The sequence below is a fragment of the Serratia proteamaculans genome (assembly GCF_004684015.1).
Classification (GTDB): domain Bacteria; phylum Pseudomonadota; class Gammaproteobacteria; order Enterobacterales; family Enterobacteriaceae; genus Serratia; species Serratia proteamaculans_F.
Genome location: NZ_SRIA01000010.1, coordinates 228,930 through 344,272, shown reverse-complemented (window position 1 = coordinate 344,272; position 115,343 = coordinate 228,930). Strand labels below are relative to the sequence as shown.

The following is a 115,343-nucleotide window of genomic DNA, read 5'->3' as shown; positions in this document are numbered from 1 at the left end:
CCATGGTAATACATCAGCGCCAATACGCTCAGACTGCCGGTCAGCATGCTGGCGATAGCACCGGTGCTGGTAGCACGTTGCCAGAAAATCGCACCGATCAGCGGGATCAACATACCGCCCACCAACAGGTTATAAGCCAACGTTAGCGCCATCATCACGTCGCGCACCACAAACGCCAGCCCCAGCATAATGCAGCCCATGACCAAGGTTGTGAAACGCCCGGCCGCCAGTCCGCCGGAAGGCCTCTTGCGGACAGCCGGTAATACATCTTCCAGCGCGATGGTTGAAGAGGCTAACAGGCAGGCGCTGGCCGTCGACATCAGCGCCGCCAACGCCGCAGCCGCCACCAGCCCGCTCACGCCCGGCGGCAGCACCGCCTGAGCAATGGCGGCAAAAGCGCCGTCGGTATTGGTCAGTTGCGGCAGCACCAACTTGCCGGCCATGCCAATCAGAGCGCCGGTCACGCCATACAGCACGCAGTACACCCCTGCCCCCAACCCGGCGTAGCGAGCAATATTGGTGCTACGGGCGGTAAATACCCGCTGCCAGATATCCTGACCGATCAGAATGCCAAAGAAGTAGATCAGGAAGAACACCAGAATGGTATCGAGCCCGATCGACGACAGTTGGTAGTAGCTGTCCGGCAACAGCTGACTGAACGCCGCCCAGCCACCGGCCTTGACGATGCTCATCGGCATCAACACCAGCATCATGCCGACGGTCATGATAATGAACTGAATGATGTCGGTTAGCGTCAACGACCACATGCCACCCAGCGTGGAGTAAAGCACCACCAAACCGCCACCGAGTAGAATCGAAGCGGTGAACGACAAATCAAACATTACTTGCATCACGCTGCCGATGGCGATAATCGAGGTCACCGCCACCATCAGGTCGTAAGCCAACATAATCGCACCGCTGGTGACCCTGGCGGCCGGATGATAACGCCGCGCCAGCACCTGGCTGACGGTATAGAGCTTTAGTTTGAGCAGCGGTTTGGCCAACACCATGCTCAACACCACAATCCCCGCCCCCAGCGCACCGCACAGCCACACGCCCGAGATCCCGTAGGTGTAACCCAGCTTGACGCTGCCGATGGTCGACGCGCCGCCAAGCACTACAGCGGACAGCGTGCCCAGGTACAAACAGGGCCCCAGATTGCGACCGGCCACCAAATAATCTTCCTTGGTGGTGGCCCGGCGAACGCCAAGCCAACCCACCGCCCCTATCACCAAAAAGTAAAACACCACTACCAGCAGGTCGAGATTCATCGGTCACTCCGCATGCTTGTTATTATTCGGTATCAGGCGCAACGGCTCCGCCGATCAGGTTATTGCCGTCGCCTTAACGCTCAGGCAGGACACACAGCATTTCAAACAACAGGTTAGCCGCCAGTAGCGCGGTGTTGCCGGAACGATCGTAAGGCGGCGAAACCTCCACTACGTCGCTGCCGACCAGATTCAACCCCCGGCAGCCTCTGACAATTTCCAGCCCCTGCCAGACTGACAGCCCACCGACCTCCGGCGTGCCGGTACCCGGTGCAAATGCCGGATCCAGACCGTCGATGTCGAAACTGAGATAAACCGGCGCATTGCCCATCTGCTCGCGCACTTCCGCCATCAGCGGTGCCAACGAGCGGTACCAACAGGCCTCTGCCTGTACCACGCGGAACCCCTGCTTGCGCGACCAATCGAAATCATCGGCCTCATAGCCACTGCCGCGCAGGCCAATCTGAATGACCCGTTGTGGCTGCAATAGCCCTTCTTCAAAAGCGCGGCGGAAAGTCGTGCCATGCGCCAACTTTTCACCAAACATCTCTTCGTTGGTGTCTGAGTGAGCATCTACGTGAATCAAGCCGACCGGGCCATATCGGCTGGCCATGGCGCGCAGGACAGGCAACGTCAGCGTGTGGTCGCCCCCCAGCGTCAGTGGAATGCAACCGTGGGCCAGAATGCCGTTGTAGGCTAACTCAATGCGGCGAACGCTGTCTTCCAGGCTGTAAGGATTGATGGCGACATCCCCCAGGTCGGCAACCTGCAGCCGTTCAAAAGGGGCGGCAGCGGTGCCCATGTTGTAAGGGCGGATCATCACCGATTCCTGACGGATTTGCCGCGGTCCATAGCGCGTGCCGCTGCGGTTTGAGGTACCAATATCGAGAGGAATACCGACGAAAGCCGCATTCAGCCCCCGAGCATCGTCGGCGACGGGCAGACGCATCATGGTGGGGATACCGGCAAAACGCGGCATATCATTACCGCTTTGAGGTTGGTTCAACATGGGCTTTCCTTGTTCGGGTGGCGGATAATTTCAACATTTAGATAACAATTACAGGCTACCCGCCCCCTGACAGGGCTACCATTCCATCTTTGGGATGTAAGCATTGAAAACACCGATGATTGGTAACCACTTGAACCATTGGATTTTATTTGGCATTCGTGACATAAAAAGACAGATTCACGGCCGCCAGCTTTATTCTGGATGTGTTATAAAATGGTTAATAACGCGTTATTAATGCGGAGGAACGGATGCTCACCAACCTAAGCGATATTGATCTGCGACTGCTGCGGGTATTCGTCGCCGTCGCCGAAGCCCAGGGCGTCAGCGCGGCCCAGGAAACGTTGCTGATGAACCAGTCGACCATCAGCACCCATCTCGCCACCCTGGAGACCCGGCTGGGATTTCGCCTCTGTCAGCGCGGCCGTTCCGGTTTTATGCTGACGCCGAAAGGCGAACGCATGCTGATCGCCTGCCGCACCCTGTTCAACGCCGCTCGTGATTTTACCCGCGTCAGTCAGTCCCTGAACGGCCTGCTGACCGGGGATTTGCAAATTGGCCTGGTAGATAACCTGGTGTCGCTGCCGGGCAATCCCTTCAGCCATGCCATCAAACAGTTTCAACGCCGACATCAGGATGTGCAGTTGCAGTGCCGCATTTGCGCCCCCGGAGAAATAGAACAGGGGCTGCTGAATCAGCAGCTCGATTTGGGCATCGGTTATTTCGGTCAGCAGTTGGACGAGTTGCAGTATCAGCCCTGGATAGCAGAGACGCAGGCGGTGTATTGCAGTAGCGATCACCCGCTGTTTACGCTGGAGCAACCGGAGCGTGAACAGATTGAAAATGCACGCTGGGTTAAACGCGGCTATTTGTTGGCACAGCAACTTTGTCCGCTGGCGCCGTTAACCCTCGGCGCCGTCGCCCATCATATGGAAGGGGTGGCTCATTTGGTGCTCAGCGGCGAGTATCTCGGTTACCTGCCCACCCATTACGCTGCGCGTTGGGTAGAACAAGGCGTCCTGAAACAGTTGGGGGGGCAAGCGCTGTCTTATCAGGCGGCATTGAGTCTGGTGACCCGGCCGGGGTTGCCGAAGGAGGCATTGAGCGCATTGCTGGAGGATTTGCAGCGCGCCGGAGAGATTTCAGCCGCTATGGCGTTGATGTAGCCCCTGCAAGCAACATAAGAAATGCCCCGCACTTGGCAGGGCATGTTCTAAACGCTTAATTGACCGGCATACGCGCCGGATCCGGATACTGATATTCAAACCCCAGTTCATTGCAGATACGGCTGCCGTCCACCAGACGACCGCCCTGCTCCGTCTCGGCGGCAAACTGCGGCGGCGACAGATTTAATTGTTCGGCCAGCGCCGGATAGAACTCACGCTTGGTGGGATGGGCCGGGGCGCACAGGTTATATACGTGGCCGCCTTTCGGCAGTTTCAGCAACAGTTGGATCGCACCGATCACGTCGTCCTGATGCACCAGATTGACCCCTTGCGAACCGCCTTTGACATCGACTTTGCCCGCCAGGAAACGCCCAGGGTGGCGATCGCCCCCCACCAGTCCCGCCAGACGCAAAATATCCACCGAGGTGTTCGGCAGTTCATGCAGCCAACGCTCCAGCTCTGCCAGCACCAGGCCGGAAGGTGAAACCGGCTTCAACGGCGAGTCTTCGCGTACCGTGCCGGTGGTTTCCCCGTACACCGAGGTTGAACTGGTAAACAGAATGCGCGGCACACCAAAGGCCATCGCGCTGTCCACCAGCATGCGCACCGCATTAAAATAGTTTTCGCTGCCTTCGACGGTGCGGCGGGCCGGGAGTGTCACCACCAGCGCATCGACGCGCAGCAGCGCCTCCAGATCCTCAGGTTCGCAAATCAGTTCCGGCGTCAGTTCCAGCTGATAGCATTCAATCCCGCTCATCCGTGCGGCCTCGACGCCATCCGGCGTGGTTTTACTGCCAACGACGTCAAACCCACGGCTCATCAGCGACAGAGCCAGCGGCATCCCCAACCAACCCAGGCCAATAATGGCTACCTTTTTCATCAGCTTCCTCTCTTGAAGACTGCAACGCTTTGCCCATTAAGGCTACGCCAGTCGGCGTAGTGATTCAATCCAAGTGACTGCTCCCCGCCGTAAACGGCGAGGCTTCCCACTTCTCAGGCCGCAACCGTCGATATGACAGATTTACGCTGGCCTCCATGGGCAGAAACGACGAGTCCCGCCGCCTGTAAATCCGTTATGCCCTTGCGCTGGATATTAATGGCCGCGTTAATATCGCGGTCATGTTCAACGCCACAGGCCGGGCATGGCCAGATACGTTTATTCAGCGGCATTTCCGCCATTTTATAACCGCAACAATGACAGGTTTTAGAGCTGGCAAACCATTGATCAATTTTCACCAGATGTTTGCCGGCCTGCTCCGCTTTGTATTCCAGTTTCATCACGAACCCAAACCACGACGCATCCGCAATGTGCCGCGCCAGCTTGTGATTTTTCATCATGTTTGCTGCTTTCAGTGTCTCAACAATGACCGCTTGGTTTTCGTCAACCAGTGTACGAGACAATTTATGCTGGAAGTCAGCACGGCCATTCGCCACATGCTCGTGGCATTTCGCTACCTGTAAACGCGCTTTTGCCCGGTTTGCACTGCCTTTTATTTTCCGGGATAGCGCTTTTTGTTTGCGCCGCAGATTAAGGCTGGCGCGTACCAGATGTCGTGGGTTGGCTGTTTTTTTGCCATTAGACTGAATGAGGTAATGGGTCAGCCCCAAATCACAACCGGTTACGCGGGTTATCAGTGCGGGTTTGGCTGGCGCGGCCAGTCCATCGTCACAGAGTATTGCGGCGTAATATTTTCCTGTCGCGCCACGGCTGACGGTGATACTGGACACCTTACCGATAATATCGCGATGAATAACCGCTTTAATCGGTGTCATTTTTGGCAACTGGATCGCATCGGTTAACACTTTGCCGTTGGGGTGATAACTGGATTGTTTGTCATGCTTGCGCTGAAAGATGGGGAAACGAGCACGTCGCTTGAAAAAGTGTCCAAAAGCGGTATCAAGATTAATCACCGCCTGCTGTAACGCCAGTGAGTCATAGTCTTTCAGCCAGTGGTAACGGCGGGACCTTTTTCCTACCGCCAGTAATGGTTTCAGGTCACGTTTAATACTGACTGATACGCCGTGTCTCTGGTACCTATGACGACTGATATACAGAGCTTTATTGTACACAAAACGCACCGCGCCGAACTGAGCATTCAAGAATGCCTCCTGTTCGGTAGTCGGGTACAGGCGTACTTTAGTGGCTCTTTTCATCATGGACGCTCACCGATAATAAGCTTGTACTGTATGACCTTAGGAAGCATTTGACCAGAAAATGTGCATCACTATAAATTGACCGGTTATCTTCGTCGTCGCCATTGGGTCAGCAAATGAGTTGTCCATTCTGGTCGCGCTTTTATTTCACCTGTAGAGCTGGCGGTACAATAATCGAAACACTGAAAACCTATGTATCATCGCAGAACACACCTGATGAGCTCCCCTTATATCTCCGTCCGATTGTGCGAGGGTTTACGGGGAAAATGCTAAGCTTAGGTAAAGACGCGTCTGGCTAATAATTCATACTGTTGCAATAAATTAAATTTATGACGATAAAAAAGAGTTGCGTGAAAGACGGCGGATAGTTTAGGTTAATTAGCAATTGAGTTTGTAGCGACTTTATACAGAGAAAACACCATGACACGCATTCAGTTCAGCCATCATCACCATCACCCTGACTAGTCTTTCAGGCGATGAGTGCTGGAAGACAGTTTTCTAATCTTCCAGTGGCGCGCAGAATGCAAGAGAGAGCCCTCGGAAGATTTCTTCCGAGGGTTTTTTTTTGCTCCGGACAGACAGAAAAAATAATTTTCATAATAAATTCATAAAATTACAGATTAAACAGAGGTTACCATGCTGGATAAAACACGTTTACGGATAGCAATGCAGAAATCGGGCCGCCTGAGTGATGAGTCTCAGGAGTTGCTGGCGCGCTGCGGTATCAAAATCAACCTGCAGCAACAACGCCTGATCGCCTTCGCGGAGAATATGCCGATCGATATCCTACGTGTCCGTGATGACGACATCCCGGGCCTGGTGATGGACGGCGTGGTCGACCTGGGGATTATCGGTGAGAACGTGCTGGAAGAAGAGCTGCTGACCCGTCGTGCCCAGGGCGAAGACCCGCGCTATTTCACCCTGCGCCGTCTGGACTTCGGCGGTTGTCGCCTGTCGCTGGCCACCTCGCTCGACAGTGAATACACCGGCCCGCAAAGCCTGCAAGACGCCCGCATCGCCACCTCTTACCCGCACCTGCTCAAACAATACCTCGACAAACAGGGTGTACGTTTTAAATCCTGCCTGCTCAACGGTTCGGTAGAAGTCGCCCCACGTGCCGGTTTGGCCGACGCCATCTGTGACCTGGTCTCCACCGGTGCCACGCTGGAAGCCAACGGGTTGCGTGAAGTGGAAGTCATCTACCGTTCGAAAGCCTGCCTGATCCAGCGCGACGGCGAAATGCCGGAAGCCAAACAGCAATTGATCGACCGTCTGATGACCCGTATTCAGGGCGTGATCCAGGCGCGTGAATCCAAGTACATCATGCTGCACGCGCCAAGCGAACGTCTGGACGAAATCGTCGCGCTGCTGCCGGGTGCCGAACGCCCGACCATTCTGCCATTGGCCGGGGCACAGAACCGCGTAGCCATGCACATGGTCAGTAGCGAAACCCTGTTCTGGGAAACCATGGAAAAACTCAAAGCGCTCGGTGCCAGTTCAATTCTGGTGTTGCCAATTGAGAAGATGATGGAGTAACGCCATGTCGAACTTCAATACTCTGGTCAACTGGGCAGACTGCAGCGCCGAACAGCGCACGGCACTGCTGATGCGTCCGGCGATCTCCGCCTCAGACAGCATCACCCGCACGGTGAGCGAAATCCTCGACAACGTGAAGGCCACTGGCGATCAGGCGCTGCGTGATTACAGCGCCAAATTTGATAAAACCGAGGTTGGCGCACTGCGCGTCACCGCCGAGCAAATAAAAGCTGCCAGCGCCCGCCTGGGTGATGAGATCAAGCAGGCGATGGCCGTGGCTGTCGCCAATGTGGAGACTTTCCACAATGCGCAACAGTTGCCGCCGGTTGATGTGGAAACCCAGCCGGGCGTGCGTTGCCAGCAGGTGACCCGTCCGATCGACTCGGTGGGCCTGTATATTCCCGGCGGCTCCGCGCCGCTGTTTTCTACCGTATTGATGCTGGCAACACCGGCACGTATCGCAGGTTGCCGCCGCGTAGTGCTGTGTTCACCACCGCCTATTGCCGATGAGATTCTGTATGCCGCGCAACTGTGCGGAGTGGAAGAGGTGTTTCAGGTTGGCGGTGCACAGGCGATCGCCGCTATGGCGTTCGGTACCGACTCCGTACCGCGCGTGGCGAAAATCTTCGGGCCGGGCAATGCCTTTGTCACCGAAGCCAAACGCCAAATCAGCCAACGACTGGACGGCGCGGCCATCGATATGCCGGCAGGTCCTTCCGAAGTGCTGGTGATCGCCGACGCCGGTGCCACTCCGGCCTTCGTCGCCTCGGATCTGCTGTCGCAGGCAGAGCACGGCCCGGACTCGCAGGTGATTTTACTGACGCCGGACGCCGCGATGGCGCAGGCGGTACGCGATGCCGTAGAACAGCAACTGGCACAGTTACCACGCGCCGAAACTGCGCGTCAGGCGCTGGCCAGTAGCCGACTGATTGTCACCAAAGATTTGGCTGAATGCGTGGCCATCAGCAATCAGTACGGCCCGGAACACCTGATCATTCAGACCCGCGACGCCCGTGCTCTGGTCGACAGCATCACCAGCGCCGGTTCGGTATTCCTTGGCGACTGGTCACCGGAGTCTGCCGGTGACTATGCGTCCGGCACCAACCACGTGCTGCCAACCTACGGTTATACCGCCACCTGTTCCAGCCTGGGCCTGGCGGACTTCCAAAAGCGCATGACGGTGCAGGAACTGACGCCGCAGGGCTTTATGAACCTGGCCGCCACCATTGAAACCCTGGCCGCCGCCGAGCAGTTGATTGCCCACAAAAACGCCGTGACCCTGCGCGTTGCCGCCCTGAAGGAGCAAGCATGAGCATTGAAAATCTGGCCCGTGCCAACGTTCGCGACCTGACCCCTTATCAGTCGGCACGCCGCCTGGGTGGCAACGGCGACGTGTGGCTGAACGCCAACGAATACCCGATCGCCCCTGAGTTCCAACTGACCGCTCAAACCTTTAACCGTTACCCGGAATGCCAACCGGCACGGGTGATCGAACGCTACGCCGAGTACGCCGGGGTTAAAAAGGAGCAGGTGCTGGTCAGCCGTGGGGCAGACGAAGGTATTGAATTGCTGATCCGCGCATTCTGCGAGCAGGGCAAAGACGCCATCCTGTTCTGCCCGCCGACCTATGGCATGTATGCCGTCAGCGCCGAAACCTTTGGCGTGGAGCGTCGTACCGTGGCGGCCAAACAGGACTGGCAGCTGGATTTGCCGGCTATCGCCGACAGCCTGGACAACGTGAAACTGATTTACGTCTGCAGCCCCAACAACCCGACGGGTAACCTGATCGATGCCAACGATCTGCGCAGCCTGCTGGAGATGACCAAGGGCAAGGCGATCGTTGCGATCGATGAGGCCTATATTGAATTCTGCCCACAGGCAAGCGTCGCCGGCTGGCTGAATGACTACCCGCACCTGGCTATCTTGCGCACCCTGTCCAAGGCCTTTGCACTGGCTGGGCTACGCTGCGGTTTTACTCTCGGCAACGAAGACTTGATCGCTCTGCTGCTGAAGGTGATTGCCCCTTACCCGCTCTCCACTCCGGTCGCCGATATCGCCGCCCAGGCGCTCAGCACCGAGGGGATCCGCATCATGCACCAACGGGTTACCGAGATTGCCGCCAACCGCAGCTGGTTGCAGCAGGCACTGCAAAACTGTGCCTGCGTTGAACAGGTTTTCACCAGCGACAGCAATTACCTGCTGGCACGATTCACGGCCTCCAGTAATGTGTTTAAAACCTTGTGGGATCAGGGCATCATCTTAAGAGACCAAAATAAACAACCGGGGTTATCCGGCTGCCTGCGCATCACCATAGGCACCCGTGAAGAATGCCAGCGCGTGGTTGATGCGCTGTCTGCCCTGCCCGGTGCAACCAAGACTCGCCAGGAGCCAATGTGAGCCAGAAATTCCTCTTTATTGACCGTGACGGCACGCTGATTGCTGAACCACCAGAAGATTTCCAGGTCGACCGCCTGGATAAACTGGCGCTGGAGCCGGACGTGATCCCTTGCCTGCTGGAGTTGCAGCAGGCGGGCTATCAACTGGTGATGATCACCAATCAGGATGGTCTCGGCACCGCCAGTTTCCCACAGGAAACCTTCGACCCGCCGCATAACCTGATGATGCAGATCCTCAGCTCACAGGGTATTCATTTTGAAGATATTCTGATCTGCCCGCACCTGCCGGCGGACAACTGTGACTGTCGCAAGCCAAAGACCGCGCTGGTCAAAGGCTATCTGGAACCCGGCGTGATGGATACCGTTCACAGCTACGTGATCGGCGATCGTCCGACCGACGTGCAACTGGCTGAGAATATGGGTATTCAGGGACTGCGTTATCAGCGTGGTTCCCTGGGCTGGAAAGAAATTACCCGCCAACTGACCCAGCGCGATCGCCATGCCCAGGTTAACCGCGTGACCAAAGAAACGCAGATTGACGTCAACGTCTGGCTGGATCGCGAAGGCGGCAGCAAGATCAAGACCGGCGTCGGCTTCTTCGATCACATGCTGGATCAGATCGCCACCCACGGCGGCTTCCGCATGGATATCAACGTCAAAGGCGATCTGTATATCGACGATCACCACACGGTGGAAGACACCGGCCTGGCGCTGGGCGAAGCACTGAACAAGGCACTGGGCGACAAACGCGGCATCGCACGTTTCGGTTTTGTGTTGCCGATGGACGAGTGCCTGGCGCGCTGTGCGCTGGATATCTCCGGCCGTCCACACCTGGAATACAAAGCGGAATTCAACTATCAGCGCGTCGGCGATCTGAGCACTGAAATGGTCGAACACTTCTTCCGTTCGCTGTCCTACACCATGGGCTGCACCCTGCACCTGAAAACCAAGGGCAAAAACGACCACCACCGTGTCGAAAGCCTGTTCAAAGTGTTTGGCCGCACGCTGCGCCAGGCGATCCGCGTTGAGGGCAACACCCTCCCGAGCTCGAAAGGAGTGCTGTGATGGACGTGGTGATTCTGGACACCGGCTGCGCCAACCTGGCCTCCGTCACCTACGCGGTGCAGCGTTTGGGCTACCGCCCGGAAGTGAGCCGTGACCCGGAGATTGTCCTGCGCGCCGACAAGCTGTTCCTGCCGGGCGTCGGCACCGCACAGGCGGCGATGGACCAGTTGGAACAACGCGAACTGATTGAGCTGATCAAGGCCTGCACCCAACCGGTGCTGGGGATTTGCCTCGGTATGCAGTTGCTGGCAAAAAGCAGTGAAGAGAACGGTGGCATCGACACGCTGGGCATTATCGATACCCCGGTCACCCAGATGACCGACTTTGGCCTGCCGTTGCCGCACATGGGCTGGAATCAGGTGTCTGCCCAGGCGGGCCATCACCTGTTCCGCGGCATCGAAGACGGTGCCTACTTCTACTTCGTTCACAGCTATGCGATGCCGATATGCCCAAGCACCATCGCCCAGGCGAATTACGGCGAGCCCTTCACCGCCGCCGTACAAAAAGACAATTTCTTCGGCGTGCAGTTTCATCCAGAGCGATCTGGCGCGGCCGGTGCGCAACTGTTGAAAAACTTTCTGGAGATGTAGGCAGCATGATTATTCCGGCTTTGGATTTGATCGACGGCAACGTGGTGCGTTTGCATCAGGGCGATTACGGCCAGCAGCGCGACTACGGCAACGATCCGCTGTTACGCCTGCAGGACTATCAGCAACAGGGCGCGCAGGTTCTGCATCTGGTCGATCTGACCGGTGCCAAAGATCCGTCCGCGCGCCAGATCCCACTGCTGCGCAAGCTGCTGGCAGGGGTTAACGTACCGGTACAGGTTGGCGGCGGCATTCGCAATGAGCAGGATGTCGCTGCCCTGCTGGAGGCCGGTGCGACCCGCGTGGTGATCGGCTCCACCGCGGTAAAACAGCCGCAGTTGGTACAGGGCTGGTTCGAACGCTACGGCGCGGACGCCATGGTACTGGCACTGGACGTGCGCATTGACGCAGACGGCACCAAACGCGTGGCGATCAGCGGTTGGCAGGAAAACTCCGATGCCACACTGGAACAGGTGGTTGAGCAGTTCTTGCCTTATGGCCTCAAGCACGTGCTGTGCACCGATATTTCTCGTGACGGGACATTGGCCGGTTCCAACGTGGCGCTGTATCAGGAAATCAGCCAACGCTATCCGCAGGTAGCCTTTCAGGCTTCTGGCGGTATCGGTAATCTGGATGATATCGCCCAGTTGCGCGGCAGTGGCGTTGAGGGTGTGATTGTGGGGCGTGCCCTGCTGGAAGGTAAGTTTAGCGTTGAGGAGGCGATCGCATGCTGGCAAAACGGATAATCCCGTGCCTGGATGTTAAAGACGGGCAGGTAGTGAAAGGCGTGCAGTTCCGCAACCATGAAATTATCGGCGACATCGTGCCGCTGGCGCAACGCTATGCGCAGGAAGGCGCGGACGAACTGGTGTTTTACGATATCACCGCGTCAAGCGACGGCCGGGTGGTAGATAAAAGCTGGGTATCACGCGTGGCTGAGGTGATCGACATCCCCTTCTGCGTCGCCGGTGGAATTAAAAGCCCGGAAGACGCCAGCCAGATCCTGTCTTTCGGCGCCGACAAGATTTCCATCAACTCCCCGGCGCTGGCCGACCCGGCGCTGATTAGCCGCCTGGCGGATCGCTTTGGCGTGCAGTGCATTGTGGTGGGTATTGATACCTGGTTCGAAGCCGAAACCGGCAAGTACCACGTTAACCAGTACACCGGCGACGAAAGCCGCACCCGCGTCACCGAGTGGGAAACCCTGGATTGGGTGAAAGAAGTGCAGAAGCGCGGCGCCGGCGAGATTGTGCTGAACATGATGAATCAGGACGGCGTACGTAACGGTTACGATTTGGAACAGCTGCGCCTGGTGCGCGAAGTGTGCAAAGTGCCATTGATCGCCTCCGGCGGTGCAGGCACCATGGAGCACTTCCTGGAAGCCTTCCGCGATGCCGATGTCGACGGCGCACTGGCCGCTTCGGTGTTCCACAAACAAATCATTAATATCGGTGACCTGAAAAGGTTCTTGTCCGAACAAGGTGTGGAGATCCGACTGTGTTAACAGAACAACAAAGAAACCAGCTGGACTGGGAAAAAACGGACCACTTGCTGCCGGTAATCGTCCAGCATGCCGTATCCGGCGAAGTGCTGATGCTCGGCTATATGAATCAGGAAGCGCTGGCCGTGACCGAACAGAGCGGTAAGGTCACCTTTTTCTCACGCACCAAACAGCGCCTGTGGACCAAGGGCGAAAGCTCTGGCCACTTCCTCAACGTAGTCAGCATCACCCCGGACTGCGACAACGATACGCTGTTGATTCTGGCTAATCCGATTGGCCCCACCTGCCACCTGGGTAATACCAGTTGCTTCCACCCGGCCAGCAGCGATTGGGGTTTTCTGTATCAGTTGGAACAACTGCTGGCAGAACGCAAGACGGCCAGCCCCGACAGCTCTTACACCGCCAGCCTGTACGCCAGTGGCACCAAACGCATCGCACAAAAAGTGGGTGAAGAAGGCGTGGAAACGGCACTGGCCGCTACGGTGAACGACCGCGAAGAATTGACCAACGAAGCTTCCGATCTGATTTATCACCTGTTGGTGCTGCTGCAGGATCAGGACTTGGACTTGAGCAAAGTGATTGGCCGGTTGCGCGAACGGCACCAGAAATAACGCTGTTTTATAGGTAAAAAAAAGCCGCCGGGCGTGAGCCTCGGCGGCTTTTTTATACTTCAAACGTTGGGATTATTCCATCCATTCGGTATGGAATACGCCTTCTTTGTCGATACGTTTGTAAGTGTGAGCACCGAAGTAGTCGCGCTGCGCCTGGATCAGGTTGGCAGGCAGAACCGCTGAACGGTAGCTGTCGTAGTAGGCAATTGCCGCAGAGAAGGTCGGTGTAGGAATACCGTTTTGCACCGCGTAGGAAACTACGTCACGCAGCGCCTGCTGGTATTCATCAGCAATCTGCTTGAAGTAAGGGGCCAGCAACAGGTTGGCGATATCAGCGTCGTGTGCATAAGCGTCGGTGATTTTCTGCAGGAACTGTGCGCGGATGATACAGCCGGCGCGGAAGATCTTGGCAATGTCGCCGTAGTGCAGATCCCAGTTGTTTTCTTTAGAAGCGGCTTTCAATTGAGAGAAGCCCTGTGCATAAGAAACGATTTTGCCCAGGTACAGTGCGCGGCGCACTTTCTCAATGAATTCAGCTTTGTCACCGCTCACTGGGGTCGCTTTAGGACCGGTCAGCACTTTAGATGCAGCCACACGCTGGTCTTTCAGGGAGGACAGGTAGCGTGCGAACACCGACTCGGTGATCAGTGACAGCGGTTCGCCCAGATCCAGAGAGCTCTGGCTGGTCCATTTACCGGTGCCTTTGTTGGCCGCTTCGTCCAGGATCACATCAACCAGGTATTTACCTTCTTCATCTTTCTTGGTGAAGATATCTTTGGTGATGTCGATCAGGTAGCTGTTCAGTTCGCCTTTGTTCCACTCGGCAAAAGTTTCAGCCAGCTGTTCGTTGCTCAGATTCAACGCCTGTTTCAACAGAGAATAAGCTTCTGCAATCAGCTGCATGTCGCCGTACTCGATACCGTTGTGCACCATTTTCACATAGTGACCAGCACCATCAGCGCCGATATAGGTTACGCAAGGCTCGCCTTCCGCTACCGCAGCGATTTTCTTCAGGATTGGAGCTACCAGTTCGTAAGCTTCTTTCTGGCCACCAGGCATGATTGAAGGGCCTTTCAATGCGCCCTCTTCACCACCGGAAACGCCGGTGCCGATGAAGTTGAAACCTTGGTCAGACAGTTCGCGGTTACGGCGGATGGTGTCCTGATAGTAGGTGTTACCACCGTCGATCAGAATGTCACCTTTATCCAGATGCGGAGTCAGGGAAGCAATGGTCTTGTCAGTCGCTTCGCCCGCTTTCACCATCAGCAAAATGCGGCGTGGTTTTTCCAGCGATTCAACGAACTCTTCAACGGTGTAGTGCGGCACCAGGTTTTTACCCGGGTTCTCGGCAATAACTTCATCAGTTTTATCGCCTGAACGGTTAAAGATCGAAACGGTGTAACCACGGCTTTCGATGTTCAGTGCCAGATTGCGGCCCATTACTGCCATGCCGACAACGCCGATTTGTTGCTTGGACATTGAGGAACTCCTGTCTGAGGATGACCCTGTTGACAACTTTGGCCAACAGGTTTTGTGATGTGGTCAACATGTTAACTCAGGATTGAACCGCGTGGGTAGTGATTGGTGCGATAGGTCACACTTTTGCACTTACTCAGACATCAGAAAGCCGTAATATGATTGTTTTACAATCATTTATTTATCAGTTGTTGATAAAGTTCAATATAGCTTTCTGCCATGCGTTCTGAGGTGAACAGCGCCTGGAAACGTTTAGCCGCATTCTCGCCATATCGCTGTGCCAGCTCAGGATCTTGCCACAGCGTTGTCATCGCCGCTCGCAACGCTTGCGGGTCGGAAGGGGGCACGACAATACCAGTCTCCTTATCAATATTGATATAAGTCGTTCCTGTACCAATTTCACTGGATATCAGTGGCTTACCATACATAGCACCTTCGAGCAGGGTAATGCCGAAAGCTTCAGAGCGCAGATGGGACGGAAATACTACGCTATAGCAAAGCTCCAACAACGCAGCTTTATCTTCATCTGGCAGTGCCCCGAGGAAATGAATGTTTTTCAACCCCAAATCGAGCGCCTGCTGTTTAAGTTCAGCTTCAATTGGACCCGCACCAATAATGACCAAAGGAAAATCAGTTTTCTGAATCGCCTCCAGCAAAATATGCAAGCCTTTGTAATAACGAAATGCCCCAACAAACAGGAAGAAACGATCGCCAACTTGTTGACGCCAGCGTTCAAGGTGCGCCTCATCGGCAACCGGATAAGACTTTTTATCCAGACCATAAGGAATGACTTTCACCTTAGGCAGATATTTTTGCAGTACCGGGCTGGTTTCCACATAGTTTGGAGAAGCCGCGACAATACAATCAACCGAGCTCAAAAATTTGTTCATCAATGGCGTGTACATTTTCAGCGCCAACTTTTGCTTAACAATATCTGAGTGGTAACTGACTACCGTCGGTTTTTTAACACCGGCAATAAAGTGCACCAAATCCATAAATGGATACGGGAAATGATAGTGAATGATGTCTGCCTGGGCCGCCAACGCCTTAAATTTGCTTATCGCACTCACCGAAAAAGGCGTAGACGCAACTTCAAAGTTAGTGGCCGCATAATAAGCTGTGTGCATACCAACATGTTCATTATCAATATCGCCCCGGGTGCTCAGCGACAATGTTGTCGACTCAATCTGGTGGCATAAGCCGGCTTCACTTAATTGAAAAATGACCTGCTCTATGCCGCCAAAGGAATCTGGATAGTATGTCTTATAAAAATGCAGAACTTTCAACATGAAAAATATCAAACCTGCTGGTAAGCGAGAATGGTTTCTTGCGCACAACGTTGCCAAGAAAAATGTTTTGCTCGGTTTAGACCCTTTATCCTGGCTTCTTCACGCCAAACTTCGTCTTCAATACTTTTTTGAATCAGTTCAGTGAGTGTTTCAACATCCTTCGCTGCACACATCAAGGCACAATCGCCAACTACTTCGGGTAGTGAGGCGCTGTCTGAGCATACAACCGGTACCCCAGACGCCATCGCTTCCAGTACCGGCAGCCCGAACCCTTCATACAGCGACGGGAACAGGAAACTGCGGGCACCAGCAAAAAGGAAAGGTAAGTCGGCTGATTTGGTAAAGCCAAGATAACGTAACCATCCCGCCTTCTCTCCACGCTCAAAACGTTGATGCAACTCCTCGCTGCTCCACCCCTTAAACCCGCTGATAACCAACGGGACATCCAGACGCAAAGCCAGTGGCAAGCGTTCGTAAGCATCGAGAAGCGTTGCGATATTTTTACGCGGCTCGATAGAACCCGTAAATAAACAATACTGATTTGTTTTCAAACCGAGGGGCGACAAAACACGTGAAATCTCTTCGAATTCACGTGGATAAAACTCCCCACTACTAGCCAATTGAGCCGCATAAACCCGGCTTAGGGGAAGACCGAAGTATTCGGCTAACTCACGCCGTGTAAATTCAGAGTCCGTGATTAAAATCTTTGCTCGCTTAATCGTCAGCAACAATTCTTTTTGCATGAAGCGGACGCGTTCTGGCGGATGACATTGCGGTAAGGTGAATACCGAATTATCATGGAAAGTCGCCACGCAGCGCTCTACATTAGGCGGCAGATAAAAATTTGGGCCGTGGTAGATCGCATCCGGGTGTTTTCTTAAAGCATGGGTTTTTAACCACGGCGCGGTCAAACGATACAGTTCTGAAGCCACATGACTTTTTTGTAGCCAGCGACGTAGGTCCTGACTTGCTGAATCAGCTACTCTTGCAGTAGGGATCTGCTGGCTTAGATGCCGCCCTTGAAGAAATAAAAGCTCAGATATCTCTGAGCTTTCTTTCAAGCAGTTGGCTAACTCGTAGGTATATCGGCCAATACCGGTTAAAGGATATCTAATCGGGTCAGTTCCCAGTATAACTTTCATTCTCAGTTTTCCAACATCCAGCGCAACGTCTCCTCCAGAGGCGGTGTATCCCACTCACCGATAATGGTTCGCAATTTAGATGCATCCCCACACAGGCTTTTAACTTCGTTCGGACGAACAAAAGCAGGATTAACACGAATCTCCAAAGAGTGGCCAGAGATCTTTTCACACAATGCAACGGCTTCACGCAATGAGTACGTTCTGCCAGAGCAAACGTTGATAGTTTCCCCAACAGGGCTGGCCTGGAGCAATGCCACATAGGCTTTACTTAAAGCTCGAACATCGGTGAAATCACGCCAAACGTCGATATTTCCCAGTTCGATGATTGCAGCACGCTCTTTATAGTGCTTCACAATCTTCGGCAACAAGAAATTATCAGCCTGACCGACGCCAGTATAATTAAAGGGTCTGGTAATAAATATAGGAAGCTTATCTACCCATAACTTGGCCATATATTCCATAGCCAATTTACTGACCGCATAGTCATTTGCCGGGTTTGCCGACATGCATTCGTCCAGTTTACCTTCAACGCTGTTACCGTAAATATTGGCGCTACTGGCAATCAAAACGGCATCCAGCGGTCTACCGCAGTCATACAGCGCCTGCAGTAAATTACGAGTTCCTATAACGTTGACGTTATAAAATGCACTTGCATCACCGTGTCCAACAAAGGCAATAGCAGCCAGATGAACCACAACATCAGGTTTAACCTGTGTGATAGCATCCGCCAGCTCCTCTGCATTCAACAGATTAACCTGCAGGTAATCCTCTTGAGTTGAGGGCAATGACCCCAATCCAAACACCCGATATCCGGCAGCGGATAACTCCGCTGCCACATAGCGCCCGGTAAACCCATTAATGCCTGTGATTAAGGCACGTTTGCCGGCGCCAAACATCAGAATGAGAACCCGTTCTGATTACGGCGAATGTCTTGTTCAACCATCATCTGGCATAACTGTTCCAGCGTGGTTTTGGGTTCCCAACCTAAAATTTCTTTAGCACGTTCAGGATTACCAATCAGCAGCTCAACCTCAGAAGGACGGTAGAATTTCGGGTTAACGCGAACCAGTGTTGTGCCTGTCACAACATCGATCCCTACTTCCTGCTCATCCTTACCTTCAAAACGCAGAGTAAAGCCCGCAGCCTTAAAGGCCATGGAGACGAAGTCACGAACGGTTTCGGTACGGTTGGTTGCCAGCACGAAGGTATCTGGTTGTTCGGCTTGAAGCATCCGCCACATCCCTTCCACATATTCCTTGGCAAAACCCCAGTCACGTTTCGCGTCCATGTTACCCAGTTCAAGCACATCCAATTGGCCCAATTTGATTTTGGCAACCGAGTCAGTGATTTTACGGGTAACAAACTCACGGCCACGCAGAGGCGACTCATGGTTGAACAAAATACCGCTGGAAGCAAAAATGCCGTAGCTTTCGCGATAGTTAATCGTCATCCAGTGAGCATACAACTTTGCCACACCGTAAGGACTACGTGGGTAGAACGGCGTATCTTCTTTTTGCGGTACCGCTTGAACCAAACCGAACATTTCAGAGGTTGATGCCTGGTAGAAACGAATCTTTGGATTAACAATACGGATCGCTTCCAGCAGGTTTACCGGCCCAAGGCCCGTGATCTCAGCAGTGGTGATTGGCTGCTCGAAAGAAACGCCAACAAAACTCTGCGCTGCAAGATTGTACACTTCAGTGGCGCCGGTTTGCTGCAGCAGACGAATGCTGGCGGAAAGATCGGTCAAATCATATTCAACCAAATTCAGATTTGGGTGCTTATCAATGCCCAACTCTTCGATACGCCAGAAATTGACAGAACTGGTACGACGATAGGTTCCATGAACCACATAGCCTTTTTCTAACAGCAGTTCTGCAAGATAAGCACCGTCTTGGCCAGTGACACCCGTAATTACGGCTATTTTTTGAGTCATTACATTATCCATTACAAGTTAAACACACTAGGTAAAAACATTAATTCATCTTAAAAGAGCAGATAGTAATTGCTTTGCACTTTGTTCCCATGTCAGCCATTTTAATCCGGCTACGTCTGGGACTCCAGCGTTGCTCTTCAATCCAAGCCATTCAACTATCGCTTCAGACAGATTAGTTACTGACATTCCCTCAAAGTAAAATGCATTTTCACCAGCAACCTCTCTAAATACAGGTATATCCCGTGCAATTAACGGCACATTATATTGAGCAGCTTCAATTAGTGGCAAACCAAACCCCTCTCCAGTGCTGGCAATAACCAAACAATCTGCAGCCCTATAAATTTTCTCAAGATATTCATCACTGACACCAGATATCCAAAAGAGTCGCTGATTCAATTCATTATGGTTAGATAGTCGTTCGATTAGTTCTTCGACCATCCAGCCCTGCTTACCGACAATCACAAGATTGATATCTCTGCCATTTTTCCAGAGCAGTTCAAATGCGTCTAAAACTTGAGCATGTTGCTTGCGAGGTTCAATGGTGCTGACCATCAAGAAAGTCGTTCGTTTCGACATTTTAGAAAGCACATTGGCCGAATCGACAAACTCACCATTGGATGGCACAGAGTTGACCAAATCAGCCCCCAAGTGGAACCATTCAATATCAAATGAATCGCTTCTCTCAGGATGGTGATTTTCAACCCAACTTGTTAACTCATTGGCGACAGTTTGAGAAATACAAATTGCACCATCAAATTGGGTTATACAGTTGAGCCACATTTCATAAGTATCTTTTGCACCAGGGAAAAACACTTCAGGTGTCAAGATCGGCAGCAAATCATACACGACAAAATGTACGCCAATACCTCGTCTGTACAATTCACGTAAGAAATCCTGTTTGGACTGAACTATATTCGGCTGAAGATCTAATCCAAGGAAAATGTCCCCCTGCCAAGCTTCAATTGGACTATCCTCCGTCCAATTTGCAGGTATCTCTAAAAATTGGCATGTGAAATTTCGCGCATACCGATATCCTTTAGATGACTCTGTTGCATACACTGGCTCTACAACCCATCCTTCCGGTGGATTATGCAATAGCTGATGAAGAATGGCTCTGACAACTCGCTGAATACCACTTTTGGCATCACGTTGAACAAGTTCAGAAACATCGATTAATAATTGCTTTTTCCGTGGTTCAGGTTCGTAATTTTTAGAAATAGCCGTAGCCAGCTTTAAGTACTCTCCGGATATATCACCCTCGGTATCTCTGACAATACTGCTAATCAATTTTTGAGCACTGTGATGAGACTCTTCATAGAAAGTTTCAATAGCAGCCTTATACTCTTCTGCGCAATTTCTTGGCCAATGCGATGTTCTAATTTTAGTTATCGCCGCCGTTTTCAGTTTTTCTCTATAATCAATATTATTATAAAGTGATGTAAGGACATCAATAAGGTCATTATCTGAAAATTTATCGGCTAATTTTACAACGCAGGCGTCATCAATATCGGACATAGATCCGTTAGCATTAACTACCGTTGCCAAACCATAATTCATGCAATCCAGGACAGTGCCTGACGTCTCGCCACGGGAAAGTGTTCGCAGCTGCACACCAATATCAGCAGCCGCCAACCACATTTTGTAGTCTTCAACTTCTGCCCATCCGGTAATTTTAATTCTTTTCCCATTTTTACTTTTTTTAATTGCTTTCAGAAGGTCTTCGCCATATTTTCCATTATGGTTTTCACCAACAAAAACAAGATGGCATTCTTCACTTTCAGATAATGATGAATTGAGCCAAGCTGAGAGCAACTGATGATTAAGTTTTGTCGGCCCTAACAGGCCAAAACTGCAAACGACAAATGCGTTTTCATTAATCCCGAGTTTTTTCCGCGCCTTATTACGTGGGACATCATAAATAGGTACTCGTAAATGAGGGATTAAAGCCCAATCTGCAACATTTGTATGCCCATACAGTGATGAAGCCAGTCTTCGTGAGAAATCAGAATGGACAATAACACCAACAGAATTTTGCAAAACGGAAATATTACATGGGTATTTGTAAACAACGTCCGCTGTATCTTTGGCTTTATAGCGCATAAATACCGCAGGCCATCCTCCTGACTTATGAAGTTCCTGGCTCCAAATCCCAGGGAATTGTGCGGTCGCCAGATCGATATGGGCAACTACGCCTGAAATATAGAAATCATGAAGAACGACAACACCTGGATAGTCATTCAGCAGCTTGAACATATGGCCGTGGAAAGCAGAATTGCCAAAATGATACAATATACGATCATACTCTGTAGAGTTTTTTTCGAAAAAATCAACAGTCCTTACATTACAGTTAGCTATAATATAAGGATCGGAAATTTTATCATCCTGTTCTACAATTACATCAATAATGTAATGTCGGGTTAACTCTGAAATCAACTCCGCACTATAATCTGCAATACCGCTTTTGGCCGGAGGTAGTGGTGAGACATAAGCCAAGCGTCGTCGTTTATCAGATTCGAAATGGTTTAATGGCGGCTTACTGGCACTTTTACTCTCATGAAATTTCTCCAGGGATTCCCATGCAAGCATCGCGGAGATATCCCAAGAGAAAACCAGTGACTGTGACTCAGCGTGTTTTTCTAAGGATGTTTTAAATTCATTATCGGTTAGGAGTCTCTCCATTTTATCTGCAATTTGTTGGCTATCATAAGGATTAAATAAAGCCTCTTCATTACCAATAACCTCAGGAATACTGGACAGCCTTCCACCAATAACAGCCTTTCCACAACGCATGGCTTCCAATACGGGCAAACCAAACCCTTCGTGCCATGAAGGGAAAACGAAACAATCGCAACAATTGTACAGCCCAATTAAATCAGATTCAGGGATATAACCTGTAAAGATCACATCTTGTTTATTGAGCCCGTATTCTTTACATAGTTTGACTAATCGGTCTCTCTCCACATCCTGTATGGAACAGACAATTGCCAATTGATGTTTGGATCTCAAAGTTTTAGATAACAAAGAATAGGCTTTGAGTAGTCCTTCAATGTTTTTTCTGTGATCGATCCCACCAGTATACATAATGAACGAGGAATTTAAGTTATATTTATTTAGAAGTTCAAAACGTTCATTTTCAGTAAGGTCAATCTTTTTGAATCCTTCATCACAGGCAGTTGAGATATTAATGACGTTACTTTCATTAAACCCCAAATGACGAACAGCCTCACTACCTGACGAATTCGAGATAGATAATAGCAAGTTTGCCCGGCGTAAACTATCGATCTTATTTAAATACCAACTTTCAACAACCTCGTTGCATAAATATATATTTTTATGTATTAATGGAATAAGGTCATAAAGAATTACCGCTGTCGGGATCTTAGTATTAAATTTCCCAATACTGGTTACAGCATCATCTGGTAACCCTTCAAATAAAGAAGTAATCAGCAACACATCAGGAGACATTTTTGCAATAAAATCTTCTCTGATTTTTTCAGAGATCTCTCGACGTACATCGTTGCTCTTATCTATAGCACTGACAGGACCAACCCCGCTCCAGACAACTATACTTTCATTAGGAAGGTAGCGAGAAAATTCGTTACGAATGCCATCGATATGGTCAGACAGCATACCGTTCAGTAAAAGAATTACTTCATGATTTTTATTTGACTCAAGCATATGCTTAATTAAATCTGAAGTGTAACGCCCAATACCTCTTTTAGCATTGCTCGCTTGCAGTCCTTGCATATCTATTACGACGCGCATTACTGATTCCTCATACTATCACTTGAGCTTTTTTTCTTTAAAGCCTCATAAATCACTCTAGCTTTAGGAGACAACTCAGATTCAGAGTTTGAAAAATCACTCTGAGGATTAGGTGAAACCCGCTGACTATTCGATTTATAGTAAAGTTTTTTAGCATAGTCATAAAGTCCCAACTTATTTATTGTTTTCAACATTACCCCTTTTAATTTAGGTTTTCTGTTTAAAACATTGATGAGTCGCTTTACAAAACAAATGCACTTCCGCTTGATATAGCCTTTTAGCCTTGGAAGAAAGTTCTTGAAACCATTTAACTTAACGGGTTTCACACACCATCTCAAAACGCTAGAAAGAGCACGGACTGGGGACGTCAACTTCCATGATGTACTTGCATAAACTAAGTTTAACCTATTTTTAGTATTCGTATGGTCCTCTAACTCCTTGCCAAGCGAATTATTTAATTCGGACAAATTAAGTTTCAATTCAGCATTTTCTTTCTCCAGGTGAGCTAAAAAACGCTCGGACAGCTTATCAAATGCACTATCTTTTTGTATCTTTGTAAACTCATTATTTTTTTTATTTTCTAAAAATTCATTTTCGAGTTTAGAAATTTTTATTATATGTGAATCATATTCTAATAGATTCAGCTTTTCGATAGTTTCATCCAGTTTATCAATCTTCTCATCCCTACTCTTGAATGATTTTTCAATGTATTGATGGAATTTTGTTGATAACTCTTGCAGTCCAATACCATAATTGGAATTGAAAGCTTCATCCAATGAACTTAAGGTAGCTAACTCACCTTTTTTTTGTGCAATAACACTATAGTCCGGACTAACTCCACCAAGAACATCAATAATTTGAATATCTTCTTTAACAGAAATATTCTTATCTTCTTGAAGACGTAATAGTTTACTACGTTCAAATCCCTGATGCTCTGTAAGAAAACTCAATAATAAACTGGGAATAGGAGTTACATGCGTCGGGTCAAGATAGAAGTTATTAGTTGACACTATAATGTTTTCTGGGTTAGGCGTTTCCATAATGAGTAGGCCGCCAGGTTTTAGAACTCGGAAAGACTCCTCAACTAACCTTTTAACATTATCAAATCCAATATGTTCAACTAAATGAAACGAGGATACGATAGCTACTGACTCATCAGGGATATTTTGCAGAAAAGAGATGACATCTCCTTTTTCAACATTTAATCCAAGATCATGGCAATATGAAAGCATTCCTTCATCAAGATCAATTCCCTTTCCATCAAATTCGAGGGATTGCATAAGCTCCAGCCATTCTCCACGACCACACCCTAAATCAAGAACGGTTTCACCAGGATAAATATTTTTGAATGGCGTAATAAATGGTAAATAAACATTTAGACGCTCTTTTATTGATTCACGACTACCACGATGTTTATTTTCAAAGGAACTGTAAAAACTATCTTTCATTAATTTCCACCTCTGCAGGTAACCAAGATACCCCTACAAATGTCTTTTTATTAACATTCACCACATTAAATACAAGGGCTAAATCACGCCATTCGTAATTTTTATTAATATGGGTATCCCGGTCGTGAAGGGCTACTGCAATAGAGTAATTACCTTCACCTAAATTCATATCGAATTTGAAATTGAACTCAATTTCTTGCCCCATATGCAGGTTACTAAGCGATTTTCCTAGATGGAAAGTATTCGTCCCAAAAATAGGTTGTCCTAATCGATCTTTTATCATGTAGCCGAGAACTAGTTCAGGTATATTTTTTTCAACTTTTACAGTCACCTTTAAATTCACACTATCACCAACGCTGACAATTTCAACGGGTTTATTATCATGTGAATATAAAGCAATAGCCGAGACTTTAGCATCGCCGGATCCAGAGATCGTCTGCATTTGACCTGATTCAGTGAGCTCCTGCTTAACCGTCAGTTTTGATCCCGATTTCTCCGCAAGCATGGCGTTGTAATAATCCATGATAGCTTCAGGTTCACCTTCTTTTTCTACCTTCCCCGCGTTAAGTAAAATTGCTCTATCACAAATAGATTGTATAGCGATTTTATCATGAGAAACAATCAGCAGCGTTGTTCCTTCGCTTCGAAATTTTCGTATACGATCAAAGCTTTTATGCTGGAAGTAAGCATCACCTACAGATAAGGCTTCATCGACTATTAATATGTCAGGTCTCACTGCCGTAGCGACACTAAATGCCAAACGCATCTGCATACCACTGGAATAGACCCTTACAGGTTGATCTATATATTCACCAATTTCTGCAAATGCTTCAATTTCTGGCATTAGCTTATCAATATCACTATTATTAAGTCCTAACAGTTGCCCAGACATATAGACATTCTGTCGGCCTGTAAAATCCGGATGGAAACCCATGCCTAATTCAAGTAACGCTGCGACTCGACCAGTCAAGGTTATTTGACCGACTGTCGGCTGGATAGTACCTGTGATTAACTTTAACAATGTACTTTTTCCAGCACCATTTATCCCAATAATACCAACAGCCTCACCTGGGCGAACAGTAAAGTTTATATCATTCAAAACCCACACTTTCGTATGTTTGACAACTTTATAAGGCGAGATCCACTCGACCAGACGACCAAAGCGCGATGAGTATTTTTTATAGGCTTTGCCAACGCTATCTACAGAGATTTGTCCCATTATAATTCATCCACCATATCAGCCGCATGCTTTCTGAAAAGATGCATGCCTAAAATACATAGTAAAATAGCTGCCACCATTACGGGCCAAACGCTTCCCCATTCGATGGATTGTTGATGAATGACAACACGTTGATAATTGTCTACTAATACAGCCATAGGATTGTACTTCAGTATTTCCTGAGCCCAAGCGGGTAATGTACTTAATACATAAACAATAGGGGTAAACCAAAACCAAAATTGCAATAATACAGTGACAAATTGACCAACATCACGGAAAAATACGTTGACGACCCCTAAGACCACGCCTAGCCCCAAAGCAAATATAACCTCAATCACTAACAGTGGAATTATTTCTATAATGGATACGAAATGGAAATTCCCAGTAATAACTAAAAATGCAATAAAGAGTGAAAATATAATAATGAAATTTATTATTGCAGATATAGCTACAATAATAGGCAGACATATGCGAGGGAAGCTTAATTTCTTCAATAGCCCTGCACTTTCAATAAAAATATTTTGGCTCCTACTGATAATCTCAGCAAACAATCCCCATGTAATTATACCAACGCAAAGATATATGCTATACGAATATGCACCGCCGGTACCAGGAAGGCGAGTTTTCATTACCTGAGAGAAAATCAACGTATAAACTAAAATCATTGATAACGGTTGTAACACGAGCCATGTCGCGCCTAACATGCTCATTTTATAACGAATTTGAAACTCTCTTTTTACGCTACCAAAAATGAACCCACGATAGCGATAAATAGTCAAAAATAACTCTTTCAAAATTATTCCCCACTAAGGACTTTCAATATTTCTGTCGTTTTCTCATTCATCAATTCGACATTCCCATTTGACTCTACGTTCAAACGTACTACCGGTTCGGTATTTGATATCCGTAGGTTAAACCTCCACTCGGAATATTCAATACTGATTCCATCAGTCAAATCAATCCGTAGGGCATCTGGCTCATAGAGAGATCTAATACTTTTGATCTTCTGAGGTGCATCAACCAGTTTACAGTTAATTTCACCCGAGGCTGGATAAGCCTGTATCCGAGCCTCAACCAGTTGGCTCAATGTTTTGCCTTTAGTGGAAAGCAAGCTAGCCACCAGTAACCATGGAATCATGCCGCTGTCACAATAGGCGAAATCACGAAAATAATGATGCGCACTCATTTCGCCACCATAAATGGCATCTTCTTTGCGCATACGCTCTTTAATGAATGCATGACCGGTTTTTGACATTACCGGAATACCACCAGCCCGATTGACAATATCGATGGTATTCCAAGAGAGCCGTGGGTCGTGGATAATTTTGGATCCTGGATTGATTTGCAAGAAAGCTTCAGCCAGCAGACCTACGATGTAATATCCTTCGATAAAATTGGCTTTCTCATCAAACAGGAAGCAACGATCAAAGTCTCCGTCGAAAGCGATCCCCATATCAGCATGATGCTCGAGTACGGCTTTTGCGGTATCGGCACGGCATTCAGGTAATAATGGATTGGGGATACCATTCGGGAAATTACCATCCGGATGATGGTGTACTTTTACAAAGGATACTGAAATATTATCCCGTTTAAAGCGGCGCTCAATTTCATCAATGACGTGCCCTGCCGCACCATTACCAGAGTTAATAACCAGCTTCATCGGTTTTAATGTTGCAGTGTCAATGTAACCCAGCAGGTGATCAACATACTCGTCCAGGACTGATATTTCCTGGTAGCTGCCGCGTTCTTTTTCTACAACAGGAGGGAACGAATTGTCTTCGGCCAGTTGTTTAATTGCCAACAAACCGGTATCCCCGCTCACCGGTTGTGCATTCGCACGGACCAGTTTCATGCCGTTATAATTCATTGGATTATGACTGGCGGTTACTTCTATGCCGCCGTCCATACCAAGATGAAAAGTTGCGAAATACACTTCTTCCGTTCCACTCATGCCAATGTCATAGACATCTGCACCAGCATCCTGCAGTCCATTAGCCAGTGCCAATTTGAGGGCTTTGCTGGTCAGGCGCACGTCACCGCCGACAATAACACGCTGCGGTTTAAGATATTCTCCATAAGCCCGGCCAATGCGGTAGGCAATATCTTCGTTCAACTCTTCACCGAGTTGGCCACGAATATCATATGCTTTAAAACAAGTTAAGCTACTCATTAAAACCTCAATAATTTAGCAACGACCGTAATGATCTTTAATACGAATAATGTCATCATCACCTAAATATGAACCTGCCTGTACCTCAATCAGTTCCAACGGAATATTCCCTGGGTTCTCTAAACGGTGGACTACGCCAATAGGAATAAATGTTGACTGATTTTCTGTCAGCAGGAAGGTTTTATCTCCGGTTGTCACTCTTGCAGTGCCAGCAAGCACCACCCAATGTTCTGTACGATGATGGTGCATTTGCAAAGAAAATGCTTCGCCTGGGTTTACGGTAATGCGGTTCACATTAAAGCGTTTTTCATCCACCAGTATGTCGCAAATACCCCATGGGCGGTAAACCTCACGGTGTCTTCTGTATTCGGTGCGCTTATGTTTTTTCAGATGCTCAACAACTTTTTTGACATCCTGAACTTTCGATTTATCAACCACCAATACGGCGTCTTTGGTGTTAACAATCACCAAATTGTCGACACCGACAGCTGCAACCAGTTTTTCATCAGTGTTGATATAACAATCATGGCTGTCATGCAGAAAAGTATCGCCCGTTAACGCATTGCCTGCCTCATCCTTTTGGCTGACTTCCCATAATGCAGACCATGAACCAACGTCACTCCAGCCGGCATCCAGCGGAATCATTACGGCGTCGAGGGTCTTTTCCATCACCGCATAATCAACGGACTCATCTGGGCAACTGGAAAATGCATCACGATTAACGTTGATAAAGTTCTTGTCGCACTCGGTATCATTCAGGGAGAGACGGCAGGCATCCAGAATATCAGGGCAAAACCTCTCCAACTCCTCCAGGTAACGCTTGGCGCGGAACATGAACATACCGCTATTCCAGAAGTATTCCCCTGAGTCCACATAATGCTGCGCTGTCGCAAGATCAGGCTTTTCAACAAAACGTTTCACACTGGATGCCGGTGAATTCTCACCAGAACGCTCACCACGTTGGATGTAGCCATAGCCCGTTTCCGGCCCGGTTGGCACAATACCAAAGGTAACAAGACTTTGATCCGCAGCATAAGGCATTGCCGCCTCTATCGCGCAGTGGAAGGTTGCGACATCTTTTATGATATGGTCTGCTGCCAACACCAGCATGATGGGGTCATGCCCCTGAGCGACGGCATTCAAAGCAGCCAGAGCGATAGCCGGTGCCGTATTGCGACCAATCGGCTCCAAAATGATGTTATGAGACAACATGTCTATTTGACGCAGTTGCTCAGCTACCATAAAGCGGTGATCTTCGTTACAGATTACGACAGGTTCACTCACCTCTATCCCATCAAGACGTTTTAACGTTTCCTGCAGCATCGAGTGCAGGCTATGCAGACGCAAAAACTGTTTAGGGTGAAGTTCGCGGGACATCGGCCATAAACGGCTACCTGTGCCACCTGCCATAATTACCGGTAGTAACATTTTTTATCCTTATAACGCTAGCTTTATAGCACCATAAATTCAATGAATTAAGTAAGTACATTGCGTTAAGCTACTGCACTTACTACACCTTACTTATCACTGTATGAGCCAAGGGGGCATTACTCGTCACAAATGCTACACTTCAACACCTGTAAATGAGAACAGTTCATCCCGTCAATCAGGAGTAGTGAGTTCTTCGGTGCTTGCAAAAACCACGCTACCGCCCTTGGCTCAACAGCTACCAATAGACTGATCTTTAGGTAAGTTTTATATGCTCTATCACTTACTGTCAGTGGAACATCCACCAACTTGGCACAATATGTCATACCGTTGTCATCCTGATAGGTAATATTAGACAACAGCACGATATTTTTGCTGCGTATGCTACCATCTTACCTATCAAAACACCTGTAGATTATCCTTTCTTTCAGCCTTATCTTAAAATAGACGCTCATTAAACCGACAGAATAAAATTCATGTCAAGAAGTAGCATACCTATCAAATGGTTAGCTTTCTTATAATTGGGGTGGGTGCACAAATCAGGATATATCTTAGATCGATGATCACGGTCTGCAGCATGCAGGCCGTGATCATGAAACATGGAGGGTAGATTAAATGAGGAAAGAGCTAGCTACGATATCCTTGTGGATTATTCTTCTGCCAATTCCAGGTATCGCGCATCATGTCATCGATGCCGCGTCTCACTTTCCATCCCAGTTCCCGATAAGCCAGATCGGCATCAGCCCAGAAAGCTGGCAGATCTCCATCACGGCGCGGCAAAATCTGATACGGTATTTTTACGCCTGATGCTTTTTCAAAAGCCTGCACCATTGCCAAGACTGAGTGCCCTACCCCAGCCCCCAGATTATACGCTTTGAAGCCGCTAATCTTACCCAGATGGCCCATCGCCATCAGGTGACCTTCAGCCAAATCCATCACATGGATGTAATCACGTTCGCCAGTACCGTCCTTCGTCGGATAATCGCCGCCGAAAATGCCCAACTTATCCAGTTTACCAATCGCCACTTGGGAGATATAAGGCAACAAGTTGTTCGGGATACCATTTGGATCTTCACCTATCAATCCGGACTCATGTGCGCCGACCGGGTTGAAATAGCGTAAAGCGATAATCGAGAACTGAGGTTCAGCCTTGGCAAAATCCTGCAGAACCTGCTCCACCATCAACTTTGAAGTCCCATAGGGGCTGGTCGTTCCACCAATAGGCGTGGTTTCGACATAAGGGACCGGGGAATCGGCACCATAAACAGTAGCGGAAGAACTAAAGATAAATTGGTGAATACCGGCACGGCGCATTTCATCCAGTAACACTAGCGTACCGGCAACATTGTTTTGATAGTACTCAAGTGGTTTGCGAGTCGACTCCCCCACAGCTTTCAGGCCGGCAAAATGGATAACCGAATCTATCGCATGAACGTCGAAAATGCGCTTCAAACATTCGCCGTCCTGAATATCCCCCTGGTAAAACACAGCCGCTTTGCCCGTTAACTTTTCTACACGATGCAATGACTCTTCAGAAGAGTTCGACAGATTATCCAATACCACTACATCCTCACCACGTTCCAGCAAAGCCAGAACGGTATGAGAACCGATATAGCCAGTACCACCAGTGACTAAAATCGTCATAACGCCTCCTTATTCATACCTTTGACACGAAAATTATCGAACACTTAGGGAAGTGCATGTCCATAAACAAGCAAAGCTGCCGAAGCAGCCTTGCATCTGATTCAATACCTTTCCTATCGTGAAAGTATCGACAGAATTTCGTCCGTTTTCTGTTTCATCAAAGCCACATCGGCTCGTGACTCGACATTGAGACGAACCACCGGCTCAGTATTAGAAGAACGCAGATTGAAGCGCCAGTCGGTAAATTCCATGCTGACACCATCGGTGTAATCCACTTCAGCAGCCTGCTGCAAATAATGTTGCTTGACACTCTCGATAGAGACCGCCGGTTGGGCCAGTTTGATATTAATCTCTCCGGAAGACGGGTACGCGGCAATGCGATCTTCCACCAGTTGCCCCAATGTCTGGCCTTTGACGCTGACCAATTCAGCCACCAACAGCCACGGGATCATACCGCTATCGCAATAGGCAAAATCACGGAAGTAGTGATGCGCACTCATCTCACCACCGTAAATCGCGTCTTCTGAACGCATACGCTCTTTAATGAAGGCATGTCCGGTTTTCGACATTACCGGAACACCGCCCGCAGCTGTCACAACGTCAATGGTGTTCCAGCTCAAACGCGGGTCATGAATGATTTTTGCACCAGATTGTTTTTGCAAGAAGGCTTCTGCCAGCAGGCCGACAATATAATATCCCTCAATAAAGTCGCCTTTTTCGTCAAACAGGAAGCAACGATCAAAGTCACCATCGAATGCAATTCCCATATCCGCGCCATGTTCACGCACCGCATTGGCGGTGTCCGCACGACATTCTGGCAATAACGGATTAGGAATACCGTTAGGGAATGTACCATCAGGCTGATGGTGGACCTTAATAAATTCCAGCGGAACCCCTTTGGCTTTGAATTGCGCTTCAATTGCATCAATTACATGCCCGGCGGCACCATTGCCTGAGTTGATAACCAGTTTGAGCGGTTTAAAGTTTTTTGCATCAACGTAAGATAAAATATGCGCTACATATTCGCCCAGTACATCCTGGCGAACATAGCTGCCACGCGTCACAACCGGCTCTGGGAACTGGTTATTTTCCGCAAGTACCTGAATAGCCCGTAATCCCGTGTCGCCACTGATAGGGCGTGAACCTTCACGAACCAACTTCATCCCGTTGTAGTCGATCGGGTTATGGCTGGCCGTCACTTCTACGCCGCCATCCGCTTTCAGGTGCGAAGTGGCGAAATAGATTTCTTCGGTTCCCGTCATGCCAATGTCGATCACGTCGGTACCAGCATCCTGCAAACCTTTTGCCAGCGACAATTTCAGGCTTTCACTGGTCAGGCGCACATCGCTACCCAAAACAACAGTCTTTGGCTTCAGAAACTCGCCATAGGCGCGGCCAATGCGGTAGGCAATATCATCATTCAGCTCTTCACCTAATTTACCGCGGACGTCATAAGCTTTAAAACACGCTAACTTTTCCATTACCAAACCCTTTAATTAAACTCTGCCATACCGATCGTGTAAACGTTCAATGTCATCTTCTTCCAGGTATAAACCCGATCTAACCTCAATGATTTCAAGATTGATCTTCCCTGGGTTTTCCAGCGTATGGACACTGCCTGCGGGTATGAAAGTGGATTGGTTTTCTGATAAAAAGAATTCTTTATCACCCACATTCACTTTGGCAGTGCCAGTGACGACAACCCAGTGTTCTGCACGATGAAGATGGCGCTGCACTGACAAACCTTCCCCCGGACGGACAATAATTTTTTTTACCTGGAAATGCTCGCCCCGGTCGATATCACAGATCTTACCCCATGGGCGATAGGCAGAGGAATGTTGACGGAAGTGATGAAGATTACGTTTCTTTAGCTCATCAACCACTTTCTTAACGTCCTGAACTCTATCCTTGGTCGAAATCAGCAATGCATCATTGGTGCTGATCACTATCAGGTCGTCCAAACCGATGGTAGCCACTAACGCCGCTTCTGATGAGATATAATTATTGTTTGAATCAATTGAAATAATCTCGCCGACGTTCACATTCCCCTGAGCATCTTTTTCAGAAACTTCCCACAAGGATGACCACGAGCCAACATCGCTCCAACCTGCATCAATGGGGATCACTACCGCATCACTCGTTTTTTCCATCACCGCATAGTCAATAGAATCACTGGGGCAGTGTTGGAATATTTCTTGCTCAACGCGGATGAAATTCATATCACGCTGGCTTTCAGCCACGGACTGCTGAGTCGTAATGAAGATCTCTGGGCTAAACTGTTGCAGCTCTTGCAGGAACTTGGCAGTTTTAAACATAAACATGCCACTATTCCAGCTAAACTCACCACTTGCCAGATATTCTATGGCTTTGTCCAGACAGGGTTTTTCCACAAAGGAATCGACTTTGAAGCATTCATCAGAAAGCGCACAACCCCGCTTGATATAGCCGTAGCCCGTTTCTGGTTGCTCAGGAATAATACCGAAAGTCACCAACTGGTCTTCAGATGCATGCTGAATGCCTGTCTTTATCGCAGAATGGAAATTCTCCACCTTTTTAATCAGATGATCGGCAGCCAACACCAAGAGGATGCAATCTTCGTCTTCTTCTGCTGATAAATGTGCGGCTAATGCCACCGCAGGTGCGGTATTACGTCCTACGGGTTCTAAAATGATATTGGTCGCCAGTTGATTAATTTCTCGCAATTGCTCGGCGACTAAAAAACGGTGGTTTTCATTGCAAATAACCAAAGGTGCAGCGACTTCCACGCCTTCAAGCCCTGACAAGCGTTGCAGTGTCTGCTGCAACAAGCTAACCCCGCTATCATCAATAGATAAAAATTGTTTAGGAAATGATTCGCGTGACAGTGGCCATAATCGGCTGCCAGTGCCACCAGCCATAACCACAGGAATTAATTTTGTCATTCTAAACCCTTTACTCAGTCGCCATTTTACAAGCGCAAAACTGTGCCATGACGCCCCTGCCCATAAAATCAGAAAAAACAACCAACCCGAAAACGGCTAGCTGTATCAATAAAATTTTCATACTCCACCTGCAAAACCCTACCCTGTAACTCCGTTAGTATTTCATCGTCTGTCATGTAAAAAAGGCAAGGATCGGATGTTCTTTTGGCTGCTAACATAACGTATTGAGACAAAAAAGAGCAGCACGTGGCTGCTCTTTCAGATAAATACTCAGGATGAGTATTTAGGCTACTTTCCGCTATCTGTGCCGCGGCTCATGGAAAAATACTGCGCCACACGTTTTACATCCCTTTCATCAAGGGTTCCCGAGTCACTCAGCAAGGTGATCCAGGATTTTATGTAGGTGTATTTGGCCGAAGCCAGGTCGCGCTGGGCGCTGTACAACTGCTGCTCGGCATTAAGCACATCGACGTTGACACGCTGTCCCGCCAGCACACTCTGCCGGGTTGCTGTAACCTGCGTGGTCGCGGACTTCACCGCCAGCTCGTAGGCCGCCAGCTTGGCACGGCTGCTGATACAAAGATTATACTGCTTGCGCAGATCGTTGAGCGTGGTACCCACCTGAGCATCCATTTCGTACATCGCCTGCCCGTATCGTGATGCAGCCTGGCGAGTCGATGCCGAAACACCGCCGCCGGCATAGATCGGCATACTCACCTGCACGCCAATACTGTCTGTGCGATATTTTTGGTTAACCGTGTTATCACTGCTCGAGTCATTCTCCGAGTGTGAAGCATAGAGCTGCACCTGCGGCATAAAGCCGGCACGGTTTCTCTCCACTTCATATTTCGCTGCATCCACACCATGGCGTGAAGCCGCTAACATCGGGTTATTCTCCAGGGCAATTTTTTGCCACTCTTCAAACTTTGATGGGATCAACGGTGCCACCTGGAACTTGCCAGGACGTAGCAGCTGTACGTCATCGAGTTGATTGAGTGGCATGCCAATAATAACTTCCAGCTCGCGCTGAGCCGCGTCCAACGCATCGCGCGCCTCAATCTCCTGAGCCTCTGCCAGACTGTAGCGCGCCTGAGTCTCGGAAACGTCGGTAATGGTGCCTTCACCTGCGCTCATTAAGCGGTCGTTCAACGACAACTGTTCCTTATAAGCCGCTTTTTGCGCTGAGGCTAAAGCGATTTGGTCTTTGGAGTAAGCCACTTCAACATAAGCGGAGATCACCCGTACCGCCAAATCAAGAAACTTGCTGCGGTAGCGCTCATCAGACATCAGCGTTTGCGCCACGCCAGCCTTGTAGCGAGCATAAGCCTCATAATCGAACAACGGTTGTGTCAGCGTAACCGAGCTGGAATAACTGCGGTACTGCTGCCGCTTGGTGGTTTCAGTGACGTTGCCAAAGAAATCACTTTGCGGATACTTTTGCGTTTGCCAGTTTCTCGGTGAGTTCTGGTAATTGAGCGATACCTTCGGCAGCAGCCCCGCTCTGCCGATGTTTTCGTTTTCGTCTCCCGCCTCTTTCTCTTTTATTGCCGCCCTAAAGGTCGGATCTTTCTCAAGTGCCAGCGAATATGCGTCTATAATCCCTATCGAATGAACCGGCGCAGCTATCGCAAACAAGAGGGTACTGATAGCAAGGCCAGCAACCTGTCGTTTAAATTGAATCAAAATTATTCCTCGGTTAATGAAGTATGAGCGCGATCCAAAATAGGTTTAAACAGATAACTCAACAGTGAGCGCGAGCCGGTCTTCACAAACACCTCAACAGGCATCCCCGGTTTGATGTCTTCGCCACTGAGCAATTTCATGCCCTCAGGCGAAACCGTGACCTGCATTTGGTAGTAGGGTTCGCCATTGGCCTTGTCGACCAGACGGTCGGCGGAAACCAACGTCACCGTCCCCGGTATTTTCGGGGTCTTGTTTTGGTTGAAGGCGGTAAACATCAGATCCACCGGCAACCCGTTGTACACTTTATCAATCAGCTCTACTTTAAGGCGTGAATCCACCACCAACGTAGCCTGACTGGGTACAACGTCCATCAGGTGGTCACCCGCTCCCACGACGCCCCCCTGAGTAAAGATATTCAACCCAACGACAGTGCCATCCACCGGCGAGGTGATAGCGGTGTTGCCGAGGTCAAAATTCGCCATTTCCAGCTTGTTTCTGAACTCGCTGGCATCCATCTGAGTTTGCGCCAACTGAGTTCTGACTTCGCGTTGATAGTCGGCAAAGCGTTGGTCGATCCGCTGCTGAGACTCCTGCAACTGTTTTTGCACCTGGCCAATTCGCCCAACGGTTTCATCGATACTGCTGTTCACTTCCGCAAACTGACGCTGTACCTCCAGATAACGATTACGCGGTAAATAACCGTCCGCCGCCAGTTGCTTCATGCTGTTCATCTGTTCGCGCAGGCTGGAAAGCTGGATTTGCTTGTTAACCCTTGAGTCCTGTAGGCCCTTCAGTTGGAAACGCATACCATCCATTGACTGTTTATACCCGTCAACTTCGCTTTGTAATCCCAGGCGACGGGAAGAGAATAACTGTGTTTGCAGTGCAATGATTTCAGCTACTCGGGGCTGAGCCAGGAGGGTTTCAAAAACAGGAGAGAAAGTGACTTTGCTTAATCCATCACGTTCAGCCAGCAAACGGCCTTCGCTGGCCAGCGTGGTGTAATATTGGTCGCGAAGCGAGTCAACCTGTGCCTGGGCCTGCACCTGGCTCAACTGTACCAACACCTCGCCCGCTTTAACCTTGTCGCCTTCTTTTACCGTAATACTTTTGATGATGCCACTGGCCGGAGCCTGTACGGTTTTACGGTTGCCGGAAACGGTCACCGAACCGGGGGCTGCGACCCCTTTATCCAAAGGCGCAAATGCGGCCCACGCAAAGAAACCAAACAGGCCAATACCAACCACTAACCACCCCATGCGGGTAAAACGCCGCTCATCTTGTGGGATCTGTTCTGAATACGAGTCTTGCGGCTCGCCAATGTGCGTAGACATACCAACTCCTTTGACTGCAGGTGGTGGTTGCCCCACCGCCCGGCAAGTTCACAGCTTAATTAATTTGAGTTTTTGGGATATTGCCTTCATCCGGCTCGGAGTTGACTGCACGCACCGCCTGCTGTGGGGTTTGCGCCTTCTGCGCATTGGCCAGCGCTTGCAGTACCTGCTGAGTCGGACCAAATGCATTGACGGTACCGTTCACTAACAGCAGCAGCTTGGTGGTCATCGACAACAGGTTGGTTCGATGAGTAATCAGGATCACCGTTTTATTGCGTTGCTTAAGGAACAGAATCGCCTGATTCAGCGCTTTTTCACCGGCATCATCCAGATTGGAGTTGGGTTCGTCTAATACGATCAGAGATGGGTCACCATACAGCGCGCGTGCCAGACCAATACGCTGCTTCTGTCCGCCGGACAAACCGGCCCCACCGTTGCCAATGACTGAATCATAGCCATTAGGAAAACGCAGGATCAGCTCATGTACCCCGGCTAACTTGGCGGCTTCAATCACTTTCTCTGAATCGATGTCGTTAAAACGAGCGATGTTCTCGGCAATGCTGCCGGCGAACAGTTCGATATCCTGCGGCAGATAACCGATGTAGGGCCCCAGTTCGTCTTTGTTCCATTGGTAAATGTCGGCGTTATCAAGCCGCACAATACCTTCGCTGACCGGCCAGATACCGACTAACAAACGCGCCAACGTGGATTTGCCGGAAGCGCTTGGCCCGATAATCCCCAAAACATCACCCGGCTGGATCGCGAAGCTGACATTATGCAATACCGCATCGCCTTTGGAGCCTGGAGGCGTGGCAGTGACACCTTCAACAGAGATGACCCCTTCCGGACGCGGCAGAGACATCCCCATACCGCGTGGCGGATGTTTATCCAGTAATTTTACCAAGCGTTGGTAGGATAGCTTGGCGGAGCTCCAGCTTTTCCAAACGTTAATCACCTGTTCGATAGGCGCCAGCGTACGTCCCATCAAAATAGAACCGGCAATCATCATACCGGGGGTGATATGACCATCAATCGCCAACCAACCCCCCAGTCCCAATACCAATGATTGCAGTGAAAGGCGAACAAACTTGGTTATGGAGGTAACGGTAGTGGCACGCTCGCTGGCGACACGTTGGCTATTCAGAAATCTCTGATGCAAACCGAACCAGCGGCGCTTTAGATTAGGTAGCATGCCCAATGCTTCGATCACTTCAGCATTACGCAAATTTGTACTCGCCAAACTGCTGGACATGATCGATAGCTTGCTGGCTTCTCCCAAAGGTTTCTTGGAAACCATTTCGTTGACCACGGCTAACGCAACCAGCAACAGCGAGCCAACCAGGGCGAACAATCCCAACCACGGGTTAAACAGGAAAATCACCAGCAGGTAAATCGGGAACCAGGGCGCATCGAAGAACGCAAACAATGCGCTGCCGGTCAGGAACTGCCGTACGGTGGTCAAATCACCCAGCATCTGTCCGGCGTCGGAAGAACCATTTTTCAGATTGGATTCATAGGCCGCAGTATAAACACGGGTGTTCAATCGCATATCCAACTGACTGCCGATACGGATAACAACCATGCTACGGACATACTCAAGTAGCGCCATCATGCCGAACATTCCCAGCATAATCAGCGTTAACATCAGCAAAGTGATTTCATTACGTGAAGGAAGTACCCTGTCGTAGACCTGCAACATATAGACAGAGGGAACTAACATTAATAAATTTATAAATGCGGTGAATATGCCAACGGTCCAGAAGATTTTACTGCGTGTCCGTATAACATCCGCAATTTCATTACGCGGTATAAATTGATTCACTTTCTGCCCTTACATCATGTGCACTGTCAGTCCAATCCGCATTGATTTCTTCTAAGGAAAATCTTAAAAAAATTAAAAATAAAGAAAATCCTAAAGAAGCCCCCTCAAACATGCTCGAGACTGCAGATACTTTTTTTTAACTATAGGTAGAGAAAGTGCAATTCAGCAAGGTGGAAGTCAAAAAAAACTCTGAGGCACATCCCAAGCAAAATCAGGGAAAACAAAAGGATGAGTGGCATGGAAAAGACAAGGTAATTATTGAGAGAAAGAATAAGTTAAGACGATGACTCCGATCACAAAATAAAAAACGGGGAGGTTAACCTCCCCGTATTATTTAACAGCTAACAGTTTCCATGGAAACTATTTCTCTACCGAGTTTATACTCACGCGTAATGCAGAGTATCCAACAGTTGCTGATGGTTTTGCCCAGTCAGGTAAACCACGCTGTCGCTGGTATCCAGTGTGTGGTTATTGTTGTTATCAATAATCACATAAGAACTGGCGTTATCACCTGTTCCACCGAACACCACAGACGCCACACCCACTTTCGCGGTCAATGCGTTGCTGCTGCCCAGACCGAGGATACCGCCCAACAGACCGATAACGCCGTTGGTCAGACCGCCAACCAGAGTCCCCAACAGAGCATCCAGAGTATCGGAAGCACGGGTGCCGTAATCCGCCACCGCAGTACCGCTGGTGTTGCCAGAAATGGTTAAAGCAGAAGCAGCGTCAACAATCTTGTCTTTGGTACTGTCAAAGTCGGTAATGGTGACACCGGCTTGAGTAGTACTGGACTTCAGATCATAGGTGTTCACACCGTTGCCACCGGCCAAGGTGGTGTTACCCAATACGTTGAAGCTGTCAGCAGCCCCGGTACCTTCGACCGTCAGTTGATAACCGTTCAGACCCAGAGCAGTCAATACCGGCGCCAACAACGTTGTGGTTGCTACACTCAGTGGCAGAATATTCAGCAACTGAACGATGATACCGTCACCGGTACCAGCATGGCTGGAGTCAAGATTGAGGCCGGCAGTATTAGCCGTTGCGTTAATATCTCGCACGTTGCTAAAACCACTGCCAACAGTCAGATCCAGGACATGATCACCCGTGATGGCAATGTTCTGTACCTGTGCGTTAGTCCCGGTCAATGACAAAATATTATCAAAGTTACCGGTACCGCCGGACGCAATGTTCAGATTAGTCAGAGCCGTGCCCAATAGTGCGCTGCTGCTGCTGTTCAGTGCCAGGGAACCGGCGTTTACATTTGTCGAGCTTACCGCGTCAAAAGTGACGTTAAAGTGGTTAGTGGCATTCTGCAGGAAAGTAATTTCCACGCTGCTTGCCGCCGTCGCATTACCTGTCACTTCCAACTGAGCGGAGTTACCGCCTGCCGCATTAATCACTTTCACCGCTTCAGCCAAGCCAGACAACACAAAGCCTTGTGAGCCAATGGTAGAAGTTGCAGCCTGAACGACGTTGTTGGTCAAACCGGTAGTACTGGATTCAGAAACGGCATTGCCGGTTAACAAGCCAAAGTCAAAGGTGTGGTTTGCCGCTGTGGAGCCAGTGTTAACCGTTGCTTTGCCGATGTAGCCAGCCAGGTCAATTTTCTCAAAATTGGTGAACTGCGAAGCATTGCTGGTAATCGTCGCAGTACGGACAATCGCGTTACCTGACATCACCACGTTTTTAGTAATGAAGTTGGCGGAGATGGTATCAACCCCATTACCACCGTTCCCTTGAATGTTCGCACTAACCGTGTTGGCGCCACCAACGGCGGCGTTGCCCAGCCATTTCAGGCTGTCATTGCCTTCACCGAGGTTAAACTTGGCCGTTGAGGCTGCAAGACCGACGTTCGCAGTTGAAGTAACCAAAACATCATCCGCACCCGAGCTAGCGTTCAGGATAACGTTACCGTTATTCACGGTAATATCAACACCCGGGTTAACACCGTTGTCAGACAGGTTGACCGTTGCCGCGCTGGTGCCGTTAATGGTCAGATTCGCCAGATGATCAGCGAACTTCAGGTTAACGACGCTGGCTGCGTTGGCGGCAAGCTGAACATCAGTCAATACCGCTGTTTCGGCATTGCTGATCTGGTGCGATGCACCGGTGTTCACAGTACCGGTAGCATTGCCGCCAGCTGCGGTGGTAGTCAGTGAAGCTGCAGTTTTGTACAGCAGGCTGGTACCGATATCAAATTCAAAACCGTGCTGCTGGGTTACAGTGGCAGCATCGGTTGCCGTCGACGTACGCAGATCGTTGATAATCGCTTGAGTGATAGCGGACTTATCAGAGCCAAGAGCAGCATAAATCGCTAACTGGCCTGCATTAGCCGCAGAGCCATGTACTGCCGTATAGACATGCTGGATAAAATCATCGCCAGTCAGTTGAGCGCCTTTCCGCTGGAATTCCTCAGATGTCAGCAGCGTTGCTATGAACCCTTTATAGGTTGTTGTGCTGAGAGCTAAATATTTACTCCAGTTATCTAATGCACCTGCATCAATCCCGCGATCAGGTACAGCCAAATACAAAGCAGCAGCCTGCTCCTGGAAGCTCAAACCCGGCAATTGCCCTGGGGCATAAGTCACAACAGCATCATTGAAATGCTGTTGTGCTATAGTATCAGCGACAGCAACGGTACCCTTCAGGGAATTAATGATTTCAACCAAAACCTGGCCGCGAGTGGAGCCTGAACCAAGTTCATTCACATAGGAAGCGAGCTCACTAGATGTCGGTGCACGCTCAAACCCAAATTTGAATAGACGAGTAACAAAATCAATATTATTAAGACTTGAAAGATAAGATCTTTCATTCACAAATTGTTGAGCCACCTGCGCCAAAGATTTTGTCCCTGCGTTTAAAATAGTCCCCCAGGCATTGATACCGGCAGCTGACTGTATTGAACCAATAACGTGGTAAATAGCCTGCACATCGGAAGCTCCTTGCCCAGACGCGGCTACACTGGCAGAAGGATAGAGAATTTTGTTAATTTGATTATCAAAAGCAGTTTGTGCACTAAGTAGAGGTGTATCAAAACCATGATAACCATTGAGATTATCAATAGCTTTATCAATAGCTGCTGACAATGAGCCATTAGCAGACAATAGGTCTTGTAGTACAGAAGTCACTGCAGCCGTACCATATACTTTGGTATAGATCGTTTGTAATATATCCAGATCAGATTGACCACTAAACAAGGCTTGACCATCTGAAGATGAGATCAAGTTTGCAACGTATGTACCACTACTCAAGGTCCCAGATTCAAGCTGAGCCCCTACGCTGTCATACTGTGCACTGCTAGCGCTTTTTCCTAAGACAGCATACAAAATAGCAGCCGCCTCTTTTTGAAATGCCAGAGAAGCCATAAAAACCCCCTTCGAGGTGCATTAAAAAGTAATAAATTTCCACTTTGACAATACCTTAACCGGAAAAGCAATAGTGGAGTAATTATTAAAAAAATCCTAAAAAACAAACATATCAAAAGTAAGTTTACGGATTCGGAATACTCCCAAAATATGAATGTTTCTATTTAAAGAAAGGACAGGAACGGGTAGCTGTCAAGAAAAGCAAAAAAAATAAAAAAAGGATGTTCATCAAGCATCAAGGTGACAAATAAAATCACATTAAAAACATAGCGATAACAAAAATCAGGGACAAAATCCGCTAACAAATTAATTAGCATAGCAACAATACCGAGCGGTACTTTATATTTTCCTAACAAAAATCTGTATGGTTTTAGCCAAATCATATTTTTTAATGATGAAACCCAAATAGACACTTGGAAAGTGTGGTTGTTAGTAAGAGCATTGAGACAATTGGAAATTTCGAGGCGTGTGTTGCAATCAATGAAGAGGAACAATAAAGAGAGGGGGTGATAGGTAGACCTAAAGTGGGTGCTGAAAGGAGCGGAGAGTGAATCATTCCAATGGTTGGAACGGATAAACTTGAGAATGAGTGAAACAGGGGGGAAATCAAAAAGGCGATGAATATCGCCTAAATTGAGAATAGTATAGGCTTTCCGATATTTACATTGATGTGATCAAAGCGTCAGACAGACTGAAGCTACCAGGGGACATTCCCTGTGCATTGACAACCAACATATAATGTGTTGCCCATTCAGGTGCTTGTAATCTCAAAGGCGATTGTACGACCCGCTGCCAGTTACTACCAAGGGAGCCAATTTCAATCTCACGTACCGGCCCATGTTGCAATTTACGTTTTAACTGTGCATCGCCCTTTTCACTGAAATGAGATACACTGACAAAGTAAGCAGCCACAAAGATTTTTCCATCCGATTTACCGTCGCCCTTAATTTTAAAACTGTAGGTATAGTTTTGTAACCTGCGCGCAGTAGCCATTGCAACCAAACTCAAAGGCTCACCACTTTGTGAAAGTTTAGTAAGCTCAAGACTTTTTTCTTTAACTTGCTGCTGTAGTTTGTATTTAGTTTCTGGCGCAGCAGAATTAGCTCCTGTTTTTCCTCGCTTTACACTCTGGTCAGATGAAATGGTCCAGTCTCCGCCCTGATCGGAAGAAAAATCACCATCAGCCAACTGGTTCTCAGCTTGGCTCAGCAACAGCGATACGGCAAAGTTTCCATTACCATTAAGCAATCGAGAATCTACCGCACTGAAAATTCCATCACCAATTTTAAAAGCATCACTCTGAGTCAAAAGATTTAGGAGCCGGCAGCTATAAAAATATACGCCTCCACCACCTTTGACAGATTCGACCACAGCATCTACCGGAAGTTTCCCTTTAATAAACCCCATAATAGTAACATCGCGAACAACAATACTCGCTGATTGATCTTTACCGCAAAAGTAAGGTATCGTTCTGATAGGACTGGATTTATTATTAAACTCATGGTGACCGCCATGAACTACAATGGAACCTGCATTTGCTTCTAAAATTCGGCCGACATAATCAATAGAAACACCGGCAAGATAGAATTCACCATTAGGATTGCTGTTACGGACACCAATTCCTGCGGAAGTTGCAATAACACCGCCAAAGTAAGCAATATTTTCACCGCAGTTAGGAAAGCCTGAGGGCATATCTATATGAATACCAGACCGAAAAATCTGCGCACCAAAGTGACATATATTATATGAGTTGGTCTGGTAAACGTCACCGCGTCCAAACTCCGTAAGTGTGACCGCGCCCATAACAACGTTACCAAGCAACCCTTCAGGACTATGAAACAACCGCCCGATCACTTTGCTTTTTCTGCCAGGCCCCTGAACCAGGGTGCCAATCATTCTCGCCCCCCCCAAATTAGGCAATTGCCCCAAATCAAGAGCGCCTGAATTATAGAATCGTATGAAATAGTTACCTTCTGCATCAGGAATACCTGAGGCATCGATCACTGTACCATCAGCATGACCAACTAATGTAACAAAAGCCAAATCGATATCCGTCTTTTCCGCTACCCATGGCTTAAAATCTTTAGCCAAATGTATTTCAGTACGCTTTTTGACCTTTGACTTAATAAACTCTTGCGCTTCTAGCAATTCATCACGAGATGAAACTATAATTGCATCAGATACAAGGGCTCCGGAGAATGAGCGTTTTTCATCAATAAAACGCGGTGCTGTAGGCGAGTCCCCACTGGACGCAGAATTTGCTTTAGAGCGATTATCTACAGCTAACACATTTGCCGTAAATGCAGCAGCCAACGAGTAACCAGCCCCTTTCAAAATAGCACGTCTATCCATATAACCTCCCGCAGATGAAAAATCATGAAGTAAAATTAAAGGTCCCAAGAGATATTTCTTTTTACTATTTTTGCAGGATTTCCAGCAATGAGGCATTTTTCTTCTAAAAACTCACCACTGACAACAGAATTGGCAGCGACTACACAACCTGAAGCAATATGACTTCCTTTTAAAACAGAAACATTACAACCAATCCAAACAAAATTTCCTATATGAATTTTTTTACCTCTGATTTTTTTATTTTCATAATTAAGAATATGGAAATCGTCATCAAGAAATTGACATCCCCAGGAAATGTTGCAACCTTCACCTATATCAATGCCATTATAGACGATAAAAGTATTCTCAGGACCTATATACCCGCCATTACAACTAAGTTCAGCCCCTTCATTTATATCGACGCGGCAACCGCGACCGAAAGAAAGAGAACCACGCGAGATTAATTTACCACGAACATTAAAATAACTAAGTGTCTTATTACTTACATGCCCAACATTACGCAGCCCAATTAACAAAACCCCTCTATCAAGGATGAAATTTTCACTCCCTCTAATATCCACCCTATTTGCCGAAAATAGATTACGCAGACCTTTCACTCTATAAATAATTGATTTTGCAATAACATAGAAAAAAGAACACTCTGATTTATTGCACAACACTCGAAGTTTTTTCAACTCGGATATCATTTTCACTAACCCCAGTAATTAAAGAGGATGCTGACGCCACATAAATCAAGAACATCCATAGGGATGGTGAGGATATGTCTGGAACAGAGAAAAACGCACCTAAAATAAAACCAAGGAATAGAGTCAAAAAGAAAAGAGCATTAGGTTCTTTCCTATTTTTGAATAAAGGTTTCGTCATGAAATAAACAACCGTTGAAAACAAAACAAACCCGACAACGCCTAGATTAGTCAATACAGTAAGTAACAATGAAGATGCCCTATTACTACCTAACCCTAACCCCAAGAAATAACTATCATACAGAGCTGACAACGAAAGATAGTTACTCCAACTACGTATCATTCCAGAGTCGGAAGACATTTTATTGTCATATAGTGAAAGAAGAGTGTCTCCGAATATAATAAATATTATCGATGAAATAATAAGCAAAACACATAGGGAAATTAGGACACGCTGAGCGTTTGTACCTCGTAAAATAAAAAAAAGTAGAAACGAGGTAACGGCCGTCAAGATAGCTGTCGATGATCGATTAAGCGTCAGCAAGAACAACATTCCAACACCCAGCAACAGAATACCAAATTTCCTTCTGGCAAAAAGTAAAGGAGCCAAAGAAGATGCAATAAAGGCTCCTGCTGAAGAAGGTTCAGAATAAGTACTCGCCAGACGACTTTCTGCCAGAGCAGTAATAGAATATCCACCATTAGAATATAAGAAATCTACAGGAAGAGTATCTTTACTTACTAGCCACCAGAGAGAGAAAAATCCAAAAACCAAAACACTCAAATAATAGGATAGATACAATTGATTGAAGTTAATTATTTTTGGTGCAAAACGATATGCAACTAATAGTGTTGTTACATTAATTATAAATAGGCACATTTGCGATATATTAGACATAGAAAAACGAAGGGGTTTTCCATTGGTTGCGTAGTTTATTTCAAAGCTGAATGCGGAGGATACTACACGAGTCCCTGAAAAAAGAGATGGAGCCGACATAGTAATAATAACAGAAAATATGACCAAGACTACAAAAAGGAATGTCACTTTACTTATATTTAAACTGAGACCATTAGCAAGTACATATGGACTCAATTTAATTAAAAAAAGAATTTGCGTGAAAAAAAAAGGAGTAATCCACAAACTACCAAATGAAAATACAGAGGCAGCCTGGAATACACAAGAGGTTAGCATCAGTACGTAGAGGTATTTTGGTGGAAAGAAAATAAAAAGCAGAGCTAGTGAACACCAGACGATACCAAAGAGAGTTAAAGTCATATAATTTTACTCATCACTGTCACGGACAAAGAATGCTAAAAAATAAACGAATCTAATAGTTTCAGTACAAAGGGAAAAAACCCTTTGTACTATATCAAAATCCAAAATTAATAAGCACCATCACGTTTAAGAACAACACCTATCGTTTTAAACAAAATGGCGATATCATTCCACAACGCCCAGTTTTTAACATACCAAGCATCAAAATATACTCGGGTATCATAGTCAATATCATTTCTTCCCGACACTTGCCAAAGACCTGTCATCCCTGGTTTTGCCATGAGGTAATAGTCAACATCACCCGCATAGCGCTCAAGTTCGTCCTCAATAACCGGCCGTGGTCCAACCAAACTCATTTCACCAATAAAAACATTCCATAATTGAGGAAGCTCGTCAAGACTGGTCTTACGAATAAACGCTCCGATTTTGGTAATACGAGGGTCGTTCTTTAGCTTAAAATCTTTGTTCCATTCCTCACGAGCAACGGGATCACGATCAAGAACCTCTTTTAATACTTCTTGTGAATTCAAAACCATCGATCTGAATTTTAAACATTTAAATTTCTTGCCCTCATGCCCTACGCGCTCATGACCATAAATGGGTTTCCCCCCATCACGCGAGACTTTAAATGCTAGAAGAACTAAAACCGGTGATAGCGCAATCATAATGAATAGTGAACCAAAAATGTCAAAGGTTCTCTTAATAATTCGTGAGGACCTTTTAGCTAAGTTATTGCTAACACGAAGGATCATTACCTCATGACTAAAAATAAAAGACATATCTGTTCCATAAAGCGGAACTCCTCGCAACGTTGGAATAACCGATATCGAACGGCAGTTATGCTTTGCAAGATTTTTTAACCACCAGTCTCTTAACGCATGCTGCTCAAATTCTAAAGCAACAATGAACTGGGTATTTTCTGTATCTACAAAATCCCACAGATCTTTCTCGGAATTAATCACAGGAATGCCAAAGTAACTATCTTCACAGGGTTTATCAGTGCACACAAATGCTGATACAGCGAAACCTAACACTTCTTCGCTTTGTAGGGCCGCATAGGCTTCAAAGGCATTTTTACCAGAACCTATAATTATAGTTTGCTTTTTCCATAGATTAAAATGATTCAAAATTCTTTTCGTGATAGAGCGCCCCAATGGAATAAGGAAAATAATTAACCCCCAAGAGAACATCCATACATAACGAGAAAAATTCCACTTTGAAAATGCAACCAGGGCAAGATCTAAAACAGCAAAAATAACAAGCGTTCGAATAACTTCTTTTAACTCGAACCAAAAAGGCTTTCTATAGGTATAGTGTCTTAATCTTGTCCAGAACCATACAACGCAAACAACAGACAATATCAACTGTGCAACAGCACGTGTGAAAAGTTGGTCCTCAGGAACAAAATCTGTCAAATCACCAAACAGTTTATATATAAAGAAATATGCCAAATATATTGACAAATTGAAAAATATTAAATCTGAAAGGGCAAGTGACAGTTTACTTATTATGCCTTGAAATAGGCCACTATTTCTTTTCATCGATTCTTCCATGCCACTTACAAATGGCAATAATATAAAAATCATATCATTGATTTTGTGCGATCTAGTAATAGAAAAACACTATTCGTATATCGCATAAAATCCGTTAATAAAGATAGATAGATACAAAAAAACATAACATGGACATTAGAATTTTTCGTGTAGTAATTCTTTATATATACCCAAAGTAGCATAAATCATTTTATCTGCAGTGAAATTATCCAAAAATGATTTTTGCGCCTCAATCCCCATTGAACACCATCTATCGCTTGGCGTATTGATCAAGCGTTCTACTATCTCTTGTGCGTTTTGCATCTCGAATAAAAATCCATTTATATTATCTTTCACAACTTCGGGTAGAGATGTGCAATTTGTTGCCATCACTGGTAACCCATAACTCATAGCCTCTAATGGTACCATTCCAAACCCTTCCCATCGGCTTGGCATTACCAAAACATCAGCATAGATAAAATAAGGAGCCATAGCATCTGAATCTAACCAGCCGGTAAAGGTAGTTTGTGGCATAATTCCAACGTTAAAATTCTCATCATGCACAGCCCCCCCCACTGCTGTAAGATGGAACGGTTTACCCTCAAGCAAACGCATAACTTCAGCAAGTATGTCAAATCCTTTCTGAAAATCAAATCGCCCCACAAAAAGTACATTGCAAACATCTGCACTATAGGGATTTACATGTGTCAATTTGGTTTCTTGTTTCGATACGCCATTATGCACAACTCGCAGTTTTTCGGGCGGCAAGCCTGCTTCTACGGCTTTTGTTTTTTCATATTCACTAACACAAATAATAGCGTCAGTATATTTTGCTAAAAACTTTTCAATAAGAGAATATATCTTTCGTTTTTTTTCCGATGATTGCATTAGAAATGAAAATGCATGAGGACAATAAACTACCTTTGGACACCAAAACGGTCTCAACAAAATAAGTGCTATCCGTCCAATGACCCCAGAAAAAGTACTGTGCAAATGCACAATATCTGGTTTTTCTTTAAAAACAGTTTTTACGAATACGAAAAAAAAGTTAATGAAAGAAGATAAACCACGTCCATTTCGCCGGTAAGGAACCAGATATTGAACATCAATATTTTTTAACTCTTCACATTGATCCTGAGGAACAATACAAAGGACATCGTTATTATTTACAGGTTCAAGCTGGTTTGCGACAAGTTGCCTCATTACCGAAGCAACGCCACCTTTAATTGTCTCTGCGGCATGGAGAATTTTCATTTGCGTACCTGTCATTTTTTAAAAACTAACAATTCATCTACTATCTGGCTAATTTTTGCCGCAGAATCGTGCCAGGAAAACCGTTGAACATTAGCATCACCTTTGTTGATTAACTCTGTTCTCAATCTGCTGTCCAGTATGATTTTCTCCATTGCGGATGCTATATCAGCCTCATTTTCGGGATCAAAATATATAGCACTATCACGCAATACTTCTGGCATAGAAGCCATATTTGAAGATATAACAGGACACCCACAGGATTGAGCTTCTAAAGGTGGGATACCAAAGCCTTCGTAGAAAGAAGGGAAAACAAAAGCCAACGCATTCTGATACAAAGAAATCATCTCGTCATCATCAACTCTTCCCATGAACTTAATTTTATTGGAGTCTTTTATTAATGAAGTGAAATCTTGTTTAGAGAAACTTGTGGCTGTTTTACCAATAATCTTCAGTGAAACGTTGTATCTATCACCGAGTAATTCAAAAGCTTTTAACATACCGTGAAAATTCTTGTGAAAATTTGGTGATGACACAGCCAATAAATACTTTTCAGAATCTTTAGCACGAGTAGCTCTCTTAAATTCGTCGCTAACTGCATTATAAATTATCGCTATTTTTTCATTAGGATAACCATATACATCATTAATTTCTTTTTTTGAAAATTCACTAACAGTGAGTAATTTTTTACTATGCCTTAACATCATTGGAATCAAAAAACCATAAAACAATCTAAATTTCTTTGAAAAGCTTTTGGGGTATCGTTTATATGTTACATCATGATGAGTTACTATTTGATTATCATAGAAAACAGGTGCAGTACTGCCTAAATTAAGCAATAGTCCTGACCCATTAAGCTTCAAATAACGGGGTAGTTCGATTTGCTCCCATAGATGCCCGCTTTTACTTCCAACTTCAACAACTTTAAGTCTCTCTGCAACATCTTTTCTCAACACACCAGGTGGAGATACAAAGACCAGATCATCGCGTATATCTTTTAATGACAAAGATATTTGTTCTGCAAACCGCTGAACACCCGTAAGTTCTTGAGTCAAATATCGCGCATTAACAAATAACATATTGCCACCCTTTACATTTCAATCCAAAAGCAATTAAAAATCCCTTCAATAGTTAACGCGTATACGCCGCAACATACTTATTAGTGATTTCACTGCAGTTAAAAAGCACATCATTAGTTACTTCAAAATTCTTTATAGAAAAATCTATTTTATCCATATCTTCCATGAAATATATTATGGGGAATAGTTTTCCAAGTTCTGATATTCCACCAACCGCATTGGTTAAAACAAATTTGTTTGCCAATACAGATTCCAGAACAACACGTCCAAAAGGTTCTCTCCATTTAATGGGAAGAACAACAATATCTACCTGGGAAAGGAACTGACTGGCAGGAATAAAACCCAGTAAATTAACACCTTTTCTCTTAGCTAAACCCTCTAACTCTTCCCCAGATTCAGAACCAATAAAACGACCTGCTGCATAAAACTTCGCAGTTGGATATTTATCTTTGAATCTGTCGACAAGTTCACAGTATACGTCAAAGCCTTTGTCTTTCGTTAGACGTCCGATGAATCCAAACCGCAACTCTTTGGACTCAACGTTGTCGATTGGCATTTTTTCTACGGCATTATAAATATATTCGGATTTTGCATTTGGAAAAAAACCATTTTTAATGTGAAATTCACGAATAAAATCACTGATGCCAATATATAGATCGACGTTTTTGCTCGCCTTTTTCTTTCCAAATGACCAGAGTTTCACACTAGACTCTTCAGGTCCCATATTTCTATTTTGTGAAAACATTGTTGAGTTTGGGTGGAAAAGATAATAGTCTCGAGATGTATGAATCAACCTACTACCTGTATTTTTAATCGCTGACCAAATAGCGACGGAGAATCCGGCTATATTGTTTGTATGAACGACGTCAGGAGAAAAATGATTGATTTCTTTTGAGATGGCTCTAGCCATAAATATATTGTAACTATCAATGATATGCCATATCAGACGTTGTATCTTGCCCTTTCTTTCATCATCAAAGGGCCAATAAATATTCTTCAGAGGCAAGTAGACAACTTCAACATCATTTATAGTATTTTTGACTCGTTCTTTCCTTTGATGTAAACAAATAACTCTAACTTTATGGCCTTTCCGTGCTAACTCTTCCGCTAATAACTGAACTGACACTTCTGCGCCGCCAACTTTGTTAGGATGATAGAGTGTATTTACGATCATGATTCTCATAATATAATCACTTGCCTTATAAAATCGTTTTGTATAACCACTCACTTATATTGAAATAATTAATACAAAATATGATAATCAAAGAAATTACTGCCGTACCGCCCCATGATAATACATACTCCCTAAATGTTACGCCAACAACAGGACGTACAAATAGAGGATAAACAGCAATACTCATCACCAACTGTGCAATTGACAGTGACATAGCTACTAAACTAAGGCTCGAACCAATTAAAGAAATAAAGACAATAGCAATAACAATAAATCCAGCCCAAACATTCCACATAAATTCTTTTTTTGTTGTACCATTGGCTTGTGAAATCGCCCCTGTCAGGCCCCCCATAGGACGTAAAACTCCTAACAAAAGCATGTAAGGTATCAGTTCGGCAACTTTCTCGTGCCCTGAGCCATACAATAGTCGGACACCAATAAAAGCGCCCAACCCAATAAATATATAAACTACTGAGCTATAATTAATTATTAAAAACACTGATTTCAGAAATAACTTTTTCACATCTTGCGTTGAATTCTGTTTTTCAGCAAACCGAGGTAATGTCAGACGATTAATAACAGGAGTAATCAATTTTAGTGGCTGTAAAATCAACTCCTTGGCCAGCGAATATACTCCTAAGAACTCTACTCCAAGAAACTTACCAATAATAAAAGTATCGGCTTGTGTTCTCAGTTGGTTAATTGTTTGTGAGCCTAGTTGAAAACTGCCGTAGTGTAACGCTTGTTTGAATGTCGTTTTACAGAATGCAAATATCGGACTCCACGATCTGTCCCCCATAGTAAACATGAACAACAGTCTCAAAGAAGCATTCAAAAACTGACCAATAACAACAGCAGAAACTGTAAAACCTAAAAAATAAATTAGCGCGATCGTTGCTAAAAAAGAGAGTAATTTAGAGACCATCTCAATTTTAGCCAGAGAAACCAGAAATTTGTTTTTTACAAAATGAGCCTGGTATTGAGACATTGCACCAAGAATAAAAAAGTTCAGACTTACCAAACCGAAAAGATAGGTAAGCTCTGGCATATCGTAAAAAAAAGCCAGTGGATATGCCAATACCAATATCAAAACGCCGGTCACAAGACCAAAAAAAACATTAACCCAGAATATCGTGCTTTGCTCTCGTGCAGTGATCTCTTGTCGATGAATAAGATAACTACTCATCCCCATATCCTGGAGGACCATCGCCACCATCAAAACAGCATTGATAATGGCAAGAACACCCAACTCTCGAGCATCAAATGAACGGGCAATTACTCCGAGTTGGGCCAGTTGTATAACTGCTGCAAATACTGTTCCTGATAGTAACCATACCGCTTGCTTTTTTACGCTGTTGTCAGACTTCATTTTTTATTAACTCTAATAGCTCAGCATTGAGTTTTTCCTGATTAAATTTAGCAACGATCGTGTCTCTAGCATTCTGAGTGATACTGCGAGTACTTCCATCTTTCATTAATACCAAACACAATAAATCAGCCAGTTGCATCGAATTCCTTTCCTCTGCCAACCAGCCAGAAACACCATTCTCAATCAACTCTGGAATGCCACTATGTTGAGTTGAAATAACAGGTAATCCGACTGACATAGCCTCCATGAGGGCAACAGGAATACCCTCCATATCTCCATCAGCTGCAGTAACAGAGGGCAATAAAAATACATCTGATTCTGAGAGAATAGTCTTTACTTTATCTTGTGAAACAAACCCAAGAAGCTTAACTTTATTCTCTAAACCAAGATTAAGAATAAGTTTATGCAAACTCTCATGAAGAGGTCCTGTGCCAATAATCCAATATTCAAAATCGATGTTATCATCTTTCAAAATAGAACATGCCTTGATTGCATACTCTAAGCCCTTCTTCTCCGTCAAACGAGCCACACTGATAATTTTTTTTGCTTTTTCAGATGAAGTCCGTTCCTGATAAGCAAATCTTGAAATATCTATCCCCATTCTTGACACGTGAATTTTTCTTTCTTCACATCCCATGATTGCAATTTTTCCAGCCCATAACTCACTGATAGGCAAAATTAGCTCACTCTCACGAAAAAGAGTTTTATAATCCTCCTTAAAATCAGAAAGTGTTTTCTTATGCGAAACATCCAGCCCATGAAAAACAGTAGCAAGTTTCCCCTTCAAAAAACCTATTTTTTTTAGCTTGTTTGCGATCACTCCTACAGTTCCAAAATGTGCAATAAATATATCAGAGTGAACTGTGTCATTATTTTTTGCTATAATTGTTGGCAACAACAAATTAACAGCATGCTTTCCATATTCAGTAAAATTAAGTGAGTTAAAGAATTCAGCTCGTTTGCTACCAGAAACCGTAGCGATTAGTCGAGAAAGCATTTTCTTCTTGCCGTTAGTGCTCTCTACTGGCAGTAAATAACGGACCTTTTCTTGCAGGTTATATCTTTCGACTATTTCGTGTTTTTCATCTACATTACCTGGCCATATGGAAATGATACTTACATCAATTCCCTTGTCGATAAAAGCAACAATTTGCTGAATGACGAATGTTTCTGAATAATTTGGAAAGTGGCTCAAGAAAAAAGTTACTTTCAATTTCGCCCCTCCAATTCAATTATTATCTCACTCATAATTTCTTTGCCTTTAATTCGCTCTTGCTCTACTGCAAAATTAACTTTTTCATTAAAACTTTCTAATTGCTCTAATATAGAATTTACTTTATTAATAATCGAGCCATCGATTAACGTTGAAACGTCTGATGAAAGTTCAGGAAGCCCTAATTGTCTCATAATGCCAGCAGATTTATGCTCATAATTGATAGCTACTGCAGGTGTTCCAAAGTTCATCGATATAATAGCAGAGTGCAATCGAGTCCCAATGGTTAACTGACATTGGCGTAGAATAGTACCTAACTCGACATCATTAAACTCGTCCATGACAACATGGTAATTATTTTTATTTTTCAGTTTATCGCCGACCTGAATGGCAATCATTCTATCGTCTTTATGATAACTATCTATGCCCGTACATGTTGATACGGCTATTATATTAAATCCATTAATAATTAAATTATCTATAAGGCGAGCAATGGCAACCTCATATTCATCTTGAGTTACGCCAAGACGTTTATCGAATGGAGCCAACTCTCGCATTGTGATCGCGATGCTTGGACGTTCAGTAGCAACCTTTATCCAGTGTTCCAAAGCATAATTATTGATTGATGTTGTATGGTTGACTAACCAAGCTGTATCAATGCCGGCAATCACTTTGCCTGTCGTGATATCACTTTTACTCATTAATTCTTTGCTGATATCCTCCCTTAACACCAACATCTTTACCTTTGAAAATACCAAATTGGCTATAATATTAAACTTTTTATTCTCAAATGGTCCAACACTATGTCCAATCATATAAATTGGTTTGTCAGCCAAAATAGCACATAGAGCATGTTCGAATTGGTTTTTACCATAGAGATCAACAAAAAATGATCCACCGACTTGCACTATAGCATCATACTTTTTTAATTCTTGTATATATTCATCAAACTCTTTTGGTAGCTTGAATAATTTAGAGAAAACTCCATTTTTTATACGAGATACTAATAATGAGGGTAAGCATCTATTTATTATTGCTTTAATTGCTCTGCCCTTAAAACCACCATTTTTCTTGAAGTGATAGCGATAAAGTATATCATCTTCAACTTTTCGTCCTAACAAATAGGATGAACTAACAGAATAACGACTTATAGCTGAAACCTGAATACTTGGATCAATTAGCTCTATTGACTCGATCAAACCTCGCAATATGGCGCCATCTCCACGGTTCCCGCACGTATGGTTTCCCACAAGTAAAAGTTTCATGTTACCCTCAAATATTTTACAAAAAATAGCAACACCGCAAGCGGTATTGCCTAATTTTAAAATAGATTAATTTAAATTATAAATTATGATTTTTCGTTAGAGCGATATTCATACTGGTAATATCCATAATCACCGTAATAGCTGCTGGCACGTTTTTCCACAGCATTGAGTATTACCCCTTTAATATCTATCCCATTCTGATTAAATCGGCGGATACTAATTTCCATTTCTTTAACTGTATTAACTGCGAACCTGGCAATCATAAGGCTTGTGCCTGCATTGTGCCCAATAATAGCAGCATCAGTTACAGCAAGAATTGGCGGTGTATCTATCATTACGATATCGTAATTTTTTCCTGCCCACTCAATCAACTCATTAAAACGAGCCCCCATTAAGAGCTCAGAAGGATTCGGTGGAATAGTACCTCGAGGAATAAAATCTAAATTCTCAATCTCTGTTTTCCTGACTGCGGACTCTTTCGAAACCTGTTGCGATAAAATATCTGACAGGCCATTTTGCCAGTTAGTATTGAGAAGAGTATGAGAATAACCTTTCCTCATATCAGCATCAATCACCAAAACACGCTGCCCAGCTTGAGCAATAACTGCCGCCAAGTTAATGCTTACAAATGTTTTACCGATATTTGGGCTAGCACCACAAATCATCAGTACATTATTCTTTGATTCCAACATAGCAAAGTGCAAGCTTGTACGAAGACTTCTTACGGCTTCAATCGCAAGATCTGCTGGATTGCCTACAGCAAGAAGCGTTTTCGAACGAGTATTACTCTTCTTATTATTACGGAGGATTGTTTCTATATCTTTTTTCTGCTGCCATTCAGAAAGTGGAATGCTTGCGTAAACATTAATACCCTGCTCCTCTAACTGATCAGGACTTTCAATGCCACGATGGAGCATATTTTTAACAAGTACAATAACAACCGCGATCGCTCCACCTAACAATGTCACAATAATAACAATCAAACTTTTCTTTGGTTTAACAGGGTTTGGTTGTGTTACTGCAGGATCGATAATCCGAACGTTACCTACTGTGCTAGCTTTGGTAATCGACAGTTCTTGCTGCTTGTTTAGCAATTGCATGTAAATCTCTTTGCCAGCATCTACATCACGCGTCAGTCGTAAAATTTCCTGCTGCGTTTGTGGCATTTTGCTTACACGTTTATCTAACTTATCTTTTTCTTGCTGAAGTGTAACCCTTTTCTCAAGTAATGCACGGTAGGCCGGATGCTCTTTGGTATACAACTTGGAGATTTCAGCTTCTTTGAACGTTAATTCATTGAGTTGGGCTTCAACACCTACAATGGTGTCCAATACCGATTTAGCTTCAAGAGATAAATCTACTGAGTCATTAGCCTGACGAAAACTATTAAGCTTATCTTCTGCTGTATTTAACGACTCTCTAACTAAAGGCAATTGTTCTTTCAGGAAAGCCAAACTTTTAGCTGCCTCTTCAGATTTTCGCTCAACATTTTGCACAAGATAATTATTGCTAATACTATCAATTATTTTTTTAATTCTTGCAGGATCATCTCCCATTAGAGTGAGGGAAAGGACACCTGTGTCTTTACCTTTATCTTCAACGGTCAATTCATCAAGTAATTGTAATGTGGCTGCCAATTTTGATAATTTACTGACTTCGAAAACTGTTCCTGGCTTAGCTGCAACTTCACTAACCAAGAGAGATACCCCATTCCCTGAAGAATATACCCCGACTTTTCCTTTAATTATTTCAGTTCCATCAAATTCAACCAAGTAATTATTCTTATCAATGATCGTAAGTTCTAATGGTTTCTCGATCATACTCTCGGGAATCGTGACGCGTGATACTGCAATTTGCCCAGGTACTTCTCCGACCAGCCGAGCCCAACCCCGACCGAACATAGGAAAATATTTTTGATTCACTACAGTATCAAGGTTTAAATCTTGAACTGTTTTACCCACAATCATTCTTGAAGTTATTAACTCAATTTCAGTCGATGAGCCTGGTTGCGAATTTGGCAGCATTTGTGAAATATTATTTACTAGAGAATTACCTTCATTCTGCTCAACTTGGACCGTTGCATCTGCCTGATATATTGGTGTCGCAAACAGACTGTATATAATACCGATTACAGCAAACAAAGCTGTAATCCCAATAATCAACCAACGATGATCGATTAATGTACCGACCAAACGCCCTAAGTCAATCTCTTCATTTTCCTTGCTGGCAGTAGAGACAGCTCTATTTTTTTCAGTCATTGTCATCTCTGTTTAGCGATTTAATGCTTGCGCCCACTTCTGAGCTGAGTCAGTAAGTAAACGATATACAAATTCAAATGCCTCAGCACTTTTACGATAAGGATCAGGAATCTCTCGTTGATCAAGCCAGTGACCAAAAAGCATTGTTTTTCCCCTCACCTCTGGAGCTAGTCGACAAACCGCGTCTATGTGTCCTTTCTCCATGACCAAAATAAGTGAATATTCCCGACACATCTCTTTCGTTAATTGCGTACCAACGTGCCCTTCTAAAGACAAGTTGTGCGCATTCGCTACAGAGATTGCAGTATCATCCGCAGCCTTGCCCACAAGCGCGCTAATACCTGCAGATGCTATTCGCTTGTTAGGTACAGATTGTTGAAGTAAGCGCTCCCCCGTAGGAGAACGGCAAATATTACCTACGCAAACAACCAATATTGAATCAAACATTGTTCATTCCTATGGCCAGTTACGAATACGCAGAGTGCCTTCGGTGAGGTCGTTAAAGCTGGAAATGGTCGGTGCCAATTGGCTGATCAAGCGGTTCCAGCGCACAATAGGTGCGGCCGTCACATAAACGACATCATAAGGCTGCAGTTGGAATTCTGCCCCCATAACCATTGCAGTTGCATCCGCCATATTAAGTTGGTAGATATCAGCCAACTTATTTCCCTGAGTACCATGGAGTGGGCGGATAACGAATACACCAGTAGCATCGGCTGCTGTTTGGCTGATCCCCTCACTGTTCCCCAAAGCCTCAGTCAGAGTCATCCCGCTTCTATCCATTTTCAACGTAGCCGGAGCTTTAACTTCTCCCATGACGAAAACTTTCAAATCGTCATTACGAGGTACGTAAAGGATGTCACCAGGGTACAGCAGGCGGTTTTGAGTCAGATCACCGTTCTGCATCAGCTTTTGCAACGACAAACGCTGCTCTTGGCCATTATGCGTTAATACAATATTTCGCCAATCTGCATTATCACTGAGTCCTCCTGCCGCATTGATTGCGTCGAGTACGGTGAGAGGTACGTTAGTTATGGGTTGTTGACCCGAAGTTTTCACTTCACCAGTGACATAGGTTTTCTGTGAGCGGAAAGCGGCAATGTTAACGTCAACTTGAGGACTTTCAATATACTGGGCCAATCGGCTCGATATCTCGGTGCGTACCTGGCTCGCTGTTTTGCCAGTCACTTTCACCTTGCCGATATAAGGATAAAAGATTGTGCCATCAGATTGCACCCAGTTCCCTGTATCACTGGCGCTACGATACTGACCTGCAGGGGTAGTTAACTCAGGATGATCCCAAACAGTAACGTTTAAGACGTCGCCGACACCGATGCGATATTCATAAGTACGTAGAGATGCCTCCAACAATGTATTAGGTTGAGCGACAACCTTCGCAGGGCGAAGCTTCTGGATTAATTTAGGAGTCACAGGATAGACATTCACCAACGAGTCAATATCAAAGTCACTATCCTCTTGTTTTACAACATCTTTCCCTGACGTGTTTAAATGTTGCCCGGGAAAAACCGTACAACCACTAATAATGCTGATTGATACCAATACCGATATCATTTTCAATTGTCGTTTTGCCATCGAGTTATCATCACTTTCAAAGTAAATGTATCCGCAAAGCTACAATGCAAACCAACCATGGCTGCATCTCTGTAACCTTACCAAAATGCCTCGGTTTATGTTCTCATCTCTAAACTGAGAAAAACCTCTTGCAATAAATCTTTAACGTTTATCTGCTGTTGATGAATACAAGGATATTATTATTAGCGAAGTAAAGTATTCAGCTTAAGCTCACACTAGTGATCTCTTACAACCATTAACGGTTATTACCCTTATAAAACAGAAAGTTGCTAAGATTGTACAACCTGATTCACAAAGAGAAATCGCGAAGACCAAAGGGTAAGACGGCCTGTAAGAGAATGTATACTAATATAAAAAATGAAACAGCGAAATTACCTAAGATTCAATGGGTGTGACAAATTGCCTTGGCAGCCACTGAACTCGCTGCCAGGTAACAAAACATCGCATCGATCCTAAAGTGACAATTTTTCCGCCCACTCGCGAAATGCCTTGCCCTGGGTGGGGTGACGCAGACCATAAGTAACAAACGCACGCAAATAACCCATCTTCTCCCCGCAGTTGAACGACTCCCCTACCAACTCTGTCGCTTCAACCGGTTTGTGCTTCAACAACTCGGCAATGGCATCTGTCAGCTGAATTCGCCCCCATACGCCCGGCTCGGTTTTTTCTAAAATCGGCCAAATATCGGCTGAGAGAACATAGCGCCCTACTGCAGAATAATTAGACTTCAACGGGACTTCATGGCCCGGTTTCTCGATGATCGAAGTCATCCGAGAACTTTCACCGGGTTGCAGCTTGTTGGCTTCACATTCAACCACCGAGTAGTCGTGTAAAACATGCTCATCGGCAGCCTGAACCAACACCTGACTCAGGCCTGTCTGTTCAAAGCGAGTAATCATATGCGGCAGGTTGTCTTTCTTCAGGTTGGCTTTGGCGTCGTCAAGCAAGACATCCGGCAATAGAACTACAAAAGGTGAGTCCCCTACCAGCGGCTTGGCACAAAGCACCGCATGCCCCAAACCTTTTGGTTGCCCCTGACGAATATGCATTAGCGTTACGCCTTTAGGGCAAATAGATTGCACTTCATCAAGCAACTGGCGCTTTACGCGCGCTTCAAGCATCGCTTCCAACTCGAAGGAAGTATCAAAATGGTTTTCGATTGCATTCTTGGATGAATGCGTCACCAGGATGATCTCTTTGATCCCTGCAGCAACGCACTCATTAACAATGTATTGAATCAGCGGCTTATCAACGATCGGCAACATTTCCTTTGGAATCGCCTTGGTTGCAGGCAGCATACGCATACCCAAACCTGCAACGGGAATGACAGCTTTTAACTTGGTCATGGTAATCCTCTTGATATCTTATGATCGTCTTCTCAGCCGTAATTCTTACTTGCTGTTCAGCGTTTGTTTCAACCACTGGGTAAAATCTTCGCCTTCAGAGGCGTGACGCAGCCCGTATTGTACGAATGCCTTCATATAACCCAACTTATCGCCGCAGTCATGCGATTTTCCGCTCATATGGAAAGCCTCTACAGTTTCCTGCCCCATCAAGGCAGCAATGGCATCGGTCAACTGAATTTCATCACCAGCACCCGGTAAGGTTTTTTCCAGCAGCGGCCAAATATCAGCAGACAAAACATAACGGCCAACCACCGCCAGATTTGAAGGTGCATCCTCAAGGGCCGGTTTTTCCACCACTGCAGTCATTGGAGTACTCTCACCTGCTGACAATGCCGCACCACCACAATCCACTACGCCGTATTTCGAAACATCCTGTTCCGGTACCGGTTCCACCATGATCTGGCTAAAACCGGTATCAGCGAAACGTTGAATCATTTTGGCCAGGTTTTCTTTACGCAGATCGGCAGTTGAGTCATCCAGCAATACATCTGGCAGCAGTACAACAAAAGGATCTTCGCCGACCATCGGCTTGGCACACAGAACGGCATGACCCAGACCTTTAGCCTGGCCCTGACGTACTTGCATCACAGTTACGTCTGCGGGGCAAATGCTCTGCACCTCTTCCAGTAACTGACGCTTGACACGTGATTCCAGCACCGCCTCGAGTTCGAAAGAGGTATCGAAGTGGTTCTCAATAGCATTTTTGGAAGAGTGAGTGACCAGAACAATGTCTTTAATCCCAGCTGCAACACATTCATTAACGATGTATTGGATCAGTGGCTTATCGACCACCGGCAACATTTCTTTAGGGATGGCTTTCGTAGCCGGCAACATACGGGTTCCCAGACCTGCTACGGGAATGACAGCTTTCAGACGTTTTTGCATATTTTTTATCCACAATCAAAAATTATAACGTAGCCGAACCAAGCCTTTTACAAGAGGCTTGCGAAGCTGTAGGGGAGCGATTGAGGCACGCTACCGCCCTTGGCTTTCAGCTACCAATGCACTGTCATCGTTCTCTATAGGCGACCAGGTCAGTCACGCTTTAATGTAAATTAAGGGACATAATCTTTTGTTAAGCGATAGTTAGATCACAAATAAAACAAAATAAATGCACCCTTATAACCAAACGATGATACTTGTAAATGTTTATGTGGCTAAGATTCTTATACTATTGTCCTATCGATACAAGCCTAAGATACCTATTAGGCATCCTTTTCAGAATAAGACTACCCACAGGAGCGGACTGAACAAAGTGTAGCAGCCGAAAGTATCTATAACGATTTGATTTTTAAAAAATTATGTTCACGCTGTTTTTATCAACAGGCGTCTAAACCTATACTCCAGAAATTACGCACCTTTTCAGAAAATCCCCCATTTCTCGTTGTGTGACATTCTGAACGCCTGCTACAGAGACGCGTTTTTATGCATTATTTTTGCTTGGTATTTCCATCGCGCAGTTGTATTCCCTGTTTTAATGTTGAATTTTCCCGGCCCAGCACCCATCATTCGCTTGCGGCATAAGCCGTCGAACTTACAGGTGAAATTGGGCGTATGGAATGGATCGCAGATCCAACAATTTGGGCCGGCCTGGCCACTCTGGTCGTGCTGGAAATCGTTCTGGGTATAGACAACCTTATCTTTATCGCCATCCTGGCGGAAAAACTACCGAAGCATCAAAGAGATAAAGCCCGCATTGTGGGGTTATTGTTGGCGTTGCTGATGCGCCTGGCGCTGTTGGCCTCCATCTCATGGTTAGCGACACTGACTCAACCGTTGTTTTTTGCCGGCGGACATCCCTTCAGCGGCCGCGATCTGATAATGCTGGTTGGGGGTATCTTCCTGCTGTTCAAAGCCACCATGGAGCTCAACGAGCGACTGGAGGGTAAAGATGAAGAGCAACAAGGCCAGCGCAAAGGCGCCCGCTTCTGGCCAGTGGTGGCACAAATCGTGGTGCTGGATGCGGTCTTCTCGCTCGACTCGGTGATCACCGCCGTCGGCATGGTCGATCACCTGGCAGTCATGATGCTTGCGGTTTGTATCGCTATCGGATTGATGTTGCTGGCCAGCAAGCCGCTGACACGTTTCGTCAATGCCCACCCGACGATTGTCATCCTGTGTCTGAGCTTCTTGCTGATGATCGGTTTCAGTCTGGTTGCCGAAGGCTTTGGCTACCACATTCCGAAAGGTTATCTGTACGCCGCGATTGGTTTCTCAGTGATGATCGAAGCCCTGAACCAGCTATCGCAGTTCAACCGCCGCCGTTTCCTCTCGACAGCACGACCACTGCGCGAACGCACCGCAGAAGCCGTGCTGCGCATGTTGAGCGGCAAGCATGAAGAAGCGGAAATCGACAACCAATCCGCCAACCTGTTGGCCGATAGCGGCAATGAAAGCGGCGAAATTTTCAACCAGCAGGAACGCCATATGATAGAGCGCGTGCTGGGTATGGCGCAGCGTACGGTAAGCAGTATCATGACCTCTCGCCATGATGTGGAATATCTCGAGTTAAATGATCCGCAGGAAAAGCTGACCCAATTACTGGAAAAAAATCAGCATACGCGCATTGTGGTGGTGGAAAACAGCGCCAGCGATGAACCTCTCGGTGTCATCCATACCATTGACGTGCTGAAGCAGCAGTTAGCCCAGGCGCCGCTCGATTTACGTGCATTGGTGCTGCAGCCGCTGATTTTCCCCGAGCAGTTGACCCTGCTGAGCGCCCTGGAACAATTTCGTCAGGCACAGACGCATTTTGCCTTTGTCGTAGACGAATTCGGCTCGGTTGAAGGGATAGTCACGCTGACCGATGTGATGGAAACCATTGCCGGCAACCTGCCGGAAGCCGGAGAGGAAGTCGATGCCCGGCACGACATAGTGCAAAATGATGACGGAAGCTGGACCGCCAACGGCTATATGCCGCTGGAGGATTTGGTGTTGTATCTGCCATTACCGCTGGAAGACAAGCGTGAGTATCACACGTTGGCCGGCCTGCTAATGGAACACAGCCAGCGCATTCCCCAGGAAGGCGAGCAGTTGCGGATCGGTGACTACCTGTTTGAACCGCTGGAAGTCAGTAGCCACCGTATTTTGAAGGTAAAAATCACCCCGTTGTTGGTACCAGAGCCGGACTACGAGGTTTAAACCGGGGCCGGGCATCGCCCGGCCGCTATTACAAGTGCTGGGGAACCAGTAACTCCGTCGCCACAATCACCACGATCAAACCAACAATCACCGGTACCGAAGTTCGTTTCACCACTTCGAACGGCGAGATTTTTGCCATGCCGGATACTGCCACCACCACGCCAGAAACCGGCGACAGAGTGCGTCCCAGGTTCGAAGCCTGCAGCATCGGGATCACCAGATAAGCCGGGTTAACCCCCATCTGCGCCGCCAGTTTGGGAATCAGCTCTACGAAAGCATAAAACGGAGCGTTGCCTGAACCGGTGGTCATTGCCGCCAGCATGGTAATCACCACCAGCACCAACATCATAATGATGCCGCCGGTACCAAACGACTGCGCCAGGCTGATCAGCCCGCTGATAAACCCGACGGTGCTCAAGCCCTGGGCGAACACGCCGGCAGCTACCAGTAGCATCACTACGCTGGCAAAAGCATCCGCCATACCGCGATAAGCGACCTCCAGACCGCTAAATACCTGTTTGGCACTGAAACTGCGCAGGAACTCAATTACCGCCGCCAACAGCATGCAGCCAACCAACACGGTGATGATATGCAGTTCCGGTCCCCATTTACCATCAAACACCAGCACGCCAAGGATGGGGGTAAACGGCAGCACCGCATAGAACCCCGGCGCATGAGTGGTGATTTCACTCACATCCATAATGTGATGCTGTTCATTGGCTTTCTTATCGAGGTAACGCTGCCAAAAGAAATGCGCAACCGCCATGCAGACAATCGCCGCAATGGAGATCGGTAAGGTGGTTTTAAAGGCGAAATCAACCAATGGCATTTCCGCCGCTTTGGCGGCCAACACCACGTCACCCGACGTCGGAGCCAGAATAATCGCCGCCGGGGAAGCACAAATCGCCGCAGCCGCACCACGGCTGATACCCACATTGACCATCAATGGGAAGAGCGTAGCCATCAGCAATACGCCCAGGCCAGTAGCTGAGGAGACCGCCAGTGACATCAGGCAGGCGACAAAATAGGCCGCCACCATCAAAAGATAAGGGGAATTGATCATTTGCAGCGGACGGGATGCCAGCTTGACCACCACATCATTGGCGCCAATGTGCGTCATATAGGCCGCAAATCCGCACAGCATCATAATCATCATGCCAAGATCGCCACCACGGCTCATCAGCAGAATTTTGACGTATTCAATGATGTCGGTCGCACGCCATCCGGTAGAGGTGGCGCTGGCAGGCAACAGACTTTTGCCCATCAGGGCGCTGATGGCCAACAGCAACAGGCCGCCCACCATCAATACGCCGGTGGCGGAGTAACCTTTGATGATGTAACGGCCAACACCTGCCGCGACAACAGCCCCGATCAGAAGCTCTATCATATTCCCTCAACTTATCATTTTCGTTTTTGACCGTGCCAAAGCGTATAAATCGCTTAACTGCCCACACTCTGCACAAACTCAGGCTCAGACGTCATGATATCCGTCAAAGTTACGGGAGGAAATTATTGGAAAAGGGAAATACTCTGGCGAGGTTTAACAAAGTGTGCAGGCCTGACCACGACCAGCCCGCACACTCCGAGATTAAAGCTTATCGAGCAGTTTTTTAAGATCCTGGCCTTCGCGCGAATCCTTGTTTTTATCGGCCCACTTGTTCAGCGCATCCTTCGCCCGGTTCTGCAGCGTTTTCCGCAAGACCTGGTCGACCTGCAATTGATAGTTAAGTTGGTTCCACGGGCCGTAAACCCGCAGTGGGATCGGCGTTTTCTGCAACTGTTCGATCAGATCGCTGCGCCCTTGCCAACCGCCCGTTACCCGAACGTTAAGCGCCATATCACACTGTTTACCCGGCATGTCCACCGTCCCGTTGCCGCTCAGATTTAGCAACGGAGAATCTGCACCCAACTCGGTAATTTTTACCGTGCCGCGATCCAGACTGGCATTAGCCGACAACTGTTTCACTTCGGTATAACGCTGATAATCTTTTTGTCCACTCACGCTGTTATCATTGCGCGCCACGGCTTGCTGAATCAGTTGTTGAATGTTCAGTCCGTGCAACTGCGCGTCCTGCATCGCCAGTTGGGCAGTGCCCTGCCAGCGCCGTTCAAACGACTGCGACGTCAGACGATCGCCGGTTAAATCCCCTTCCATGCTGAATTTCCCGGTCATGATTTGCGGCATCTCAAACGCCTTCAGAATGCTGCCAAGTTCAACCTGCTTCACCATCGGCTGCACGGTAATCACCGGTCTACGGCCACGTGCATCCAGAGTGCCTGGTAAAGCGAAGTCACCACCAGCCACCTGCCCGGAGAACGAATGCAGCGTTAACAGGCCCTGTCGGTTTTCCGCCTGGGTCGAAAAATGGGTAATATTCATACCGCGGTAGGTGAGTTGATCCACGCTCAAATTAAGCTGGGCGTTAAAATCTTTCAGCACCTCTAATTTCTGCTGAGGATCGTCCATTTGGCTGGCAATGACCGGCGCAGAGGTGACGTTCTGCTCTTGCTGCACTGGCGAACTACTGGATTGCCAGCCGGTAAAGGCGTCAAAATTCACCGCCGCAGACGTCAGATTAAGCGTATAGGCCGGTATCTCACCGAACTCGATACTGGCGCCACCGCTAAAGGTGCTGTCATTGGCACCCAGGCTCAGTTGGCTAAGTGTCACTTGCTGCGGCGTTTGTTGATAGACAACTTGAGTGCTGCCGTCGCCTTTAATACCGCCGGCCAGGATGTCTGCACCTTCCAGTTGGTAACTGAACTGGGTGACATTGGCTGCAATTCGCCGTGGATATTGCTGCAGATCGATATCTGCCGCCAGGTTAAAGGTCAAATCGCGCTGATTGCGGTTTACCCGGCTGGAAATTTCCATTTGCGCCTGGCGTTTGGCATTTTGTTGCAGGGTAAGATTAATATCGCGAACGTTGATCTGTTCATTATTGGCGCGTTGCCAAATCAACAGGCTGTCCACCACCCGCAGATTATCGATATCAAATTTCCACGGCGTATCTACCGACTCTTCTGAGTGACTCGCAGGAGCGATAGGTGCGTCCGGTTGATTTTGTTCTTCACTTTCAGGGGTCAGGCGGATCACGGCGTTTTTCAGCATCACCTGTTTCACAAACAGTTGATGCGACAATAACGGCAGCAGTTTGACATCAAGGCGCATATTATCCGCGCTGATCACCGGCACTTTGGCTCCGGGCGCAGTCAACGTCATACGACCGGCCAGAATGCTGAGCTGCGGCCAGATATGCCAGCGCAAATCACCATCCAGCGTCAGATGATAACCACTCTTTTTCTCGACTTTCGTGACCATATAGGCACGAAAATCATTTGGATTTACCAGCAGTACCAGCGCAGACATCCCCGCCAGCAACACCACCAGTAAAATCACCAAAGTCGTCAGTAATCTTCTCATGCCATCCTCTTGTCAGCGCCACACCGACCGTGCTTCCAGCGCTGTTAATCCTTGTCGATTCGACTGGCTACTGCGCCCTGCTGATCGCGATATTTTGCATCCTGGCGGCTATTGTAAGGACGTGCCGCAGGCCCGGACAGCGGTTCAAAGCTCAGTGCGCCGATCAGCATCCCCGGACGCAATGCCAGTGGCAGCTTACCTGAATTATAGAACTCCAGGACAATTCGGCCCTGCCAACCCGGGTCGATACGGTGTGCAGTAACATGGACCATCAGGCCCAGACGCGCCAGGGAAGAACGCCCGTCCAACCAACCCACCAAATCGTTTGGCAGCGTGACCGACTCCAGCGTGACCGCCAGCGCCAATTCCCCCGGATGCAGGAAGAAAGCCTCTCCTTCCGGCAGAACGATTTCATCACTCATCACGCGATCCAGCGCGGCACTGACTTCATCTTTCGGCCCGCTAAGGTCGATAAACGCAGCAGTATGGCCACGAAAAACGCGGAACTGATTGCCTAAACGGACATCAACTGTTGCCCCGTTAATACGCTCAATCGGCGGACGCGGTGAAATCACCAGTTTTTCGCAATCCAGCCAGGCTTCTATATCACGGTCGCACAGTCTCATTTATTCATCTCCATCAAGGCGTGTCACTAAAACAAAAATTGCCACACAACGGGCAAAAGGTCTACGCCGCGGCGTAAATAGTTGCCCGTCGGCCGGAAACACGGGTTTTCCGGCCATTGGATAGCATTATTCGAAGAACTGGCTGATTTTGGCTTTCAGAATATCGATCGCAATGCGGTTTTTACCCCCGCGTGGGACGATAATATCGGCGTATTGTTTGGAAGGATCGATAAACTGCAGGAACATCGGACGGACGGTTTTCTGGTATTGCGCCATCACCGAATCCATCGAACGGCCACGTTCATTCACATCACGCTTCATACGGCGCATCAGGCAAATATCCAGCGGCGTATCAACGAAGATCGAGAAGTTCATTTCCTGACGCAGACGGATATCCGTCAACAACAGGATCCCCTCAAGAATAATCACCTTTTTAGGTTCCAGGTGAATGGTCTCTTTCTTACGCGTGTGCTCGGTGTAACTGTACAAGGGTAACTCTATCGCCTTGCCTGATTTCAGCATTTGCAGATGCTGAAACAGCAGGTTGTGGTCCATGGCGCTCGGGTGGTCATAGTTTGTCTTGACCCTTTCTTCCATGGTCAAGTGAGTCTGGTCTTTGTAGTAACTGTCTTCAGGAATAACGCCGATATGTTCATCGCCAACCTGATCGCGAAGTTCACGATACAACGTACTGGCGATAAGGCTTTTTCCGGAGGCAGATGCGCCAGCTATACCAATAATGACGCACTGATGCGGCTTGTCAGTCATAAAATTGAAGACCTGATTTCGTAGTGTGAAGGGGGGGAACTAAAACGCGTCAATTATAGGGAGTTAGCGGCCATTGCGCCAGACTATATTGTCGCCGCCAGGCCGCTATATCGGGTTATTTCGTCGGATTGGTCTGCCACGATTTTCAGATGATTGCTTCTAGGGCTATCGGGCATGCCGGGGTAAACTCGGTGACTTGATGATAATCCTGACAATTGGGATGCCTTATTTCACCGGAGAACGACGTGCTGGACTGGTATTTTCTGACATTTTTTGGCGACAGTATGTTGCTGCTGCCGTGTTCATTGATTCTCTTTGTCGTATTGGTCTTACCGCCAGCTACCCGAACCGCCGGTTGGCAGTGGGCGCTGATCTTCGGCGGTGCCGGTGGCGTGGTATGCGCCTCCAAACTGGCCTTTATGGGCTGGGGCATCGGCATTGAAAGCTATGACTTTACCGGCTTTAGTGGCCACTCTGCGCTGGCGGCCAGTATCTGGCCGGTGTTTCTCTGGACGCTGACCGGACGTTTTTCACATGCGGTGCGCAGCATGGCGCTGGTGGCTGGTTTGGTATTGCCCCTCACCATCGGGTTATCGCGGCTGGCCATTCAAGTGCATTCGCCTTCGGAAGTAGTGAGCGGATTAGTGTTGGGTTATCTGGCCAGCACGCTGTTCCTGTGGTTACAGCATGGCAAGCCGCGCCCACAGCTTTCCTGGTTACGGATCATCTGCGCATTGGCTTTACCGCTCGCCCTGATGGGCAACCGGCAACCGGCTCCGACGCAGGGCTTGTTGGAACATATCGCCACCGCCCTCGCACATATCGAACGCCCTTATACCCGCTCCGATCTGCACAAACACGTCACAATTCCATAACCCCCATAAAGCAAAAACCCCGGAGCCTGTCCGGGGTTTTGTTCTAAATCAGTCGCTGTTACAATGCGCGGAAAGAGATTTCCGTTGGGATCGCTTCACCCTGCCAATACATCTGCGCGGCAACACGACCGGCCAGTTGGCGGTAAAGCTCGGCAAACTCGCTGTCCGGGCGGCTTATTACCGTCGGTTCACCGCGATCCAAATCCTCGCGCAGTGAAATATGCAGCGGCAGTTGCCCCAGCAGGCGACTGTGATATTTCTGCACCAGTTTCTCCGCCCCACCGGTACCGAAGATCGGCTCATGATGGCCACAGTTGCTGCAAATATGCACACTCATGTTTTCCACGATGCCCAGAACCGGCACGTGAACCTTTTCGAACATCACGATGCCCTTGGCGGCGTCGAGCAACGCGATATCCTGCGGAGTAGTGACCACCAACGCCCCGGTAACCGGGATGTTCTGCGACAGCGTTAACTGAATATCACCGGTACCCGGTGGCATATCCAGCACCAGATAGTCCAGATCCGGCCACAAGGTATCTTGCAACAATTGCATTAACGCCTTACTGGCCATCGGGCCGCGCCACACCATGGCATTATCGTCGGTCACCAGATAGCCAATAGAGTTGGTTGCCAGACCGTGCGCCAGAATCGGTGCCATGTGTTGCCCATCCGGCGAGGTTGGACGCTCGTTCTCGGTGCCCAGCATATTCGGGATCGACGGGCCATAAATGTCAGCATCCAGAATACCGACCTTGGCCCCTTCCGCCGCCAGCGCTAACGCCAGGTTAACCGCTGTGGTGGATTTGCCCACCCCGCCCTTACCGGAACTGATGGCGATAATATTACGCACACCCTTGATACCGGCCTGATCATTGGCGCGTTTCAGGGTAGTAATGTCGTGCTTCAGTTTCCAGTCGATCGCCTCAGCACCGGTCACGCGCAGCAATTCTGCACTGACGCTGTCTTTCAGCACCTCAAAACCGCTCTGCCAGGCGAACGGCATGATCAGTTCAATGTGCAGCACATGATCCAACAGCGCGCAGTGATGAATTGCCTTCAGCGCGGTCAGGTTGTTTTTTAACGTCGGGTGTTCAAAGGCGGCCAGTACACCGGTCACCAGGGCACGCAGAACTTCGGGGTTGGTCTGCTCGGGGGATTTCGCGTTCATCCCGGCTCCTTGATTTTGAATGGATAGCTTCCCGCTAAGCATATCAGAACTGCGGGCCGGTCGGCGCATGTCTGTATAAAGAAACCGCCCTAGCCGTGGCGGACGCGATCGGGTAACATCAAAGGTCCTTTTATTCATTACAGAAACCAAGTTCTCACTATGCCTCAAGTCGCGAAAAAATTATTGGTGACGTGCGCGCTGCCGTACGCAAATGGTTCCATCCATCTCGGCCACATGCTCGAGCATATCCAGGCAGATATCTGGGTTCGTTACCAACGAATGCGCGGCAACGAGGTTCATTTCATCTGCGCGGACGACGCGCACGGCACGCCAATCATGCTGAAAGCTCAGCAGTTGGGCATCAAGCCGGAAGAAATGATTGCGGAAATGAGCCAGGAGCACCAACAGGATTTCGCCGGTTTTGGCATCAGCTATGACAACTATCATTCAACCCATAGCGATGAGAACCGTGAACTGTCGAGCCTGATTTACGGTCGCCTGAAAGAAAACGGCTTTATCAAAAATCGAACCATTTCTCAGCTGTACGATCCAGAGAAAGGCATGTTCCTGCCCGATCGCTTCGTTAAAGGCACCTGCCCGAAATGCAAATCACCGGATCAATACGGCGATAACTGCGAAGTCTGTGGCGCGACCTACAGCCCGACCGAGCTGATCGATCCAAAATCCGTGGTTTCCGGTGCGACGCCAGTGCTGCGTGACTCCGAGCACTTCTTCTTTGATCTGCCGTCGTTCAGCGAAATGTTGCAGGCCTGGACCCGCTCCGGCGCACTGCAAGAGCAGGTGGCGAACAAGATGCAGGAGTGGTTTGAGTCCGGTCTGCAACAGTGGGATATCTCCCGTGATGCGCCGTATTTCGGCTTTGAAATCCCTGATGCCCCAGGCAAATACTTCTACGTCTGGCTGGATGCGCCAATCGGTTATATGGGTTCATTCAAAAACCTGTGCGACAAGCGCGGCGATCTGGACTTTGATGAGTTCTGGCGCAAAGACTCCACCACCGAGCTGTATCACTTTATCGGCAAAGACATCGTTTATTTCCACAGCCTGTTCTGGCCGGCAATGCTGGAAGGCAGTAATTTCCGCAAACCGACCAACCTGTTCGTACACGGCTACGTGACGGTCAACGGCGCCAAGATGTCCAAGTCTCGCGGCACCTTTATCAAGGCCGGTACCTATCTGCAACACCTGGATGCCGACTGCCTGCGTTACTACTACGCCGCCAAGCTGTCTTCGCGCATTGACGATATCGACCTGAATCTGGAAGATTTCGTGCAGCGGGTGAACGCCGACATCGTGAACAAGGTGGTTAACCTGGCTTCGCGCAACGCCGGCTTTATCAGCAAGCGTTTTGGTGGTCAACTGGCCGACAAGCTGGCCGACCCGGCGCTGTACCAAACCTTCGTTGACGCAGCGCAAAGCATCGCCGAAGCCTATGCCAGCCGTGAGTCCGGCCGCGCAATCCGCGAAATCATGGCGCTGGCCGATCTGGCAAACCGCTATGTGGATGAGCAGGCGCCGTGGGTAGTAGCTAAACAGGAAGGCCGTGATGCTGACTTGCAAGCCATTTGTTCAATGGGCATCAACCTGTTCCGCGTACTGATGACCTACCTGAAACCGGTAATGCCGTCACTGACTGAACGCACCGAAGCCTTCCTTAATTGTGAGCTGAGCTGGGACAGCATCCAGCAACCGTTGCTAAGTCATCAGGTCAATCCATTCAAAGCCCTGTTCAACCGTATCGATCTGGACAAGGTGAATGAGATGGTCAGTGCTTCAAAAGAAGATATGGCAGCAGCTAAAGTGGTCACCGGCCCGCTGGCTGAGGATCCGATTCAGGACACCATCACTTTTGACGATTTCGCCAAGGTCGATATGCGTATTGCACTGATCACCAGCGCCGACTTTGTTGAAGGCTCGGACAAGTTGCTGAAGCTGCAGTTGGACCTGGGTGGAGAAACACGCCAGATCTTCTCCGGCATTCGTTCCGCTTACCCGGATCCGAAAGCGCTTGAAGGCCGCCTGACCATCATGGTTGCCAACCTTGCGCCACGCAAAATGCGCTTCGGTATCTCCGAAGGCATGGTAATGGCTGCCGGCCCGGGCGGAAAAGAAATCTTCCTGCTTAGCCCGGACAGCGGCGCGCAACCAGGAATGCAGGTAAAATAACCCCCGCGTCCACTGACAGGGTCGAGCTTGCTCGGCCCTTTTTATTTGATTCCCCTGAGTACCTCCTTCAGCCCCTTCCCAAGAGAATCATTTCGGTTCCGATGTTCCGACATTAAAGTAGACGTCCAGAAGGAAAGACTGCTATAAATAGCCACTTACCGGGATAGTTCTCATCTGCTTTCGGAGCCAATAATAATGAAAACCCTAAAGACCCCGCTGCTGGCCATTGGCCTACTGACCGCTCTGCCGTTGTTTGCCGCAGAAATCCCTGCGCCGGTACCCACCGCCATCGCTCAACATCAGGGCCCGATTCGTATTGCGGTGATCCGCAATCTGGGCTCCGACGACAACACCACTCAGTTTCTGGCCGGTACCCTCCAGGAAGGCCGCAAGCTGGGCTTTAAGGTGGATACCTTCCTCAGCAACGGTGACGACGCCCGTTTTCAGGATTTCGTGAATCAGGCCATCAGCCAGAAATATGACGGCATTATTCTCTCGCAGGGTCGTGCGCCCTATTCCACCGAACTGGTCAAACGCATTACGGCAGCGGGCATTGCCGTATCCGCCTTTGATACCGACATCAGCGGCACTCTCCCCGGCGTCACCGTTTCACAGCAGGATGACGCCTCGCTGGCCAATGAGTCTTTCGGTCAGTTGATCAAGGATTTCAACGGCAAGGCCAATATCATCAAACTCTGGGTGGCCGGTTTCCCGCCGATGGAACGCCGCCAGGCCGCTTATCAACAGTTGCTGAAACAGAACCCGGGCATTCACGAGCTGGAATCGATCGGCGCAGTGTCATCCGATGTACAGGGTGATACCGCCAACAAGGTTGGCGCCGTGCTGGCCAAATATCCGAAAGGCAAGATCGACGCGATTTGGGGTACCTGGGATGCCTTTAGTCAGGGTGCCTACAAGGCGTTGAAAGAGAATGGCCGTACCGAGATCAAACTGTACAGTATCGACATCTCTAATCAGGATTTGCAGCTGATGCGCGAAGCCAACAGCCCGTGGAAAGTCAGCGTGGCGGTGGACACCAAACTGATCGGCGCAATTAACCTGCGTCTGGTGGCAAACAAAATTGCCGGAGAACCGACGCCGGCAACCTACGAATTTAAAGCCGCCGCAATTCCACAGGCACTGCTGGTCAGCCAGCCCGGGCCTGTCAACGTCGCCGGCCTGGCCAAAATCATCCCGGGCTGGGGCAGCAGCGATGCATTCATCCAGCCCTGGTTCGCCACGCTGCAGGCCAAAACGGGCAAATAATTCAGATCCTGCATATACTCAGGCAGATTCCAGCGGCGCCCCTATTAATCGGGGCGAATATATTCGCCTCCAACGGTTAGCCACACCAAATTAATCACCGTATGCATAAACAGGTCTGACATGAAGGGATTCCCACCGCTGATCAACACCTTGCTGGCCAGCTCGCTGGTATTGACCATTGGGCGTGGCGTCACGCTGCCGTTCATTACCATCTATCTCACCGGGCATTTCCACCTGCAGCCAAAAAGCGTCGGGATCATTTTGGGCATCAGCCTGATGATCGGTATTTTCGCCAGTTTGTATGGCGGTTACCTGGTCGACAAGTTCAACAAAAACACCTTGATCCTGATGGCCATTTTGCTGTTCGCCCTGAGTTTTTTCGCTATTCCGTGGATCCCGCGTCCGGGCGGCATCATCGTGGTATTGGCGATTCTGCATACCGCCTATTCGGTGCTGGGCATCACCATCAAGGCCTGTTTTGCCGACTGGCTACCGGTTGCACAACGCATCAAAGCCTTTTCAATTAACTACACGCTGGTGAACGTCGGCTGGGCGGTAGGTTCGTCATTGGGCGTCATGGTGGCAGGACTAAACCCATTGTTGCCCTTCTACCTTTCTGGCGGGTTGGCTTTATTCACAGTGACAGCATTGAGTTTTAGCCTGCACCGGCAACGCGCCACACCGCCAACGGCGACTGATGTCGTGCCCTCTGCACCGCCCAATTTCCGCCAAACACTGACCATTCTGCGAAGCGACCACCGGCTGATTTACTTTACTCTCGGCAGTACGCTCGGGGCGGTGGTGTTCGGCCAGTTCACCGGTTATTTGTCGCAATACCTGATCCTGGTTTCCAACGCCGAGTTTGCCTACCAGGTCATAGGCGCAGTGATGATCGTCAATGCCTGTATCGTCATCGCCCTGCAGTATTTACTGAGCCGAGGTATGCGCCAGGAAAACATGCTGCGCTGGCTGGCGCTGGGCACCGTATTTTTCATTCTGGGGCTGATCGGTTTTAGCCTGGCCGGGCAATCACTCTGGCTGTGGGCCATCGCTATGGCGATATTTACCCTGGGGGAGATTATCGTGATCCCGGTGGAGTATATGTTTATCGACTTTATCGCCCCACAACATCTGAAAGGCAGTTACTACGGTGTACAAAACCTCAGCGCTCTGGGCGGTGCCATCAACCCGGTGCTGTGCGGTTTTATACTCAGCTATGCCGCGCCGCAAATGATGTTTGTGATGTTGATTGCTGCCGCATTGTTCAGCCTGCTATTCTTTTTCCTCGGTCATCGTCTGGCGCAAAAGCAGCAATATCGCACCAGCATCATCAGTACAAAATAAATGCACACCGGACTTAACTACGGCTGTCAACCTGCCTGGCAGGCATGGCAGCCATAGAGAGAATTCATGGTGTGATTTGTGGCGAAGGTCACAGTTTAATTGTATGATGAATGCATCGGTTAAACGGGATTAAGTTATGACCAAGCTATTCACTCTGTGCTGGAAATACCTGAGGGCCATCGTCCTTATCTACCTTTGCTTATTCGCCGGCAATGCCATCGCGGCGCTGCTGCCGATCGCCATTCCCGGCAGCATTATCGGCATGTTGCTGCTGTTCGCCCTGCTCTCCACGCAAATTATGCCGGCCAAGTGGGTCAAACCCGGCTGTCATCTGCTGATCCGCTATATGGTGCTGTTGTTTGTGCCCATCGGCGTTGGCGTGATGAAATACTATGATCAAATCCTCGATCACCTCGGTCCGCTGGTGGTTTCCTGCATTATCAGCACCCTGATGGTGCTGGTGGTGGTGGGTTATACCTCGCATTATTTCCACCGGGAGCGTCGCATCGTCGGCAAACCGGATGCCGCGGAGGGTGAAAAATGATCCATGAAATCTGGTGGTCATTGCCACTGACGCTGGCAGTCTACTTTGCCGCCCGCAAACTGGCGCAGTGGTTGAACATGCCGTTGCTGAACCCGCTGCTGGTATCGATGGCGGTGATCATTCCCCTGCTGTTACTGACCGGCATCCCTTATGAACGCTATTTTCAGGGCAGCAAAATTCTCAATGACTTATTGCAGCCCGCCGTCGTCGCGCTGGCCTACCCGCTGTATGAACAGCTGCACCAGATCCGCGCCCGCTGGAAGTCCATTATCGCCGTCTGCTTTATCGGCAGTATGACGGCCATGATCAGCGGCGGATCCATCGCTTTGTGGATGGGGGCGACTCCGGAAATTGCCGCTTCCATTATGCCCAAATCGGTTACGACCCCTATCGCCATGGCAGTGGCGGAATCGCTCGGCGGCATCCCGGCCATCAGCGCCGTCTGCGTAATCTTCGTCGGTATTCTCGGCGCAGTGTTCGGACATACATTATTTAAGCTATTGAAAATCACCACTCGCTCGGCGAGGGGGTTGGCCATGGGTACAGCATCTCATGCGCTGGGCACGGCTCGTTGCGCGGAGATGGACTATCAAGAGGGGGCTTTCGGCTCTTTGGCGCTGGTGATCTGCGGGATCATCACCTCACTGCTGGCCCCTTTCCTGTTTCCGGTGTTACTGCACCTGTTCGGTTAGCGGCGTTAAAACTTGCGAGACATCTCGCAATTATGTTTTTCATTGCATTGATTTCATCAATAAAGAGATTTGCATCACACTTTATTCATGCAAGGCTGCCTAGAATGTTATCCCGTTAACCTGTAGAGAGAGTTTCTATGCACCCGCGTTTTCAAACCGCTTTTGGCGACCTGCCCGCCACCTTGCAATCCGCCCTGCTGCCTTATATTGATGCGCCTGATTTCCCGGCCATGTTCAAAGCGGAACAAGTGGACGCGATCAAGCAGCGCTGTGGGCTGGATGATGATGCTCTGGCATTCGCTCTGCTGCCACTGGCGGCGGCCTGCTCGTTAGCGCCAATCTCACAGTTTTATGTCGGGGCTATTGCCCGTGGGCAGAGCGGCAATTGGTATTTTGGTGCCAATATGGAGTTCAGCGGCGCCCCGATGCAACAAACCATTCATGCGGAACAGTGTGCGGTGACCCACGCCTGGCTGCGCGGTGAACCCGCTCTGGCCTCCATCACCGTTAACTACACGCCTTGCGGCCACTGCCGCCAGTTTATGAACGAGCTGAACAGCGGCACCGGCCTGAAAATCCGTCTGCCGGGCCGCGAGCCGGCAACGCTGGGTGATTACCTGCCGGACGCCTTCGGCCCGAAAGACCTGGATATCACCACGCTATTAATGGACCAGGTCGACCATGGTTTCCAACTGGCGCTGACTGACGAACTGGAAAAAGCAGCGCTGGCCGCCGCCAATCAGAGCCACGCACCCTACAGCAACGCCCACAGCGGCGTCGCACTGGAGGCTGATGACGGCACAATCTACACTGGCCGTTATGCAGAAAACGCCGCCTTCAACCCAAGTCTGCCACCCTTGCAGGCCGCGCTGATTCTGATGAATGTTTCCGGCGGCGACTGTCAAAAAGTGAAACGCGCAGTGCTGGCGGAACCCGAAAGTGCCATCCTCACCCAATGGGACGCAACCCGCGCCACGCTGGCTGCCCTGGGCTGCCAAAATGTCAGCCGTATCACTTTCTGATCCTGACCCTGGCGGTGCCGCCCGGCACCGCTGTTAACAGCCTCGCCAGCCGATTACAATGGCATTCACGTCTTAAAACACTTTCTTTAGTTAAATTAGGATTTGATCGTCGATAATTACGCCAATTTACCTCATGATCCGATAACAATTGCTGTACATATTTCGCCGATCTTTTAGGATCACCCTTATAAAGTTATCCGATACGTTGAAGAGCAAAAGTCATGGAACTTGAATACGAAAGCAAACGCCCTCTCTACATCCCTTATGCTGGCCCGATCCTGTTGGAATTCCCACTGCTGAATAAAGGCAGTGCTTTCACCGAAGAAGAACGCAACCATTTCAACCTGCAAGGCTTGCTGCCCGACGCGGTGGAAACCATTGAAGAACAGGCTGAGCGCGCCTATCGCCAATATCAGGATTTCAAAAACGACAGCGATAAGCACATTTACCTGCGCAACATCCAGGACACCAACGAAACCCTGTTCTACCGCCTGCTGGACTCGCACCTGAGCGAGATGATGCCGATCATCTACACGCCAACGGTGGGTGAAGCCTGCGAGCACTTCTCCGATATTTACCGCCGGGCACGCGGGCTGTTTATCTCCTATCCGAACCGCGATCGCATTGACGACATGCTGCAAAACGCCACCAAACAAAACGTTAAGGTGATTGTCGTCACCGACGGCGAGCGTATTCTGGGTCTGGGCGACCAGGGCATCGGCGGCATGGGCATCCCTATCGGTAAGCTGTCGCTGTACACCGCCTGCGGTGGTATCAGCCCGGCCTACACCCTACCGGTCGTGCTGGACGTGGGGACCAACAACCCGCAGCGCCTGAACGATCCGCTATACATGGGCTGGCGTCATCCGCGTATTTCAGGTGATGAATACCACGCTTTCGTTGAAGAGTTTATCCAGGCAGTAAAACGCCGCTGGCCGAACGTGCTGTTGCAGTTCGAGGATTTCGCTCAGAACAACGCGACCCCGCTGCTGAACCGCTATCGTGACGAAATCTGCTGCTTTAACGACGATATCCAGGGCACCGCCGCGGTGACGCTGGGGAGTCTGATTGCCGCCAGCCGCGCAGCGGGCAGCCAACTACGCGACCAGACAGTGACCTTCCTGGGTGCCGGTTCCGCCGGCTGCGGCATTGCCGAGCAAATTATCGCCCAGATGAAATCCGAAGGCCTGAGCGAAGACGAAGCGCGCGCCCGGGTGTTCATGGTTGACCGTTTTGGTCTGCTGACCGACAAACTGCCTAACCTGCTCGATTTCCAGAGCAAGCTGGTGCAAAAAAGCGAAAACCTGGCTGCATGGCAGACACAAAGTGACGCTATCTCACTGCTGGACGTGGTACGTAACGCCAAGCCAAGTATTTTGATCGGTGTTTCCGGCCAGCCGGGCTTGTTCACCGAAGAGCTGATCCGCGAAATGCACAAGCATTGCCCACGTCCGATCGTGATGCCGCTGTCCAACCCGACTTCACGCGTGGAAGCCCGTCCGGAAGACATCATCAACTGGACCGAAGGTGCTGCGCTGGTCGCCACCGGTAGCCCGTTCGCACCGGTACATTATAAAGACCAGCAGATCCCGATTGCCCAGTGCAACAACTCCTATATCTTCCCGGGGATTGGTCTGGGTGTGTTGGCCTCCGGCGCGACCCGTGTAACAGATGCGATGCTGATGGCTGCCAGCCGTGCGCTGGCCGAGTGTTCACCGTTGGCCACCGACGGGCATGGGGCACTGTTACCGGATATCGACGATATCCAGGGCGTGTCAAAATGCATCGCGATGGAAGTGGGTAAAGCGGCTCAACTGCAGGGAATGGCGGTAGTCACTTCTGAAGAGGCACTGTCGAAAGCCATCGAACACAACTTCTGGCGACCGCAATACCGCAGCTACAAGCGCACCTCGTTCTGATTTGCACAAACAAGTTGATAAAGTCCGGCTCGCCGGACTTTTTTTTGTGCCCGAAAACGCCTAAAAATGCGGCACAATACGTGCCAGAAGGGGGACAAGCTTGCTTCAAGTAGTCAGGTAAAGTAGCCTTGAACCATCTTTTTTGGCCACGGTGCGCGTAAGGCAATAACATGTGGAAACGCCTGATAATCGGCTTGTTTGTCATCGCTGCATTGCTGATGATCTCGGCTATCGCGCTCGATCGTTGGATCAGCTGGAAAACTGCACCTTTCGTCTATGACGAACTGCAAGGGCTGCCCCATCGCCAGGTCGGCGTAGTACTGGGTACCGCCAAATATTACCGTACCGGCGTGATCAACCAATATTACCGCTACCGCATTCAGGGGGCGATCAACGCCTACAACAGCGGCAAAGTTAAATACCTGCTGCTGAGCGGTGACAATGCCCAGCAAAGCTACAATGAACCCATGACCATGCGCCGCGATTTAATCGCCGCCGGCGTGGCGCCCAGCGATATCGTGCTCGATTACGCCGGATTCCGCACCCTGGATTCGATCGTACGTACCCGCAAGGTGTTCGACACCAACGACTTTATTATTATCACCCAACGTTTCCACTGTGAACGCGCGCTGTTTATCGCGCTGCATATGGGGATCCAGGCGCAGTGCTACGCGGTACCCTCACCAAAAGACATGATGACGGTGCGTGTACGCGAGATCTTCGCCCGCCTTGGCGCGCTGACCGATTTGTACATCCTCAAACGTGAGCCGCGCTTCCTCGGCCCGCTGATCCCGATCTCTGCCATGCACACCATACCGGAGGACGCCCAGGGTTATCCGGCGGTCTCACCGGAACAATTGGTCGAGCTGGAACACAAGCTCGAAGCAGAAAAACAAAAGGCCAAACAACCTTAACTTCCCCTCAATAAAAACAAAAACGGCCAGCATTTGCCGGCCGTTTTTTCGCTGAGACTTTTACTTCTTCTTGGCGTATTTTAGTGAATCCAGCGCTACCGCGAAGATAATAATGCCGCCCTTGATGATGTACTGCCAGTAAGGGTTAATACCGATGTAGGTCAGGCCGTAGTTGATGACGGTAAAGATAATGACCCCGGTCACCACCCCCAGCACTGTCCCCACCCCACCGGCAAAGGACACCCCGCCCACCACGCAAGCGGCAATCGCATCCAGTTCATACATAAAGCCGAGGTTGTTGGTGGCACTGCCGATACGCCCCGCTTCCAGCAAACCGCCAAATGCATAGAACACGCCTGACAGCGCATAAATCATGATCAGGTTCAACGGCACATTCACGCCGGAAACCTTTGCTGCCTCTGGGTTGCCGCCGATGGCGAAGATATTTTTGCCGAAGCGGGTTTTATTCCACAGGATCCAGACAAAAATAATCGCAATGACAGCGTAGAAGGTAATGTACGACAGCTTAAAGTCGCCAAAGCGCAGGAACCCTTGGGCAAAAGTGGAGAACTTGGGATCAAACCCTGCCACAGGGGATGCGCCAACGGAATCGTAATACAGCGAGTTGATGCCGTACACGATGATCATGGTGCCCAGGGTGGTAATAAACGGCGTTACGTTCAGGTAAGCGATGATCAAACCATTCACCAGGCCAATCACCGCTCCCACGGCACACACCAGCAGGATCACCAGTGGGATAGACCAGGTTTCCATGTGCGGAAACACCTTATTGACGTTGTCCATCGACTGTAACAACGTCGCCGCGATCACCGCCGCCAAACCCACCTGGCGTCCGGCAGACAGGTCGGTCCCCTGGGTGACAATCAGCCCGGCTACGCCCAGTGCAATAATAATGCGCACCGAAGACTGAGTCAGGATGTTGCTCAGGTTCATTAAGCTGAGAAAGGTCGGATCCTGGATAATAATAATTGCCAGCAACACCAGCAATACCACGTAAATGCCACCTTCCTTGAAATAGGTGAACAAAGTTTTTTTATTTAGCGCGTTCATAGTTCTGATCCTTAAAGGTGCAGGGATGCGAGACGTAAAATTTCATTTTGCGAGGTCTGTTTGGTGTTAACGATGCCCGCAACCTGACCATTACTCATCACCAGTATTCTGTCGGTAATTCCCAAAAGCTCCGGCATTTCAGACGAGACAATAATGATCCCCTTGCCCTTCTTCGCCAGTTCGGTCATCAGCTGATAAATTTCGAATTTGGCGCCAACATCAATGCCGCGCGTCGGCTCATCCAGCATTAATATTTCCGGTTGAGTCAACAGCCAGCGGCCGATGATCACCTTCTGCTGGTTACCGCCAGACAGCGAACCGATGTTGGTATGATGACCCGGCGTCTTGACCCGCATCGCGTCAATCACCCACTGGGTATCGCTCTTCATTCGGGCGTTATCCAACAGGCCGATTTTATTTTTATAATTGCGGATATTGGAGATCAGCGAGTTAAAGCCAATGTCCAGATAGGCGTAAATCCCGGTAGAACGGCGCTCTTCGGTTACCAGTGCAAAACCGTGATTAATCGCTTCATTGGCACTGTGATTATTGATGGCCTTGCCATGCAGTTTGATGGTGCCCGCGACTTTTTCGCGGATCCCAAACAGAGTTTCCACGATATCGGTGCGCTTGGCGCCCACCAGCCCGGCAATGCCGAGGATCTCGCCCTGATGCAGATCGAAAGAAACGTCGCGAATCGAAGGCTGGCGTAATGAGGTCAGGCCCTTCACCTCCAGGATCACCTCGCCCGGCGTATTTTGCCGATCGGGGAAACGCTGGCTGAGTGAACGTCCCACCATCATTGAGATGATCTTGTCCATATCCAGCCCTTCCAGCGGCTGGGTGGCAATCCACTGGCCATCACGCAAAATGGTGATTTCGTCGCACAGCTGGAAGATCTCCTCCATCTTGTGCGAGATATAGACGATGCCGCACCCGCGCTCTTTCAGTTTGCGGATAATGGTGAACAGATGATTCACCTCTTTTTCCGTCAGCGATGAGGTTGGCTCATCCATAATCACAATCTTGGCGTCGTAGGAGAAAGCCTTGGCAATTTCGATCATCTGCATCTGCGATACCGATAACGTGCCCACTTTATCGCGCGGGTTAATATCAATATCCAGCTCGTCGAATATCGCCTGAGTGTCCTTCAACATCTTGTCCTGATCGACAAACATGCCCTTGGTCGGGTAACGCCCGAGCCACATGTTGTCCATCACGGTACGCTGCAATACCAGGTTCAATTCCTGATGCACCATTGAAACACCGTGTTCCAGCGCCTCTTTGGAGCTTTTGAAATCCACTTCCTGGCCCTGAAAAATAATACTGCCGGCATCTTTTTTATAAATGCCGAACAGGCATTTTAATAATGTCGATTTCCCCGCGCCGTTTTCCCCCATTAATGCATGAATGGAGTGCGGACGAACGCGTAGATTCACATTATCCAATGCCTTGACGCCGGGAAATGACTTGCTGACATCAGTCATTTCCAGCAAAAATTCACGTGGGCTGTCGGCCATAAGTACACCTGGCTAGTATACCCGTCGCCTTTCAAGCCACAGCGTTGTTACCTGCACTCGCTCACCCCAGTTACTTACCTGAGTAAGCGCCTGGGCCGAGCGAGCTGGCCGCCTAACTGTAACTTGAAATTCATAGGGTATGGACTTGATATTAATATAAATGCCCCGCCTGCGGCTTTCCTGGTGTTGGCGCTGTTCAGCGCACCGCAAACGGGGTCATTGTGTGTTATCTCAAAACTTACTTAATAAACTGAGACAGGTTGTCTTTATCTACGCCAACGTAAGCAATGCGCACCACTTTATTTTCAATCTTATATTGGGTGCCATCGGCAGCCGGTTTGCCCGCTGCCAGGTTTTTCGCCAGTTCAAAAGTAGCTTTGGCCTGGTTGTCGGCATCGTTCAGAACTGTCCCCGCCATCGCACCAGATTTCACCATCGCCAGCGCTTCTGGCAACGCATCCACCCCGAATACCGGAATGCTGGATTTGTTGTGCGCTTTCAGCGCTTCTACTGCGCCCATTGCCATCGCATCGTTGTTGGCAATCACCACTTCGATTTTGTTAGCATTAGGACCGGACAGCCAGGCATCCATCTTGTCTTTGGCCTGAGCGGTGTCCCACATCGCGGTATCCATCTGCAATGCCTGCGTCTTGATACCGTCGTCGTTCAGCGTTTTAGTCACGTAGGTGGTACGCGCTTCGGCATCCGGGTGGCCCGGTTCACCTTTGAGCAACACATACTGGATTTGGCCGTCTTTGTTCAGATCCCAGTTCGGGTTAGCCTTCCAGTGCTTCTCGATCAGTTTCCCCTGGATCACGCCGGACTCTTTAGAGTCTGTCCCCACGTAATAAGCTTTGTCATAGCTGTCCAGTGCTTTGCGGGAAGGCTCTTTGTTGTAGAACACAATCGGAATATCGTTTGCGCGCGCCTTATCAATCACTACCGGGGCCGCCGCCGGGTCAACCAGGTTGATAGCCAGTGCTTTAACGCCCTTGGCGATCAGCACGTCAATCTGATCGTTTTGTTTGGATTGGTCGTTCTGCGAGTCATTCATCAGCAGGGTAACGTCCGGAGAAGCCTTGGCGTCTTTCTCGATAGCCTTGCGTACCACCGACATAAAGTTGTCGTCATATTTATAAATTGTGACGCCAATACGGGTATCTGCATGTGCTGCGGCGCCAAACATCATGGCTGCGGCCGTCGCGGCCAGGGTGAAAACCTTCTTATTCATTGTGTGTCTCCGGTTTATGTAGGGTCTTGCTCGGTATTAAGCCAATGGTCACCGGCGGTAGGTGCACGACCGGGCCTGGCAGTCTCCCTGTCATCCGTGAATCATGTTATTCCTGAAAATTGGGGTGCCAGCGCAAGTTTAAAACAGCAGCGGCAAGTGCCTTTGCGCTGGAAAACGACTAGAGCATAGACGGCGTGATGTTAATAAACTGTGAATTTTCTCACAGATTGAAAACGGTTACACAAGATTAAATGTTCAGAGAGTGACCGCTGCCTCAATTTGCCACGGAGCCACGGAATGGCGGCGTACCAGGGTAGGCATGAACAAATGGCGGTCCTGTGGCTCCAGCCGGCCTGCCGCTCCCTGCAGGGCCAACTCGGTAGCCAGCGTCGCCATGGTGACGATGGGATAGCGCACCGTGGTGAGCTTGGGGCTGGTATAGCGTGCGATAGGGATATCATCGAACCCCACCAGCGAGAAATTTTGCGGTACTGTGATAGCGTTTTCTTTCAGCACCGCCATGGCACCGGCGGCCATGGCGTCGTTATAGGCAAACACCGCGCTCAAATGCAGGTTACGACCAAGCAGCTCGACCATTGCCGCTTCCCCACCCTGCAGATCCGGCGAACCATAGGCGCGCCAATTGTCCGGCGTAACCAAGCCAGCCGCAGCCATCGCTTGCGTATAGCCCTGCTGACGCAGCGGCCCGTCTTCGATCGGGTGGTTGGAGCCCAGATAACCAATGCGCTGATGACCCTGCGACAACAGCAAACGCATTGCCATCTCCGCGCCGCTCACGTTGTCCAACCCGACGCAGCGATGCTCATAGCCGGCAATGATGCGGTTGATCAATACCATGCCCGGCACCTGGTCGAGGAAAGTCATCAATTCAGCATCACACAGCGCTTTAGCATGCACAATCAAGGCATTACAGCGCTGGCGAATCAGCACTTCAATGGCGTGACGCTCTTTATCCGCCTGGTGATAACTGTTGCCGATCAACAGATATTTGTGGTGTTGCTGCGCCACGGTGTCGACCGCTTTCACCAGCGCACCAAAGAAAGGATCGGAGACGTCCATCACCACTACCCCGAGGGTATCGCTGCTCTGGGTAGCCAGCGCCTGTGCATTGGCGTTGGGCCGATAACCGAGTTCAGCCACCGCCTTAAGCACCTGTTCACGCGTCTCTTTACTGGTCAGGGCGCTGTGGTTCAGCACGCGGGAGACGGTCGCCACGGACACGCCCGCACGCTTCGCCACGTCGCGAATGGTGGTTGGGTGAACAGAGGTCATGAAAAATCCTGAGGTCGGGGTAATTGACAGTGGCGCTATCCTACCCCTTTTGTCATCCTCCTCTGCGTGAATCCCGTCACAGGAAAGAAAACGTTTACATACATTTTTTTAACCTACCTGCGCCAGATCTCAATTCAGTACCTTGGGCTCCGTCTTACCGGCAGCCAGAGTGGTCAATTTGCGCCATAGCCACTCCACCGGCCCCTGGGCGAAGTAACGCAACCACAGGTTAGAAAACAACAGGTTAGCCAACCAGACCAACGGCACAAACGCCAGCAGTTGCAGGCGATCAAACTGTTGATACAGGCCAAAGCGGTAGAACAGCGTGGTACAGATCAGCGTTTGCAGCAGGTAATTACTGAGCGCCATACGCCCGACCTGGGTCAACCAATGCCCAATGCGCAGCCGCGACAGCGTTGGCCAGAAACCGTAGCACAGTGCCAGATAGCCCATGGCCTGCAGCGGAGCGCCCAGTTCGCGCGGCACCTGCAATAAAAAGCCGCTCCAGCGGTAGTCCCAGTGAAGATGCCATTGCAACGCCACCGCCGGCAGTTGGATCAGCAATGAAAGCGGTATTAGCCAGGCGGCCTGACGGCGATAGTAACCCGGCGAATAGGTGCCACGCAGCCAACCGCTGCGCATCAGTCCGGCACCAAACAGCATCAGCCCCGCCAACTCCCAACCGTATTGCGCGCCAATCGCCAACAGACTGGACGAGAGCAGATCGGTACGGCTACGCCAGGCCTCCATGCCGCCCTGCAGCTTCCAGAATTTTTCATACTGCAGTTCCGCCACGCCAGGCTGCCAGAAACCGCCCGGCTCACCGTGCGAGATAAAGCCCAACAACAGCAGCACTCCGACACCGATCAGGTATAGCACTACGCCGGTTTTAAATAGCTGATAGGTTTCTTTGGCATCGCGGATCATCCGCCAGCACACCAGCCCGATAAGGCCGTAGGCCAGCAAGATATCGCCGTCCCACAGGAAAATGGCATGCGCCAAACCAAACAACACCAGCCACGACAGCCGCGCACGTATCCAGCCCTTGCCGCGCCGCAGCAGCATCTGCAGGCCGGCACCAAACAACAGGGCAAACATCGCCAGAAACTTGGCCTGAGCGAAAATATCCAGCAGCGCCCAGGTCCAGGCATCACGCGATGACGGCAGCCCCAGATAGGCAGGATTCAGGTAGGCCGCCTTCGGCAGGCCAAAGGCGCTGATATTCAGCAGCAGAATGCCAAGGATGGCGATACCACGCACACAGTCCAGAGTGGCGATGCGCGGCAGCGGTGTGGTCGAAGGGTTGCTCATTATTTTATCGCTGTATACCGGCCATTAAAAAGGCGCCCGCAGGCGCCTGTTCTTGTTCGTTAACTCCACATCACCCCTGGTGATGTCGCACCGCACGCAGGAATTCCTGACGGGTGTTCTGGCTGGACTTGAACAGCCCACCCAGCGAGGTGGTGGTGGTGGCGCTGGTCGCGTCGCGGATACCGCGCGCCTTAACACAATAATGGACCGCATCAATCGATACTGCCACGTTATTGGTGCCCAGCAGGGTTTGCAATGCCACCAGGATCTGTTGAGTCAGACGCTCCTGCACCTGTGGGCGCTGGGAGAAGAATTGCACGATACGGTTGATTTTCGACAGGCCGATCACCGCATCTTTCGGAATGTAGGCCACGGTCGCTTTACCGTCGATAGTCACGAAATGGTGTTCACAGGTGCTGGTCAAGGTAATGTCGCGCACCGTCACCATTTCATCCACCTTCATCTTGTTTTCGATGACAGTAATTTTTGGGAAGTTAGCGTAGTCCAGACCGGAGAAAATTTCATCGACATACATTTTGGCGATACGGTGTGGGGTTTCCGCCAGGCTGTCGTCGGACAGATCGAGATTAAGCAGCTGCATGATTTCCGTCATGTGCTCTTTAATACGGCGCTTGCGCGTCTCGCGATCCAGCACTTCACCACGCAACGGGGTTTCCAGGCCACGCTCTTCGAGCGCCGCATGAACCAGAACAGCTTCTTTACTTAATGATGTCATTTCATCTCTCCAACGGACCTGAACTCGCCAGTCCGGCTGCTTTACCGAGCAGACTGGTGAATCGCATACTCTCCTGACGGCAGAGGTTTCCGTCATTGATAACGTGAACCCGGTCAAGATTTTGTCCCCACTCTAGATGAGAGCGAGGGGATTATCCAGTGATTGTGCTTCATCAGCAGGTGAAATATTCGCATTTAGCACAATCAGGCCCGCTGCGGCTATTCCACGTTTTTTGTACGGAATTTAATCACAGTGGCGTCGGTTTTCGTGCCAGCTCGCGCGCCGGGGTATTCACCACCAGCAGACCGGCAACGATCAGCGCCACCACGGCGACATATAACGCCGGTTCCAGCCGATGGGTCAAAGCAGTGGACAGCGCCGACAGCGTCGGGCCGACCAACTGACCAATCGCATAACCGGTGGTCAACAGCCCCGCCATGTAACGCGCATGATTGGGTGCCAGTTCCCTGCCGTGCTGAATAGACAGCTGCACCACGCTGAGGAAGCCACCGCCGGTCAACAATGCCCCCAACGCCAGTCCGGCGACCCCCGGCACGATTTCCGCACTCAAGACCCCCAGCGCCTGTACCCACAGCGTCATGGCCAGACGCGTTTGGGTGGTCAGCTTGTGACGGGTCAGGATACCGATAACAATACCCAGCACCGCCGCCCCACCGAAGATCGGCCAGACAAATTGGGCGAATGCGCTGCCGGGAAAACGTGCGGCGGCCATTTGCGACAAAAAGGTGGCCGGCAGAATATAGCCAAAGCCCGCCAGGCTGTAGCTCCATACCAGCCGCTTTAGCGCCGGAGTCAACAGCAGGGGTTCCGCTGGCACATCGGGGCGATGTAATTCACCTGCTTTGGGCAGATTAATGCTGATTGCACCAATCAACACCAACGCCAACACGCCGTACACCAGCCAGGCCTGAGATGCCGTCAGCGCCAGGCTGTGAATACCGACCGCCAGCATACCGCTGATAAAAATGCCAGCCCCCGGCCCGGCGAAAACCGCCGCGCTGAGTGCCGGACGGCCATAGTGTGCCAGCCGTTCGTTGGTCCAGGCCGCCACCAGTACCATCGCCCAGCCGCTGGCCCAACCAATCAGGAAACGCACGGCACCGTGCCACCATTCGCCCTGCACCCAGGCAGAAAGCAAGGTCAAGATTACCGCTCCCCACACGCCCAGCCACAGCCGACGTTCAACATGGCGGTTGGCACGCATGGCGTCATAAGCGCCGCACAGATAGCCCAGATAGTTGATGGCTGCCACCAGCCCGGCCCCGGTCAACGTGAACTGGTGCTCGGCAATCATCAGCGGCACCTGTGGAGTAAAGGCGAAGCGGCCGATCCCCATAGCTACGATCAATGCAATAAAGCCGCTCAGGGCTATTTTTAAGGCCATGTAGAGTATCCAGACTGTTAAAAGAAAGTTGCCAGTATCATGCAGCAGTATTACACTCACAAAAACTGAATAATACTCATCAAGTTCATCACGAAAAGAGAAGATAATGGATCTGACCCAGCTCCGCATGTTCTGCAGCGTCGCCGAAACCGGCTCCGTCGCCCGTGCCGCCGAGCAGTTGCACCGCGTTCCCTCGAACCTGACCACCCGCCTGCGTCAGCTCGAACAGGAACTGGGCACCGATCTGTTCATCCGCGAAAAACAGCGCCTGCGCCTTTCGCCGATGGGCCATAATTTTCTCTGCTACGCCAACCGTATTCTGGCCCTGAGCGAAGAAGCGATGAGCATTACCCATGCCGGTGAGCCGGCAGGCAACTTCGCCATAGGTTCGATGGAAAGCACCGCCGCCACCCGCTTGCCCACTTTACTGGCCGCCTATCACCAACGTTTTTCGCAGGTATCACTGTCGCTGACCACCGGTACCTCCGGCGAAATAACCGAACGGGTACGCGCCGGTACGCTGGCGGCGGCACTGGTCGATGGGCCGGTACAGTATGACGAACTCAATGGCTGTATCGCCTTTCCCGAACATATGGTGGTGATCTCTTGCCTCGATCATCTGCCGATCCACAGCGCCAAAGACGCCAAGGGCGAAACGCTGTTTGCCTTCCGCGCCAGTTGCTCTTACCGCCTGCGGCTGGAGTCCTGGTTCAAGCGCGAAGGCGTATTGCCGGGCCAGGTGATGGAAATCCAGTCTTACCACGCCATGCTGGCCTGCGTCGCCAGCGGTGCCGGGCTGGCGATGATCCCGCATTCGGTGCTGAGCCTGCTGCCGGGCCATGAGCGGGTGAAAGTACACACCCTGCCGGACGACATCGCCCAAACCGCCACCTGGTTACTGTGGCGACGTGATGCCTTTGGCCCGAACGTGCGCGCTCTGAAAGAATTAATTATTGAACAGGCAGAAACCCTCTCGGTTGAAAATACTGCCCGTGATTTACCTGATGCTATCGACATAGCCTGATTAAAAATAGACCACTGGAGACTATGATGGAAATGATCAAAACCCGTGCCGCCGTTGCCTGGGGCCCGAACCAGCCGCTGAAAATCGAAGAAGTGGATCTGATGCCACCGCAAAAAGGCGAAGTGCTGGTGCGGATCGTCGCCACCGGCGTCTGCCATACCGATGCCTATACTCTGTCAGGCGCCGATCCTGAAGGCGTGTTCCCGGCGATCCTCGGCCATGAAGGCGGCGGCGTGGTAGAAGCCATCGGTGAAGGCGTGACCAGCGTAGCGGTCGGCGATCACGTTATCCCGTTGTACACGCCGGAATGCGGCGAGTGCAAATTCTGTAAATCCGGCAAAACCAACCTGTGTCAGGCGATCCGTGCGACCCAGGGCAAGGGCCTGATGCCGGACGGCACCACCCGCTTCTTCAAAGACGGCAAGCCTATCTTCCACTACATGGGCACTTCCACCTTCTCCGAATACACCGTAGTGCCGGAAATCTCACTGGCAAAAATCAGTAAAGAAGCCCCGCTGGAAGAGGTTTGCCTGCTGGGCTGCGGCGTCACCACCGGCATGGGCGCGGTAATCAACACCGCCAAAGTGCAAAAAGGCGATACCGTGGCCATCTTCGGCCTCGGCGGCATTGGCCTGTCGGCGATCATCGGCGCCCAAATGGCCGGTGCCGGTCGTATCATCGGCATCGATATCAACACCAGCAAGTTCGACCTGGCACGCAAGTTGGGCGCCACCGACCTGATTAACCCGAAAGACTACGATAAGCCTATTCAGGACGTGATCGTCGAACTGACCGACGGCGGCGTTGATTTCTCCTTCGAATGTATCGGCAACGTCAACGTGATGCGTTCGGCGCTGGAATGCTGTCACAAAGGCTGGGGCGAATCAGTGATTATCGGCGTAGCCGGTGCCGGCCAGGAAATTTCTACCCGTCCGTTCCAACTGGTGACCGGTCGCGTATGGCGCGGTTCCGCCTTTGGTGGCGTGAAGGGCCGTTCGCAGCTGCCGGGCATCGTCCAGCGTTATATGGACGGCGAGTTTGCGCTGAATGACTTTATTACCCACACCATGGGGCTGGAGCAGATTAACGAAGCGTTCGATTTGATGCACGAAGGCAAATCCATCCGTTCCGTTATTCACTTCGACAAAAAATAAGCCAGGAGGCAGAGATGACCTTGTCATTAGAACTTCTCGAAGAGCACCGTATGTTCGGCGGCTGGCAACAGCGTTATCGCCATGCGGCGCAGAGCCTGAATTGCAACATGACTTTCAGCATCTATCTGCCGCCCCCGCGCGATGATAACCCGCCGCCAGTGCTGTACTGGCTGTCGGGGCTGACCTGCAATGATGAAAACTTCACGCTGAAGGCCGGGGCGCAGCGTATCGCCGCCGAGCTGGGGCTGGTGCTGGTGATGGCTGACACCAGCCCGCGTGGCGACGATGTGCCCAATGATGAAGGCTATGACCTGGGCCAGGGAGCCGGCTTCTACTTGAATGCCACCCAGGCGCCGTGGGACAAGCACTTTCGCATGTACGACTACATCAGCGACGAGTTGCCGGCGCTGATCAATCAGCATTTCAGCGTCAGCGATCGCCAGTCGATCTTCGGTCACTCAATGGGCGGCCACGGCGCACTGGTGATGGCATTGCGTAATCCGCAGCGTTTCCGTTCGGTGTCGGCATTTGCGCCCATCGTTAACCCCTGTCAGGTGCCCTGGGGGCGTAAAGCCTTCGCCGCCTATTTGGGTAACGACGAAAGCCAGTGGCTACAGTATGACAGCTGCCACCTGTTGGCCAATGGCGCAGAAAAAATGCCGATACTGGTGGATCAAGGGGATGATGATCAGTTCCTGGCGGATCAACTGCAACCGGCGAAGCTGGCCGAGCTGGCACGCCAGCGCGACTGGCCGCTGACCCTGCGCATTCAGCCGGGTTATGACCACAGCTACTTCACCATCGCCAGCTTTATCGAAGACCACCTGCGCTTCCACGCCGAACATCTGTTCCGGTGATCGCAAAATCCGGGCGGTGGTATCCCGCCCGGATTTAATCAGATACCGTCGAGAAGAAAATCTATTGCGGCTTTAACCTCGGTCCGGTATTGGGAAGCAACGCAAAATTCAGCGCCCAGGGCACGAACGGGAATACTGGCCATCTCATGAGTCATAACGGCGTACTCGTTGTCATCCACCAGTCTGACTACAGGGATCAAACGTTCCGGGCGAGTGTTACCCGGAAACTTTTCAATGGGTAATAATGGGATCACGACACGACGATTTAATTGCCCGATGATATCGCTTGTCACATCAAGCAGCAGTGGGTAAACGATGCTTTTCCCTGTGTTTGCGTATACCGTAAATTGCATTGCTAAAACGTCCTGTATTCGTCGCTGAAACAACCATGTTCATCATGAAAACGATTCAGCGCCTCAATAGCTTCCCGATTATCTTCCTTCCATTTCCTCATCTCATGCTGACGCAACTCAGCATCCAAAGCAGCGTTCAGCGTGGCGCTAAGGTTAATACCCGCCTCTCGTGCGCGGCTCAGCAAGCTGCGTTCCACCGTCATGGTAACGCTTTGCGTCGTTCGTTGTTTTACTGGCATCAGTACCCTCCACAACAATCTTCGTGCAAGCAACACGGCTTATTGAACGGATAATAGCACCGAAGAGCAGTGTTAGCCCATTCAAATATGCACCACAGGTCACGCCGAACATCTGTTCCGGTGATCGACCCTAACCGCTTGCGATGGTCAGTATCGCAAGCGGTTATTCTTCCAGATATCACCGTCAGTTAACGCTCTCGGCCAGTGAACCAATAATAAACATCTTCAAACCAGGTCAATAAGGCTTTGGTGCCGATCACGATTAATACTGCCGAGGTAACATCGACATAACTATTATCAGGTTTCATAATAGCCAGTGATGAATACTCGATTAGCGAAAACGAAATCAATACCCATAGAACTATAATAATGAAGTATCTCATTTACACATCCATGTAAAATAATCATAAAACCACCAGAAAAACAAGGTAACACCAGGGAATTGGAAATAAAACAAAAATAACCATTGATTATTGTGATATGACTAATGCAACAATTGAATTAACGTATCCGGTTGAATTACCGAATACGTTAAAACGTCACAGTTAATTAAAATATTAACACCCAACATATTAACCGCTATTAATTTAACTTTATTCTATCCCTTTAATTTCGGATCCAGCGCGTCACGCAGCCCGTCGCCCAGCAGGTTGAACGCCAGCACGGTGATAAATATTGCCAGGCTGGGGAAAATCGCCACGTGCGGTGCCATCACCATATCCGCCCGTGCCTCATTGAGCATCGCGCCCCATTCCGGCGTCGGTGGCTGTGCACCCAAACCGAGGAATGACAGGCTGGCGGCGGTAATGATCGAGGTGCCGATACGCAGAGTAAAATACACCACAATCGACGAAATCGTCCCCGGCAGAATATGCCGCAGGATAATGGTCCAGTCGGAGGCCCCAATGCTGCGCGCCGACTCAATATAGGTCAGGTGCTTCAATACCAGCGTATTGCCGCGCACCAGTCTGGCAAACGCAGGAATGCTGAAAATCGCCACCGCGATGATCACGTTGGACATACCGCTGCCCATAATCGCCACCACACCAATCGCCAATAAAATACCGGGAAAGGCAAACAGCACGTCACAGATGCGCATGGTAATACGGTCCCACCAGCCTTCGTAATAACCGGCCAACAGGCCCAGCAGCGTGCCGATAAGCCCACCGACCAGCACCGAGAACACCCCGGCAGCCAGCGAAATACGGGCGCCCATCAAAATGCGGCTGAAAATATCTCGCCCAAGGGAATCTACCCCCAGCCAGTGCACCAGCGAAGGGCCTTCGTTCAGGCGGTCATAATCAAAGTAGTTTTCCGCGTCAAACGGCACCAGGTAAGGTGCCAACAGCGCGGCGACCACCAGCAACAGCACCAACAGCCCGGCCACCAGCGCCACCCGTTGTTGGCGGAAGCGCCGCCAGAACTCATGCCACGGTGTGCGCACCGCGTTAGGGTTGATTATCGGCATCGCCTTGAATGCGGCGTTGCGTCGCCAATGCTTAATCATCCAACGCCCTCATTTGTAGCGTATCGCCGGGTTAATTGCCGCATACAGCAGATCCACCAACAGGTTAATCAGAATAAACTCCAGCGAGAACAGTAAAACCTCGGCCTGGATCACTGGATAGTCGCGCATCTCCACCGAGTCGACCAGTAGCCTGCCCAGCCCTGGCCAGTTGAATACCTTTTCCACCACGATCGAGCCGCCGAGCAAAAAGCCGAACTGTAGCCCCATCATGGTGACCACCGGGATCATCGCATTGCGCAAACCATGCTTCACCACCACCAGGGTTTCCGGCACGCCCTTGGCACGCGCGGTACGCATATAATCTTCCTGTAGAACCTCAACGAACGAAGCGCGGGTAAAACGCGCCATGACCGCCGCCACCGCTGCACCCAGCGTAATGGAAGGAAGAATGTAATGCCGCCAGCTGTCGGCCCCCACCGTCGGCAGCCAACCCAGATTGACCGAGAAAACCTGCATCAGCAGCATGCCCAGTGCAAAAGCGGGGAATGAGATGCCGGAGACCGCCAGCGCCATACCGAGGCGATCCGGCCAGCGATTACGCCAGACGGCGGACAGCATGCCGATGCCCATTCCGAAGAATGTCGCCCATAACATGCTGGTCAACGTCAGCCACAGGGTCGGCAGAAAGCGCGAGCTAATCTCTTCGCTCACCGGCCGCTTGGAGACCATCGAGGTGCCAAAATCGCCCTGCAGCGCATTGACAAAAAAGTGCACGAACTGCTGCGGCAACGGCTTATCAAGCCCCAGATCCTTGCGCACCAGTTGCACCACCGCTTCGTCTGCCTCCGGCCCCGCCGCCAACCGTGCCGGATCGCCGGGCAGCAGATGGACAAACAGAAACACCAGTACCGCGACAATCAACAGCGTCGGGATCAGGCCCAGCAGCCGTTTTAGAAAATAATTAAGCATCTCGGGTGAGTCCCCTCACCCCGCCCTCATCGAGAGCGGGGATTGGCGCCTTATTTAAGGTCGGCATTATCAAAGTTGAACGAGGTATCCGGCATCACATAGAAACCGCTCAGCTGTTTGTTATTGGCCGACAGCAAACGTTCGGTCGCCAGGAAGATCCACGGCGCATCAGCCCAGATACGATCCTGCGCGTCCTGATACAACTTCTGCTTTTCGGCGCGATCGGTGGTCGCCAGCGCATCGGTCAGATCCTTATCCACCTGCGGGTTACTGTAAAACGCGGTGTTGAACTGCTTGGGAGGGGCCGCCTGGGTAGAGAACAGCGGCGACAGCGCCCAGTCCGCCTCGCCGGTCGACGCGGACCAGCCGGTATAGAACATGCGCACGCCGGTGTCTTTCACCCCAACGCTTTCTACCTGTGCCGCACGCTGACCGGCGTCCATCGCGGTCACCTTCACATTCACCCCAACCTGCGCCAGCTGCTGCTGGGCAAACTGCAGCACTTTCTGCGCGGTACTGTGGTTATGGGACGACCACAAAGTGGTAGTGAAACCGTTCGGATAACCGGCCTCCTTCAGCAATTCACGTGCCTTGGCCGGATCGTAAGGCCAGGGTTTGTAACGGGTAGCAAAATCAATCGCCGGCGGCACTGGGCCTTCTGCCGGTACCGCATAGCCGGAGAACGCCACCTTGATCAGCGCATCCTTGTTGATGGCGTAGTTCAGCGCCTGGCGTACTTTCAGGTTATCAAACGGCTTCTGGGTGACATTTAGGCTGATATAGCGTTGCAGAATCGACGGCGCGGCCACCAGGTCAAGCTTGGCATTGCCTTCCAGCACCTTGGCCTGCTCATAAGGGATCGGGAAGGCAAAAGTGGCCTCGCCGGTCTGCAGCATCGCCGCACGGGTATTGTTGTCGACAATCGGGCGCCAGGTGATGCTGTCGAGCTTCGGTAGCCCCGGCTTCCAATAGCCGTCAAACTTCTTCACCTTGACGAAATCGGTCTGGTTCCAGGTCACGAACTGATAAGGGCCGGTGCCCACCGGATGGAAACCAATCTCTTTGCCGTACTGCTTCAGCGCCGCCGGGGAAATGATCACCGCCGCCGGGTGCGCCAGATTGTTGATAAACGCCGAGAATGGCGCTTTCAGCACGATTTTCACCGTTGTGGCATCCACCACGTCGGTTTTGTCGATCATCTTGAACAGGTTGTAGCGCTTGAGATGGTTGTCCGGGTTGCTGGCACGATCCAGGTTCACCTTCACCGCTTCGGCGTTAAAATCGGTGCCGTCATGAAATTTCACCCCCGGATGCAGTTTGACGGTGTAAGTCAGACCATCCGGACTCACCTCATAGCTGTCTGCCAGCACGTTCACCAGCTTCATGTCCTTGTCGAAACCGAACAGGCCCTGATAGAAGGATTTGGCCACCGCCTGCGACAGCGTGTCGTTGGCATCATAGGGGTCAAGCGTGGTGAAGTTGGACGCGACGGCGATCACCGCATCTTTCGCCGCCCAGGCCGGGCCTGCGCCCATTGCCGCCAACAGCACAACGGCCGCCAATGCCTTACGTTTGAATGTGTGCTTCATGGTGCTGCATCTCCTGAGGTCATTAAAAGGCACCGGCGATCGGATGACGGGCAACAAAGTGCCCGGGGCCAACCTGCACCAGCGGTGCGGTAACGGGTTCATCACCCAGCGCGCGAGTCGGGCTGGGAATTTCATCAACCAGCAGCGGCTGGCGTTTATGCGCATGGGCCGGATCGGCCACCGGTACGGCCGCCATCAGTTTGCGGGTGTAGGCATGCTGCGGGTTATCAAACACCGCGCGGCGCGGGCCAATTTCGACAATCTGCCCGAGGTACATCACCGCAACGCGATGGCTGATGCGTTCCACCACCGCCATATCATGGGAAATAAACAGAAAGGCAATGCCAAACTCGCGCTGTAAATCGAGCAGCAGATTGACGATTTGCGCCTGAATCGACACGTCGAGCGCCGACACCGATTCGTCGGCGATCACCACTTTAGGATTGAGTGCCAGCGCACGCGCAATGCAGATCCGCTGCCGCTGACCGCCCGAAAACTCGTGCGGGTAACGGCGAGCATGTTCCGGTTTCAGCCCAACACGTTCCAGCAGCCAGGCCACGCGCTCTTGCGCTGCCTTGCCCCGCGCCACGTTATGCACCAGCAAGGGTTCCATAATCGAAAAGCCGACGGTCAGGCGCGGGTCGAGCGAGGCATAAGGATCCTGGAAGATAAACTGAATATCCCGCCGCAGGTGCTGCAACGCCGGGCCTTTCAACTGATTAATCTGGCGGCCGTCAAAAGTAATGGTGCCGCGCTGGCTGTCCACCAGCTTGAGCAAGGAGCGGCCAGTGGTGGACTTGCCGCAGCCGGACTCCCCCACCAGCCCCAACGTTTCGCCGGGATAGAGGTCAAAACTGACGTTTTCCACCGCGTGCACCCGGCGGGTAACCCGGTTGAGAATACCGCTGCGCAGATCAAAACGCGTGACCAGATTCTCCACCCGCAGGATCGGCGCAGCACCGGGCGGTACGGTATCTTGCGGCCCGCCATTGTCTGCACCGTTTGGCAATGGGAATTTGGCCGGAAAGTCTTGGGTCGCCATCGAACCGAGCTTCGGGACCGCGGCCAGCAATGCCTGGGTATAGGGCTGTTGCGGGGCAGCAAATAGCTCGCGCACCGGCCCTTGCTCCACCAATTCCCCCTGACGCATCACCAATACCCGGTCGGCAATTTCCGCCACCACGCCCATGTCGTGGGTGATGAAAATCACCCCCATCTGCATTTCCTGCTGCAGCACGCGGATGAGCTGCAGGATCTGCGCCTGAATAGTGACGTCCAATGCGGTAGTAGGTTCGTCGGCAATCAATAATGCCGGCTTGCAAGACAGCGCCATGGCGATCATCACTCGCTGGCGCATGCCGCCAGAAAGCTGATGCGGATAGCGGTTAAGCACGTCTTTGGCTTCGGGAATGCGCACCAAATCGAGCATCTGCAAGGCGGCCTGTTTGGCGGCCCGATGGTCCATCGCCTGATGCAGGCGCAGGGATTCGGCAATCTGCTCGCCCACCGGAAACACCGGGTTCAGCGAGGTCATCGGCTCCTGAAAGATCATCGCCATATCGGCACCGCGCACCCTGCGTAGCGTGCCCTGAGGTGCGCGAGCCAAATCGAGCACCTCGCCGTTTCGCCGACGCAATGGCATGCTGCCGCTGACGATGTTGCCACCGCCCTGTTCGACCAGCCGCATCAATGCCAGAGAGGTGACAGACTTGCCCGAGCCGGATTCACCGACGATCGCCAGCGTTTCACCGCGATCGACATCAAATGACAGGTTACGTACCGCATCCAGGGTATCGCCCTGTTGCTGAAACTGGACGCTGAGATCGCGCACCGACAGTACGCGCTGCGGCGGTAGCCACAACCCCGACTCGGCCGTGGGCGGCATTAAGGTCTCGGTCATGTACCCTCCTGGTGAACGGTTAGCGATATACCCGTCATCTCTCAAGTTGCAGCGTTGTTATCTGCGCTCGCTCACCCCAGTTACTTACTAAAGTAAGCGCCTGGGGATGAGCGAGCTGGCCGCCTAGCTGCAACTTGAAAGCTATAGGGTATAAATCCCTACGGACGGCGCATCGCCGACATAACCAAAACCGCGGTACATCCCTTCACTGTTAAACGGCAGCGCCACGTTGCCCTGGCTGTCGATGGCAATCATGCCGCCGCTGCCGCCCATCGCCGGCAGTTTTTCCATCACCACCCGGTCGCTGGCCTGCTGCAGGCTGAGACCGGCGTACTCCATCAGCGCAGAAACGTCATAGGCCGACACGCCACGCATGAATATTTCGCCGGTACCGGTGCTGGACACCGCCACCGTGGCATTGTTGGCATAACAACCGGCGCCGATGATCGGGGTATCCCCCACCCGACCGGCTTGTTTATTGGTCATGCCACCGGTCGAGGTCGCCGCCGCCAAATTGCCCAAGGCGTCCAGCGCTACCGCGCCGACAGTGCCGAACTTCCTGTCGGGATCGATCGGCTCAGTGCCATCGTGATCGAGCAATACTCGCCCCTGCTCCGCCTGGGCGCGGTGCAATTGGTCAAAACGTAATTGGGTAAAGAAGAAATCGGGGGCGACCATTTCCAGTCCATGGGCGGCGGCGAATTTCTCCGCCCCTTCACCGGCGAACAGCACATGCTGGCTATTTTCCAGCACCGCACGTGCGGCCAGTATCGGGTTGCGTATCCGGCTGACCCCCGCCACCGCACCGGCATCACAGGTGCGCCCGTCCATCACGCAGGCGTCCAGCTCATGGGTACCCTGATGAGTAAACACCGAGCCTTTGCCGGCATTAAACAACGGGCACTCCTCCAGCAAGCGCACGGCTTCGGTCACCGCATCCAATGCATTGCCGCCCTGGGCCAGGATCTGCTGACCTGCGGCAACAATGCCGGATAACGCCTGGATATACTCCTGTTCCTTTTCCGCACTCAGCGCCGAGCGGGTAATTGCGCCCGCGCCGCCATGAATGGCAATCACTGGTTTGCTCATCTGCCTGACACCCTGTGTTAATCCCGCACCGTTCACGGGCTGGTAATTAATTATTTTTTCTTTTCCCGACTATATTTAGCCCTGCATTCTATGTAAAGCATTAAGTCAACGCTCAGCATTCAGCGTAGTCCGCTTAGATTATTTCGCACATTGAAATAGCTTAATGGAATAAAAACAGCAAGTTATAACAGTGCAAGAAAGCCATAAATAACGGTTGGGATTTTTGGTAAAAGCAGCGAGGAGATAGACAACTATTATCCTGAGAAATAACCGATAGCTCTGAATATTTAACCGTCACAGGTTCAACCTGCTGTTTTTTAGCAGGCTGAACGCAGATGATAATATTTAGAAACCGGAACCCGGCAGCAACAGAAATGCCTCTTCTTCCGGGGTTGAGACGCGGCCTAATATCGCATTACGGTGCGGGTAGCGGCCAAAACGGTCAATAATGGCCTTATGCCGCAGTTCGAACTCCAACTGGTCACCATTATCCAACTCGGTATACAACGCCAGCGCCTGCTGATGGATCAGCGCCGATTCCGAGTGCATAAACGGCAAATAGAGAAAACCCCGTTGTTCCTTGCTGAGTTGCTCACATTGCCCGCTGCGGATCGCTTCTTGTGCCAACACCAGCGCCATGCAATCGCTGGCAAATGAACGCGGCGTGCCACGGAACAGGTTGCGGCTGAACTGGTCGAGCACAATCACCTCCGCCAGACGCCCCTCAATGGTTTCTCGCCAGTGCGCCAATTCCCCGGCGGCGGCGGCCTGCCAGATCTGGCCAAAGCGCGTATGCAGCAGGCGATCGAAATCATCATCCTTTTTGAACCACAAAGCCGGTTCGATCTCGTCAAACCAAAAGTCTAATACCTGTCTGTGCATCACTGCCTCCTGTTGTTTACATCAGCATAGCATCCTTCATAATACCCCCACATTGCCGCTATTTATCGCGCACCCTGATTACGGAGTTCCCCCGATGGATCATTGCCATACTTCCGATCTCATTTCCCTGGAGCAGGCACTGGAGAAGATGCTCAGCCAGCTCTCCCCCCTGCAGCAGACCGAATCCATTGCCCTGACCGCCGCCGCAGGCCGCATTACCGCCGCCCCGGTCATTTCGCCGATTGACGTACCGCCGTTTGCCAATTCGGCTATGGACGGTTATGCCGTGCGCCTGGCGGATTTGCAAGCCAACGCGCCGTTGCCGGTGGCGGGCAAAGCCTTTGCCGGTGCGCCGTTTGATGGCGACTGGCCGGCCAATACCTGCGTACGCATTATGACCGGCGCTCCTGTCCCTGTAGGCGCCGAAGCGGTGATCATGCAGGAACAGGCCGATGTAAGTGATGCAGGCGTGCGCTTTACGGCCGAAGTACAAGCCGGGCAAAATATTCGTCTGGCAGGGGAAGATATTCGCCAGGGCGCAGGCGTGTTGCCCGCAGGCGTCAGGCTGGGTGCCGCGCAATTGCCGCTGCTGGCCTCGCTCGGCGTGGCCGAAGTCCAGGTGATGCGCAAACTGAAAGGCGCGGTGTTCTCTACCGGCGACGAGTTACAACCGGTCGGCCAGCCGTTACAGGCAGGGCAAATCTACGATACCAATCGCTTTGCGGTGCGCCTGATGCTGGAACAGCTGGGCTGCGAGGTGATAGACCTCGGCATTATCCGCGACAATCAGGAAGCGCTGCGCACCGCTTTCGAGCAGGCGGACAGTCAGGCCGATGTGGTGATCAGCAGCGGTGGCGTTTCGGTCGGTGAAGCCGACTACACCAAGCAGATGCTCGATGAACTGGGTGAAGTCAGCTTCTGGAAGCTGGCGATCAAACCGGGCAAGCCCTTTGCCTTCGGTAAATTAAAGCACGCCTGGTTCTGCGGCCTGCCGGGCAACCCGGTTTCTGCCGCCCTGACCTTCTACCAACTGGTGCAACCGTTACTGGCAAAACTGGCCGGTCACAGCGACTGGCAGTTGCCAGCGCGTCTGCAAGCACGCGCCTTGACGCCGTTGAAGAAAGCGCCGGGCCGTCTCGATTTCCAGCGTGGGGTATTTAGCAGTAACGCCCAGGGCGAGTTGGAAGTGAGCAGCACCGGTCATCAGGGCTCGCACGTGTTCAGTTCATTCAGCCAGGGCAACTGTTTTATCGTACTGGAGCGCGATCGCGGCTCGGTGGCGGTGGGTGAAAAAGTGGAAATTGAACCCTTTAACGCCCTGCTGAGGAGCTAAGCATGCTGCCGGAATTAACCGATGCCGAAGCATTGCGCTATAACCGCCAGATTATTCTGCGCGGTTTCGACTTCGACGGTCAGGAAAAGCTGAAAGCCGCACGGGTGCTGATTGTCGGCCTGGGCGGTTTGGGTTGCGCCGCCGCGCCCTATTTGGCTGCGGCAGGGGTGGGTCATCTGACACTGGTTGATTTCGACACCGTTTCACTCTCCAACCTGCAACGCCAGATCCTGCACCGCGACGCGCGCATTGGCATGGCGAAGGTCGAATCGGCGCGTAGCGAACTGAGCGCCATCAACCCGCATAGCCATATTGATGCCGTTGACGGGCAACTGGACGATGAACAGATGGCGGCACAGATTGCCGCCAGCGATCTGGTGCTGGACTGTACCGACAACGTGGCAACACGCGATCTACTCAATCGCCTGTGCCATGCGCAGCGCAAACCACTGGTGTCCGGCGCGGCGATCCGTATGGAGGGGCAACTGAGCGTCTTCACCTATCAACCCGGCGAGCCTTGTTATCACTGCCTGAGCCGGTTATTCGGCGACAATGCGCTGACCTGCGTCGAAGCCGGGGTAATGGCACCGCTGGTGGGCACCATCGGCACTCTGCAGGCCATGGAGGCCATCAAACTGCTGACGCAATACGGCCAACCGCTCACCGGCAAACTGCTGATGTTTGATGCGATGACCATGCAGTTCCGTGAGATGAAGCTGCCGAAGGATCCGCAGTGCGAGGTGTGTGGCGGGGAATAGCAGACACAAAAAAGGCGGGAATATTCACTCCCGCCTTCGATTATCACTGGGCGCCGCATGCAGCGCCCCTACCGGATAGTTAGACGATACCCTGGCTACGCAGATAGTCTTCGTAGTTGCCGGTAAAGTCGATGACCTTGGTCGGTGTCATTTCCAGAACACGGGTCGCCAGCGAGCTGACGAACTCACGGTCGTGGGAAACGAAGATCAGGGTGCCTTCGTACATTTCCAACGCCATGTTCAGCGACTCGATGGATTCCATATCCAGGTGGTTGGTCGGTTCATCCATAATCAGGATGTTAGGGCGCTGCATCATCAGCTTGCCGAACAACATGCGGCCCTTCTCACCACCCGACAACACCTTCACTTTCTTCTTGATGTCGTCCTGGCTGAACAGCAAACGCCCCAGCACGCTACGCACTGCCTGCTCGTCGTCTTTTTCCTGCTTCCACTGGCTCATCCAGTCGAATACCGTCAGAGTGTCATCGAACTCGTATTCGTGATCCTGCGCGTAGTAACCGATCTTGGCGTTTTCAGACCATTTCACGCTGCCACTGTCCGGTTGTGCATCACCAACCAGGGTTTTCAGCAAGGTAGACTTACCGACACCGTTCGGGCCCAGCACCGCCACTTTCTCGCCCACTTCAACCATCAGGTTGAGTTTGCTGAACAGGGGACCGTTGTCGAAGCCTTTGGTCAGTGCTTCCACTTCCAGTGCGTTACGGAACAGTTTTTTGTCCTGATCGAAACGGATGAACGGGTTCTGACGGCTTGAAGCCTTCACTTCTTCCAGCTGGATTTTGTCTATCTGGCGGGCACGTGAGGTCGCCTGTTTGGATTTGGAGGCGTTGGCGCTGAAGCGACTGACGAACGACTGCAGTTCGTTAATCTGTGCCTTCTTCTTGGCGTTATCCGCCATCAGACGTTCACGCGATTGCGTGGCCGCCGTCATGTATTCGTCGTAGTTACCCGGATACACGCGCAGTTCGCCGTAGTCCAGATCCGCCATGTGAGTACACACCATGTTCAGGAAGTGACGGTCGTGCGAAATGATAACCATGGTGCTGTTACGCTCGTTCAGCACCTGCTCCAGCCAGCGAATGGTATCGATGTCCAGGTTGTTGGTGGGTTCGTCGAGCAGCAGGATTTCCGGATCGGAGAACAGTGCCTGCGCCAGCAACACGCGCAGTTTGAAGCCCGGCGCGATTTCGCTCATCGGGCCATAATGCTGTTCTACCGGGATGCCAACACCGAGCAGCAGCTCGCCGGCACGCGCTTCGGCGGTGTAACCGTCCATTTCGCCGTAAGCCACTTCCAGATCGGCCACTTTATAGCCGTCTTCTTCGCTCATTTCGGCCATAGCGTAAATACGGTCACGCTCTTCTTTCACTGCCCACAGTTCATGGTGGCCCATGATAACGGTGTCCAGCACGCTGTATTGCTCAAAAGCAAACTGATCCTGACGCAGTTTACCCAGACGCTCGTTCGGATCGAGGAACACGTTGCCGCCGCTCGGTACCAGATCGCCGCCCAGGATTTTCATAAAGGTGGATTTGCCGCAGCCGTTGGCCCCGATCAAACCATAGCGGTTACCGCCACCAAATTTTACAGAGATGTTTTCAAACAGCGGCTTACTGCCAAACTGCATAGTAATGTTGTTAGTGCTTAACACAGCGCTCGCTCTTCATATCATTAGGAATGTGATTTGGCGCGCATTATGCCATAACGGGGATAAGAGATCGCGGGAAGTTTTGGTGACAATTTGAGCAATGGTGCGGTGGCAGAAAAAGCCAGACAGTGCCCGGTGTCTTGAGGCCGGAGGCAGTAAATCCCCTCCGGTGGATTGAGGGGGAATAAATACGCTCACCAGCAGCCATGTTTTAAGATATTGAAATAAACCTCTTTAAAGTTTTCTGTCCTTAAAACATCCCCTTTCAATACCGAAACCTGTTTATCCCACTCTTGGGCAAAATCGGCTTTGCCGTCGTTGTTATTGAGCTTTTTTAAGCCACAGGCGGCATAAAGTTTGGCTTCTGGCGTGGCCTGCGGATTTTTGGCAATACGCAAGAAAATGGCTCCCGCATCCTGATAGGTTAGGATTTTTATTAACTCGGTTTCGCCAACGCTGCCGATGCCAACAAACCCATTCATTCCCAAAGAGAAATTGTTAACCCTGGATAAAACATTTTCTGTCTCTTCACTGCTTTGCTCAGCGGCGTAGCCGTGGAGGGAACAGAAAGAAACAACAAGCAAAGTCATAGCGCGCAAGATCATTTTCATAAAAGTCTCCCTATTCAACCGGTTTTATACCGGGTTGGAATGTGCCGACATCCAATCCTGCTGATGTAAAACCGCCACAAACGCCTGCGATGCCGCGCTGCGGTAAGCACTCTTACGTTGCAGCAATACCGCCCGGCGCGCCGGCAGGGCTGCGACAAGCTCCACCGAACGCAACTGCGGATCCGCCAGGGCAATCGCCGCCGGTAAAATGGTGGCCAGCTGACCACGGCGCACAATCTCGAGGATAGCACCAATCGCATTGGCCTCTACCGCCACCAGCGGGCAGATGCTCTGTTGACGACAATAACCATCGATGAACTGACGGGTAGCAAAATCTTCGCTCAGCAAAGCCAGGGGTTGCCGTTCAAGCTCCTGCGCCGCCAAAGGGTGTTGCCGCTGGGCCAAAAGATGATCTGCGCCAACCACCATATTCAACGATTCACTAAACAGGTCTGTGGCCTCAATGTCTACCGACTGCGCCTGACCGAAAGCAATGCCCAAATCCAGCCGGTCCTCTGCCAGCAACGCCTCGATTCTGTCCTGCGTCATTTCTTGAATACTTAGCGATATCCCCGGATAACGCCGATAAAAGGCATCGACAACCGGGCCAACCAGATAGGCACTAAAAGTCGGCGTCATTGCCAACCGCAGATTGCCGCGCTCCAGCGTCGCCACGTCATGGATCGCCCGCGCACCTTCGTCCAGATCCTGCAACGCCAGGCGGGCATAGCGCATCCAGGCTGCACCGGCATCGGTCAGGCGCACGGTACGGCCACTGCGATCCAACAGCGGCGTACCCAGCGTCTCCTCCAGCTGTTTGATTTGCTGTGACAGCGTGGGCTGCGAGACGTGCAGCACTTCGGCAGCGCGGGTGAAATTGCCCTGCTCGGCAACGGCCAGAAAATAACGAATATGTCGCAACAGCATAGCGCCTCTACTATTAGTAATTCCTATGGCAATCATTATAAATGGGTCTTAGACCCTATAGCCAGAGCGGCGCAAGATACGTCCATCGCTTAACAGCACCCAGATGGAGACAGTATGAAAGAGGTTATTGAAGGCTTTTTGAAGTTCCAGCGCGAGGCGTTTGTCGAACGCTCGGCACTGTTCCAGCGGCTGGCGACCCAGCAGAGCCCGCGCACCCTGTTTATCTCTTGTTCCGACAGCCGCCTGGTACCAGAACTGATTACCCAGCGCGAACCGGGCGACCTGTTCGTGATCCGCAATGCCGGCAATATCGTGCCTTCGTTCGGCCCGGAACCCGGTGGCGTATCCGCCTCGGTGGAATATGCCGTCGCCGCGCTCGGGGTTGAAGATATCGTGATCTGCGGGCATTCCGACTGTGGCGCAATGACCGCCATCGCCACCTGCCAGTGCCTGGAACATATGCCGACCGTGGCTAACTGGCTGCGCTATGCCGACTCCGCCAAGGCGGTCAATCAGGCTTATCAGCATGCATCAGAAAGTGAGAAAGTCAGTTCGATGGTGCGTGAGAACGTCATCGCACAGTTGAACAATATCAAGACCCACCCGTCGGTGGCATTGGCGCTTGAACAAGGGCGATTAAAGCTGCACGGGTGGGTATATGACATCGCCAGCGGCAGCATTGAAGCGCTGGATGGCGAAACCCGCCGTTTTATTCCGTTGGCCACGAATCCTGAAGTCACGGCAACCCCTGCCGTAGCACGCTTTTAATTTCATTATTAAGGAAACAATATGACTCAGTCACTGCACTACTCATCCCCGCGCGAAACCCTGACCGACACCATTATGATGGCCAAGATCCGCAAAAACCTGACCTTCGAAGCGATTAACCAGGGCACCGGTTTAAGCCTGGCGTTCGTCACCGCCGCCCTGCTGGGCCAGCATCCGCTGCCGGAACAGGCCGCCCGCGTGGTGGCTGAGAAGTTGGATCTGGATGAAGACGCCATTCACTTGTTACAGACCATCCCGCTACGCGGCAGCATTCCCGGCGGCGTGCCGACCGATCCGACCATTTATCGCTTCTACGAAATGGTGCAGATCTACGGAACCACGCTGAAAGCCCTGGTGCATGAGCAGTTTGGCGACGGCATTATCAGCGCGATTAACTTCAAGCTGGATATCAAAAAAGTGCCGGACCCAGACGGTGGCGAACGCGCGGTAATCACCCTCAACGGTAAATATCTGCCGACCAAGCCTTTCTAGTCTTCCCGCAGTTTGAGCCTCAGTACCAAGCCCTGATAGCCCGTGTAAAAGCGGGCTTAACCCGCGTGATAGCCACGGCTGTCCTGCGGCGCCTGTTCCCGCTGATCCAGGCCATAGTCACGCACCACTTCCGCCACCCGCAGGCGATACTGTGCCAACACGTCATGGCGGCCACGCTTTTGGGCGGCGCGGTGTTGCTCGATATTGCGCCACTGCTGCACCGCCGCCTCATCACGCCAAAAAGACAGCGACAATAACCGCTGCGGATCGGCCAGGCTTTGGAAACGCTCAATGGAAATAAACCCGTCGATCTCTGCCAACAGCGGCTTCAATTCAGCCGCCAACTCAAGATAGGTTTCTCGCTGGCCGTCGGCGGCCTGCAATTCAAAAATTACCGCAATCATAGTGAGCTCCTGTCAGAAGTAAATTCAGGTACACGTGCATTTTGCGAAGCCCGCCAACGGGCGTTGTGCAGCAGTTGCAGATCAAGACCCAATGCTGATAAACGCTGAATGCCACACCGCGCGATAATTCTCGCCCAATCCGCCCCCGGGCAGCGATGTACACCCTCACCAAAAGCAAAGCTTTCGGCCCCCGTACACAACAAGACCAAAACGCTCTGCCCAGCCAATATCGGGCATCCCGCCACCTGCGTATCTCGTAGCGCAAAACGGCGGGAATTCTGAATCGATGGCGTGTCAGACAAGACTTTATCAATCAATTGCTGCGCGCTTTCCGCATGGTTGCGCATCAGCAGCAAAGCCTGGCCGATTAAGCCGGCTGTGCCTTCACACGCCTGAAACATCAAGCCAATGGCATTGGCGATTGCCACCTGACGATCAAGACCTTGCATCGCGCATGAATGCTGCAAACTCAGCCATAACGGGCCACTACAACCCTCAATACGTGCCGTTAAACGCTCCGCGGCCAGGATCCCTCTTGCCACCTGCTGCTCACTGCCACCAGGCGCAATGCAGCGGGAAAAATCCAGAATATCATCGACTAACTCCGACCACTCATCCGCAGGAACACCCAGCAGTGAAGCGATAACACACACCGGCAGAGCATAGTTAAAACGGGTGATCTTATTGGCGTCAGTCGGTGCCAAAGGCATCAATTCTTGCGCTACGGCCAATGCGCTGTTCTCGATCCGAGCTGCATCAAAAGCAGCTAACGTCTGCAGGACAGCCGCTTTGAGTTTGAGATGTTGTTCACCATCCTGCATGCGTACCAGAGCACCAAAAATAGGCTGTGCAGGCGTATTCAACAACACAGCAGGAATAGGTTCATGTGCTGGGCGCACCCCAAAATCGCTACTGTGCAAAATCTCACGGACAGCCGCCGGGGAAGCCGCGACCCAACACGGCAAACTCGGCTGAAACGCCATCGGCATCATCTGCAAATAATCAGCGAGCGGGTCGTCAGCGGTGACGGCTGCGATAGCGCGGGTATAAGGACAAACTGTCATGATGCTCTCCATCAAGCCAAGCCGGTGTGAAAGCACATCCTAACGCTGGCACTACAGTCATACTTCGTCTAACCTCGAAGTATGGATAACATCGATATTGAAGATCGCCTGACGGCGCTGACCGCCGCCATTGCCGACCGTACGCGGGCACGCATGTTGTGCCTGCTGATGGATGGCCGTGCCTATACCGCCACCGAACTGAGCGCGGTGGTGGACGTAGCCGCCTCGACCGCCAGCGGGCATTTGGCACGCCTGCAAGAACAACGGTTGATCGTCTGCGTCAAACAAGGGCGCTATCGCTATTTCCGCCTGACCGGCCCGGAGGTAGCCGCCGCGCTGGAAACGCTGATGGCGCTGGCCGGGGTCGAAACACCGGTGGTGAAAAGCAGTACTCCGACTTCACTGCAATTCGCCCGTACCTGTTATGACCATATGGCCGGAGAGATCGCGGTAAAACTGCATGACCGCCTGCACCAGCTTGCCTGGCTGGAAGGCGAAGAAGACTACCAGTTGACTGACACTGGCCGCGCCGCCTTAACCCGGTTAGGCATCGATTGTTCTGCGGCGCGTTCAAGGCGGCGTTTCGCCTGCGGCTGTCTGGACTGGAGCGAACGCAAGGCCCATCTCGGCGGCGCACTGGGTGCCGCGGTGCTCAATGCCTTTATCGATCGCGGTTGGATCAGGCGCCAGCTTGAAAGCCGTGAATTGCAGCTCACCGCCGCCGGTAAAAAAGCGCTGACAGCACATTTTGGTCTCACACTTTAACCCTGCGCCGCGTTAGTTTTGCTGCAATACTCACTAGGCAAACCGTCAACCCGAGGACTCGTCATGCTCGACCAAACCCAATTCCCGATTGTCAAACGCTGGCCTGCGCAGCACCCGGAAAGGCTGCAGCTTTACTCTCTGCCTACGCCAAACGGGGTCAAGGTCTCTATCATGCTGGAAGAAATCGGTCTGGCTTATGAGCCACACCTGATCGATATCGGCAACAACGAAACCTGGACGCCCGAATTTCTGTCACTGAACCCGAACGGCAAGATCCCCTCGATCATCGATCCTAACGGCCCGGGCGGTAAGCCGCTGGCGCTGTTTGAATCCGGCGCTATCCTGCTGTATCTGGCGGAAAAAAGCGGCAAGTTCCTGCCGCAGGATCCCGCTCTGCGCTACGAAACCATCCAGTGGGTGTTTTTCCAGATGGCGGCGGTAGGCCCGATGTTCGGTCAGCTCGGCTTCTTCCACAAATTCGCCGGTCGCGAATATGAGGATAAACGCCCGCTGGAACGTTATAAAAATGAATCCAAACGCCTGCTCGGCGTGCTGGAAACCCGGCTTGAAGGCCGTGACTGGATCATGGGGCAGGATTACAGCATCGCCGACATTTCATTGCTGGGCTGGGTCCGTAACCTGATTGGCTTTTACGAAGCGCGTGAGTTGGTCGAGTTCGACAGCTTCCCGCTGGTGGGACAATGGCTGGAGCGCGGTCTGGCCCGCCCGGCAGTACAACGCGGCCTGAATATTCCGGCCCGCAGCGAATAATGGGTAAACTGGGATAGCCACCCGGCTATCCTTTTTTCCCCTGAGTATTCAAGCGATGAATCAGGGAGATATTTATAAACAACAGGCAACTGCTATATTGAAGAACACTTTCGCTTTTGAGAAGGACTCTTCATGGCGTTATTCCGCTTGTTTATGCTAATCAGTTCATTGCTTGTTGCGACTTCTGCCCTGGCGGCTTCCCCGATACAACTCAACTTTGATTCTGGCTGTGATTTCAGTCAGTTAAGTATTAAGCTCAAAGACTCGCTGAATCCCGGCTTGGTGCAGCTAAACGTCGAGCTGCAACCGCAGGCAGCACAGCGGCTGGCGGCAATCACTACCCGCGACAACTTCGGCAAAACATTCATCACAGTGATCAACGGTATTCAGGTAAATAGCGCCACGCTACGCAATGAGTTAAAGGTTACCGCGCTCAGCATTTCGACCGATGGCCCCACAGCACAAAAGCTGTTTCCCAGCCTGTTGAAAAACCAGTGTGAGCCGGCCAAAAAATAAGGATCTGCTTTTGAATTTGATTACCCTGCCCTTGACCACCGAACGTCTGCGACTGCGCCGCTTTACGCCTGCCGATTTCGATACTTATGCGGATTATCATCGCTTGCCGGAGGTCTATCGTTATCTGTACGCCCCCACACCGGACGATGCGCAGTTGGCCTCCCTGTTTACCCAGGCAATGGCTTCGCGCTTCAGTGAGGACGGCGACATTCTTTATTGTGCCGTTACCTTGAAAGACGGCGGGAAACTGATCGGTGAAGTGTTGCTGAAACTGGCCAATGGCGCAGCATTACAAGGGGAGATTGGCTACATCTTCAACCCGGCTTACGCCGGAAAGGGCTATGCCGCGGAAGCCGTAAAATCGGTCCTGGATCGCGGGTTTGCCGAATCGGGTTTTCACCGCATATTTGCCCGCCTTGATGCCGCCAACCAGGGTTCAATTGGCGTGGTCGAACGCCTGGGAATGCGTAAAGAGGCGCACCTGCGGCAAAACGATCGTTTCAACGGCGAATGGGGCGACGAATTGATTTATGCCCTGCTGAATGAAGAGTGGCGTCAAACCCGGTAACGAGAAACCGTTTAGGCATCAGCCAGCATCTTGGCCGCCATTTGCTTATAACTCGCCACCAGAGCACGGCCCTCATCAGGATCGGTACTCACCGCCAGTCGCATCGTCGCCTCCCCCAAATGCATCAACAGGAAAGCGGCGCTTTCCACCGCCGTCGGGTCTGACTGCGGCCGTAACCGGCGTATGGCCGTCGCCAGCAATGCCCCGTTCAACCGGCTTTCTGCCACTTCTTCTTCACGCAGCGTTTTGTTGGCCTGGGTCGCCGCCCAGATATCTCGCATCACCGGCTCAGCCATAAACAAGGCGTAATATTCGTCAATCAGGCAGTTAAAAGCCTCGATCAACTGCGGTAACGTCTGCACCTGAATCAAGCCTTGCTCGATGCATTCACGCGCCTCCTGGTTATAGCGTTGCGCCAGCACGCGCACGATAGCGCTTTTATCCGGGAAGTACTGGTACAGCGCGCCAATCGAAATGCCGGCATTTTGCGCCACTTCGCTCATACGCATCGCGTCACTGCCCTGCTGGGCTATCAGCGCAGTTGCGCAGTCCAGGATCAGCTTCACCTTCTCACGGCTACGCGTCTGGCTGGGTTTACGCCGCAGGGCGGCAATATTTTTTTGCTTATCATTCATCATGCATCGTCCTTTGAACAAAAACCGCCTTGACAATAATACGAGGGTTTATCATATTTACAAAACATGAGTAACACTCACATTTGGAGCGGCACTATGAACAGCAACGAAAAGGGTTCACCTATTCTGGTTTTAGGCGCTACGGGAAAAACCGGTAGCCGTGTGGCAGCACGTTTGCAACAGCAGGGCATACCGGTACGGGCCGGACATCGTAGTGCCGCCATTCCTTTCGACTGGCAGGACAGCACCACCTGGCAACCTGCCTTGCAGGATGTGGAAAAAGTTTATCTCAGCTTTCAACCCGACCTGGCAGTACCGGGCGCCACCGAAATCGTTGAGCGTTTTTGCCGGCAGGCGGTCACTGGCGGCGTGCAAAAAATAGTGTTACTCAGTGGACGCGGCGAAGACGAGGCCCGTCAGGCGGAAGAGGTGGTTGAACGCAGTGGGGCAGACTGGACGATATTGCGCGCCAGTTGGTTTATGCAAAACTTCAGCGAGAGTTTTATTCTTGATGAATTACTGAACGGCGCAGTCTATTTGCCACCGGGCGAGATCCCCGAACCTTTTATTGATGCGGAAGATATTGCCGATGTTGCGGTTGCCGCCCTCACCCAACCCGGCCACAGCAATACCCATTATGAATTGACCGGCCCGCGTCTGATGACCTTTGAACAGGCCATTGGCGAGATTACCGCCGCCACTGGGCGTGAGATCCACTATCAGCAGGTGCCGGTAGCCGATTACGTCGGATACCTGCGCGAGGCACAGCTGCCGGCGGAAATGGTCACGCTGCTAGAGTATCTGTTCAGCACCGTGCTGGACGGACGCAACGCGTCATTGACCAATGATGTCCAGCGTGGCCTCGGGCGTGCACCGCGCGATTTCAGCACTTACATTGCCGACACCCTCCCCAGCGGAGTTTGGCAAGCGCGTTGATCGATTAATGGTCGCCCTGCACGGCGGCCATTTTCTTTTTGTTACTGAATGCCGATTGTCATTATTCCATAAATATTGTGTGATAACGGAATATCGTTTAATTCAGCGGCAATTAAACCCTGCAAATATAGCGGTTATATTTAAATAAAAATAACAAATGAATTATTCCTGCCTTTAATCCGCTTTTTTTAATTACAAAAGTAGTTTTTAACAATATTGCAAACAATAATATCCCCTCAGTAACCAGAGTTGAACAATCTGTCCCCAGGCAGCCTGTAATAATCCACTTTTCGTTAAAAAAATGATTAACAAAAAGACATTATCACTGCAATTCGGTTTTGCCGGGCGGGTTGATTCCACTTATTTCCAGGGTAGCTCCCGATAAATTCTTTCACCTGCAATGAGTAGAATTTACACACAAGAGATTTGAATTAATGAGAAAATTACTCGTCCTGATTTTCTGTCTGAACCTGTTTGGCGTCACGCAACAGGCAGCTGCAGAAGAGAATAAGACCGTTGATGTGGTTCTGATCGGCGGCGGCATCATGAGCGCCACTTTGGGGACTTACCTGCATGAGCTGGAGCCAAACTGGTCCATCGACATGTACGAACGCATGAATGGCGTAGCGGAAGAAAGCTCCAACGGCTGGAATAACGCCGGTACCGGCCATTCCGCCTTCGCCGAAATGAACTACACCCCAGAAAAAAAAGACGGCAGCATCGATATCAGTAAAGCCGTGGTGGTGAACGAGTCTTTTGAAATCTCTCGTCAATTCTGGTCTTATCAGGTTAAAAATAACGTCCTGAAAGATCCAAAATCCTTTATTAACAGCGTGCCGCACATGAGCTTTGTCTGGGGTGACGATAACGTCAACTTCCTGCGCAAACGCTATGCGGCACTGCAACACAGCACCCTGTTCCGTGGTATGGAGTACTCAGAGGACGCCAACCAGATTAAACAGTGGGCACCGCTGGTCATGGACGGTCGCGATCCTAAGCAAAAAATTGCCGCCACCCGCATGCCACTGGGTACCGACGTTAACTTTGGCGTGATCACCCACCAGTTGGTGGATACGCTGACCAAAAATCCAAACTTCAAGCTGAACCTGAGCCATGAAGTGCGCGATATCAAACGCAACGACGACAATACCTGGCGCGTAACCGTGGCCGATCTGAACCGTGACGGCAAAGAAACCACCGTTAACGCCAAGTTCGTGTTTATCGGCGCAGGTGGTGCTTCTCTGACGCTGCTGCAAAAAACCGGCATCCCTGAAGCCGAAGGTTACGGCGCCTTCCCGGTCGGCGGTCAGTTCCTGGTGACCACCAACCCGGAAATCGCTAACCAGCATCTGGCCAAGGTTTATGGTCTGGCCAGCGTAGGCTCGCCACCGATGTCGGTTCCGCACCTGGATACCCGCATGCTGGATGGCAAACGCGTCCTGCTGTTCGGGCCGTTCGCTACCTTCTCCGGCAAGTTCCTGAAAAACGGTTCACTGTTCGATCTGCTGCATTCCCTGAGCACCTCCAACCTGATGCCAATGACTCACGTCGGTCTGGATAACTTCGACCTGGTGAAATACCTGGTGGGTCAGTTGATGATGAACGACGACGATCGTTTCGCCGCGCTGAAAGAGTATTTCCCTGAAGCCAAACAGGCGGACTGGAAGCTGTGGACTGCCGGCCAACGTGTGCAAATCATCAAGAAAGACGATGAAAAAGGTGGCCTGCTGCAGTTCGGTACCGAAGTGGTCAGCGCTAAAGACGGCAGCATTGCCGCCTTGCTGGGTGCGTCACCGGGCGCCTCTACTGCCGCACCGATCATGCTGCACCTGATGGAAACCGTGTTCAAAGATAAAGTGGCGACGCCGGAATGGCAGAGCAAGCTGAAAGAGATCATTCCGTCTTACGGCCACAAGCTGAACGGCGATATTGAAATGACCAACAAGATCCGTGGCTACACCAGCAGCGTGTTGCAGTTGGACTATATCGAAGTGAAGCCGGAAACCAACTGATCTTCCCGAAAGAAAAAGGCCGCAAAGCGGCCTTTTTCTTGACATGAATTACTGACCGAACTTAACTAAATAACTCGTCATAATGTGTGTCTTGTATCCTTGGGGTTACATTGACATCTGTTTTAAAGAACAAACTGTTTATTAAATCATTATGAGTTTGATCCTTAAGCAGTACCACACCATCCTGATCGTCCAATTGCTGATTACCATTTCTGTCGATAATCAAAAAGCTGTCCGATTTACCATTGCCATGTTCAATGGATGCAATCCCTACTTTACTGCTTAGCCCTGTATCAAGGTGCAATAACGCCTTCAACAAACCCAGAGCCCCACCAACGACATTCCCCGCTATCCCCGCCAGTTGGCTAACCACATCGGCATCATTGCCGACACCGTAATCCGCCACCTTAGTATTACTGCTGTTATTGGAGATCAGCGTTACCTTACTTAAGTAGTAATCGTCTCTGATTGTATCCAGGATAATATCCTGCTTCGCTTGGAAATCATTGATTGTAATACCTGCAGTAGCAGAGCTGGATTTAAGCTGGAAGGTATCTCGCCCGCCCCCGCCCGTCACCGTAGTATTATTCGTCAACATGAACAGATCATCCGTCTGAGTACCTTTGATGTTAAGCAGTTCACCGTTCAATCCCAGGTTATTCAGCACACCATCCCACAAAACCAAATCGTCACCGGTTAGCGATAGTGAATGAAGCAAATTCACCACAGCTCCGTTACCTGTAC

The 115,343-nt window shown here is 50.2% G+C and carries 97 protein-coding genes and 1 other annotated feature (2 of these 98 cut by a window edge); of the genes, 33 read left to right on the top strand and 64 right to left on the bottom strand.

What is annotated here, in order from left to right; all coding sequences use genetic code 11:
* Together E5C26_RS08245 and speB are read right to left on the bottom strand one after the other, a co-directional pair.
* On the bottom strand, positions 1-1,271 hold the 5' portion of the coding sequence (locus E5C26_RS08245; protein ID WP_135315852.1) for a sodium:solute symporter. Its footprint begins 112 nt before the window's first position; only the first 1,271 of its 1,383 coding nucleotides appear in the window; its start codon is at positions 1,269-1,271; its stop codon lies beyond the left edge, outside the window.
* A 73-nt stretch (positions 1,272-1,344) separates the two neighbouring features.
* The gene (gene speB / locus E5C26_RS08240; RefSeq protein ID WP_135315851.1) at positions 1,345-2,277 is read right to left on the bottom strand and encodes an agmatinase; all 933 of its coding nucleotides are present in this window, start codon (positions 2,275-2,277) and stop codon (positions 1,345-1,347) included.
* Between the two features lie 248 nt (positions 2,278-2,525).
* Here speB and E5C26_RS08235 point away from each other — a divergent pair, with 248 nt between their 5' ends.
* On the top strand, positions 2,526-3,440 hold the full coding sequence (locus E5C26_RS08235) for a LysR family transcriptional regulator (RefSeq protein ID WP_135315850.1): 915 nt from the start codon (positions 2,526-2,528) through the stop codon (positions 3,438-3,440).
* Between the two features lie 55 nt (positions 3,441-3,495).
* On the opposite strand, the gene E5C26_RS08230 is transcribed toward E5C26_RS08235, so the two are convergent.
* A complete protein-coding gene (locus tag E5C26_RS08230; RefSeq protein WP_112362346.1) occupies positions 3,496-4,320 on the bottom strand; it encodes an SDR family oxidoreductase in 825 nt (274 codons plus the stop codon).
* Between the two features lie 113 nt (positions 4,321-4,433).
* Positions 4,434-5,594 carry an RNA-guided endonuclease InsQ/TnpB family protein gene (locus tag E5C26_RS08225; RefSeq protein ID WP_135315975.1) on the bottom strand — a complete coding sequence of 387 codons (1,161 nt, stop codon included), beginning with the start codon at positions 5,592-5,594 and terminating at the stop codon, positions 4,434-4,436.
* Positions 5,595-6,014: 420 nt separating this feature from the next.
* On the opposite strand from E5C26_RS08225, the gene hisL reads away from it, so the two are divergent.
* From hisL to hisIE, 9 genes are all read left to right on the top strand, one after another.
* On the top strand, positions 6,015-6,059 hold the full coding sequence (gene hisL / locus E5C26_RS24975; RefSeq protein WP_135315974.1) for a his operon leader peptide: 45 nt from the start codon (positions 6,015-6,017) through the stop codon (positions 6,057-6,059).
* Positions 6,035-6,161: a sequence feature (His leader region), on the top strand. (Overlaps the previous gene by 25 nt.)
* Positions 6,162-6,230: 69 nt before the next feature.
* On the top strand, positions 6,231-7,130 hold the full coding sequence (gene hisG / locus E5C26_RS08210) for an ATP phosphoribosyltransferase (RefSeq protein ID WP_012006049.1): 900 nt from the start codon (positions 6,231-6,233) through the stop codon (positions 7,128-7,130).
* Positions 7,131-7,134: 4 nt separating this feature from the next.
* Entirely contained in the window at positions 7,135-8,442 is a 1,308-nt protein-coding gene (gene hisD / locus E5C26_RS08205) for a histidinol dehydrogenase (protein WP_135315849.1), read from the top strand.
* Positions 8,439-9,527, top strand: coding sequence for a histidinol-phosphate transaminase (gene hisC / locus E5C26_RS08200; RefSeq protein WP_135315848.1), 1,089 nt, complete (start codon positions 8,439-8,441; stop codon positions 9,525-9,527). Before hisD ends, hisC begins: the two co-directional genes overlap by 4 nt.
* Positions 9,524-10,591 carry a bifunctional histidinol-phosphatase/imidazoleglycerol-phosphate dehydratase HisB gene (gene hisB / locus E5C26_RS08195; RefSeq protein WP_012006046.1) on the top strand — a complete coding sequence of 356 codons (1,068 nt, stop codon included), beginning with the start codon at positions 9,524-9,526 and terminating at the stop codon, positions 10,589-10,591. Before hisC ends, hisB begins: the two co-directional genes overlap by 4 nt.
* A complete protein-coding gene (gene hisH / locus E5C26_RS08190) occupies positions 10,591-11,181 on the top strand; it encodes an imidazole glycerol phosphate synthase subunit HisH (RefSeq protein ID WP_012006045.1) in 591 nt (196 codons plus the stop codon). The genes hisB and hisH overlap by 1 nt, the downstream gene beginning before the upstream one ends.
* Positions 11,182-11,186: 5 nt before the next feature.
* Positions 11,187-11,924 carry a 1-(5-phosphoribosyl)-5-[(5-phosphoribosylamino)methylideneamino]imidazole-4-carboxamide isomerase gene (hisA, locus tag E5C26_RS08185; protein ID WP_135315847.1) on the top strand — a complete coding sequence of 246 codons (738 nt, stop codon included), beginning with the start codon at positions 11,187-11,189 and terminating at the stop codon, positions 11,922-11,924.
* The gene (hisF, locus tag E5C26_RS08180) at positions 11,906-12,682 is read left to right on the top strand and encodes an imidazole glycerol phosphate synthase subunit HisF (RefSeq protein ID WP_135315846.1); all 777 of its coding nucleotides are present in this window, start codon (positions 11,906-11,908) and stop codon (positions 12,680-12,682) included. Before hisA ends, hisF begins: the two co-directional genes overlap by 19 nt.
* On the top strand, positions 12,676-13,290 hold the full coding sequence (gene hisIE / locus E5C26_RS08175) for a bifunctional phosphoribosyl-AMP cyclohydrolase/phosphoribosyl-ATP diphosphatase HisIE (RefSeq protein ID WP_099064152.1): 615 nt from the start codon (positions 12,676-12,678) through the stop codon (positions 13,288-13,290). Before hisF ends, hisIE begins: the two co-directional genes overlap by 7 nt.
* Positions 13,291-13,362: 72 nt before the next feature.
* Here the strand turns inward: hisIE and gndA are convergent, their stop codons facing one another.
* The 33 genes from gndA to galU form a co-directional block, all read right to left on the bottom strand.
* Positions 13,363-14,769, bottom strand: a complete 1,407-nt coding sequence (gndA, locus tag E5C26_RS08170) for an NADP-dependent phosphogluconate dehydrogenase (RefSeq protein WP_012006041.1) — start codon at positions 14,767-14,769, stop codon at positions 13,363-13,365.
* A gap of 170 nt (positions 14,770-14,939) precedes the next feature.
* Positions 14,940-16,055, bottom strand: coding sequence for a glycosyltransferase family 4 protein (locus tag E5C26_RS08165; protein ID WP_135315845.1), 1,116 nt, complete (start codon positions 16,053-16,055; stop codon positions 14,940-14,942).
* A gap of 8 nt (positions 16,056-16,063) precedes the next feature.
* Positions 16,064-17,197 carry a glycosyltransferase family 4 protein gene (locus E5C26_RS08160; RefSeq protein WP_135315844.1) on the bottom strand — a complete coding sequence of 378 codons (1,134 nt, stop codon included), beginning with the start codon at positions 17,195-17,197 and terminating at the stop codon, positions 16,064-16,066.
* Between the two features lie 2 nt (positions 17,198-17,199).
* Positions 17,200-18,093 (bottom strand): GDP-mannose 4,6-dehydratase, encoded by an 894-nt coding sequence (locus E5C26_RS08155; protein WP_135315843.1) that lies wholly within the window; start codon positions 18,091-18,093, stop codon positions 17,200-17,202.
* Entirely contained in the window at positions 18,093-19,133 is a 1,041-nt protein-coding gene (gmd, locus tag E5C26_RS08150; protein WP_135315842.1) for a GDP-mannose 4,6-dehydratase, read from the bottom strand. The genes E5C26_RS08155 and gmd overlap by 1 nt, the downstream gene beginning before the upstream one ends.
* A gap of 45 nt (positions 19,134-19,178) precedes the next feature.
* A complete protein-coding gene (locus E5C26_RS08145; protein WP_135315841.1) occupies positions 19,179-22,898 on the bottom strand; it encodes a glycosyltransferase in 3,720 nt (1,239 codons plus the stop codon).
* Complete coding sequence (locus E5C26_RS08140; protein ID WP_135315840.1) at positions 22,898-24,346, bottom strand: class I SAM-dependent methyltransferase; 1,449 nt, start codon at positions 24,344-24,346, stop codon at positions 22,898-22,900. Before E5C26_RS08140 ends, E5C26_RS08145 begins: the two co-directional genes overlap by 1 nt.
* On the bottom strand, positions 24,336-25,565 hold the full coding sequence (locus E5C26_RS08135) for an ABC transporter ATP-binding protein (protein WP_135315839.1): 1,230 nt from the start codon (positions 25,563-25,565) through the stop codon (positions 24,336-24,338). Before E5C26_RS08135 ends, E5C26_RS08140 begins: the two co-directional genes overlap by 11 nt.
* Positions 25,565-26,359 carry an ABC transporter permease gene (locus tag E5C26_RS08130; protein ID WP_135315838.1) on the bottom strand — a complete coding sequence of 265 codons (795 nt, stop codon included), beginning with the start codon at positions 26,357-26,359 and terminating at the stop codon, positions 25,565-25,567. The genes E5C26_RS08135 and E5C26_RS08130 overlap by 1 nt, the downstream gene beginning before the upstream one ends.
* Before the next feature lie 2 nt (positions 26,360-26,361).
* Positions 26,362-27,735 (bottom strand): phosphomannomutase CpsG, encoded by a 1,374-nt coding sequence (gene cpsG / locus E5C26_RS08125; protein ID WP_135315837.1) that lies wholly within the window; start codon positions 27,733-27,735, stop codon positions 26,362-26,364.
* Between the two features lie 15 nt (positions 27,736-27,750).
* Positions 27,751-29,163, bottom strand: coding sequence for a mannose-1-phosphate guanylyltransferase/mannose-6-phosphate isomerase (locus E5C26_RS08120; RefSeq protein ID WP_135315836.1), 1,413 nt, complete (start codon positions 29,161-29,163; stop codon positions 27,751-27,753).
* A gap of 627 nt (positions 29,164-29,790) precedes the next feature.
* Positions 29,791-30,807 carry a UDP-glucose 4-epimerase GalE gene (gene galE, locus E5C26_RS08115; protein ID WP_135315835.1) on the bottom strand — a complete coding sequence of 339 codons (1,017 nt, stop codon included), beginning with the start codon at positions 30,805-30,807 and terminating at the stop codon, positions 29,791-29,793.
* A gap of 113 nt (positions 30,808-30,920) precedes the next feature.
* Positions 30,921-32,288, bottom strand: a complete 1,368-nt coding sequence (gene cpsG, locus E5C26_RS08110; protein ID WP_135315834.1) for a phosphomannomutase CpsG — start codon at positions 32,286-32,288, stop codon at positions 30,921-30,923.
* Between the two features lie 15 nt (positions 32,289-32,303).
* Positions 32,304-33,728: a mannose-1-phosphate guanylyltransferase/mannose-6-phosphate isomerase gene (locus E5C26_RS08105; protein WP_135315833.1), complete on the bottom strand. Its 1,425-nt coding sequence runs from the start codon at positions 33,726-33,728 to the stop codon at positions 32,304-32,306.
* Positions 33,729-34,016: 288 nt separating this feature from the next.
* Complete coding sequence (locus E5C26_RS08100; RefSeq protein ID WP_135315832.1) at positions 34,017-35,411, bottom strand: TolC family outer membrane protein; 1,395 nt, start codon at positions 35,409-35,411, stop codon at positions 34,017-34,019.
* A gap of 2 nt (positions 35,412-35,413) precedes the next feature.
* A complete protein-coding gene (locus tag E5C26_RS08095) occupies positions 35,414-36,745 on the bottom strand; it encodes an HlyD family type I secretion periplasmic adaptor subunit (RefSeq protein WP_135315831.1) in 1,332 nt (443 codons plus the stop codon).
* A gap of 55 nt (positions 36,746-36,800) precedes the next feature.
* A complete protein-coding gene (locus tag E5C26_RS08090; RefSeq protein ID WP_135315830.1) occupies positions 36,801-38,567 on the bottom strand; it encodes a type I secretion system permease/ATPase in 1,767 nt (588 codons plus the stop codon).
* Positions 38,568-38,950: 383 nt separating this feature from the next.
* Positions 38,951-41,935, bottom strand: coding sequence for a beta strand repeat-containing protein (locus E5C26_RS08085; RefSeq protein WP_135315829.1), 2,985 nt, complete (start codon positions 41,933-41,935; stop codon positions 38,951-38,953).
* 660 nt (positions 41,936-42,595) lie between these two features.
* Positions 42,596-44,287 (bottom strand): hypothetical protein, encoded by a 1,692-nt coding sequence (locus tag E5C26_RS08080; protein WP_135315828.1) that lies wholly within the window; start codon positions 44,285-44,287, stop codon positions 42,596-42,598.
* Between the two features lie 35 nt (positions 44,288-44,322).
* On the bottom strand, positions 44,323-44,961 hold the full coding sequence (locus tag E5C26_RS08075; RefSeq protein ID WP_240775927.1) for an acyltransferase: 639 nt from the start codon (positions 44,959-44,961) through the stop codon (positions 44,323-44,325).
* Positions 44,933-46,246, bottom strand: a complete 1,314-nt coding sequence (locus E5C26_RS08070) for a hypothetical protein (protein WP_135315826.1) — start codon at positions 46,244-46,246, stop codon at positions 44,933-44,935. The genes E5C26_RS08075 and E5C26_RS08070 overlap by 29 nt, the downstream gene beginning before the upstream one ends.
* A gap of 107 nt (positions 46,247-46,353) precedes the next feature.
* Positions 46,354-47,787, bottom strand: coding sequence for an undecaprenyl-phosphate galactose phosphotransferase WbaP (gene wbaP, locus E5C26_RS08065; protein WP_135315825.1), 1,434 nt, complete (start codon positions 47,785-47,787; stop codon positions 46,354-46,356).
* A gap of 147 nt (positions 47,788-47,934) precedes the next feature.
* Positions 47,935-49,032: a glycosyltransferase gene (locus E5C26_RS08060; RefSeq protein WP_135315824.1), complete on the bottom strand. Its 1,098-nt coding sequence runs from the start codon at positions 49,030-49,032 to the stop codon at positions 47,935-47,937.
* An 11-nt stretch (positions 49,033-49,043) separates the two neighbouring features.
* The gene (locus tag E5C26_RS08055; RefSeq protein WP_135315823.1) at positions 49,044-50,108 is read right to left on the bottom strand and encodes a glycosyltransferase family 4 protein; all 1,065 of its coding nucleotides are present in this window, start codon (positions 50,106-50,108) and stop codon (positions 49,044-49,046) included.
* 52 nt (positions 50,109-50,160) lie between these two features.
* Positions 50,161-51,282 (bottom strand): glycosyltransferase family 4 protein, encoded by a 1,122-nt coding sequence (locus E5C26_RS08050; protein WP_240775926.1) that lies wholly within the window; start codon positions 51,280-51,282, stop codon positions 50,161-50,163.
* A gap of 25 nt (positions 51,283-51,307) precedes the next feature.
* Positions 51,308-52,651: an oligosaccharide flippase family protein gene (locus tag E5C26_RS08045; protein ID WP_135315821.1), complete on the bottom strand. Its 1,344-nt coding sequence runs from the start codon at positions 52,649-52,651 to the stop codon at positions 51,308-51,310.
* Entirely contained in the window at positions 52,641-53,864 is a 1,224-nt protein-coding gene (locus E5C26_RS08040; protein ID WP_135315820.1) for a glycosyltransferase, read from the bottom strand. Before E5C26_RS08040 ends, E5C26_RS08045 begins: the two co-directional genes overlap by 11 nt.
* Positions 53,861-55,129, bottom strand: a complete 1,269-nt coding sequence (gene wcaK / locus E5C26_RS08035; RefSeq protein ID WP_135315819.1) for a colanic acid biosynthesis pyruvyl transferase WcaK — start codon at positions 55,127-55,129, stop codon at positions 53,861-53,863. The genes E5C26_RS08040 and wcaK overlap by 4 nt, the downstream gene beginning before the upstream one ends.
* An 83-nt stretch (positions 55,130-55,212) precedes the next feature.
* Positions 55,213-57,387: a tyrosine-protein kinase Wzc gene (gene wzc / locus E5C26_RS08030; protein ID WP_135315818.1), complete on the bottom strand. Its 2,175-nt coding sequence runs from the start codon at positions 57,385-57,387 to the stop codon at positions 55,213-55,215.
* Positions 57,388-57,399: 12 nt separating this feature from the next.
* Positions 57,400-57,834 (bottom strand): arsenate reductase/protein-tyrosine-phosphatase family protein, encoded by a 435-nt coding sequence (locus E5C26_RS08025; RefSeq protein ID WP_135315817.1) that lies wholly within the window; start codon positions 57,832-57,834, stop codon positions 57,400-57,402.
* A gap of 9 nt (positions 57,835-57,843) precedes the next feature.
* Complete coding sequence (locus E5C26_RS08020; protein WP_135315816.1) at positions 57,844-58,980, bottom strand: polysaccharide export protein; 1,137 nt, start codon at positions 58,978-58,980, stop codon at positions 57,844-57,846.
* A gap of 452 nt (positions 58,981-59,432) precedes the next feature.
* Positions 59,433-60,326, bottom strand: coding sequence for a sugar phosphate nucleotidyltransferase (locus E5C26_RS08015; RefSeq protein ID WP_135315815.1), 894 nt, complete (start codon positions 60,324-60,326; stop codon positions 59,433-59,435).
* Positions 60,327-60,371: 45 nt separating this feature from the next.
* Positions 60,372-61,271 carry a UTP--glucose-1-phosphate uridylyltransferase GalU gene (gene galU / locus E5C26_RS08010; RefSeq protein ID WP_135315814.1) on the bottom strand — a complete coding sequence of 300 codons (900 nt, stop codon included), beginning with the start codon at positions 61,269-61,271 and terminating at the stop codon, positions 60,372-60,374.
* A 669-nt stretch (positions 61,272-61,940) separates the two neighbouring features.
* Between galU and E5C26_RS08005 the strand changes: the two genes are divergently transcribed.
* A complete protein-coding gene (locus tag E5C26_RS08005; RefSeq protein WP_135315813.1) occupies positions 61,941-63,527 on the top strand; it encodes a TerC family protein in 1,587 nt (528 codons plus the stop codon).
* 28 nt (positions 63,528-63,555) lie between these two features.
* Here the strand turns inward: E5C26_RS08005 and dcuC are convergent, their stop codons facing one another.
* From dcuC to udk, 4 genes are all read right to left on the bottom strand, one after another.
* Positions 63,556-64,914 (bottom strand): anaerobic C4-dicarboxylate transporter DcuC, encoded by a 1,359-nt coding sequence (gene dcuC / locus E5C26_RS08000; RefSeq protein WP_017892176.1) that lies wholly within the window; start codon positions 64,912-64,914, stop codon positions 63,556-63,558.
* Positions 64,915-65,115: 201 nt separating this feature from the next.
* On the bottom strand, positions 65,116-66,951 hold the full coding sequence (asmA, locus tag E5C26_RS07995) for an outer membrane assembly protein AsmA (RefSeq protein WP_135315812.1): 1,836 nt from the start codon (positions 66,949-66,951) through the stop codon (positions 65,116-65,118).
* A gap of 44 nt (positions 66,952-66,995) precedes the next feature.
* Entirely contained in the window at positions 66,996-67,577 is a 582-nt protein-coding gene (gene dcd, locus E5C26_RS07990; protein WP_012006010.1) for a dCTP deaminase, read from the bottom strand.
* Positions 67,578-67,703: 126 nt separating this feature from the next.
* A complete protein-coding gene (gene udk, locus E5C26_RS07985; protein ID WP_012006009.1) occupies positions 67,704-68,345 on the bottom strand; it encodes a uridine kinase in 642 nt (213 codons plus the stop codon).
* A gap of 245 nt (positions 68,346-68,590) precedes the next feature.
* Between udk and E5C26_RS07980 the strand changes: the two genes are divergently transcribed.
* Entirely contained in the window at positions 68,591-69,220 is a 630-nt protein-coding gene (locus E5C26_RS07980) for a phosphatase PAP2 family protein (protein WP_135315811.1), read from the top strand.
* A 58-nt stretch (positions 69,221-69,278) separates the two neighbouring features.
* Here E5C26_RS07980 and apbC read toward each other — a convergent pair whose 3' ends face one another.
* Positions 69,279-70,391: an iron-sulfur cluster carrier protein ApbC gene (gene apbC / locus E5C26_RS07975; RefSeq protein ID WP_135315810.1), complete on the bottom strand. Its 1,113-nt coding sequence runs from the start codon at positions 70,389-70,391 to the stop codon at positions 69,279-69,281.
* A 159-nt stretch (positions 70,392-70,550) separates the two neighbouring features.
* On the opposite strand from apbC, the gene metG reads away from it, so the two are divergent.
* From metG to sanA, 8 genes are all read left to right on the top strand, one after another.
* A complete protein-coding gene (metG, locus tag E5C26_RS07970; protein ID WP_135315809.1) occupies positions 70,551-72,578 on the top strand; it encodes a methionine--tRNA ligase in 2,028 nt (675 codons plus the stop codon).
* 195 nt (positions 72,579-72,773) lie between these two features.
* On the top strand, positions 72,774-73,844 hold the full coding sequence (locus E5C26_RS07965) for a sugar ABC transporter substrate-binding protein (protein ID WP_135315808.1): 1,071 nt from the start codon (positions 72,774-72,776) through the stop codon (positions 73,842-73,844).
* 120 nt (positions 73,845-73,964) lie between these two features.
* Positions 73,965-75,188 carry an MFS transporter gene (locus tag E5C26_RS07960; RefSeq protein ID WP_135315807.1) on the top strand — a complete coding sequence of 408 codons (1,224 nt, stop codon included), beginning with the start codon at positions 73,965-73,967 and terminating at the stop codon, positions 75,186-75,188.
* A 136-nt stretch (positions 75,189-75,324) separates the two neighbouring features.
* Entirely contained in the window at positions 75,325-75,732 is a 408-nt protein-coding gene (locus E5C26_RS07955) for a CidA/LrgA family protein (protein ID WP_135315806.1), read from the top strand.
* The gene (locus tag E5C26_RS07950; protein ID WP_135315805.1) at positions 75,729-76,424 is read left to right on the top strand and encodes a CidB/LrgB family autolysis modulator; all 696 of its coding nucleotides are present in this window, start codon (positions 75,729-75,731) and stop codon (positions 76,422-76,424) included. The genes E5C26_RS07955 and E5C26_RS07950 overlap by 4 nt, the downstream gene beginning before the upstream one ends.
* Positions 76,425-76,561: 137 nt before the next feature.
* Positions 76,562-77,446 carry a cytidine deaminase gene (gene cdd / locus E5C26_RS07945; protein ID WP_135315804.1) on the top strand — a complete coding sequence of 295 codons (885 nt, stop codon included), beginning with the start codon at positions 76,562-76,564 and terminating at the stop codon, positions 77,444-77,446.
* A gap of 221 nt (positions 77,447-77,667) precedes the next feature.
* Positions 77,668-79,365, top strand: coding sequence for an NAD-dependent malic enzyme (locus E5C26_RS07940; RefSeq protein ID WP_135315803.1), 1,698 nt, complete (start codon positions 77,668-77,670; stop codon positions 79,363-79,365).
* Positions 79,366-79,535: 170 nt separating this feature from the next.
* Complete coding sequence (sanA, locus tag E5C26_RS07935) at positions 79,536-80,279, top strand: outer membrane permeability protein SanA (protein ID WP_135315802.1); 744 nt, start codon at positions 79,536-79,538, stop codon at positions 80,277-80,279.
* Positions 80,280-80,339: 60 nt separating this feature from the next.
* Here sanA and mglC read toward each other — a convergent pair whose 3' ends face one another.
* From mglC to E5C26_RS07900, 7 genes are all read right to left on the bottom strand, one after another.
* The gene (gene mglC, locus E5C26_RS07930) at positions 80,340-81,350 is read right to left on the bottom strand and encodes a galactose/methyl galactoside ABC transporter permease MglC (RefSeq protein WP_135315801.1); all 1,011 of its coding nucleotides are present in this window, start codon (positions 81,348-81,350) and stop codon (positions 80,340-80,342) included.
* Positions 81,351-81,361: 11 nt separating this feature from the next.
* Positions 81,362-82,870 (bottom strand): galactose/methyl galactoside ABC transporter ATP-binding protein MglA, encoded by a 1,509-nt coding sequence (mglA, locus tag E5C26_RS07925; protein ID WP_135315800.1) that lies wholly within the window; start codon positions 82,868-82,870, stop codon positions 81,362-81,364.
* A gap of 238 nt (positions 82,871-83,108) precedes the next feature.
* Complete coding sequence (mglB, locus tag E5C26_RS07920; RefSeq protein WP_012005996.1) at positions 83,109-84,101, bottom strand: galactose/glucose ABC transporter substrate-binding protein MglB; 993 nt, start codon at positions 84,099-84,101, stop codon at positions 83,109-83,111.
* Positions 84,102-84,356: 255 nt separating this feature from the next.
* Positions 84,357-85,394, bottom strand: coding sequence for an HTH-type transcriptional regulator GalS (gene galS / locus E5C26_RS07915; RefSeq protein ID WP_135315799.1), 1,038 nt, complete (start codon positions 85,392-85,394; stop codon positions 84,357-84,359).
* 129 nt (positions 85,395-85,523) lie between these two features.
* Positions 85,524-86,705: a DUF418 domain-containing protein YeiB gene (yeiB, locus tag E5C26_RS07910; protein WP_135315798.1), complete on the bottom strand. Its 1,182-nt coding sequence runs from the start codon at positions 86,703-86,705 to the stop codon at positions 85,524-85,526.
* Between the two features lie 70 nt (positions 86,706-86,775).
* Positions 86,776-87,441, bottom strand: coding sequence for a GTP cyclohydrolase I FolE (gene folE, locus E5C26_RS07905; protein ID WP_012005993.1), 666 nt, complete (start codon positions 87,439-87,441; stop codon positions 86,776-86,778).
* Positions 87,442-87,688: 247 nt separating this feature from the next.
* Complete coding sequence (locus tag E5C26_RS07900) at positions 87,689-88,846, bottom strand: YbfB/YjiJ family MFS transporter (RefSeq protein ID WP_135315797.1); 1,158 nt, start codon at positions 88,844-88,846, stop codon at positions 87,689-87,691.
* A 106-nt stretch (positions 88,847-88,952) separates the two neighbouring features.
* Here E5C26_RS07900 and ptrR point away from each other — a divergent pair, with 106 nt between their 5' ends.
* From ptrR to fghA, 3 genes are read left to right on the top strand one after another with little or no spacing between them, the layout of a single operon-like run.
* The gene (gene ptrR, locus E5C26_RS07895; RefSeq protein WP_135315796.1) at positions 88,953-89,870 is read left to right on the top strand and encodes a putrescine utilization regulator PtrR; all 918 of its coding nucleotides are present in this window, start codon (positions 88,953-88,955) and stop codon (positions 89,868-89,870) included.
* A gap of 26 nt (positions 89,871-89,896) precedes the next feature.
* Entirely contained in the window at positions 89,897-91,024 is a 1,128-nt protein-coding gene (locus E5C26_RS07890) for an S-(hydroxymethyl)glutathione dehydrogenase/class III alcohol dehydrogenase (protein ID WP_012005990.1), read from the top strand.
* Between the two features lie 14 nt (positions 91,025-91,038).
* Positions 91,039-91,881 carry an S-formylglutathione hydrolase gene (gene fghA, locus E5C26_RS07885; protein WP_135315795.1) on the top strand — a complete coding sequence of 281 codons (843 nt, stop codon included), beginning with the start codon at positions 91,039-91,041 and terminating at the stop codon, positions 91,879-91,881.
* Between the two features lie 38 nt (positions 91,882-91,919).
* On the opposite strand, the gene E5C26_RS07880 is transcribed toward fghA, so the two are convergent.
* The 8 genes from E5C26_RS07880 to E5C26_RS07845 form a co-directional block, all read right to left on the bottom strand.
* On the bottom strand, positions 91,920-92,234 hold the full coding sequence (locus E5C26_RS07880; protein WP_135315794.1) for a CcdB family protein: 315 nt from the start codon (positions 92,232-92,234) through the stop codon (positions 91,920-91,922).
* A 2-nt stretch (positions 92,235-92,236) separates the two neighbouring features.
* Positions 92,237-92,473 carry a type II toxin-antitoxin system CcdA family antitoxin gene (locus E5C26_RS07875; RefSeq protein WP_012005987.1) on the bottom strand — a complete coding sequence of 79 codons (237 nt, stop codon included), beginning with the start codon at positions 92,471-92,473 and terminating at the stop codon, positions 92,237-92,239.
* 598 nt (positions 92,474-93,071) lie between these two features.
* Entirely contained in the window at positions 93,072-93,980 is a 909-nt protein-coding gene (gsiD, locus tag E5C26_RS07870; protein WP_206194245.1) for a glutathione ABC transporter permease GsiD, read from the bottom strand.
* A gap of 9 nt (positions 93,981-93,989) precedes the next feature.
* Entirely contained in the window at positions 93,990-94,910 is a 921-nt protein-coding gene (gsiC, locus tag E5C26_RS07865; protein ID WP_135315793.1) for a glutathione ABC transporter permease GsiC, read from the bottom strand.
* 50 nt (positions 94,911-94,960) lie between these two features.
* A complete protein-coding gene (gene gsiB / locus E5C26_RS07860; RefSeq protein WP_135315792.1) occupies positions 94,961-96,499 on the bottom strand; it encodes a glutathione ABC transporter substrate-binding protein GsiB in 1,539 nt (512 codons plus the stop codon).
* Between the two features lie 22 nt (positions 96,500-96,521).
* A complete protein-coding gene (locus tag E5C26_RS07855) occupies positions 96,522-98,399 on the bottom strand; it encodes a dipeptide ABC transporter ATP-binding protein (RefSeq protein WP_135315791.1) in 1,878 nt (625 codons plus the stop codon).
* Between the two features lie 141 nt (positions 98,400-98,540).
* On the bottom strand, positions 98,541-99,488 hold the full coding sequence (locus E5C26_RS07850; protein WP_135315790.1) for an isoaspartyl peptidase/L-asparaginase family protein: 948 nt from the start codon (positions 99,486-99,488) through the stop codon (positions 98,541-98,543).
* A gap of 345 nt (positions 99,489-99,833) precedes the next feature.
* On the bottom strand, positions 99,834-100,370 hold the full coding sequence (locus E5C26_RS07845) for a DUF924 family protein (RefSeq protein WP_135315789.1): 537 nt from the start codon (positions 100,368-100,370) through the stop codon (positions 99,834-99,836).
* A 94-nt stretch (positions 100,371-100,464) separates the two neighbouring features.
* Here E5C26_RS07845 and moeA point away from each other — a divergent pair, with 94 nt between their 5' ends.
* Together moeA and moeB are read left to right on the top strand one after the other, a co-directional pair.
* A complete protein-coding gene (moeA, locus tag E5C26_RS07840) occupies positions 100,465-101,703 on the top strand; it encodes a molybdopterin molybdotransferase MoeA (RefSeq protein ID WP_135315788.1) in 1,239 nt (412 codons plus the stop codon).
* A gap of 2 nt (positions 101,704-101,705) precedes the next feature.
* On the top strand, positions 101,706-102,461 hold the full coding sequence (gene moeB, locus E5C26_RS07835) for a molybdopterin-synthase adenylyltransferase MoeB (protein ID WP_135315787.1): 756 nt from the start codon (positions 101,706-101,708) through the stop codon (positions 102,459-102,461).
* 79 nt (positions 102,462-102,540) lie between these two features.
* On the opposite strand, the gene E5C26_RS07830 is transcribed toward moeB, so the two are convergent.
* The 3 genes from E5C26_RS07830 to cynR all read right to left on the bottom strand — a co-directional run bounded on the left by E5C26_RS07830 (position 102,541) and on the right by cynR (position 105,668).
* Positions 102,541-104,133, bottom strand: coding sequence for an ABC-F family ATPase (locus tag E5C26_RS07830; protein ID WP_026142274.1), 1,593 nt, complete (start codon positions 104,131-104,133; stop codon positions 102,541-102,543).
* Between the two features lie 191 nt (positions 104,134-104,324).
* Entirely contained in the window at positions 104,325-104,741 is a 417-nt protein-coding gene (gene mchS3, locus E5C26_RS07825) for an MchS3 family protein (RefSeq protein ID WP_135315786.1), read from the bottom strand.
* A 24-nt stretch (positions 104,742-104,765) separates the two neighbouring features.
* The gene (gene cynR, locus E5C26_RS07820; protein WP_135315785.1) at positions 104,766-105,668 is read right to left on the bottom strand and encodes a transcriptional regulator CynR; all 903 of its coding nucleotides are present in this window, start codon (positions 105,666-105,668) and stop codon (positions 104,766-104,768) included.
* 114 nt (positions 105,669-105,782) lie between these two features.
* Between cynR and E5C26_RS07815 the strand changes: the two genes are divergently transcribed.
* Together E5C26_RS07815 and cynS are read left to right on the top strand one after the other, a co-directional pair.
* Positions 105,783-106,436: a carbonic anhydrase gene (locus E5C26_RS07815; RefSeq protein ID WP_135315784.1), complete on the top strand. Its 654-nt coding sequence runs from the start codon at positions 105,783-105,785 to the stop codon at positions 106,434-106,436.
* A gap of 21 nt (positions 106,437-106,457) precedes the next feature.
* Positions 106,458-106,928 carry a cyanase gene (gene cynS, locus E5C26_RS07810; protein ID WP_135315783.1) on the top strand — a complete coding sequence of 157 codons (471 nt, stop codon included), beginning with the start codon at positions 106,458-106,460 and terminating at the stop codon, positions 106,926-106,928.
* 56 nt (positions 106,929-106,984) lie between these two features.
* Here the strand turns inward: cynS and E5C26_RS07805 are convergent, their stop codons facing one another.
* Both E5C26_RS07805 and E5C26_RS07800 read right to left on the bottom strand, forming a co-directional pair.
* The gene (locus E5C26_RS07805; protein WP_135315782.1) at positions 106,985-107,332 is read right to left on the bottom strand and encodes an antibiotic biosynthesis monooxygenase family protein; all 348 of its coding nucleotides are present in this window, start codon (positions 107,330-107,332) and stop codon (positions 106,985-106,987) included.
* Positions 107,329-108,396 carry a cytochrome P450 gene (locus tag E5C26_RS07800; RefSeq protein ID WP_135315781.1) on the bottom strand — a complete coding sequence of 356 codons (1,068 nt, stop codon included), beginning with the start codon at positions 108,394-108,396 and terminating at the stop codon, positions 107,329-107,331. Before E5C26_RS07800 ends, E5C26_RS07805 begins: the two co-directional genes overlap by 4 nt.
* A gap of 81 nt (positions 108,397-108,477) precedes the next feature.
* Here E5C26_RS07800 and E5C26_RS07795 point away from each other — a divergent pair, with 81 nt between their 5' ends.
* From E5C26_RS07795 to E5C26_RS07780, 4 genes are all read left to right on the top strand, one after another.
* The gene (locus E5C26_RS07795; RefSeq protein WP_135315780.1) at positions 108,478-109,161 is read left to right on the top strand and encodes an ArsR/SmtB family transcription factor; all 684 of its coding nucleotides are present in this window, start codon (positions 108,478-108,480) and stop codon (positions 109,159-109,161) included.
* Positions 109,162-109,224: 63 nt separating this feature from the next.
* Positions 109,225-109,932 carry a glutathione S-transferase N-terminal domain-containing protein gene (locus E5C26_RS07790; RefSeq protein ID WP_135315779.1) on the top strand — a complete coding sequence of 236 codons (708 nt, stop codon included), beginning with the start codon at positions 109,225-109,227 and terminating at the stop codon, positions 109,930-109,932.
* Positions 109,933-110,064: 132 nt separating this feature from the next.
* Positions 110,065-110,448 carry a hypothetical protein gene (locus E5C26_RS07785; protein ID WP_135315778.1) on the top strand — a complete coding sequence of 128 codons (384 nt, stop codon included), beginning with the start codon at positions 110,065-110,067 and terminating at the stop codon, positions 110,446-110,448.
* A gap of 10 nt (positions 110,449-110,458) precedes the next feature.
* A complete protein-coding gene (locus tag E5C26_RS07780) occupies positions 110,459-111,016 on the top strand; it encodes a GNAT family N-acetyltransferase (protein ID WP_135315777.1) in 558 nt (185 codons plus the stop codon).
* An 11-nt stretch (positions 111,017-111,027) separates the two neighbouring features.
* Here E5C26_RS07780 and E5C26_RS07775 read toward each other — a convergent pair whose 3' ends face one another.
* Positions 111,028-111,654 carry a TetR/AcrR family transcriptional regulator gene (locus tag E5C26_RS07775; RefSeq protein ID WP_240775923.1) on the bottom strand — a complete coding sequence of 209 codons (627 nt, stop codon included), beginning with the start codon at positions 111,652-111,654 and terminating at the stop codon, positions 111,028-111,030.
* A 93-nt stretch (positions 111,655-111,747) separates the two neighbouring features.
* Between E5C26_RS07775 and E5C26_RS07770 the strand changes: the two genes are divergently transcribed.
* Entirely contained in the window at positions 111,748-112,587 is an 840-nt protein-coding gene (locus E5C26_RS07770; RefSeq protein ID WP_135315776.1) for an NmrA family NAD(P)-binding protein, read from the top strand.
* 434 nt (positions 112,588-113,021) lie between these two features.
* Positions 113,022-114,599, top strand: a complete 1,578-nt coding sequence (gene mqo, locus E5C26_RS07765) for a malate dehydrogenase (quinone) (RefSeq protein WP_135315775.1) — start codon at positions 113,022-113,024, stop codon at positions 114,597-114,599.
* Between the two features lie 61 nt (positions 114,600-114,660).
* Here the strand turns inward: mqo and E5C26_RS07760 are convergent, their stop codons facing one another.
* Positions 114,661-115,343: the 3' end of a DUF4214 domain-containing protein gene (locus E5C26_RS07760; protein ID WP_135315774.1), read on the bottom strand. Its footprint extends 2,521 nt past the window's final position; 683 of the gene's 3,204 nt are visible here — the last part of the coding sequence; the start codon falls outside the window, past its right edge — the gene reads right to left on this strand; its stop codon occupies positions 114,661-114,663.

Excerpts from the sequence above, each read along its gene's own strand:
- E5C26_RS08135 (WP_135315839.1), bottom strand. The coding sequence starts at position 25,565 with ATGGGACAAATCTCTGTAGATAGCGTTGGCAAAGCCTATAAAAAATAC.
- E5C26_RS08060 (WP_135315824.1), bottom strand. The coding sequence starts at position 49,032 with ATGAAAATTCTCCATGCCGCAGAGACAATTAAAGGTGGCGTTGCTTCG.
- hisF (WP_135315846.1), top strand. The coding sequence starts at position 11,906 with ATGCTGGCAAAACGGATAATCCCGTGCCTGGATGTTAAAGACGGGCAG.
- E5C26_RS07940 (WP_135315803.1), top strand. The coding sequence starts at position 77,668 with ATGGAACTTGAATACGAAAGCAAACGCCCTCTCTACATCCCTTATGCT.
- fghA (WP_135315795.1), top strand. The coding sequence starts at position 91,039 with ATGACCTTGTCATTAGAACTTCTCGAAGAGCACCGTATGTTCGGCGGC.
- cpsG (WP_135315834.1), bottom strand. The coding sequence starts at position 32,288 with ATGGAAAAGTTAGCGTGTTTTAAAGCTTATGACGTCCGCGGTAAATTA.
- E5C26_RS08055 (WP_135315823.1), bottom strand. The coding sequence starts at position 50,108 with ATGTTATTTGTTAATGCGCGATATTTGACTCAAGAACTTACGGGTGTT.
- E5C26_RS08095 (WP_135315831.1), bottom strand. The coding sequence starts at position 36,745 with ATGTCTACGCACATTGGCGAGCCGCAAGACTCGTATTCAGAACAGATC.
- E5C26_RS07850 (WP_135315790.1), bottom strand. The coding sequence starts at position 99,488 with ATGAGCAAACCAGTGATTGCCATTCATGGCGGCGCGGGCGCAATTACC.
- E5C26_RS07890 (WP_012005990.1), top strand. The coding sequence starts at position 89,897 with ATGGAAATGATCAAAACCCGTGCCGCCGTTGCCTGGGGCCCGAACCAG.
- E5C26_RS08045 (WP_135315821.1), bottom strand. The coding sequence starts at position 52,651 with ATGAAGTCTGACAACAGCGTAAAAAAGCAAGCGGTATGGTTACTATCA.
- E5C26_RS07795 (WP_135315780.1), top strand. The coding sequence starts at position 108,478 with ATGGATAACATCGATATTGAAGATCGCCTGACGGCGCTGACCGCCGCC.
- moeA (WP_135315788.1), top strand. The coding sequence starts at position 100,465 with ATGGATCATTGCCATACTTCCGATCTCATTTCCCTGGAGCAGGCACTG.
- gsiC (WP_135315793.1), bottom strand. The coding sequence starts at position 94,910 with ATGCTTAATTATTTTCTAAAACGGCTGCTGGGCCTGATCCCGACGCTG.
- E5C26_RS08155 (WP_135315843.1), bottom strand. The coding sequence starts at position 18,093 with ATGTTTGGCGCCGGCAAACGTGCCTTAATCACAGGCATTAATGGGTTT.
- hisA (WP_135315847.1), top strand. The coding sequence starts at position 11,187 with ATGATTATTCCGGCTTTGGATTTGATCGACGGCAACGTGGTGCGTTTG.
- ptrR (WP_135315796.1), top strand. The coding sequence starts at position 88,953 with ATGGATCTGACCCAGCTCCGCATGTTCTGCAGCGTCGCCGAAACCGGC.
- E5C26_RS07875 (WP_012005987.1), bottom strand. The coding sequence starts at position 92,473 with ATGCCAGTAAAACAACGAACGACGCAAAGCGTTACCATGACGGTGGAA.
- E5C26_RS07775 (WP_240775923.1), bottom strand. The coding sequence starts at position 111,654 with ATGATGAATGATAAGCAAAAAAATATTGCCGCCCTGCGGCGTAAACCC.
- E5C26_RS08050 (WP_240775926.1), bottom strand. The coding sequence starts at position 51,282 with ATGATCGTAAATACACTCTATCATCCTAACAAAGTTGGCGGCGCAGAA.
- speB (WP_135315851.1), bottom strand. The coding sequence starts at position 2,277 with ATGTTGAACCAACCTCAAAGCGGTAATGATATGCCGCGTTTTGCCGGT.
- E5C26_RS08080 (WP_135315828.1), bottom strand. The coding sequence starts at position 44,287 with ATGGATAGACGTGCTATTTTGAAAGGGGCTGGTTACTCGTTGGCTGCT.
- cynS (WP_135315783.1), top strand. The coding sequence starts at position 106,458 with ATGACTCAGTCACTGCACTACTCATCCCCGCGCGAAACCCTGACCGAC.
- E5C26_RS08120 (WP_135315836.1), bottom strand. The coding sequence starts at position 29,163 with ATGTTACTACCGGTAATTATGGCAGGTGGCACAGGTAGCCGTTTATGG.
- sanA (WP_135315802.1), top strand. The coding sequence starts at position 79,536 with ATGTGGAAACGCCTGATAATCGGCTTGTTTGTCATCGCTGCATTGCTG.
- galU (WP_135315814.1), bottom strand. The coding sequence starts at position 61,271 with ATGCAAAAACGTCTGAAAGCTGTCATTCCCGTAGCAGGTCTGGGAACC.
- E5C26_RS07955 (WP_135315806.1), top strand. The coding sequence starts at position 75,325 with ATGACCAAGCTATTCACTCTGTGCTGGAAATACCTGAGGGCCATCGTC.
- E5C26_RS07965 (WP_135315808.1), top strand. The coding sequence starts at position 72,774 with ATGAAAACCCTAAAGACCCCGCTGCTGGCCATTGGCCTACTGACCGCT.
- E5C26_RS08140 (WP_135315840.1), bottom strand. The coding sequence starts at position 24,346 with ATGAAAGATAGTTTTTACAGTTCCTTTGAAAATAAACATCGTGGTAGT.
- E5C26_RS07805 (WP_135315782.1), bottom strand. The coding sequence starts at position 107,332 with ATGATTGCGGTAATTTTTGAATTGCAGGCCGCCGACGGCCAGCGAGAA.
- udk (WP_012006009.1), bottom strand. The coding sequence starts at position 68,345 with ATGACTGACAAGCCGCATCAGTGCGTCATTATTGGTATAGCTGGCGCA.
- hisC (WP_135315848.1), top strand. The coding sequence starts at position 8,439 with ATGAGCATTGAAAATCTGGCCCGTGCCAACGTTCGCGACCTGACCCCT.
- E5C26_RS07855 (WP_135315791.1), bottom strand. The coding sequence starts at position 98,399 with ATGACCGAGACCTTAATGCCGCCCACGGCCGAGTCGGGGTTGTGGCTA.
- E5C26_RS07960 (WP_135315807.1), top strand. The coding sequence starts at position 73,965 with ATGAAGGGATTCCCACCGCTGATCAACACCTTGCTGGCCAGCTCGCTG.
- E5C26_RS07770 (WP_135315776.1), top strand. The coding sequence starts at position 111,748 with ATGAACAGCAACGAAAAGGGTTCACCTATTCTGGTTTTAGGCGCTACG.
- E5C26_RS07815 (WP_135315784.1), top strand. The coding sequence starts at position 105,783 with ATGAAAGAGGTTATTGAAGGCTTTTTGAAGTTCCAGCGCGAGGCGTTT.
- E5C26_RS08105 (WP_135315833.1), bottom strand. The coding sequence starts at position 33,728 with ATGACAAAATTAATTCCTGTGGTTATGGCTGGTGGCACTGGCAGCCGA.
- wbaP (WP_135315825.1), bottom strand. The coding sequence starts at position 47,787 with ATGAAAAGAAATAGTGGCCTATTTCAAGGCATAATAAGTAAACTGTCA.
- hisH (WP_012006045.1), top strand. The coding sequence starts at position 10,591 with ATGGACGTGGTGATTCTGGACACCGGCTGCGCCAACCTGGCCTCCGTC.
- E5C26_RS08070 (WP_135315826.1), bottom strand. The coding sequence starts at position 46,246 with ATGACTTTAACTCTCTTTGGTATCGTCTGGTGTTCACTAGCTCTGCTT.
- yeiB (WP_135315798.1), bottom strand. The coding sequence starts at position 86,705 with ATGAGCAACCCTTCGACCACACCGCTGCCGCGCATCGCCACTCTGGAC.
- E5C26_RS08235 (WP_135315850.1), top strand. The coding sequence starts at position 2,526 with ATGCTCACCAACCTAAGCGATATTGATCTGCGACTGCTGCGGGTATTC.
- E5C26_RS08165 (WP_135315845.1), bottom strand. The coding sequence starts at position 16,055 with ATGTTGAAAGTTCTGCATTTTTATAAGACATACTATCCAGATTCCTTT.
- E5C26_RS07845 (WP_135315789.1), bottom strand. The coding sequence starts at position 100,370 with ATGCACAGACAGGTATTAGACTTTTGGTTTGACGAGATCGAACCGGCT.
- E5C26_RS08085 (WP_135315829.1), bottom strand. The coding sequence starts at position 41,935 with ATGGCTTCTCTGGCATTTCAAAAAGAGGCGGCTGCTATTTTGTATGCT.
- folE (WP_012005993.1), bottom strand. The coding sequence starts at position 87,441 with ATGACATCATTAAGTAAAGAAGCTGTTCTGGTTCATGCGGCGCTCGAA.
- wzc (WP_135315818.1), bottom strand. The coding sequence starts at position 57,387 with ATGACTGAAAAAAATAGAGCTGTCTCTACTGCCAGCAAGGAAAATGAA.
- E5C26_RS08160 (WP_135315844.1), bottom strand. The coding sequence starts at position 17,197 with ATGAAAGTTATACTGGGAACTGACCCGATTAGATATCCTTTAACCGGT.
- E5C26_RS08225 (WP_135315975.1), bottom strand. The coding sequence starts at position 5,594 with ATGAAAAGAGCCACTAAAGTACGCCTGTACCCGACTACCGAACAGGAG.
- gndA (WP_012006041.1), bottom strand. The coding sequence starts at position 14,769 with ATGTCCAAGCAACAAATCGGCGTTGTCGGCATGGCAGTAATGGGCCGC.
- gsiB (WP_135315792.1), bottom strand. The coding sequence starts at position 96,499 with ATGAAGCACACATTCAAACGTAAGGCATTGGCGGCCGTTGTGCTGTTG.
- galE (WP_135315835.1), bottom strand. The coding sequence starts at position 30,807 with ATGACGATTTTAGTCACTGGTGGTACTGGCTATATCGGTTCTCATACC.
- dcd (WP_012006010.1), bottom strand. The coding sequence starts at position 67,577 with ATGAGACTGTGCGACCGTGATATAGAAGCCTGGCTGGATTGCGAAAAA.
- E5C26_RS07880 (WP_135315794.1), bottom strand. The coding sequence starts at position 92,234 with ATGCAATTTACGGTATACGCAAACACAGGGAAAAGCATCGTTTACCCA.
- metG (WP_135315809.1), top strand. The coding sequence starts at position 70,551 with ATGCCTCAAGTCGCGAAAAAATTATTGGTGACGTGCGCGCTGCCGTAC.
- E5C26_RS08020 (WP_135315816.1), bottom strand. The coding sequence starts at position 58,980 with ATGGCAAAACGACAATTGAAAATGATATCGGTATTGGTATCAATCAGC.
- hisG (WP_012006049.1), top strand. The coding sequence starts at position 6,231 with ATGCTGGATAAAACACGTTTACGGATAGCAATGCAGAAATCGGGCCGC.
- galS (WP_135315799.1), bottom strand. The coding sequence starts at position 85,394 with ATGACCTCTGTTCACCCAACCACCATTCGCGACGTGGCGAAGCGTGCG.
- mchS3 (WP_135315786.1), bottom strand. The coding sequence starts at position 104,741 with ATGAAAATGATCTTGCGCGCTATGACTTTGCTTGTTGTTTCTTTCTGT.
- mglC (WP_135315801.1), bottom strand. The coding sequence starts at position 81,350 with ATGAACGCGCTAAATAAAAAAACTTTGTTCACCTATTTCAAGGAAGGT.
- mqo (WP_135315775.1), top strand. The coding sequence starts at position 113,022 with ATGAGAAAATTACTCGTCCTGATTTTCTGTCTGAACCTGTTTGGCGTC.
- E5C26_RS08230 (WP_112362346.1), bottom strand. The coding sequence starts at position 4,320 with ATGAAAAAGGTAGCCATTATTGGCCTGGGTTGGTTGGGGATGCCGCTG.
- asmA (WP_135315812.1), bottom strand. The coding sequence starts at position 66,951 with ATGAGAAGATTACTGACGACTTTGGTGATTTTACTGGTGGTGTTGCTG.
- mglA (WP_135315800.1), bottom strand. The coding sequence starts at position 82,870 with ATGGCCGACAGCCCACGTGAATTTTTGCTGGAAATGACTGATGTCAGC.
- E5C26_RS08005 (WP_135315813.1), top strand. The coding sequence starts at position 61,941 with ATGGAATGGATCGCAGATCCAACAATTTGGGCCGGCCTGGCCACTCTG.
- E5C26_RS07785 (WP_135315778.1), top strand. The coding sequence starts at position 110,065 with ATGGCGTTATTCCGCTTGTTTATGCTAATCAGTTCATTGCTTGTTGCG.
- apbC (WP_135315810.1), bottom strand. The coding sequence starts at position 70,391 with ATGAACGCGAAATCCCCCGAGCAGACCAACCCCGAAGTTCTGCGTGCC.
- E5C26_RS08015 (WP_135315815.1), bottom strand. The coding sequence starts at position 60,326 with ATGACCAAGTTAAAAGCTGTCATTCCCGTTGCAGGTTTGGGTATGCGT.
- E5C26_RS07800 (WP_135315781.1), bottom strand. The coding sequence starts at position 108,396 with ATGACAGTTTGTCCTTATACCCGCGCTATCGCAGCCGTCACCGCTGAC.
- moeB (WP_135315787.1), top strand. The coding sequence starts at position 101,706 with ATGCTGCCGGAATTAACCGATGCCGAAGCATTGCGCTATAACCGCCAG.
- gmd (WP_135315842.1), bottom strand. The coding sequence starts at position 19,133 with ATGACTCAAAAAATAGCCGTAATTACGGGTGTCACTGGCCAAGACGGT.
- dcuC (WP_017892176.1), bottom strand. The coding sequence starts at position 64,914 with ATGATAGAGCTTCTGATCGGGGCTGTTGTCGCGGCAGGTGTTGGCCGT.
- hisD (WP_135315849.1), top strand. The coding sequence starts at position 7,135 with ATGTCGAACTTCAATACTCTGGTCAACTGGGCAGACTGCAGCGCCGAA.
- cynR (WP_135315785.1), bottom strand. The coding sequence starts at position 105,668 with ATGCTGTTGCGACATATTCGTTATTTTCTGGCCGTTGCCGAGCAGGGC.
- E5C26_RS07790 (WP_135315779.1), top strand. The coding sequence starts at position 109,225 with ATGCTCGACCAAACCCAATTCCCGATTGTCAAACGCTGGCCTGCGCAG.
- cdd (WP_135315804.1), top strand. The coding sequence starts at position 76,562 with ATGCACCCGCGTTTTCAAACCGCTTTTGGCGACCTGCCCGCCACCTTG.
- E5C26_RS07900 (WP_135315797.1), bottom strand. The coding sequence starts at position 88,846 with ATGGCCTTAAAAATAGCCCTGAGCGGCTTTATTGCATTGATCGTAGCT.
- E5C26_RS08025 (WP_135315817.1), bottom strand. The coding sequence starts at position 57,834 with ATGTTTGATTCAATATTGGTTGTTTGCGTAGGTAATATTTGCCGTTCT.
- wcaK (WP_135315819.1), bottom strand. The coding sequence starts at position 55,129 with ATGAAACTTTTACTTGTGGGAAACCATACGTGCGGGAACCGTGGAGAT.
- E5C26_RS08145 (WP_135315841.1), bottom strand. The coding sequence starts at position 22,898 with ATGCGCGTCGTAATAGATATGCAAGGACTGCAAGCGAGCAATGCTAAA.
- mglB (WP_012005996.1), bottom strand. The coding sequence starts at position 84,101 with ATGAATAAGAAGGTTTTCACCCTGGCCGCGACGGCCGCAGCCATGATG.
- E5C26_RS07950 (WP_135315805.1), top strand. The coding sequence starts at position 75,729 with ATGATCCATGAAATCTGGTGGTCATTGCCACTGACGCTGGCAGTCTAC.
- cpsG (WP_135315837.1), bottom strand. The coding sequence starts at position 27,735 with ATGAGTAGCTTAACTTGTTTTAAAGCATATGATATTCGTGGCCAACTC.
- gsiD (WP_206194245.1), bottom strand. The coding sequence starts at position 93,980 with ATGATTAAGCATTGGCGACGCAACGCCGCATTCAAGGCGATGCCGATA.